At 50.1% G+C, this 115,343-nt stretch carries 74 protein-coding genes (1 of these 74 only partly in view); 24 read left to right on the forward strand and 50 right to left on the reverse strand.

Annotation, left to right across the window (positions count from 1 at the left end):
- Nucleotides 1-1,220, forward strand: the 3' portion of a protein-coding gene (locus QEH52_RS02235; RefSeq protein WP_308948342.1) for a glycoside hydrolase family 28 protein. The gene continues 151 nt to the left of window position 1, outside the view; 1,220 of the gene's 1,371 nt are visible here — the last part of the coding sequence; the start codon falls outside the window, past its left edge; it ends in the stop codon at nucleotides 1,218-1,220.
- A 131-nt stretch (nucleotides 1,221-1,351) separates the two neighbouring features.
- Entirely contained in the window at nucleotides 1,352-2,152 is an 801-nt protein-coding gene (locus QEH52_RS02240) for a PEP-CTERM sorting domain-containing protein (RefSeq protein ID WP_308948344.1), read from the forward strand.
- Between the two features lie 510 nt (nucleotides 2,153-2,662).
- Here the strand turns inward: QEH52_RS02240 and QEH52_RS02245 are convergent.
- Both QEH52_RS02245 and QEH52_RS02250 read right to left on the reverse strand, forming a co-directional pair.
- Nucleotides 2,663-5,635, reverse strand: a complete 2,973-nt coding sequence (locus QEH52_RS02245) for a golvesin C-terminal-like domain-containing protein (protein ID WP_308948345.1) — start codon at nucleotides 5,633-5,635, stop codon at nucleotides 2,663-2,665.
- Between the two features lie 621 nt (nucleotides 5,636-6,256).
- The gene (locus QEH52_RS02250; protein WP_308948346.1) at nucleotides 6,257-6,982 is read right to left on the reverse strand and encodes a PEP-CTERM sorting domain-containing protein; all 726 of its coding nucleotides are present in this window, start codon (nucleotides 6,980-6,982) and stop codon (nucleotides 6,257-6,259) included.
- 305 nt (nucleotides 6,983-7,287) lie between these two features.
- Here QEH52_RS02250 and QEH52_RS02255 point away from each other — a divergent pair, with 305 nt between their 5' ends.
- On the forward strand, nucleotides 7,288-8,070 hold the full coding sequence (locus QEH52_RS02255) for a PEP-CTERM sorting domain-containing protein (RefSeq protein WP_308948347.1): 783 nt from the start codon (nucleotides 7,288-7,290) through the stop codon (nucleotides 8,068-8,070).
- Between the two features lie 192 nt (nucleotides 8,071-8,262).
- On the opposite strand, the gene QEH52_RS02260 is transcribed toward QEH52_RS02255, so the two are convergent.
- A complete protein-coding gene (locus QEH52_RS02260) occupies nucleotides 8,263-10,572 on the reverse strand; it encodes a DUF7402 domain-containing protein (RefSeq protein ID WP_308948349.1) in 2,310 nt (769 codons plus the stop codon).
- Nucleotides 10,573-10,709: 137 nt separating this feature from the next.
- Here QEH52_RS02260 and QEH52_RS02265 point away from each other — a divergent pair, with 137 nt between their 5' ends.
- Nucleotides 10,710-11,765, forward strand: a complete 1,056-nt coding sequence (locus tag QEH52_RS02265; RefSeq protein ID WP_308948351.1) for a LacI family DNA-binding transcriptional regulator — start codon at nucleotides 10,710-10,712, stop codon at nucleotides 11,763-11,765.
- Between the two features lie 159 nt (nucleotides 11,766-11,924).
- Here the strand turns inward: QEH52_RS02265 and QEH52_RS02270 are convergent, their stop codons facing one another.
- Complete coding sequence (locus QEH52_RS02270; RefSeq protein WP_308948352.1) at nucleotides 11,925-12,728, reverse strand: hypothetical protein; 804 nt, start codon at nucleotides 12,726-12,728, stop codon at nucleotides 11,925-11,927.
- 57 nt (nucleotides 12,729-12,785) lie between these two features.
- Entirely contained in the window at nucleotides 12,786-13,841 is a 1,056-nt protein-coding gene (locus QEH52_RS02275; RefSeq protein WP_308948353.1) for a PEP-CTERM sorting domain-containing protein, read from the reverse strand.
- A 380-nt stretch (nucleotides 13,842-14,221) separates the two neighbouring features.
- Here QEH52_RS02275 and QEH52_RS02280 point away from each other — a divergent pair, with 380 nt between their 5' ends.
- Entirely contained in the window at nucleotides 14,222-16,258 is a 2,037-nt protein-coding gene (locus QEH52_RS02280; protein ID WP_308948355.1) for a sialate O-acetylesterase, read from the forward strand.
- A gap of 273 nt (nucleotides 16,259-16,531) precedes the next feature.
- Here QEH52_RS02280 and QEH52_RS02285 read toward each other — a convergent pair whose 3' ends face one another.
- The 4 genes from QEH52_RS02285 to QEH52_RS02300 all read right to left on the reverse strand — a co-directional run bounded on the left by QEH52_RS02285 (nucleotide 16,532) and on the right by QEH52_RS02300 (nucleotide 23,129).
- Nucleotides 16,532-17,839 carry an endo-1,4-beta-xylanase gene (locus QEH52_RS02285; RefSeq protein ID WP_308948356.1) on the reverse strand — a complete coding sequence of 436 codons (1,308 nt, stop codon included), beginning with the start codon at nucleotides 17,837-17,839 and terminating at the stop codon, nucleotides 16,532-16,534.
- Nucleotides 17,840-18,049: 210 nt separating this feature from the next.
- Complete coding sequence (locus tag QEH52_RS02290) at nucleotides 18,050-18,859, reverse strand: hypothetical protein (protein ID WP_308948357.1); 810 nt, start codon at nucleotides 18,857-18,859, stop codon at nucleotides 18,050-18,052.
- 107 nt (nucleotides 18,860-18,966) lie between these two features.
- Entirely contained in the window at nucleotides 18,967-21,549 is a 2,583-nt protein-coding gene (locus QEH52_RS02295) for a glycoside hydrolase family 31 protein (RefSeq protein WP_308948358.1), read from the reverse strand.
- 17 nt (nucleotides 21,550-21,566) lie between these two features.
- Complete coding sequence (locus QEH52_RS02300; protein ID WP_308948359.1) at nucleotides 21,567-23,129, reverse strand: GH39 family glycosyl hydrolase; 1,563 nt, start codon at nucleotides 23,127-23,129, stop codon at nucleotides 21,567-21,569.
- A 198-nt stretch (nucleotides 23,130-23,327) separates the two neighbouring features.
- Between QEH52_RS02300 and QEH52_RS02305 the strand changes: the two genes are divergently transcribed.
- The 6 genes from QEH52_RS02305 to QEH52_RS02330 all read left to right on the forward strand — a co-directional run bounded on the left by QEH52_RS02305 (nucleotide 23,328) and on the right by QEH52_RS02330 (nucleotide 30,496).
- A complete protein-coding gene (locus QEH52_RS02305; protein ID WP_308948360.1) occupies nucleotides 23,328-25,508 on the forward strand; it encodes a glycoside hydrolase family 3 N-terminal domain-containing protein in 2,181 nt (726 codons plus the stop codon).
- Nucleotides 25,509-25,516: 8 nt separating this feature from the next.
- Complete coding sequence (locus tag QEH52_RS02310; RefSeq protein ID WP_308948362.1) at nucleotides 25,517-26,404, forward strand: hypothetical protein; 888 nt, start codon at nucleotides 25,517-25,519, stop codon at nucleotides 26,402-26,404.
- Nucleotides 26,405-26,721: 317 nt separating this feature from the next.
- Entirely contained in the window at nucleotides 26,722-27,471 is a 750-nt protein-coding gene (locus tag QEH52_RS02315; protein WP_308948363.1) for a MotA/TolQ/ExbB proton channel family protein, read from the forward strand.
- Nucleotides 27,472-27,498: 27 nt separating this feature from the next.
- Nucleotides 27,499-28,038, forward strand: coding sequence for an ExbD/TolR family protein (locus QEH52_RS02320; protein ID WP_308948365.1), 540 nt, complete (start codon nucleotides 27,499-27,501; stop codon nucleotides 28,036-28,038).
- Nucleotides 28,038-28,460 carry an ExbD/TolR family protein gene (locus QEH52_RS02325; protein ID WP_308948366.1) on the forward strand — a complete coding sequence of 141 codons (423 nt, stop codon included), beginning with the start codon at nucleotides 28,038-28,040 and terminating at the stop codon, nucleotides 28,458-28,460. Before QEH52_RS02320 ends, QEH52_RS02325 begins: the two co-directional genes overlap by 1 nt.
- Complete coding sequence (locus tag QEH52_RS02330) at nucleotides 28,460-30,496, forward strand: hypothetical protein (protein ID WP_308948367.1); 2,037 nt, start codon at nucleotides 28,460-28,462, stop codon at nucleotides 30,494-30,496. The genes QEH52_RS02325 and QEH52_RS02330 overlap by 1 nt, the downstream gene beginning before the upstream one ends.
- A gap of 309 nt (nucleotides 30,497-30,805) precedes the next feature.
- On the opposite strand, the gene QEH52_RS02335 is transcribed toward QEH52_RS02330, so the two are convergent.
- The 4 genes from QEH52_RS02335 to QEH52_RS02350 form a co-directional block, all read right to left on the reverse strand.
- Complete coding sequence (locus QEH52_RS02335) at nucleotides 30,806-31,813, reverse strand: PEP-CTERM sorting domain-containing protein (protein WP_308948368.1); 1,008 nt, start codon at nucleotides 31,811-31,813, stop codon at nucleotides 30,806-30,808.
- A 134-nt stretch (nucleotides 31,814-31,947) separates the two neighbouring features.
- Nucleotides 31,948-33,750: a polysaccharide lyase family 20 protein gene (locus tag QEH52_RS02340; RefSeq protein WP_308948369.1), complete on the reverse strand. Its 1,803-nt coding sequence runs from the start codon at nucleotides 33,748-33,750 to the stop codon at nucleotides 31,948-31,950.
- Nucleotides 33,751-34,059: 309 nt separating this feature from the next.
- Nucleotides 34,060-35,940, reverse strand: coding sequence for a heparinase II/III domain-containing protein (locus QEH52_RS02345; RefSeq protein WP_308948370.1), 1,881 nt, complete (start codon nucleotides 35,938-35,940; stop codon nucleotides 34,060-34,062).
- Between the two features lie 85 nt (nucleotides 35,941-36,025).
- The gene (locus tag QEH52_RS02350) at nucleotides 36,026-38,299 is read right to left on the reverse strand and encodes a right-handed parallel beta-helix repeat-containing protein (protein ID WP_308948372.1); all 2,274 of its coding nucleotides are present in this window, start codon (nucleotides 38,297-38,299) and stop codon (nucleotides 36,026-36,028) included.
- Nucleotides 38,300-38,860: 561 nt separating this feature from the next.
- Between QEH52_RS02350 and QEH52_RS02355 the strand changes: the two genes are divergently transcribed.
- Together QEH52_RS02355 and QEH52_RS02360 are read left to right on the forward strand one after the other, a co-directional pair.
- The gene (locus QEH52_RS02355) at nucleotides 38,861-42,115 is read left to right on the forward strand and encodes a hypothetical protein (RefSeq protein WP_308948373.1); all 3,255 of its coding nucleotides are present in this window, start codon (nucleotides 38,861-38,863) and stop codon (nucleotides 42,113-42,115) included.
- On the forward strand, nucleotides 42,112-42,846 hold the full coding sequence (locus QEH52_RS02360; protein WP_308948375.1) for a hypothetical protein: 735 nt from the start codon (nucleotides 42,112-42,114) through the stop codon (nucleotides 42,844-42,846). Before QEH52_RS02355 ends, QEH52_RS02360 begins: the two co-directional genes overlap by 4 nt.
- On the opposite strand, the gene QEH52_RS02365 is transcribed toward QEH52_RS02360, so the two are convergent.
- The 3 genes from QEH52_RS02365 to QEH52_RS02375 all read right to left on the reverse strand — a co-directional run bounded on the left by QEH52_RS02365 (nucleotide 42,822) and on the right by QEH52_RS02375 (nucleotide 47,361).
- The gene (locus QEH52_RS02365; RefSeq protein ID WP_308948376.1) at nucleotides 42,822-43,925 is read right to left on the reverse strand and encodes a LacI family DNA-binding transcriptional regulator; all 1,104 of its coding nucleotides are present in this window, start codon (nucleotides 43,923-43,925) and stop codon (nucleotides 42,822-42,824) included. The genes QEH52_RS02360 and QEH52_RS02365 overlap by 25 nt on opposite strands.
- 85 nt (nucleotides 43,926-44,010) lie before the next feature.
- Nucleotides 44,011-45,576 (reverse strand): sulfatase, encoded by a 1,566-nt coding sequence (locus tag QEH52_RS02370; protein WP_308948378.1) that lies wholly within the window; start codon nucleotides 45,574-45,576, stop codon nucleotides 44,011-44,013.
- A gap of 6 nt (nucleotides 45,577-45,582) precedes the next feature.
- On the reverse strand, nucleotides 45,583-47,361 hold the full coding sequence (locus QEH52_RS02375) for a sodium:solute symporter family transporter (protein WP_308948380.1): 1,779 nt from the start codon (nucleotides 47,359-47,361) through the stop codon (nucleotides 45,583-45,585).
- A 258-nt stretch (nucleotides 47,362-47,619) separates the two neighbouring features.
- Between QEH52_RS02375 and QEH52_RS02380 the strand changes: the two genes are divergently transcribed.
- Nucleotides 47,620-48,624, forward strand: coding sequence for a hydroxyacid dehydrogenase (locus QEH52_RS02380; protein WP_308948381.1), 1,005 nt, complete (start codon nucleotides 47,620-47,622; stop codon nucleotides 48,622-48,624).
- Between the two features lie 518 nt (nucleotides 48,625-49,142).
- A complete protein-coding gene (locus QEH52_RS02385; RefSeq protein WP_308948382.1) occupies nucleotides 49,143-50,090 on the forward strand; it encodes an alpha/beta hydrolase family protein in 948 nt (315 codons plus the stop codon).
- Between the two features lie 306 nt (nucleotides 50,091-50,396).
- Here QEH52_RS02385 and QEH52_RS02390 read toward each other — a convergent pair whose 3' ends face one another.
- The 3 genes from QEH52_RS02390 to QEH52_RS02400 all read right to left on the reverse strand — a co-directional run bounded on the left by QEH52_RS02390 (nucleotide 50,397) and on the right by QEH52_RS02400 (nucleotide 53,605).
- Nucleotides 50,397-51,734: an FAD-dependent oxidoreductase gene (locus QEH52_RS02390; RefSeq protein ID WP_308948383.1), complete on the reverse strand. Its 1,338-nt coding sequence runs from the start codon at nucleotides 51,732-51,734 to the stop codon at nucleotides 50,397-50,399.
- Nucleotides 51,735-51,773: 39 nt separating this feature from the next.
- Nucleotides 51,774-52,484, reverse strand: a complete 711-nt coding sequence (locus QEH52_RS02395; RefSeq protein ID WP_308948384.1) for a hypothetical protein — start codon at nucleotides 52,482-52,484, stop codon at nucleotides 51,774-51,776.
- Between the two features lie 413 nt (nucleotides 52,485-52,897).
- Nucleotides 52,898-53,605, reverse strand: coding sequence for a hypothetical protein (locus tag QEH52_RS02400; protein ID WP_308948386.1), 708 nt, complete (start codon nucleotides 53,603-53,605; stop codon nucleotides 52,898-52,900).
- Nucleotides 53,606-53,735: 130 nt separating this feature from the next.
- Here QEH52_RS02400 and QEH52_RS02405 point away from each other — a divergent pair, with 130 nt between their 5' ends.
- The gene (locus QEH52_RS02405; protein ID WP_308948387.1) at nucleotides 53,736-54,776 is read left to right on the forward strand and encodes a LacI family DNA-binding transcriptional regulator; all 1,041 of its coding nucleotides are present in this window, start codon (nucleotides 53,736-53,738) and stop codon (nucleotides 54,774-54,776) included.
- 24 nt (nucleotides 54,777-54,800) lie between these two features.
- Here QEH52_RS02405 and QEH52_RS02410 read toward each other — a convergent pair whose 3' ends face one another.
- Nucleotides 54,801-56,054 carry a glycoside hydrolase family 28 protein gene (locus tag QEH52_RS02410; RefSeq protein WP_308948388.1) on the reverse strand — a complete coding sequence of 418 codons (1,254 nt, stop codon included), beginning with the start codon at nucleotides 56,052-56,054 and terminating at the stop codon, nucleotides 54,801-54,803.
- Between the two features lie 146 nt (nucleotides 56,055-56,200).
- Between QEH52_RS02410 and QEH52_RS02415 the strand changes: the two genes are divergently transcribed.
- Together QEH52_RS02415 and QEH52_RS02420 are read left to right on the forward strand one after the other, a co-directional pair.
- Complete coding sequence (locus QEH52_RS02415) at nucleotides 56,201-58,264, forward strand: heparinase II/III domain-containing protein (RefSeq protein WP_308948389.1); 2,064 nt, start codon at nucleotides 56,201-56,203, stop codon at nucleotides 58,262-58,264.
- A gap of 17 nt (nucleotides 58,265-58,281) precedes the next feature.
- Entirely contained in the window at nucleotides 58,282-59,346 is a 1,065-nt protein-coding gene (locus QEH52_RS02420) for a glycosyl hydrolase 115 family protein (RefSeq protein WP_308948390.1), read from the forward strand.
- On the opposite strand, the gene QEH52_RS02425 is transcribed toward QEH52_RS02420, so the two are convergent.
- The 11 genes from QEH52_RS02425 to QEH52_RS02475 form a co-directional block, all read right to left on the reverse strand.
- On the reverse strand, nucleotides 59,343-60,209 hold the full coding sequence (locus QEH52_RS02425; protein ID WP_308948391.1) for a LamG-like jellyroll fold domain-containing protein: 867 nt from the start codon (nucleotides 60,207-60,209) through the stop codon (nucleotides 59,343-59,345). The two genes, QEH52_RS02420 and QEH52_RS02425, sit on opposite strands and share 4 nt — an antisense overlap.
- Nucleotides 60,210-60,297: 88 nt before the next feature.
- Nucleotides 60,298-60,969 (reverse strand): SGNH/GDSL hydrolase family protein, encoded by a 672-nt coding sequence (locus tag QEH52_RS02430; RefSeq protein ID WP_308948393.1) that lies wholly within the window; start codon nucleotides 60,967-60,969, stop codon nucleotides 60,298-60,300.
- A gap of 95 nt (nucleotides 60,970-61,064) precedes the next feature.
- On the reverse strand, nucleotides 61,065-62,906 hold the full coding sequence (locus QEH52_RS02435) for a hypothetical protein (protein ID WP_308948394.1): 1,842 nt from the start codon (nucleotides 62,904-62,906) through the stop codon (nucleotides 61,065-61,067).
- A 15-nt stretch (nucleotides 62,907-62,921) separates the two neighbouring features.
- Nucleotides 62,922-63,755: a tetratricopeptide repeat protein gene (locus QEH52_RS02440; protein WP_308948395.1), complete on the reverse strand. Its 834-nt coding sequence runs from the start codon at nucleotides 63,753-63,755 to the stop codon at nucleotides 62,922-62,924.
- Nucleotides 63,756-63,915: 160 nt separating this feature from the next.
- Nucleotides 63,916-65,055 carry a hypothetical protein gene (locus QEH52_RS02445; protein WP_308948396.1) on the reverse strand — a complete coding sequence of 380 codons (1,140 nt, stop codon included), beginning with the start codon at nucleotides 65,053-65,055 and terminating at the stop codon, nucleotides 63,916-63,918.
- A 36-nt stretch (nucleotides 65,056-65,091) separates the two neighbouring features.
- Nucleotides 65,092-65,523, reverse strand: a complete 432-nt coding sequence (locus tag QEH52_RS02450; protein ID WP_308948397.1) for an ExbD/TolR family protein — start codon at nucleotides 65,521-65,523, stop codon at nucleotides 65,092-65,094.
- Between the two features lie 9 nt (nucleotides 65,524-65,532).
- Nucleotides 65,533-65,949 carry an ExbD/TolR family protein gene (locus tag QEH52_RS02455; RefSeq protein ID WP_308948398.1) on the reverse strand — a complete coding sequence of 139 codons (417 nt, stop codon included), beginning with the start codon at nucleotides 65,947-65,949 and terminating at the stop codon, nucleotides 65,533-65,535.
- Nucleotides 65,950-65,975: 26 nt separating this feature from the next.
- The gene (locus QEH52_RS02460; RefSeq protein ID WP_308948399.1) at nucleotides 65,976-66,809 is read right to left on the reverse strand and encodes a MotA/TolQ/ExbB proton channel family protein; all 834 of its coding nucleotides are present in this window, start codon (nucleotides 66,807-66,809) and stop codon (nucleotides 65,976-65,978) included.
- 7 nt (nucleotides 66,810-66,816) lie between these two features.
- Complete coding sequence (locus tag QEH52_RS02465) at nucleotides 66,817-67,914, reverse strand: tetratricopeptide repeat protein (RefSeq protein WP_308948401.1); 1,098 nt, start codon at nucleotides 67,912-67,914, stop codon at nucleotides 66,817-66,819.
- Nucleotides 67,914-70,733 (reverse strand): tetratricopeptide repeat protein, encoded by a 2,820-nt coding sequence (locus tag QEH52_RS02470; protein ID WP_308948402.1) that lies wholly within the window; start codon nucleotides 70,731-70,733, stop codon nucleotides 67,914-67,916. Before QEH52_RS02470 ends, QEH52_RS02465 begins: the two co-directional genes overlap by 1 nt.
- Nucleotides 70,734-71,189: 456 nt before the next feature.
- Complete coding sequence (locus QEH52_RS02475; RefSeq protein WP_308948403.1) at nucleotides 71,190-72,065, reverse strand: helix-turn-helix domain-containing protein; 876 nt, start codon at nucleotides 72,063-72,065, stop codon at nucleotides 71,190-71,192.
- Nucleotides 72,066-72,150: 85 nt separating this feature from the next.
- Between QEH52_RS02475 and QEH52_RS02480 the strand changes: the two genes are divergently transcribed.
- Entirely contained in the window at nucleotides 72,151-73,716 is a 1,566-nt protein-coding gene (locus QEH52_RS02480) for an FAD-dependent oxidoreductase (protein ID WP_308948404.1), read from the forward strand.
- A gap of 176 nt (nucleotides 73,717-73,892) precedes the next feature.
- Here the strand turns inward: QEH52_RS02480 and QEH52_RS02485 are convergent, their stop codons facing one another.
- The 5 genes from QEH52_RS02485 to QEH52_RS02505 form a co-directional block, all read right to left on the reverse strand.
- Nucleotides 73,893-75,149: a hypothetical protein gene (locus tag QEH52_RS02485; RefSeq protein WP_308948405.1), complete on the reverse strand. Its 1,257-nt coding sequence runs from the start codon at nucleotides 75,147-75,149 to the stop codon at nucleotides 73,893-73,895.
- A 323-nt stretch (nucleotides 75,150-75,472) separates the two neighbouring features.
- Nucleotides 75,473-76,006 (reverse strand): acyloxyacyl hydrolase, encoded by a 534-nt coding sequence (locus QEH52_RS02490; protein ID WP_308948406.1) that lies wholly within the window; start codon nucleotides 76,004-76,006, stop codon nucleotides 75,473-75,475.
- A gap of 42 nt (nucleotides 76,007-76,048) precedes the next feature.
- Complete coding sequence (locus tag QEH52_RS02495) at nucleotides 76,049-77,164, reverse strand: alkene reductase (protein ID WP_308948407.1); 1,116 nt, start codon at nucleotides 77,162-77,164, stop codon at nucleotides 76,049-76,051.
- Nucleotides 77,165-77,389: 225 nt separating this feature from the next.
- Nucleotides 77,390-78,796, reverse strand: coding sequence for an extracellular solute-binding protein (locus tag QEH52_RS02500; RefSeq protein WP_308948409.1), 1,407 nt, complete (start codon nucleotides 78,794-78,796; stop codon nucleotides 77,390-77,392).
- A gap of 188 nt (nucleotides 78,797-78,984) precedes the next feature.
- A complete protein-coding gene (locus QEH52_RS02505; RefSeq protein ID WP_308948411.1) occupies nucleotides 78,985-82,452 on the reverse strand; it encodes a hypothetical protein in 3,468 nt (1,155 codons plus the stop codon).
- A gap of 214 nt (nucleotides 82,453-82,666) precedes the next feature.
- Here QEH52_RS02505 and QEH52_RS02510 point away from each other — a divergent pair, with 214 nt between their 5' ends.
- Complete coding sequence (locus tag QEH52_RS02510; RefSeq protein ID WP_308948413.1) at nucleotides 82,667-83,809, forward strand: TolB-like translocation protein; 1,143 nt, start codon at nucleotides 82,667-82,669, stop codon at nucleotides 83,807-83,809.
- A 161-nt stretch (nucleotides 83,810-83,970) separates the two neighbouring features.
- Here the strand turns inward: QEH52_RS02510 and QEH52_RS02515 are convergent, their stop codons facing one another.
- The 3 genes from QEH52_RS02515 to QEH52_RS02525 all read right to left on the reverse strand — a co-directional run bounded on the left by QEH52_RS02515 (nucleotide 83,971) and on the right by QEH52_RS02525 (nucleotide 89,431).
- Nucleotides 83,971-84,414, reverse strand: coding sequence for a hypothetical protein (locus tag QEH52_RS02515; RefSeq protein WP_308948414.1), 444 nt, complete (start codon nucleotides 84,412-84,414; stop codon nucleotides 83,971-83,973).
- A 444-nt stretch (nucleotides 84,415-84,858) separates the two neighbouring features.
- Nucleotides 84,859-85,599 carry a hypothetical protein gene (locus QEH52_RS02520; RefSeq protein WP_308948415.1) on the reverse strand — a complete coding sequence of 247 codons (741 nt, stop codon included), beginning with the start codon at nucleotides 85,597-85,599 and terminating at the stop codon, nucleotides 84,859-84,861.
- Nucleotides 85,589-89,431 carry a hypothetical protein gene (locus QEH52_RS02525; protein ID WP_308948416.1) on the reverse strand — a complete coding sequence of 1,281 codons (3,843 nt, stop codon included), beginning with the start codon at nucleotides 89,429-89,431 and terminating at the stop codon, nucleotides 85,589-85,591. Before QEH52_RS02525 ends, QEH52_RS02520 begins: the two co-directional genes overlap by 11 nt.
- 204 nt (nucleotides 89,432-89,635) lie before the next feature.
- Here QEH52_RS02525 and QEH52_RS02530 point away from each other — a divergent pair, with 204 nt between their 5' ends.
- On the forward strand, nucleotides 89,636-91,402 hold the full coding sequence (locus tag QEH52_RS02530; RefSeq protein WP_308948417.1) for a glycoside hydrolase family 36 protein: 1,767 nt from the start codon (nucleotides 89,636-89,638) through the stop codon (nucleotides 91,400-91,402).
- Nucleotides 91,403-91,867: 465 nt separating this feature from the next.
- Nucleotides 91,868-93,679, forward strand: a complete 1,812-nt coding sequence (locus tag QEH52_RS02535; RefSeq protein WP_308948418.1) for a sodium:solute symporter family protein — start codon at nucleotides 91,868-91,870, stop codon at nucleotides 93,677-93,679.
- Between the two features lie 129 nt (nucleotides 93,680-93,808).
- On the opposite strand, the gene QEH52_RS02540 is transcribed toward QEH52_RS02535, so the two are convergent.
- Together QEH52_RS02540 and QEH52_RS02545 are read right to left on the reverse strand one after the other, a co-directional pair.
- A complete protein-coding gene (locus QEH52_RS02540) occupies nucleotides 93,809-95,164 on the reverse strand; it encodes a sulfatase family protein (RefSeq protein WP_308948420.1) in 1,356 nt (451 codons plus the stop codon).
- A 47-nt stretch (nucleotides 95,165-95,211) separates the two neighbouring features.
- On the reverse strand, nucleotides 95,212-98,832 hold the full coding sequence (locus QEH52_RS02545) for a hypothetical protein (RefSeq protein ID WP_308948421.1): 3,621 nt from the start codon (nucleotides 98,830-98,832) through the stop codon (nucleotides 95,212-95,214).
- A gap of 205 nt (nucleotides 98,833-99,037) precedes the next feature.
- Here QEH52_RS02545 and QEH52_RS02550 point away from each other — a divergent pair, with 205 nt between their 5' ends.
- On the forward strand, nucleotides 99,038-99,763 hold the full coding sequence (locus QEH52_RS02550; RefSeq protein WP_308948422.1) for a hypothetical protein: 726 nt from the start codon (nucleotides 99,038-99,040) through the stop codon (nucleotides 99,761-99,763).
- 145 nt (nucleotides 99,764-99,908) lie between these two features.
- Complete coding sequence (locus QEH52_RS02555) at nucleotides 99,909-101,978, forward strand: hypothetical protein (RefSeq protein ID WP_308948424.1); 2,070 nt, start codon at nucleotides 99,909-99,911, stop codon at nucleotides 101,976-101,978.
- Between the two features lie 248 nt (nucleotides 101,979-102,226).
- Here the strand turns inward: QEH52_RS02555 and QEH52_RS02560 are convergent, their stop codons facing one another.
- The 9 genes from QEH52_RS02560 to QEH52_RS02600 form a co-directional block, all read right to left on the reverse strand.
- Nucleotides 102,227-104,344: a glycoside hydrolase family 36 protein gene (locus QEH52_RS02560; RefSeq protein ID WP_308948425.1), complete on the reverse strand. Its 2,118-nt coding sequence runs from the start codon at nucleotides 104,342-104,344 to the stop codon at nucleotides 102,227-102,229.
- A gap of 60 nt (nucleotides 104,345-104,404) precedes the next feature.
- Entirely contained in the window at nucleotides 104,405-106,054 is a 1,650-nt protein-coding gene (locus QEH52_RS02565) for a right-handed parallel beta-helix repeat-containing protein (protein WP_308948426.1), read from the reverse strand.
- Between the two features lie 8 nt (nucleotides 106,055-106,062).
- Complete coding sequence (locus QEH52_RS02570) at nucleotides 106,063-107,508, reverse strand: sulfatase family protein (protein ID WP_308948428.1); 1,446 nt, start codon at nucleotides 107,506-107,508, stop codon at nucleotides 106,063-106,065.
- Between the two features lie 7 nt (nucleotides 107,509-107,515).
- Nucleotides 107,516-108,940 (reverse strand): sulfatase family protein, encoded by a 1,425-nt coding sequence (locus QEH52_RS02575; protein WP_308948429.1) that lies wholly within the window; start codon nucleotides 108,938-108,940, stop codon nucleotides 107,516-107,518.
- Nucleotides 108,933-110,573, reverse strand: a complete 1,641-nt coding sequence (locus QEH52_RS02580) for an alpha-1,3-galactosidase-related protein (RefSeq protein WP_308948430.1) — start codon at nucleotides 110,571-110,573, stop codon at nucleotides 108,933-108,935. Before QEH52_RS02580 ends, QEH52_RS02575 begins: the two co-directional genes overlap by 8 nt.
- Nucleotides 110,566-112,026 carry an MFS transporter gene (locus QEH52_RS02585; RefSeq protein WP_308948431.1) on the reverse strand — a complete coding sequence of 487 codons (1,461 nt, stop codon included), beginning with the start codon at nucleotides 112,024-112,026 and terminating at the stop codon, nucleotides 110,566-110,568. The genes QEH52_RS02580 and QEH52_RS02585 overlap by 8 nt, the downstream gene beginning before the upstream one ends.
- A gap of 140 nt (nucleotides 112,027-112,166) precedes the next feature.
- On the reverse strand, nucleotides 112,167-113,231 hold the full coding sequence (locus tag QEH52_RS02590; protein ID WP_308948434.1) for a LacI family DNA-binding transcriptional regulator: 1,065 nt from the start codon (nucleotides 113,229-113,231) through the stop codon (nucleotides 112,167-112,169).
- A 477-nt stretch (nucleotides 113,232-113,708) separates the two neighbouring features.
- Nucleotides 113,709-114,464, reverse strand: a complete 756-nt coding sequence (locus tag QEH52_RS02595; RefSeq protein ID WP_308948436.1) for a PEP-CTERM sorting domain-containing protein — start codon at nucleotides 114,462-114,464, stop codon at nucleotides 113,709-113,711.
- Between the two features lie 208 nt (nucleotides 114,465-114,672).
- On the reverse strand, nucleotides 114,673-115,341 hold the full coding sequence (locus QEH52_RS02600) for a PEP-CTERM sorting domain-containing protein (RefSeq protein ID WP_308948438.1): 669 nt from the start codon (nucleotides 115,339-115,341) through the stop codon (nucleotides 114,673-114,675).
- Nucleotides 115,342-115,343 lie beyond the last annotated feature (2 nt).

The raw sequence follows: 115,343 nt of genomic DNA on the forward strand, positions 1-115,343 counted from the left end.
ATCTCAAAGAAAATGTCTGCATAGAGCTCGCGCACGGCTCTACAATCTTAGGTAGCACAAACATCGCAGATTACCCCCAGGTAGACCTACCGGAATACAAATCCCAAAAAGCGACAGGACCGCAATGTGCTCTCTTTTACGCAGAAAAAGCAGATAACATAGCCCTCACTGGAACTGGCACAATCGATGGACGTGGCGACTCCTTTCCGACCCAAGGAACCGACCTGGAAATGCGCCCTCGAAACATTCAGTTCGTCAGCTGCAACCGGGTTAAAGTAAGCGGGCTAACCCTGCGCAATTCGGGCATGTGGATGCAGCATTATAATAATTGCGAAGACGTCTTAATCGAAAACCTCAACGTGTATAACCATGCCAATGCCAACAATGACATGATCGATATCGATTCTTGCCGGCGCGTTGTGGTTAACAACATTACGGGCGATACCGACGATGATGGCATCACCATCAAATCAACCGGCCCTGCCCCATGTAAGGATGTAGCGATCACTAATTGCGTCGTTCATGCCCACTGCAATGCGATCAAAATTGGAACGGAAACGACGGCACATTTTGAGAACATCACTCTTTCGAATATCACGATTTCACGTTCCAGAAATGAGAAGGTCCATTTTGGTTTAGAAAATGGCATTTCCGGAATCTCACTCGAAATGGTGGACGGCGGTGTGATAGATGGCATTACCATGGATAATATCAATATGGACGGTGTCGAGGTTCCCATCTTCATCCGTATCGGAGCACGCGGCAGACCCTACTACACCGGCATCCCGCGGCCCGGAATTGGACAAATCAAACGCGTTTCACTTTCCAATATAATGATTCGCAACGCGGGCATAACAGGCTCCTCCATCACCGGACAGCCCGGCTTTCCCATTGAAGACATCTACATGAGCAACATCAGATTCTTCACCCAAGGCGGCGTCACAGAAATGCCTGAGCGGCATGTCGACGACATGCCGCTGGAGTATCCCGAAGGAACGATGTTTGGCACCTTGCCGGCCGCAGGCATGTATATTAAACATGCTAAAGATATCTACATGAACGGCATAACCGTGTCCGCAGATGCCGATGACGTGCGCCCCGCGTTCTATGTTGAAAGTGTGGACACCTTGCGGATCAATGAACTGAACCTGAAAAGAGTGGCACAAGCAGTCATGGAATGTGAAGCTTGCAATTCAAACAAGAGCGTCCACGAAATCTAAGCAATTTCTCAATTTTCCCATGCGATATAATTGACAAAACGAGTGAATCATGATCTTTTTCAGAACGAATGACACTCGTGCACAAGACCAGCACAAGTAAAAGCATTCATGAACCTCATACCACAAATATCATGAAAAGAATCAATTGTCTATTACCCTATGGTTGTATCGCAAGTTTCCTATTAGCTGCAAGCAATGCTCAATCTCAAATAGTCCCTGCCTCCGGAGAGACCGTCGTATTTCAAGAAACTTTTGCTGATAACAGTAATGGCTGGTCCAACATGGGGACCACAAACAGCTCAGCGAGTATTGCGGGCGGGGTCTTGACGGCATACAACCCAGGCACTGGCGATGCCGTAAATTCGTCGATGACGTTCGGCACTGGCCTAAATCTGGATGATGGCGATATTTCGATTTACTTCACTGCGTCCATACAAGATCGGTATAGCCAGAATCGCTTTGGAGTTAATTTGACTGATAGTGCTGGGGCACAGGCTGGCTTTACGATCCATCCTGGCTCTCTAGGCAACGGCTACTTCACCTACACTAACGTGAGTGGCGACAATGCAAATCAATGGCGTGATGATATCGCCCCTACTTATGTCACCAGTAATGGAATGCTGGATTATAAGCTTACGATCTCTGCGAATGGTCAGGATGAAGGTGGCACAGATATTTATTCCGCAACCTTCCTCATGAAAGGTTATGATGATGGGACCAGTAATGACTACGGTATTGTCTACACGATGCCTGCCGATATGTATTTTGAGAGTGGAGTCGTGGACGCACTCAATCTTTATATCAGAAACACATCCACTCCAATAAAGTTTGATGAAGTGGTGGTCACTCAAATTCCAGAGCCAGGTGCGGCCGCACTGCTACTAGGTGTCGCGGGACTCTCGCTTGCCGCTGTGCGTCGCCGTAGAGCATAATCCACACTGCTAAGTTTTTCTCGAACCACCAAGTTCCCATGTGGGCTTGGTGGTTTTTTATACCCATTCAAAAAAAATTTGATCCTAATAGACATGCCTTTTGTAACCTCGGTTCTCGGAACCGGGGCGATGCCGATATGTCTTTTGTAACCTCGGTTCTCAGAACCGGGGTGATGCCGATATGCCTTTTGTAAGCTCGGTTCTCAGAACCGGGGTGATGCCGATATGCCCCCCGACTGTCTCCTGCATAGCCGAAGGCGACGCATGGAAACAAAGTTTCGAGACTACGCAAAGCCCAAGCTTATAGATCATATATTCTTAGAAGTGGTATTATTGTTCACCGTCATTGATTGGAAAAGCTATTATCTACGAGATAAGACTCATGACAAAGAAATAGCTTCGAGCACATGCGCGCTCGAAGCTATGAATAAATCAGATCAAGAGAACTAAACAACTGCACACGGCTTCAGGGAACCAGAAGCCTCCACCAAAGCTTGCAGCATGTCTCACCTACTCTGCATAGGCAGCATTTTGGTATACTCGGATATAATCAATCGTCAGATCATAGATCCCGTTAGCCTGAGATTCTTCGTTTGAAATCATTGCCAGATCGACGAGCAACCACAGTGGTTGTTTCATCTCAATTGGCGTCGGAAAGCGGTGCATTTCCATGCCATCGAAGTAATTAATGACCCAGTCGGGTGTGATCATGCAACCGTAGGTATGATACTCGCCATCAAACAAATCGACATGCCCCTGTGGCGTGTTGCCGTAAAGCCCGAAGTAATTACCAGTCGAACGGTGGTCACTCAAGCGTCCTGGCAACTTACGTGCGGCAGGCCAATTGTGCATCGCAGCATGATGACCGCTCACATCGGAGATGTAGCCCTCATAAATATCATATTCCAGGTTAGTTTCCGTCCGATTGGTGAAATAGTTCTCTGACTTGAGCCACAAAGCGGGCCAAGCACCTCGATAACTCCCGGTGCTACTTGGGCCAATTTTCATACGAGCTTCTACATAGGGATATTTCCACATACGACCAAATCCATTACTATTAACAGAGGCAAAAGCGCCCGCCTTCCACCCACCGGAGTCCTGCATGCGAATCGTCATCGTCCCGTTGGATTGAATGTAAGTATCCGGAGAGCCATTTGCAGCCGGTGAGCCGATCATGGGATCAGCGCTATTAAAGCCAGGCTTAACTGTCCTCGCAGAGCCTGTCGCTGCTTGGTGCGTAGGAGAAAACCAATTCCCCTTCCCTCGAACATCATCGGTCACCGTGTGTTGGTCAAAATCATCACCAAAATCAAGTGTCCACCCAGTCAAATCGACAGGATCCCCGACATACGGAGTCTCCGACAAGGAAGCATCCCCCCAGAAGTCAACCACCGCCTGCCACTCTGCTGCAGTAGACTCGGTAAATTGACCGGTCTCTGCGCGAGCATAGGGCGCATGATGGCGATAAGGGTGTTCAGCCGGCAGGTTATCTTGCACACCGCGGCGCCACATCGCCCACCCCATCAGACGCTCTGCATCCTCTACGGGCACGTCTCCCTGGACGATCAGCACGGAATCGATCGCCAAGTCAGGATTCCAACTACGGAAATCACCAATGACACCCGTATTGAAAATATTAGAATCAGGCATCGCCCAATCCAGCATTTCCTTGCCGCTCTCACCGTAGTTACCATTGATATCCTTACCATCTAAAGAGACATAAAAGTTCTTACCTTCACGCCTAGAAACCAGGCAATGCCAGACAGACCCATCCGGATCGATAGGAAAGGAGAAATTATTCCAGCCCGAGGGTGTCGTCCAATTGACCATCACTGTATTATTTTGGCCATTATATCGAACACTCGGCTGAGATTCCCAACTGCCGCCGACTCCATTAATTGCGAAGAGCGTGCCGGTGCTATTCGTATTGGATAGATCTATACGAAACAGGATGGCCACCGCACGGTGCGTTATATGCGGCACCCATTTACTGCCATCGAGGTGAGGAATGATCAAGTTTTGCTGGGTGTTATTTTCCATAAACACCTCACCATTCTGCATAACAGGTTGGCGCGATTCCACAGTTTGCGCCGCAACGAGTCCGCCGCGGTTATCCGTCCAACTGGAAACAGGGCCCTCTTCCAAATACTCACTTCTCCAATCCAACCAGAGACGATCACCTAAACTATCAGGCGTCCACTCTGCGGCCGTGCGCACGAATTTCACCGCGTCGGCGATGACATACGTCCCATCGGTTCCCGCAGTGGTTACTTCGACATATCCTCCTGTGCCCGCTTCAAATGAGTAAGTCCCGATGTAATTCCAAACCCCATCATTCTGCTGCTGGTTTACATAGATCCCTGCGGCATCATTGGATGAAATAACATTCACTGGCACGGAGTCTGAACGATTACTGGTGCCAGACCATCGCATAAAGACATCATACATACCTGTATGCGTGAGATCCGGTGCAAAGGTAACCGACTTGCTGCCCTTACCATTAGAGCCATCGTGTAAGTAATTGGAGCCATAATAATTATTCTCAGTCGTTGAAGTGCTCCAATTTCCAGAAATGGAGCAATAGACTGAATCAGAATTATCTATGATCACTTCATACAATTCGCTTTCCGTAAATCGAACTGCGTCGGCGATAACATATTTACCATTGGTGCCTTCAGTTGATAAAACGACTTCGTTTTCACTGCCTTCACTCATGACAAAACTGCCCAGGGTGTGCCACATCCCCCCGGCCTGAGTTTGATCGGCGAGGAATGATGCGGTTCCATCAGCAGCTTGCACCGTAAAAGGTGTATTCTCTGGACGATTGTCGTCGGCAGTCCATCGCACAGAAATATCGTATAGTCCGACAGTTGGTATATTGGGAATGTAACGAACCGACTTCCCTCCTTTTTCGCTTGAATTATCATGAAGATAATTGGCTCCGAAGTAACCCCCAACATTCGTGGACGCCGTCCAGTTCCCGGTTAAAATGGCTTCACTATCAGTGCTATCTACAATAATATCGACCACTTGCCCCTCAGATACAGGTGCGAATTGAACCGCATCCACAATCACATGCCCGCTAGTTCCAGTGGTGCTCACGACTACATTTCCAGTAGTCCCAGTTGCAAAGTTGTAAGTTCCCAGCAATACCCAATCACCTCCATTGGCGGTCTGATCAACCATCACCTGAGTGGCCCCTCCTGCATGATTAATCGTCACGGGGACATTATCCGCTCGCCCTGAACTGGATGTCCACCGAAGGAACACTTCGTGATCCTCTGCTATGATGATATCGGGCGTAAAGGTTGCTGACTTAGAGCCTTTACCTGTATTCCCGTCATGTAAATAATCAGAACCATAGTAAGCGTTGTGATAACTCGACGAAGTCCAAGTTCCTGTCAGTGAAACCGACGCACTGTCGGTATTGTCAATAATGATAGCTGCCTGGCTAAACTGAGCCAGGAGCAGCAAACCAGTCATACCAAGCGCCCCCCTCAACTTAGCTCTACAGCAGGCAGCCAACAAAACTGCACCAAGGAAGGTCTCCCTTAGACCAAGCGCACTCTCGAAACACCTTATAGTAAAATTACATTTTTTATCATACGAGGCACAGGATATCTTTTTCATCATTTATTTTTAGGGGTTAGCAGTAGTCAGCCATCAACGGAGGGCAGATAAAACCAGCTCTCCACGACCGCCTAAAAGCAATCGTCAGCAAGTTTACAGCGGCTGTTTTCTTTAAAGCGGCCATAAACCCACCTCGTAAAGAATCGGAAGCAGCGGGGATAGAGGTAGAAATGGGAGAGGCAAAAACGTGAAAATGTTCACGTGCATCACTTGGGCCGAATTTAGCTTTTAGTAAAATAATGTCAAGATCCACCCTTCCCCCAACAGCCAGTTAGACTGTTTTACTTTTTTCTTACCCGCAGTCATTTGACTACGCATTGATCTCTGCGCATGCGTGAAGTATTACACACAAATTCGTTTAATATGAATTTCAACTACAGAGCCCAAAGATCTCAGGTGCTGAATTTGTTCTGAAGCAAATAAAAAAAACGGAGCCCACTGGGCTCCGTTTGCTACGAAAGTTGATATACACGGCTAGCGACGACGACGCACAATCACACTAGTGAGCCCGCAAATACCAGCTAGTAAAGCAAAGCTGCTAGGCTCGGGAATGGCTGAAAGAGATCCGTTCAGAGTGACATTATCCAAACGAGCCACATCACCTGAGCTATCTTGAGTCTGATATAGGTAAATTCGAAATTCAGTACTGCCACTCAGCCCCTGGAAAGCAGCATCAGTCAAAGAAATGGTCTGACGTTGGTAATCGGCCGCAGTCACTCCTGCAGTGGCAGAAACAGTAATTCCGATGTTAGTCGCATAACCGTCGACTTCTGACCGAAGGAAGAAGCTCGCGGTATTCTGCCCCGAGGAGCCAGAACCATTTGCAGAATAATCGAAGATAAGACTGGTAAGATTCACTTCAAACGAAGCATCTGGTGTTATGGTAAAGCTGAAATAGTCGTCCCCGTTGATGGCATCTGCTTCCGTATTACCAGTCGTGTTACCCCGAACGTAACGAACATACGGAGCAGCTGCAGCGGCCCCCGCATTGCTTGGTGCCGTACTAGAAAATCCAATACTTCCCGAATCCAAGCCAGCACCTGCGGTAAACACGCTAGCAATGGAATCGCTGTCGAGATCGCTACTGGCACTACTCGCAGTGCTAGGAACACCGAAAGTATATTCCGCAAGAACGGAGCCATGCACGGCAAATGGGAGAATAAAAACGCCCGAAACTAGGGCTACAATTGGAGTTTTCATATATTTCATTGAGGCGATAGTATGCAGAGGACTTACCAACAAATATTCAGATAAGCATCAATATAAAGACTGTTACATCAAACCATTGAGAAACCGATCAATATCTACTTGTTACAGTCACATATGATCCATTTCAGCGTCTCAGTCCCCCTGACTCTACAAGACGCTGTCAGCACAGCAGTGTAAGCAACTATGAAGTCTTTAGTATTTGATAAATGATGGTGTGCAACACGCCTATGAGCTTCCCTTCGATTGAAAATAGTGCTATATACTGGTTTTGTATCCATAATAAACCTGATTACATAATGAAAAAACAACTTAAGACACTTCCACTCCTAGTGACTGCAGGACTGGCTACCACAGCCTCTGCATCAGCTGCAGTTATCGCGCAGTATGACTTCAATAGTGCGACAGATACTTTTGCCGATTCAGCCAACGCCTCAGGCCTCACTGCCGGAGAGATCACTCCAGGGACACTAATGGCTACAGATGACGGCAGATCGACGACTTCCACTTCTGAAGGTGCCGGCAGTTATTTCGCGCGATGGAACGCCATTAACGCAGCTAACGGCTCGACATCAGCAGCCTGGGGAAACGCACAAAGCAATGGCATCTACTTAGAGTTTACCCTGACCCCAGATGCAGGCACTAGCTTGAATCTAACCGACCTTCATTTAGATGTTGCCTACAATGGCACAGACAACTTTCGACTTGCAGTCACCTCCTCCCTTACGGGTTATAATTACGCGGATAGGCTTACGATCAGCACAGAACTGACTGCTGATGCGAGTTCTCTCCCCAATATCCTTCAATCTAATCTAGGAGGCATTGAAACCGCCCCTGACGAGACTGATGCAGACTGGGGGCAAGGAGAAGACACCATCATAGATCTCAGCAGCGCCACCTTTGATAATATCGCATCGGATGTCACTTTTCGCATCTACGCCTTCTCTCTAACCAGCAGCACCAGCATTCTTCGTTTAGACAATGTTCATGTAAATGGCACCGTCATCCCCGAACCAGGCAGCTATGCTTTACTTGTTGGCATCCTCGGCCTGACGAGCGTGATGATTCGTCGTCGCAGATAAGTCAGATTGAGTTTAGACAGTTTTACGAAGAGCCTGCCGCTGAAAAGCGACAAGCTCTTTTTTTTTTTGCTTCATCGTCATTTACCGGGAAAGAGATGTTTGGACAGATCCATCTTTTTTTACGGAGCCTATGCGTATCGCAGTGATACTGAAGACCGCCCCTGAAGTCGAAAACTCAGGGTTGGCTAAAGACTATAAATCAGCCTTCACCTCAAAATAGCCATAACCATACGCGACGGCCAGCGGTGCAGTCTCCAATTCTAGACGCCCAGAAAGGTACGCACTGTCCACGGACTCTTCCTCCAGTAACATCTGTCGCTCCGAACCATCCGCAAACAACAGGCGCACTTTCGCATGCTCCTGCTTGGTATAATCAAAATTGATGGGAGCTTTTAAGCGCACCTTTAAGGCACCCGATTGATACTGCCCCTCAATCTGAGTCTCTGCAGTCGCCAAATAACTCATACTGAGATTGTAAGCGGTGTTAAAATTCACCCAACCTTCGGTCCAACCGATATTTCCCACCTCGGGCTGATACGGGTAATGCGCATTCTTTGGCGCACCATCGAACACAAAACGCGCCTGCGCCAACTGCCCGATCCCACCGTCGTAAAACGAATACCACCCAAACTCCACGCCTTCAATTTCTCGTGGTGCATCATACGAGAAATGACGCCCAGTCGGATTACGACCGAAGCAATTATCAAAGTGCGACCAAACCAATTGATTCAAGCGCTCACGCGTCACCTCGGAGTCAATGTAAGGCATCGCTGCTAAAGCACTAGCTGGAAAGCCCATGACATTACCAGGCTCATTCCACATGGTCGGTTTGTTTCCAGTCGGCACCCATTGATCCTTCGAAAGTTTACGAAAGTCCCACATATTTTCTGAGCGTTCAATCATCACCTGAGCCCACTCATTCACCTTAGCACGCAAGCCCGCCGGTGATCGATCCGGATGCAGGCGCAGCATGGCAGCGAGTCCTGTCATCGTGACATGCTCACTCATACGTTGCCCTTTAGTGATGATGGGGTTCTCCCAGTCCAGCTGCTGAATCATCCATTCAACCTGCGCATAAGCCGCCTCAAAATACTGTTCCGAGTTTGGCTCAGCATCTCGTACTGCGACTGCATACATCAGCAAATTCGGCAACACCGTATGCCCTGGAGGATTCGCCCCCTTGGTGCTTCCAACAGACTCTTGTAGCCTTAAAACATTATGGTCATTCGGCACTTCATCGTAGGGGTATTTCCGCGACAGCTCTGATTTCGTCCAATTCGCCAGCACATAAGCTTTCACCACATCATAATTTTGCTGTGGCAACCACTGCTGAAGCACAGGCCACGCATAGAGGAAATAGGCCAATTGCTCCTTTATCAACATGTGGTTCAATTCTTGAGTCACGATGATATCAGCGCCCCAATGAATGAGTTTCACTAGGTCGGGCGCAGCTTCTGTATATGGCTCCAACGCGCCCCACTTCCCCGCATGTTGCTGAGGATCCACGTATTCAATTTGCGACGACATGCGGAAATAAGCCTCCGGGTTCGAAAGTAGCATCGACACCAAAGAATTCAGCTCGAAAGCAAATTGGTGATCATCACGCCAGCCAAATGAACCCTTAGCTGGCTTCTTGCTATTACCAACATAATGCCGGCTATCGATCATAAAGTCGATCATACCTTGATACGTGACACGCTCCAACCACCAATGACCGATACGAAACGGCACCGAAACTTCGTCGCCCACATGCAGCACATACTCCGCAGCGCCAGCTGGCTCAAAATCGGAAAAGTCACCAATGTGATTTTGAACGATTCCGCGATATAATACGGCGGACTCATCTCTTTGGCTAATCGTAAACAGGTGTTCTCCTTCCACCCGCGGCGCTGTAAAGCGCTTCGGTTTCCCCCGATTAAATCCACTTTGATTTAGATAGATTTGAGGGATGCGGGGCTCTCCCTTCAGTCGCGGTGCGGCCAGAGCAGGGATCCCTTCGCTGCGATAGGGCCACACTTTGAGTTCTTTCACACGGGCAATGCCTTGCTTACTGTCCGTAACATTTAATCGTAGTCCTGTCGTGACAATCTCGACCGTATCATCAAAGGGCACACGCAACGCGGTGGCATGATTCCCTTCGATTTGGGCCGAAGGAATTCTATGCCACGCCTCCCCCACTCGATATTGAAAATTAAAGCCACTGATAGCGTCCCCCGTTCTAAAACCACTAAACAAATGCACCCCACCCAAGCGAATAGGCTCAGGAAAAGTCAGCTCCAGCCAAACGGGGCCATCGAAATTACGCGCACTGACCCAACGGGACTCGTCGCTAATCACTCCATCCACCGCATTCGCGGCCACGTAACGCGGCGATTCTAGGACCGAACTGGCACGGACCTGCGCCGTGCGTGCGATATTTACAGCCTCTGCCGTAGCCAACTGTGGCAGAAAGGTCACGAGACACATACTTAAGCCTGCCAATGATTCGTTAAAAATCTTCATATACCATCTTATTTATTTGGAACTAGTTCGAGAGAGCGTAACAACTACTTGTCCTGCGTATCAGTAATGATTCATGCCTATAGAATAAAGGGAATTGAATTGCTCCCAAGCTGTTACAGTCACATTCCCTTCTATATATGTCGCTTTCATCCAAGCCCGATTCAAATGTCCCGCGTCAAAGAACCATTTCTCTCCGACATGTAGCCGAAGCAGCGGGCGTGTCTCGAATGACTGTATCAAGAGCCTTTAAGCAGGAGGCTTCAATCAATCCAGCAGTCCGAAAAAAAATCCTAAAAATTGCTAAAGAACTAGGCTATACACCCGACACAATGGTGAGCGAATTAATGACCAGTTTCGCCAGTCGTCGCTCCATCAGCTACCAAGAAACCTTCGCTGCGCTCTGGTGGCCCGAGCGCTGGGAAAAGGCCGAAACGGGACGCGGCTTCGATGCCGACATTTACCAAGGTCTCAATGAAGGCGCCCAACTGCATGGGCGAGCCATTGACCACTTAGTGCTAACACCAGAGATGACTCCACGTGTCATTATGCGCATGCTTCTGGCACGCAACATTCAAGGCGTCATTCTCACACCTCCCCCCAGTGCAGGAATCAAGGCGCCTGAACTAGAATGGGATCAGTTGTGCACCGTCATCGTCGGCAGTTCGCTACGCGAGCCCAAGTTCCATCGAGCCCAACCAGGGCATTACATCGCGATTGTTCAAGCCCTGGAGACGCTCCAAGCGCGCGGATACACGCGGCCTTGCCTTTTGCTCCGCAGTGATCTCGAAGAACGCATGCTACACGCCTATACCGCAGCCTTCTTAGCCTGGGGCAACCCCAAGGAACACATATGGAGCACAGATAACCCAGCCTCTACGGGACTCTCCCATTGGATTAAACGGACCAAACCTGATGTCATCATTGCAGACTGGGAAGATTGGTTTCAACTGATTAAACCTGAAGATCGGGCCTGTGGCTTTATATCACTCGCAGTACGTGATCCACAAAGCCCCATCTCCGGAATCTATGAAAATTCCATCCGCATGGCGAAATGCGCTATAGATCTACTGATCCGCTCACGGCTCACTCATGAATTAGGTCAACCCAGTGAACCCTTACTGTTACTGACGTCCAACACATGGATTGAAGGCCAAAGCCTCCCTAGCAGAAAACCCGAGAGCTCTCTGTCATAAAAGTTCGTGGCAAAGGTCGGTCAAGTGCACAAAAAAGCGCAGAGACCGAGATCTTTGCGCTTTGAATTGTAGAATGATAAGTCGCCAAAATGATCACCGCCGGCAAATATCAGAGCATCGCTTTAGGCTGCTGAAAACAGCTGAACGCACACGGCGCCACTAGCGTGAGGCCTGCGTAATAACAACTTGATCAAAGTGAGCTGCATTACTCCCAGATGAAATCACACTACCATTACGACTGTTGATCAACAAGGCCGAGAAAATGCCGGCATCTAAGCCCTTCCCCGTCGTGGCAGACTCACTGCTGGCGCCATTGGTATCGCCTGGAAAGGGAAGATAGGATGAAGTAAAAGAATCATAATAATAAGCCTGCAGCGAAGCCAAGCCATCCGCGACCGGTGTAATAGTTAGCTTAAAGGTATAGAAGGCATTCGGGTCTGTCATGATACCATTCGCATATGTCTTACCAAGGTTGTCGGTGACACTTCCTCCGGTCGGAACACGGTACTGTAGATACGAAAACTGCTTAGCCACACCATTCCCAGGTTCAATCTGAAAAGTAAATCTTGAATCCCGCCCACCTGTGATATCCTTAAGTTCAAAACCAAAACGTGCGTTGGCCGGATTGTCCAAGACATCTTCAACCTTGACCTTCATATAAATGGAGATCGGCCCAGCTGAAAGGTCCAATTCATTGATATCAACGATCGATCGAGTGCTCCCCCCGTCGCTATCAACCGAAGGAACCCATACCCCGCCCTCAATTTTAGCTTTTTTTGTGAGCGCGGCGCCCTCACCATTTGTAATGACAACATCACTCCAACCAGCGTAGTTATTGTCGAAGTTTTCATTAAACTGTATAGTCTCCCCAGCAGAAATGGAAATCTCAGCATCAGCTACAGATAGCGACACAGAGACCAGCGATCCAAAGAGAGCGAGGTATGCGATATTTTTTATTTTCATAATATTTTTTGGATAAAGCTTGAAACGACAATAAATTAGAAAACGACACTGACTCGCTTAGCGACGGCGGCGGCCTAAGGTCAAGAGGACACTGCCTCCCATAATCAATGCGAATGCTGAAGGCTCAGGAACCGCGGTCACCTGCAAATCATTACCTACAATAGCAAAAGACCACACATCGGTATCCACACCCTCAGCGAACGCGAGTCCATTGTCGATAATACCGGCAGCGGCGCTCAAGATAGTCCATGTGCCTGACTGTTCACCGCTATTAAAGTCCAGATCCAACAGCGAGCCCGATTCAAAAACCGCTTGGGCACTACTGCTCCCATTGGTTCCCTCACCTACGCTAATCAGCGTGCTACCTTCCGTAGTGCTGCCATCAATAGAGACAGACAGTGTCGTTCCAGCACCTTGTAACCAGGCACCGTTATAATCATCTGCAGTGCCGCCGATTTGAATGGAACTGCCAGCATCATATCCGTCGACATGAAAGACAGTCGAACCAGATCCACCTGTAGTCATGTTGAACGCCTCACGAACCTCTAAAGTGCCCGCGGTGAAGTTATAAAGACCTGTCCCGTTGTTACTTCCCATATTCACTGACGTGCCGTTTCCACCAGCAAAACTGAATGTCCCCCCAGTTTGGTTGACCGTTCCGGAACCGGAATCGGTGCCAATACTTGCCGCAGTTGAATTACTCGATAAAAAACGTAGCGCACCGCCGGATAGGTTAATGATGCCGACATTCCCAGATCCAAATCCAACACCCACCCGAGTTGGTGTTACACCGGACGAGATATCAGCGCCGGAAACATTCAGCGTGCCGTTGCCTTGGGAACCTTCCATACCCACACGAAGATAATCAACCACATACGTGCCGGTAGATGCGTTTGCCGGACCCGCCGTGGACAGCCTTCCGACAATCGGTGCGTCCCCACTGTCAGGGATATTTCCTTGACTCCAATTTGCTGCGTTTTCCCATTGACCGTCTCCACTACCATTGGTCCAGATGGTCCAAGTAGCCGCTTGCGCGGTCGTTCCGATCAATAATGTGCCCGCGATAGACGAGGCGATTAAAGCGTTTTTTAGGTTTAGGGACAGTGTGTTCATGTTCGTATACTTCAGTAGTTAGGTTAAGGTTTCGAACGACTAGTATCTCAAAATCGACAAACTAAGTCGTAGGGTATTAATTCGAGATGTATAAATTGTTCACGTGCATCATAATTTGCAAGTAATTTATTAAAAGCAAAGAAAATAAATCCGGCAACAAAACCACATTAACAGCTCTAAAAAAGCAATTTACACTATAAATTGGCGAATAAAAACCCTCATTCTAAGACTTAAAGATAACTTGACAAAACGACCAAAAAGGAGCTCACCTCCAATGATAAAATTAAACACGTGCCCATCAATGTCAATAAGCACAGGTTCGAGTCTTCTCTAGATTATAGATATTTGGACAAACCGTTAACATAAAAGCAAAAAGCCCTATGTCCCTCAGCCCACTACCTTCGAGTCTACGATATAAACGTGCCATAGCACTGTCCTCAGCCCTACTCTTGCTAATCAGTCACAGCGTAATCGCGAAGCTACAATTACCTGCAATATTCGGCTCCCACATGGTGCTCCAACAAGCACACGACCTGCCCGTCTGGGGCTGGGCCGATCCCGGCGAAGAAGTGACGGTTACACTGGCAGATGTATCCCGACAAGCCACCGCCGACAGCGCGGGAAAATGGATGGTTAGACTACCGCAGATGGACACCCAGGCTGAAGGACAGATGCTCACCATTAGTAGTTCGAGCGGCGAGCGATTCAGTTTTGAAGACGTCCTGATTGGCGAGGTCTGGATTTGCTCAGGACAATCAAACATGCAATGGCCAGTCATCAACTCAAACAACGCAGACGAAGAATCGGCTAATGCGACGTATCCGGAAATCCGCTACTTTGAGGTCAAAAAAGAGTTTTCCTTCGAGCCACAATCAGACCTACGCGGAGAATGGGTCATCTGCAACCCGCACACGGTCAGACAATTTTCTGCCGTGGGTTATTTCTTCGGGCGACATCTACACAAAGAGCTAAACCGCCCCATTGGATTGATCGGCACAAACTGGGGAGGCACGGTCGCTGAAGCCTGGACCAGCGCTGAAGCGCTCGACGCCAAGCTACCGGAGTTCTCCGATAAAATTGCAAAGCTACCGGAAGTGAAGGCCAATCAAGCGTCCGAAGTGGCAGCTTATCAGGCGGCCCTTCAAGACTTAAAGGATGGACTGAACAAGCTCTATGAATTGGAAGCGGACCTAGACGCTGCCAGCGCATGGGCCAGCCTCGAACTGAACGATTCAGCTTGGGAGAGAATTATGATCCCCACCAAGTGGGAAGATGCGGGCTATGAAGATTTGGATGGCATCGTCTGGCTGCGCAAAACTGTCATGATACCAGAGTCATGGATAGGCCGAGACCTGGTGCTACGCCCTGGCACCATCGACGAGGTCGACGTCACATGGTTTAACGGCCAACAAGTCGGCGCGCGCGGCAATATCAAGGAAAAGATTGTAAAATACTGGAATCAAGCACGCGACTACCGAGTCCCGGCCGAACTGGTCCAAGCAGGCCCGAACGTCATCGCAATTCGCGTCATCGATGCGACCGGTCCCGGCGGCCTGCGTGGCGATGATAACAAGCCCCTGTATTTGGCGCCGGAGGATGCAAATGAAACCGAACGTATTGCCCTCTCAGGTGAATGGCACATAAAGCCTGAATACGTCTTAGCTCAAAAGCCTAAGAATCCAGTCACACCGAACCGCCCCACTATCCTTTACAATCAGATGATTGCCCCGCTCATTCCCTATGCGGTTCGTGGTGTCATCTGGTATCAGGGTGAATCCAACTCATCACGCCCGGAGCAATACCGCACGCTCTTGCCAACCCTGATCAACGACTGGCGCAGTCGCTGGAATCAAGACGACTTCAACTTCTTAATCGTGCAAGTCGCGAACTACAAAAAACGTGAATCACTGCCCGTCGAAAGCAACTGGGCTGAACTGCGCGAGGCCCAGGCCATGGCTGCCGCACAACATCCGCAGAACGGCCTGGCCGTGACAATCGACATTGGTGAAGCCCACGACATTCACCCGAGGAACAAGCAAGATGTCGGTAAACGCCTAGCGCTCGCCGCAGAAGCGATCGCGTATGACCGCGACCTAAGCTACAGCGGCCCTGTCTTCACTCAAATGGAAGTCCAGGGACACCAAGCCATCTTACACTTTGACCACAGCGACGGTGGCCTGATCAGCAAGACTGCCGAAATCGGTGGTTTCGCGATTCGCGATGCCGACAGTGATTTTGTTTGGGCCGACGCCGTGATTGAAGGTGGCAACATTCGCCTCAGCGCTCAAGGCGTGAAGCACCCCGTCGCTGTTAGATACGCATGGGCAAACAATCCGGAAGCTCCCATCTACAACAAAGCCGGCTTGCCCATGGTTCCCTTCCGAACGGATGCGCCAGTAGCGCGACCAGGAAGGTAAGGCGAAACGTGAGCTTGCACTCAGTGTGATTTTTCCGGACACAACCAGTCGTCCGCCGAAAATCAGAAGTCCCAATTCTCGCAACCAACGTCCCAACAGGAACGCCATTCCTTCGCAGCGCCTTGTCGGCGAGTGACGATGACTGTCGGCGAATAGGAATGTTTACAATCAAACAGCTGTCATCAGTGTTGACGACAGCTGTTACTTGCCCCGAAAAAAACGGGAACTGCTTTGATCAGAACGACTCAAAGCGAGCACTCCGCAAAGCACTTGCTATAAGAAAATCAATTGATCGGTCCGCTTTCCAGGTTCCAGTGTCATCGCCGACTGCATGCCTGAATCAGACCACTGTGAACTGGTGATAATTCGGTAAGATCCATGGAAGCCACGAAAGTTGAAGTAACCATCGGCATCCGTGACACCCTCTTCCGTGGTGCGCCACTCATTGTGAATCAAATCCTGCAGGACGTGGTAGGCAGGCTTGGGACTCAGGTCTTCGAATAGCAGACCAGAGTAAACTTTGTGTTCGCCAGGAGCGCCGCAACCATCAGGGAGGTTCCACCAAGTGATTCCTTCGACGGCAGCGTGACTGAACCATAAGCGGTAAAGATTCTTAGCGACCTCAGCCTGCGCAGCCAAGCCTGCTTCGTTATTCTCAGGCGAAGTGAGTGTGATCTCGCTGACATGCAGCGGTAAGTTGAACTTCGTATAATGATCGAGCGCATCCAGCAGATCCATCGGCCGGGAATTGTCCCCCGCAAGCACTTTGAGCAGGTCTTTGTCCTTAAACTTGTGGAATTGTAAACCAATGGCTCCCATGCGGCGTTTCTCCTTCAAGATACCTTCAATCAATTGAGTATACTCCGGATCCTCTATATCCCATGCCCCAGTCGCCTCATTGATGTCAAAGCGAGTCTCGGTGGGGAAATACTTCTCAGACCAAGCGAAAGCGGTGCTGCCGTAATTCGGTAGCATGGCCATGCCGTCCGGATTCTTCTCATAGTGACATGCGATCTCGTTGACGACGTCCCAGCTAGCGATGGCATCCCCGTAGCGTTCGGCTATCTCTTGAATGCGCTTTTCCCAAAGCGGAGCCGCCTGCTCCGGATCAGTAGGCAACCAGTCTGGAGTCGACCACTTGCGATAGTTCCAAACCAAAGTATGCCCATGCATACGTAAGCCTTTGTCTTGGCAAAACTGAACCACGCGGTCGGGCGGAGGACGACGCGCAATGGGCACGCTGTGTTGACTAAAGCGTGGACGACCTTGCTCTGGCTCTAAGCCGCGCCAGTAAAACGGCACTGTCGCACGGTTGAAGATATTACAAAAAGCATCTTCATATTTGAGATTGAGTGTGTCTTCGGGGAAATCACCCAGCTTAAAGATGTTGGCACCAAAATTGAAGGGAGAGTCCTGCTGTTCCACCTTAATTCCGATGCCTGGCAATGGCTTTCCTTCAAAATTAGTAACACGAACGCGAGCATCGCTTTGACGATTTATCCGAATCCCTTCATCGATGCGTTTCACCAGCTTCGGGTCGGACCATAGTGCGTTATATTTCTCAGTAATAATGGAACTCATGTGTATGATATTTGATAGACTACTTTAATTCTAGTGACTAAAATATTGTAGAGATGAGTCCTCTCGGACACACTAAAATGGTATTAAATTTATCAATAGTGATAATCTGCAGTGAGCTACTCATTCAGTCACAAGGCTAAGACGAAAAATCAAAAAAGCCGCCCACAATAAGTGACCGGCTTGAAAGAAAATCGAAGCGCTTCAAAAAAATTAACGACGTCTCCGGATCAATACTGCCAAACTGCTCAACAGCACGAGCGGCAAAAAGGAAGGCTCGGGGATTTGGGCCAGGCTAAAGCTCTCAACCGTCCCACTAGCATTCTGGTTGTAGGAAAGCCCCACAAGAGAGAAATCATAATCTGAAGTGAGATTAGCCACCGCATCCGGCGTCGATGAGCCATTCAGATAAAACTCAATCGAACCAAATGAATCAGTGCCATTCCATCCCGATAAATCGAGCACCGTAGTAAAGGTCGCATCGGCCGCACCAACCGCGCCCCAATCTGTCGTGACATAGCTGGTACCCACCGATCCAGGTGATTGTATATAGTCAAAGAAGGTGGTGCCCTCTGCAGCCCTGCGAATAGCGACACCTACAGCAAAGTTGTTCTTAAAAAGGGGATCATCCTTAAAATAAGTTCCAGTAAAGAAAGTCATGCCAATCCAACTGTTGGCGCCGCTGGCACCCGCGACTTGAGAAATGGTGGAGGTCAGCGTAAACACTCCATTCGCAGTCCCCTTCGCGTCATTGATGTAACTTCCTACCGAAAGAGCCGCACTGGCGTCAACATCGCCCGAACCTGGAAGCGTGCCATCTGCACGGAATACTGAGCCTGCGACCCAAGTCGCGCTTCCGCCGGCTGTGGTAATGTCGGAAGAAAAAGTGGTGGCGTTTTGTCCGTTGAGAGCAACGGCGCTCGAGCCATCAAAGGAGTCGCTGATGATGACAGCTGCCGTGCCAGGAGTGATGGACAATGCGGCGAATGCAAGTGCCGGTAAAAATGTTAATTTAGATTTCATATTTTTAAGAAGTTATGAGTCGATTAGATCATGCCAGAAACTTACCTACATTACTACAAGATGGAGCGTATTTTAATGTGTGCGTGATGATTCAATGCCTTTGCGGCTCATTTCGTTGCTCGCAGGACATCAATGGCTTGACGATTCTTCAAAACTTCGGGAGTCACTCGTTTTTGAGCGATCTCGAGCAAGTCACAAAACACTGCATGCTCGTCCGGCAGACGCTCCCACTTGTCGGAGAAGGTGGACATTTCTTCGTTCAATTGATTCGGAAAATGCGTGAGCCGTCGACCAGTCTGCGCCAACCAAGGCAGCGAACGCTGCAAGGGGGTCAGGCTCTTGAACGCGCCTGCTTGTGCGATACTCCAAGCATGTTGCAATCGTGATTGACGATACACATAGCGTTCCGTCTTCGCTTTAAAATCACTGTCCTCGCTAATGATTTCAACCGTGCACCCTGCCTGCAAGTCAATCGTCCCGAGCTCAACAACCAGTTCGAGTCGATCCCCTGCGTAACGCCAACTCGGACCGTTTGCTCGTTTCGAAAAGTCGACTGATGCACCATCTATAGTCACTCGCTGAGGAACTGCAGAAAAGGGCAAGCGCAAGCAGGCCTTGCGAGTCGCTTTAACCCCAGCATAGGTCGAAGTGCCGGTCTGCTGAATCGTGATGCAACGAGCGCACGCCTCGCTGGATTGCGTGATCTCTATCGTGGCGATTTCATTCTGTTGATATCCGGTAGAGTCTCCGTCATCTTCATTCCAACAGTACGTGCTTGCGTCCGGACCAACGACGACAATTTCTAAGTCATCAAAACTGCCAGTGCCCGCGCGTAATTTATGCGCTTGCTCCACCCAGATGGCGCCAGGCTTCACGAACACGGGGACCTCCTGCAGGGTGTAACTTTCTTCGATCCACTTGGGCCCCTGGTGCTTAAGCCCGAGAGAGAGATCAATCCATTCACCCTCGGGAATCCAAATGCGTTTGCGCGCCAATCCAGTCTGCAGGTCAGCGGCTTGAGTGATCGGAGCGATCACCATCTGCCGACCAAAAAAGTACTGATCCTTGGCAAGATAGGCGTCCTCCACTTCCGGATACTCGTAGTACATCGGCATGCACAATGAGCTGTCATCACGCCAACAAGTGTACAGTTCGGATGTAATGTAGGGCAGCATCTGATAACGCTTACGAGCGGTCGCGATGAGCACATCGCAGAAGGGGCGCTTGTAGTTCCAGAAAAAGCGGTGATCTTCGACACTCTTGGATTCGTGCAAGCGTAGCACTGGACTGTATGCTCCAAATTGAACCCAGCGTGTATACAGCTCGGGATCGGTTTCGTCAGAAAAGAAATGCCCCCCGATATCATGGCTCCAATAGCCGAACCCAACATTCGCACCGCTGGCGGTAAAGTAAGGCTGATAGGCGAGCGACTTCCAGCTGATGTGAGTGTCCCCGGAGAAACCGATCGGATAGCGCCCGGCTCCGGGGCCACCAAAGCGGCTAAAAATCATCGGTCGTCGTTTGGGAAAGCGAGTCGCTAGATCTTGCCAGTGTAAGTAATTCAGCCATGGCAGTGCATCGAGCCCTTTGATCGCGGTGGATTTGCCTTGCTGCCAATCCATCCACCAAAAGCGCACACCCTGATCTTCGAAGGGATGATGCAGCAAACGGAAATACGCATCCATATACCGGGGACTGGTGCAGTCGAAGGGCACGGTGTCGCCACTGCTGGCATCGACCCCCATTTCTTCGCACATCGCCTCGTATTGATCTTCGTGTTGCGCCACCCCATCTGCGGGATGCAGATTCATTGTGATTTTGATACCGTTGTCCTGCAGATATGCGAGCGTATCCCCTGGGTCGGGGAAAAATGTGGGGTCCCAACTATAGCCCGTCCAACCAAGCTTGTGCCAATCCATATCAATGACCAACACATCAAGCGGGATATTATAATCATCGTGTGTTTCAACGATGTTCTCGAGCTCTTTGTCGGTGAATTCCCAATACCTGGAAAACCATAAGCCGAAGGCAAAACGTGGAGGAATTGGCTGTTTGCCGAGGTAACGAGCCATGGTCTGTAATCCTCGATAGTAATCAGACCCATAAGCTGAAAAATAAAGGTCCTGGACCTCAGCACCGCGTGGGGCAGTGACCCAGGCCGGATCCTGTGGGCTGCTTTTGATGAGTGGCGGCGTTGATGAATCATCAAATACCGTGTATCCACTTTTCGAAAGATAGCCGGGAATGACATCTGGAGTTTCCTGCGTCAACTCCATGACATCCTTATCCCATGGGCATACGTAGGTGCCATTACTTGACACGACCCTATCACCGTCCATGCAGTCAAGCGTACGTAAAGTGCCCGGTAAGTTCTGATCGTCGGCGTCACCATACTTCCACACGCGGGAGTCTGCGCCATTTTGATAGCGTATCTCCAGCGTCTCGCTGCTGAAACCTTGCGAGGTCGCGGTATAGCTCAACAGCAACTCACTCGTTTCGATCTTGAGATGATTGCCATCTTCTTTGATTGAAAATTCCGTAGATTGTATTTTGCGTTGCGCCACTGATAGTGTCGAAGCATCCAGGAAGTCCCCCGATTTTGAATATTCCATACGGATACAATTATCCGCTAGAACCGTGAAACGGGCGCTTTTACCGAAAACAATACTTTGTTGCTGCTGTGTATTCATGAGAAATCAAACGAGAATTATTTCAGTGCGCCATCCGTAAACAGCTGTTGATTCTGCTTGGCCAAATCCATTTCAACGGATTTAGCTAAGGCAACTTCATCCACTGGCTTGAGTTCGAAATATAGAAATTCATTCGACTCCAGTGATAGGCTGATACGCGCGGATTCTTCGGCATCAATGACCTCGAACGAATACTCAGGTTCGGCTAACTTCCGCAGTGCCTCTTCCTGGATGGGGCTAAGGTTCTGAGGACGTCCCATGGCCACCCAGGTTTCTTTGGCACTGCCAGCCCCCACCCTGACTTTGGCGACGGTGAGCAGGTGCTTGCCCGGCGCATCCACAGACGCATTCAGATCTACTGAAAACGCCTCGCGTGCGGCCTTGGTAATAAACAGGTGATTGTAAACAAAGCCATGCGTGGTCTTCAGTTCTTTCGTCGCCACCAGACCGCAACCATGCGGCAGTGCTTCGTCATACTTGAGCTCCAACTTTTTGCCGCGCAACTTTGCCATCAGTCGGAAAGCATTGGCAGTCGCTTTTGGAATGCCGACCTGCGTAACAATGCCATAACTACACGCAAAGGGGGCATTTGAAATCAAATGCTCTTCAAAAATGTCAGAGGCCGCCCAATAGGCCATCGAGTCGCAGGTCTGATCCAGTTCGATACAATTGTAAGCAACCAGCGAACCACCATACAGATTATCCATCGCCTCATTGTCCATGAAGGTCACATCCGACTTGGTGGTCGCGGTTTGCGCATTCCATTCCGTCCAATGAATCTCCAGATCCGGCATCGCCGACTCGCGGACAATGGTCTCGACCCCCTTAAAGGTATCGATCATAAACTGCCCCTCGACATTCGGGCTCGCCTCCACCGATCCATGGTCGATGGGCTCATCGAGTTGGTAGACGTGAGTCGAAACAAAATCGATCGGCACATTCTTCTCAGCACAATGCTCAATCATCTCTTTGACCCAGCCCGCGTAGGCAGTGGCCGGCCCTCCGACGCGTAATGTGGAATCGATGCCTTTAATCGCAAACGCGGCGGAATCATAGAGCTTGAAATATTCCTCCAACGGATTCTCCGTCCACCAGAAACACTTGAGATTAGGCTCATTCCACACTTCGAAATACCATTGCTGCACCTCTTCGAGTCCATAGCGTTCGATACAGTGCTCGGTGAATTTTTCAACCAGCATGCCCCACTCCTCGTAGAGGCGCGGAGGCGTCACGTTCATCTTGTAATGAAACATGGTGGTCTCCCCCGAAGCCATGTCTTTCGGCATAGGGTTCAGCTCAACAAAAGGACGCAGGCCCATCTCCAACAGTGCATCGTAAACTTTGTCTACATGATGCCACTGAAAACTCAGGCTGCCATCCTTCCTGCGCTTGACCACGCCCATGTCGTCATGAAACAGCGCATGGAAACGAATATAGCTATACCCAATCGTCTTTTGCAAATAGCGCAAATGATCCAAAACATCTTCCCGAATCAAGTCATATGCACGACCGACGGTGATGGTTTTCTTCCAAGGCAAGTTCAGCTTTTCGGACTGAGTGTCAGTAATCGAAATATTCATATTATTTTAAAGTGATTCTCCCAATCACATAAATAAGCGATGTAATCAGAGGGACCTATCATAGATTGCTAAAATAGGCAGAGGTTTAGAATGATACTTGCCATAGAATGTGCACGTGTGTCTTCTGCAAGTTTTTTACGCTTCTTTTGCGTATAATCTGGAACGCATCCAAGCCATCTGACAATGGTGATCAGTCATATGAAAACAGCACATCCTTACCAAAACCCCCAAAATCCTGTCGAAACGCGTGTCGATGATTTAATGCAACGCATGACTTTAGAGGAGAAAGTGGGGCAACTGATGCAAGTTAACGGTCAAAACCGTGAAGAAGCATTGGAAAAACTGGACTCGCAACACGCGGGCTCCTTCTTGCAAATCCGTTGGGATTGGTTGGCCGATTTCATTGAAGCAGCGAGTAAGACGCGGCTTGGTATCCCCTTGATCCTAGGCAACGACTGTATCCACGGCTTCTCCTTTTGGAAAGATGCGACTATTCTGCCCACTCAATTGGCAGCGGCTTGCTCATGGAATACTGATTTGATGGAACAAGGCGCCCGTATCACTGCAGAAGAAATGGTGCACTCTGGCTGCTCTTGGACCTTTTCGCCAGTCCTTTGTATCACACGCGACTTACGCTGGGGTCGTGTGGGAGAAACCTTTGGCGAAGATCCCTATTTGATCGGTGAATTTGCCGCCGCCATGATTAGCGGCTACCAAGGCGAAGACCTCTCAGCTGAAAACGCAGTCCTGGCCTGCGCGAAACACTATGCGGGCTACTCGGAAACACTGGGGGGACGCGATGCCTCCGAGGCGGAACTCTCGCGCCGCAAACTGAAGTCTTTCTTCCTCCCCCCTTTCCAACGCGCAGTGGAAGCAGGCGTCGGCACCTTCATGACGGGCTATCAGGCCATCGACGGGCAGCCTTCGACCGCCAATCGCTGGCTACTACGGGAAACCCTCAAAGATGAATGGGGCTTCGACGGCTTTTTAGTCACCGATTGGAATAATGTCGGCCACATGGTCGAAAATCAAAAAGTTTGTCGCGACTACACCGAGGCCGCAAAGGTCGCGATGGAAGCGGGCAACGACATGATCATGACGACCCCCGACTTCTATCAAGGCTGCTTGGATGCGGTCAATTCAGGACAGTTGGACATCAAATGGGTGGACGATGCCGTGCGTCGCATCCTGCGCTATAAATTTAAATTAGGATTATTCGAAAATCCACGCATGCCCGACCTCCCCAAGGTGGACGAGCGCAAGCAAGCGCCCGCGCATCGTGAGGTCGCTCTCAAGATGGCGCGTGAAAGTGCCGTGCTACTGGAAAACAACGGCGTGCTGCCCATCCAATCTGGACAAGTGAAAAAAATCGCAGTCCTTGGCCCGAATGCGGATGACCACCTCGCTCAACTCGGGGACTGGTCCCTGGGTAGCGGACAAGCGATTAAAAATAGCGAGCACAATAAGGAGGCGGTCGTCACCCTACTCGACGGGATTCAAAACCACTTCGACGGCGAGGTGCTCTACGAGAAGGGCTGCGAGATTCTTTCGGATGCCACCGACGGCATCGAAGCTGCAGTCAACGCTGCCCAGCAAGCGGATCTGGCCGTGGTGGTATTGGGCGACTGCAAGGGACTGATGGGCGAATGGCTTTCAACCGCCACACTGGAGCTACAGGGACCACAACTGCAACTGCTGCAAGCGGTGCGCGACACCGGCGTTAAAACCGTCGTGGTGCTCGTGCATAGCAAGCCGAGCATTTTGCCAGCTGTGGTGACCGAAGCTGATGCAGTGGTGGAACTCTTCAACCCTGGCATCCGCGGCGGTGATGCTTTTGCCGAGATTCTAACCGGCCAAACCAATCCTTCCGGTAAATTGACCGTCTCTGTTCCCCGTCATATCGGGCAATGCCCCGTCTTTTACAACCAAGTGCGCGGCCAGCACGGAGACCGCTACGCTGACCTCACGCAAGCGCCCTTGTATCCCTTCGGCTACGGCAAATCCTACAACACTTACCGCTACGAAAATGCCCGGCTCAAACAGGCACAACTAGGACTGCAAGACCACGTCGAGGTTTCGGTCGATGTGACCAACGAAGGAGACTATGACGGCTACGAAATCGTGCAGGCCTATATCTCGGACCTCTACACTTCAGCCACCTGGCCGCTGAAAGAACTCAAGGGCTATGCCCGCGTAAAGCTTGCGCCCGGTGCCACAGAGACCGTCCACATTCGCATTCCCGTGAGTGCATGCAGTATCGTGACGGTCGATGGAGAGCGCATCGTTGAGCCTGGAGAATTCCAGTGCCTCGTCGGCGCCTCCTCACGCGATGAGGATCTAGTCGCGTTGGATTTCATAGTGCTCCCCACTCCGAGCTAGAACGCATCGTGCTCTACAAACAAGGCGGACTCCATCTAAGCGGCGACAGTATCAGCGATGCGCTCGGCACGCTAATACTGAATGACTTGCCCGACCCGCAGCCTCAATGCTCAATACAGCTATTCGAGACGACTCCCCTGATGGAGCGCCTCTGGCGGATCGCGCTCTCGGACATCGAGAGCAACATTGTTGAGGCTGAGGATGGAGCCTATTTCGGGGCTGGTTCCGAATTTGGCGTCCGAGTCTATACACGGGATATCGCCTACTCAGGCATCCTGGGCCTCAATCGTCTCTATCCCAAGATCATGCTCGATAGCATTCGCCAAACGCGAAAGCTCAGGTCAGCGCTTCAGTTCCGCGTATCACAAGGGCACGCGCTGAAATCCATCGACGCCCCCTGGATGGAAGAAGCTCAAAGCGAAAGTGAATTTCTGAAAACTTGGAAGACGAACTCTTACACCCGCAGAACCGACGATGTGGTATGGCTATGGTGCTGCGCATACTTACTCACGCAGCATAATATCAAGCAATGGCAGTGGCTCTACGAAACTGGAAAACACTTTTTCCAAAATTTCTATCAGCCATTTTACGATCCACGCGACGGGCTCTATCACGGACAAGCGTCATTTATAGACATACATTTTGCCGGCAAAAAAACAACCGGCTACCCCCAGGAATGGAGCATCGATGACTGCGTAATGGTGAAGAGCCTCTCGACGAATTGTCTGTATCTGCAAGGGTTAAAGGTCATGGAACTCGCGGCCACACGTACGGGGCAGACAGCAGAAGTCAGCGACTACAGGACACGAGAAGTCAAGGGTTCGTCGAGTCAACTCTGGAGCGCCGCCTCCTTTGTGAATACCTGCCTGAGAGCAGGCTTGGTCAACCTGGATTAAGCCATGAAATTCCGGCCTTAGTTGAGTACGCCCGGCTCGCAAGGGCGCGCTTCACTGGTCTGCCCAGAGGCTTCTTGATCGCTCAGAATTACACGGCCTAATCTACTAAATTGTCTTCCAAATATTTCCACCCGATCGCTAGAGCCAAAATATCCCTCGACAGAAGAGCACACGAGCACCAATGTGCACGTGAATCAATCTTCGTACGTAAACGTAATTCAATACGACCTCGACACACTTAACGGCGTATTCACCCGAAAAATACATGGCCCAATCAGGCTGCCTCTTAAATTTAATTGATAACAACCGATAGAACTATGAAACGATTATTCACCGCCCTGTCATCGCTCATGCCCAGTGCTTTTTTGATGGCCCAAAGTTCGAGCCCGACGGTAGAAATACAATCCAATGCGACCGGCTCAATTGATTGGGTCGCAGAAGTCCTAAAAGGCGGACTCACTTCAGTCATCTTACTGTTCGTTGGCTTTGTTGGAATTGTATTTATCATCGAACGACTAATCGTTGTGCGACGTAATAATTTTATTCCAAAGCGTTTAGAGTCTACTTTGAGAAACTGCACGCTGAAATCTGATTACAATGGCATTCAGAAGGCCTGTGAAAAAGACCAAAGCGTGCTCGCGAGCATGGGAGCCTATATCGCAACGCACACTCACATTCCTTTTGAAATCCTTTCGTTTGGAGTCACTGACATGATTTCAAGAGCAGTCAGTCGTCAACATTTACGCACTTATCCACTGGCGGTGGTCGCGACGATTTCTCCACTACTCGGGCTATTGGGCACGATCATAGGAATGATTGAAGCCTTTCAAAAAGTGGCTTTAATGGGCGACACGGGCGACGCCTCGGTGCTTGCAGATTCAATCGGAAAAGCTCTGATCACGACAGCACTCGGTTTGATTATCGCGATTCCATCGCTCGCGAGTTATCACTATTTCAAATCTAAAGTAAATAGCTTCGGCATACGACTCGAAGAGACCGTCGACACTCTGATGTCGCCATGGCTCCACCCGGAAGCAACTAAATCGGCGCAAGACACAACAGAATAGCTGTAACTAACAAGAAGCAGGATAGATATGCCAATTTCGCCACCAAAGCCTATCACGGCCAGCCACAAAGTGTCGCGCGTGGCAACCCTGCGCCGTCTACGGAGTCGGCGCAGAAAAGAGGAAACGATCGAAGTCGATCTGTCGCCTTTGATTGATTGCGTGTTCTTGCTGCTCATCTTCTTCCTAGTCACGACGATGCTGAAAAAACTGGAAAAACAGATACCAGTCGTGCTGCCCGATTATACTTCTGCACTGGCGTCTATCGCCGAATCGGATGTTATCATTTATGCGATCGATGATGAGGGAGCAATACTACGCGAAGACGGAGCCACGCGTAAGCTAGAAGGCCTCAGCTACACTCCGGTAAGCTCCTTTGTCGAAGATTTAAAAGTAGTCGCAGAAACACATGGCACCGACATTGCCATTCGCCTAGATACCGACCGCGAAGTTCCGGTGCAGCGAGTGATTGATGCTTTAGATACTCTGGCCCTGCAGGGCTTTGAAAAAGTCGGTGTGCGTTTACGCTATCGTGGGTCGGAGGACTTTGAAATGGAAGGATATCGTTAATGAGCCGTAGCCCTTACGAAGACGACGAAGATGTTGCATTGAGTATGTCGCCGTTGATCGACTGCGTCTTTTTGTTGTTAATTTTCTTTCTAGTCACGACGATGCTGAAGAAAGACAACAAAGAGGTCGAAAGCCTGAACTTACCAGTCTCCCGTTCGTCTTTAGAAGTGCCTCCTGATGACACCGTGATCGCGATCGCAATTGATGTAGATGGTGTCGTTTATTATGAAGGCGAAGTCACTACAATCGGGACCTTGCTGGAAGAACTTCGCGAAATTGAACAAAATGATCCGGATCGTCGCATACGATTGGATACAGATGAAAACACTGCGTTCTCTCGTCTAGTCGAAGTGCTCGATGCACTTAGCTTTCGTAATCTGCGCAATGTCGGTGTGCGCACTTACCATGAAAAATACGATTAATGATATCTTCCATTCAAAAGTCTCCCCTACTCGCCGCAGCGCTGATTGCATTAGTTCTCTGTGCTGCCGTATCACTCGCCCTCTATTTCAATGAGGATTGGAGGCAGACAAGCTTTGCATTGATCAAAGAAGTGGTGAACGAGGATGGCGAAGTCGTCAGACAGGTTGAAGTCGAGCGCCCTGAACCGAACCTTGAACAAGTCAGAGAAATCGCCAACAATCAGGAACTCAAAAAGCGTGAGAAGCTGAAAGAGAACGCCAAGAAATTGCGTCAGACAATCACCGAGTTGCAAGAGGTCGTGGAAACTCGTCAAGCCTCGCTTGCAGCACCTGATGCATGGGACGACTTGGCGATACGTGCAGGGGACCTGCTAGGGAAAGCCGAAAGTTTGCGCTTCTGGACCACCAAGCATCACTTCCTGAGAGCACAGCCCGGCGTCACACAACAACTGACAGAGTTACGCAATCTAACGAAAAAGAATCTAGATCAAATGCGGATGTTAGCGCTGCAGGAGGAAGTCGACAAAACAGAGGCATGGGAGGTACTGGATACAACACATGAGATGGTGGATGCGCTGCCCCACACACAAGCTCTCATACGCACGGCCTATCAAACGGCAAGCGCACTCCCCGCGGATCAAGATCGAGCAAAAACCGTAGAATATATGACCGATCGAGTAGAGCGCGTTAAGGTGATCATCGCGGAGGCCGAATCGTATTTAAAAGATTTTGAGAAATTGCTAATGACAGCGGAGCCTGTCGTTGAACAGTCGGCGGAGCTATTACCTGAGGCGAATCAAGCGGCCAACACTTCCCTCCCGAATGAAGCACCTGCAGCCACAACGGACACGACAGAGACGACAGAGACGACGATCCCAAGCGAAGCGGCCTTCGAGGCGATGAATAGCGCTGAACTATACGCAAGCATTCAGGAGATGACGGAGCATTTGGACGAGGCCTTCGGCGAGAATAAGGCACTCGAGTTAGCGGAATTTAAACGAATTTCCCTCGAAGAAGCGAAGCAGCAGGTCTACGCACCCACTACGGATAAGGGACCCGACTTGGTCGAACAATTAGACAAAAATAAGCCGGACACGCGCGAAGAATTTAAGTCCTTTAACGAAGCACTCGATCAAGCAGTCCGATCGAGTGAACGCATCACACGCCAAGCGGAAAATCGGTTAGACTCCATCAGCGGAACTCAAGTCAATGAAGACGAGCCGACACACACAGCAGAGCAATTGAAGGCGGCCCTGAAGCAAGACGTCTCGTTGAAAGCGCAGATGGCCATTGCAGGCTCTAATATGGGCCGTAGCAATGGGAACATGCAGGATCTGCGTAGCCTGATGGACCAAAGTTATTTGAATTCAAACAAAGGAGGCACCGTAAGTGGCACGGGCAATGACAGACTCGACCATGAGTATGACAGTGATTCCTTCCAGCAGACAGAAAGTAATACAGAGAGCTCAAAGGGCTTTAAATTTAATTGGAACACGGCCATCGCTCAGGCACTACCAGGACGTAGTTTCGACATGGATTCAAGCCGCAAGGGGTGGATCTTCATCGACACTTGGTATATGATCGGCCCGTGGGCTCTACCTACCGGCAGAGAATTCGAAGTACCCTTCCCCCCGGAAACGATGGTGGATTTAGATGCCACCTATGAAGGCCGCATACATCCTTCGACAAAAAAACCAATGCGACTCAAATGGAACTTCGTTCAATCGGGCAGTCTACGCATTCGGCCCCCCGATGACCTGAGTTCGTCGGTCTTTTTCGCTTATACAGAAGTCTTTTGTGCCAACACTACCGATGTGGTGGTGGCGATTGCAAGTGATGACCGTGCAAAGCTTTGGATCAATGATTTGGTCGTGTTTGAGGACGTCGGTCTCTCTCCCTGGAGGCTGGATGAGGGCTTTCGCCGTGTGCTATTAAAGCCTGGTTATAACAAGCTTTTGCTACGTTTAGAGAATGGTCCCGGAGCGTCGCTCTTCTCCGTGCTCATGTGCCCCGCAGGTTCCCTCTCGTCTCAGTAATTAACTAAGGGCATCGAGCGACGACTTAAACGAATTTCACAGACCTCCAGCAAGAACCCTGCTGCGAAAGCGCGCGCTTCACAGCGCTTGCCATAGAGCCAGGCCCCAGAAAAGCCTCTGATCAGGACGGGCTCTACGCTAAAGCTAACGTGGTCGAGAAGGTTACGGCAGGCAACCTTACCTGCGAGGAATACTACATCTGTGATTGCCGCCCAGCCGACTGAACTCCCGATACCACAGGGAGTATCAACACAAAAAAACCGCTGAGAAATCAGCGGCATTTTGTATTAAACAGTGTTTCTGCGACACTTATTTTCCACGACGCTTCAACGCAATAGAAACGAAAACAAAGAGCCCCAACAGCAATGTATACGTGCTCGGCTCAGGCACCACAGTCAACACACCCGTGCCGCTGAACCAATCATCATTGATAAAAGTCGCACCACTCCCCGTAGCGCCCCAAGTGCCAAATGCTTGCAATACATTATCAAAATATAGACCACCGATCGTTTCATTCACACCGTCAGCCAGCGCGACGGTAGAGAAATTCGTTCCACCAAAGCTACCGAGGTAAAGCAGCCCGGAATCGCTAATGGCATCGACCACCCCATCAGTAATTTCCAAGCTGGCGGTCGAAGTTCCAGAAGATTCTTCAACACGAATATTACCTGAACCGAAGGCCCCGGTCTTCATGCCTTGAACGAGCCCATTGGTTATATTCAATCCACCACTGAATGTATTGGCTCCATCGGTACCCTCAAAACTGAGCGAACCAATGCCATTCTTAGTAATCGACCGGCTTGCACCAGATTCCGTGACGAGGCCATTAAAGGTAATGCCCTCACGATAGCCAACACCAGTATTTCCAGTCGGATTCACCACTAAGTTATCATTAAGTTGGACTTCGACATTGAAAGTCGTGCCAGAACTTGAGGCACCAGCGGAGTTGTTGATCGCCGCACTACCAGAACTGACATCAAAAATTATTTTAGCGGATCCACTGGTTCGAACATCGACATGACGCCCACTACTGCTTCCCGACTGATTCCACTGACCAAGCGTTACATCCAAATCCGCAGCAGGATCACCTGCAGTTTCTAAACTGATCGAACCCCAACCAGCATAAAAAGAACCATTATCAAACAATGCGACATCGTCGATACCATTTGGTGTGCCACTCGGAGTCATGGTACCATCAACAACCCATCCAGTTGTTGCGCCCCACACTCCGGTTTGAGCACCATCCCATAGAGAGGTGGTCGCCAATGCGCTGCTAGAAGTTAGAATGACAAGAGAGGTAATCAGGATATTTTTCATATAATTTAATGTATCAAACAGGGGTGAATATGTTATATTTTTAATGGTTGCTTACTTGTAACTCAAAGAAATAGGGAAACAAGCGAACGACACGTTTACACGTAAACATGACTTGATCATAGTCCAGCGTGGAATTATTTTTTGCGCGGCTCATACGCAGAGGGCGCGACTTGCTCGTATGTGGATCGGTCACCAAGTGCCATACGAAAGGCATCAAACACTAACTTCGATCGCTCTACACTTCCCGGCCATTTCTTGGAGCCACGATAGATACCGAACTTATAATAGGGTCCCTTATCTTTACCAGCATACCAAGTCGGTCCTGTATAATCCACCACCAACTCGTCGTTCTTATAAAGCTTCATCCAACCGCCGTCACCAGGAGCTTGCCAATTCACTTCCATCACCCAATCAGTCCACTGACCACGATCTGCATCGATTGAACCCAGTGGAAATTGCGTGGAAGCGACATGGTCGTCCTCCCCCTGATAGCGTAGCTTAAAGCGCCAGTCGCCCTTTGAAATATAAAGGTGTGTCGGGGCGCCACCGTCTTCGATGTATTCTTTACCACTGCCCCAGTCGTGCCATTGCGTAATAATACTGAAAAAGGTATCCCCATCAAAATCCTCAGGAACAAAGATGCTCCAGCCATAGCGAACGACTCCATACGCAGGTGAGCGCGGGCCAACCAGTTCAGTTCGCTCCTTTGACCGAGATAACATCGCTCGATAGGCATAGTTCCCTTCGCGGACAGGCCCCTCGCCCTTCTTCACGATTTCTCGATCGGCTCCCTCACGACTCGCGGCTTGCGACATGTCTCCCGTCTCAAAATCCATCCAATTGAACAAGCCCGCAGCAACTGCAGCCGCATCGCCACTGGCATTTTCAATCGTTGCGGTGATCTGCTTTACTATCACATCGCTAGTACCAGAGGACGCACTGTAAAGCCAGACTCGCATCCACTTCGCCCCCTCTGGCGCAACCGAAGCGACTTGCGCGATTTTACCAGACTTGGCCCATTCGCGCTTTTGAGAAATTTCTACTTCAGAATAACGACTCTTCTGCGCGGGCTTCTCGCTGGCAAAAATCGAATACAAGAATAGGCCTTGACTCCCTTGAACTTCAGCTTTCACGACATAGCGATTACCCGCTTCAACAGGAATCCATTGTGACAGCCCCACACCATTTCGCTGATCCGAGTCTGTCAAACGTAAGCCCGCATTTGTGCTCACCACCTGAGTGCCAGAACCATTCGCGGGCGGATAGACCTCCCAGTCAGACGGCGTGCGATCTATTTCCACCTTTTGAAAATCAGGGTTTTGAATTAGACAGCCCTCCGGAATCACTCCCGGCTCTCCCACAGAAATGGCTCCCAACGGCGCAAGCGACTCCGCCTGCAGTGAGATGCCTGTGGCCCTCACATTCGTCGTGCCGCTAGAAGGACTATATATCCACACCCGCAGGAACTTCGCACCCGCAGGAGCGATCTCAGAAACAGTCGTGGTCAACGACTCCGCACCGCCTCCTTTAGCCCATTGACGCTTTTCTTTGAGCGTCATGCTCGGAATTTGCTTCGCCTGCCTCGGCTTCTTTTCAAGAAAAATCATGTAAGCAAAGAGCCCCCCTTCACCAGCCAAATCCAGCGACAAAGTGTAACGCTTACCTTCAGTCACAGGCACCCATTGCGCCAAGCCCAGCCCAGCCGACTTGTTCGCATCGTCAATCCAAACACCCCCTTCCTTTGCGAGCGACAGACCATCACCACCTGGATAGGCTGACCAACCATCTGGCATACCATCGCCTGTCATATCTGCGAAACTAGGATTCTGCATCGATACTTGCGATACATACGAATCGGCATGTGCGCCAGAAACTAGAAACAATGAAAATACAATCGTAAGGACGATACGCAAAGCGTGGGGTTTAGAACGGATCATGATCCAAATAGAAGAATACTAAACCTAACATGTAAACAGGTCGAGAAGTTTACTCGTAAACAAGACCCAAAGCGACAAAGCGCAATTTCATTTGAACCATTCTGCCATTGCTAAATGGCAAAACTGAATCCAAACAATCGAGCTGATGAAATTCTATAAAAATGGAGTCACCATTCACTCTGATTTCGCCGGAGGAAATATCATTGTAGATACATGCGACGGACACCACGTCGAGCTACGACCTGACATAAGAAATACCAAAGGGTGCTGGTTTTACTGGCATTTCGAAGTGCATGTGCAGACTCCCCATCATTGCGGTCGCGCAATGACACGAATCCGAATGAGCGCCTCCCGTGAGGAGGCTTCAAAACCAATCATACGAGTGCCTGGATTTGGGGAATCCCATACTTGGAGAGGGGGATGCTCGTTAGTTGAATAAACAGTCCACGCCAGAGGAACCGTCGTGCCTTCGAGCTGAAAACTTAGTTCAAGTTGCTGGCCATCTTGCTTCAGCAGGATTCTGTTCTCTTCGACATGCGCGACATCCGCTTCCGTTAACATCGCCCAACGGATAGTCTTACCGTAGCCGGCACCTTTAACTTCGTCCTCAATCTCAACGACAGACTGATCGACAATAGAAACTCGCCGCGTATAGTGATCGACCTGGCTTGCATACAGCGACGACAGGTCAACCAAACTGCTGCGGTAGTCCTCATCATCGACAAAAGCCTCCAAGGTAGCATGCCCATCGATCGACTGTCGCTGCGCATCAATGAGCAAGATGTTGTGCGATAAAGGGCCGTTCTTGAAAATATCCCAGCGCGTCCCCTCCTGCTTATTATCCCATAGGCTCACTTGATCTTTAAATAGTTCAACTTTGGCGTATACCTCTTTTCCAAGATCGATGGCCCAACGCACCCCCTTCGCTTCGAGCACGAAAGCACCTGTATCCATATGGCCGTGATTGATACTGGGACTTCCGGCCTTAATGGCGACAAAGAGTGCATCTGGATCAGTCCAGGAGCTGCGGTGTGTCGCCACCGGATTACGTCCTCCTAAGTCTTGAAAGCTCAAGGGCATCATCTCGGGGAGTGAAGGCGCTTGTGCAGCCATCCACAACAAGCGTAGTGGCAGGAAGCGTACATCCAAAGAATCGCCTTTGTCGTAGAGTGCACGCATCTTTTGTTCTTCCAGCGCTGCGATTCCAGGGTTACCTAGAAAATCAGCTAGCCACAACACACCTGGGCAACTTTGCGCCTTGGTATTGTTGTCCGAATAATTAAACGTTTTGCCACTCGGACCAGTCAGGTGCTGAATCACCAGTGGCGATTGAGCCAATGCAGAATCACGTAAAATTCCGAAGTCAGTTCCATAGGCGGCATCCAATGCGGCACACATCAGGAGATTATACTGCGTTCCATAGCACCAATAAGTCGGGCCTTCCGGATAGCATCCATTCGGCTCATACTGCTCAGTCGCGAGCGGGATCGTTTCAATCGCCATCTGAATGATCTGCGCCGCGAGTGCAGGCTCATCCTCCATGACGGCAATCGCGGCCATCGTGAGCCCTCCATTACACACTTGATTCCAATTATGATGCACACTCCGAAACCAACGATGTGGTTCCAACGAAGGACGCAGCGCTTTATCACAAATCGACTCACGCATCAGCGAGCGCTGTGCATCAGTCAGCTCATCGTAGAGCCAATCATAGGTAATGGCAACGCCGACAACCATTTCTGAAGGGTCGAGAAAATGGGCAGGATTCCAGTCTGGAAAAGCGCAAACAGTGAGGGCGGCATCGATCGCGCCATCGCGGTAGGCAGAGTCTCCTGTGAGCTTGTAGGCCATGCCCAAGTGCGTAGCTCTTCGAAGCAGATCGCGACTAACGTGGAGAATACGCCGCCCGGATTCATCTTTTTCATACACGAGTGCAGGCGCATCGAGCAGCTCATCTGCTCGTTGGATAATGAATTCAGAGAGCCATTCGAAACGCACTTTATTCTCCGGAGCAGCGATTTTCTGCCGCAACTCTTCAAAACCATCCGCATCTGTAAACAAGCGTGGATGTGCTAGGGGCAACTCACTCGTGAGTTTTTCGATCGTAACAATTGGTTCCGCATTCAATTCTATAAATGGTAAGATTTGAATGACAACGAAGAGAGACAGCAAGTGGACAATAAGGCGCATTAGATTATTTCATGTTAACATTTCGCAAGCACGCATCAGTCTAAGTTCTCGTTAACGCTGCACAGTTAAGTGCTCTAAACTAAGACTACGGCACATCCGTAACATCTGCGAAGCTCAAACCAATGTGAATTTCGTCCACAGAGGTGCTTTGGGTATTATTCCCCCAAGGCCCTTGACGCAATCCAACACTATCAAAGGTAAACGGGCTGTCTATGATCGTCCGATCGGCACTACCAAGGGATGGCTCGCCAGCCGAAAGATCCGGATCAACCCAAACATAAACAGTGTCACCACCTAGAGTTGAATCAACCCGCGCCACAAAAAAGTGGGTCGAGTTGTAAGTAGCTCCCGTCAGACCTACATAGGGTGTACCAGGAGTTTTAACCTGCCAATCACTCGCAGCGACATAGAATGAAAAACCATCCATATCAAAAGTAAAGGAGCGCCCCGTGGTATGCTTACGCACGAGAAAAGAAATCCAATAAGTTCCCGTCGTGCCGCCCATCGACTGACTCAAGCTTCGCGTCAGCGTTTGATGCGCTCCATCAGTATCATACAGATTCAAGCGATTACCTGAGCGATTCAGATCCGGATAAAGCAAGTCTCCGGGGTAAGCGGTGTCCGTTTGAATCGAGACCACACCCGCCCCGCCAGACTCTACCCAATCGCCCGACCAGCCGAGTCCACCGTCTCCAATAGTCAATGTGCCCGTGGTATAATCAAAACCTTCGTAAACAACCAGTGAACCCGCCTCAGCGGGACCGATATCCGTCGAGCTTCCTTGCGGCGCAGTGTTACCGTAAAAGTCTGTCGTAACTCCCACTGGCGTATCCCCCGCATCGATCGCCGGTGACGTATCATTTAAATGAAAATCCGAGTTTGCTGCATCCACCCAGTCTGGATGATTCGAAATCGAATGGGCCCCCTGCCCCGTGGCTAATTGATAGCTGGCCAAATCGTAATAACTAGTTCCAAGCCATTTGACGATTTCCCGTGAATCTGGGGTCTGCAATATATTGTGATCACAATCAAAGGTCTCACCTGTAATCACAGCGGCCACGCTGAGTCGGAAATTTGGATTCGACGATACATCCGACCACACGATGTTATTCTTAAATTCTCCAGAAACCGGCACCGAAATCGACACACCATAGTATGTATTGTAGATCAGGTTATTTCGAATCACAATGTTGTGCATATCCGTCGGTGGACGCGAACTGTTGCCCACATTGAGCCCCGAATTACCAGCCCCATCAATTATGTTGTAGCGAATCGTCACATCACCCTGCCCCCGATTCTCCCAGAGACGAATACCGCCAAACCATCCCATATCCTCACAATAGTTGTATTCAATCACGACGTTACTGGAATAGCTCGCGATACCAAAACGACCTTGATATACATGGTTGCCCGAGATGATTCCTCCTGAGCCAAATTCTGCAATAATACAGCCTTTATTGGTCTCCTTGGATTCACGTCGAGCGATGTTATTCGAAATCACGAAGTCATCACTGGGATAGCCTGTTTTGCCTGATATTTGAATACAATCCCCGCCGGGATCACCGCCTACATCATAGATGTAGTCGATTTCATTGCCGATCACTTCGTAACCTGAAGCACGCTGCATATAGATACCGTCCCCTTCCAAATGACTGAAGCGACTGTTCAATACTCGCAAGCCCGTGGCCCCGCTCGCATGAACACCTGCGCCTGCTGATACATTATCAGAGCTCGCATAGTAGAATTCACAATCAGTGATCGTATTATGAGTACTGCCACTACTGAAACGAGCCAACGAGTTATTAGAAACTTCGAAACGCAAACCATTGAGCACGACGTAGTCCTGACCAGTGAAAGACACCACATTTTCACGCTGACCGACACGAAAGCTTTTACCACTCACATTTGGACTACCTGCAGAATCATACACATAGAGAGTACCTGCACTATCCCAGAAATATTCGCCATCAACTAAGTCAGCGAGCGTCTTGGCTGGCGGACAGTAAGTTGTATCCGACACGACCATACAAGTTTCGGTCGCAAGCGGATAACTATAAATGTCCGCAGAATAGTCAGACCAACCACTATTCGGCAAAGTCATCGCAGTTGTTAAAATGGGACGATCGCCCGAACCATACGAGGTATACTCGATCACTGCAGAGTCGCTACCTGAATCAGGCTCCAAGGTCGCATCATCAAATACATCTCCGGCTTGGAAACACACACGATCTCCAGGCAATAGACTTTGCAGGTTCACACGCGCCACACTTGCCCATGCATTGGCCTCATCTAATCCATTGAGACTATCATCACCGGAATTTTTAACATAATAAGTAGTCGAAAACGCGGCATGACTCATAAGTAGCGCGCACGCGTAGACCAGAAGGCTCTTTAAGGGGTAGATACAAGATTCCATAGGTTTGGGAGGGGGTTGACAGTTGGTGTTGACGTGCTCGAAAAAGCGACTCACTCGGATGCCTACTGCTACGATACACGCAGTTACAATGCCCCCACTCAGTACCGACACTCAATGGGCCATACAATTTACACGTAAACACATCTTAAACCGAGACATAAGTATGCAATTTCTGTCACCACATCCCGCCATCGAATACATTTGAGCCGCCACACAATTCGATCTAATGACTCCAGCCCAGCCCTATTTACGCGTAAACTTGCACTTGGGTTCCATTCTCATTGATCCCTTCCTTACTGTATCCATCATAACCGAGATTCACTGGATATGTTTCGAACCGTGCACCCACTTACTATACCCCCCCCAAAAAAATACTCCCGTACAAACGGTGGATTTGCACTCGTCATCTCCCTTAGCTTGATGGCTTTCATTTTGCTGCTTCTGCTCGCGTTGACATCCTTCATACAAGTTGAAAACAAAAATAGCACGCAGACGCTCACACAGATGAAAGCCCGTCAAAACGCCATGATGGCGCTCCAGATGGCGATCGGACAATTACAAAAAACTGCCGGCCCCGACCAACGCATCAGTGCTCGCGCCGACATCAATGCCAGCAACACTGGCAACCCAAATTGGATTGGTATATGGGACGCTAGAGCGGTCGACCCGAGCGATCCCACGCAGATCATCGACTCTTCGAGTTCGCTCGAACCATCACATGCGACCGCCCCAGCAAACAACGAGCCTTTAGTCTGGCTGGTCAATGGCGCTGAAGATATAAACAACGGCCTCAGCCCCGATCAACCTGCCGTCGCCGACCCCAGTTTCGACAATGAGAACATCTGGCTAGTACACAACCTGCTCGACCAGAGCATCCCCGAAAGTATCAAGCTCCAAACCTCCCCGATCGACGAATCCGGCAACTACGCCTACTGGGTAGATGACCTCGGCATCAAAGCGTCAGTGCAAATGACCTCATCAAGCCCAGAACCCACCAGCGGATCCGACGAACATGTGCAACAGCTCACCACAGTTCCGACATTCGGCAGCGAACTGATCAGCGGTTTCAGCGATCTCTTTCAGTTACTCCGTTCCTCAAGTTCGAATGCCGTCGACTTTCAAAAATCCCTAGAACGCGTCGTCTTCTATGACCAACTCGAAAATCTTTCGGCGGCTGACGACCGTTTGACTCCAGAAAGCATGGCCGCGAATTTTGCCAATATCAACACAGTCGGTAGCTACGGAGTCTTAGTAGACACCCTACGTGGTGGTCTTCGCCGCGACCTAAGTTATGTGCTGAATAACAACACTGGACTCAACACATCGCCGATAGCAACTGAAGTCGGATCCGGCGTGCGCATCCCATTTGGCAACAAAGATAGCAATGGCCTCGACCGTCTCCCATCTCCCGGCCCCGTGGGAGAAATCGCTCCGCAGAGCTCATGGACAGGCTCCTCAGAAGTCCTGCCTCCGACTTGGGATCTCGTGCGCTCATTCTTGTCCAACCGCCCGAACAGCAGCGGCGCCATGGCTCCAGTCGCCGCGCCCTTTCCAGTTCTCGACAATTGGAACATCGAGCCTTCCACGACACATGCGATACTCCCCATTGTCACGATGGTGGAATTTCGTTTTGGATTGGATATCAGCGGCGCCAATTACTCCTATGCGATTGAGCCAAACATAGTGCTCTGCAACCCCTACAACGTAACTTTAAATGCCGCAGACTATTCGGTCATCTTTACTCCAGTTTACAGCAGCGCTCCCTCGATACCATTCACAATTTCTCCCACCACCCCCACGCAATCGATCCCAGACCTGAGCTTCGCCACGCACCTCGGCAGCTCCGAACTCGCCTTCAATATCACCGACAGCCTGGCACCCGGTGAGGTCAAAATCTACTCACTGCCCGCAGATACATTTTACACCACGAGCTCCGGCGGAGTGATCAGCCTATCCCCTGGCTACAGTGCCGCCAGCATTCTAATCGACACCGGTGTCGCGATTGATCCGACGCTGACCGCGAGTTCCACTTCAAAAATTGAACTGCAAGAGATCTCGCAATTTCATCCGAAGATCTCACTGGCCGTCGGCCATGCCAGCGCAGGTAACCTACCCGTGCCCAGTATCACCGCACGCTACATCGAAACCGAGCCCAAGCGGATGGATATCAAATACGACAAAGACGCCCCCTCCACTAAACAAACTAAGCCGTATGCACGCATGGATGGCACCATGGACCCACGGACTTTGATCACCTTCCGCCTATCAATGACGACGCCATCGAACGGCTATCTCACCAGCGGCAATCAACCCGGCTCTCAAAACCATCAACTCCCAGGGAACCACCCAGCACGTAGATCTGACGGCGGCACAGTGAGTGAAATCGACGCCGGCATGCGCTCGCTTATTGACAGTAATCCACGCGCAGTGATCTCGCAGCGACTCGGAGGCTGGGACAACACACCAATCTATCACTTCGAAAGTTACCGCGATGCCGACTACACCATCCCTGTATCCTTCGATTTGATACATGCCTATTGGGGAGGCAGCATCGAAGGCGATGGCAATGGCTCCAGCCAAGTCGTGCTATTCGACATCCCACGGGTCAATGATCCGATCACCAGTATTGGCCAACTCGCCCACGTCAACTGGGGCACCGGCGGCAAACACCCGACCTACCCGCTCGGCAACAGCTACGCCTCAATCTTCTACAATGCAAACACACCCGACTTCAGCTTCGCTCTCAACGAAGCACTCTGGGATCGTTTTTTCTTCTCCACACTACCGTCAACGGGACTCGACAATCGCCCCAACAAATTAGCCAACACCCGACTTGATTATTACGACCCGGAGGAGTCCGCCGACTTGTCCGCTCTCGAAGGCAACCAAGCATACCAGTTAGCAGCCTCGCGACTATTGATCAAAGGCGCTTTCAACATCAATTCAACTTCGGTCGAAGCATGGACTGCATTCTTGGGCAGCATCCCCCGCAGCGACTACGCCTACGAGCTCCCATTAAACGGAGCCAACACAACCGACACTAATGTGCGCCCCTACCTACGGCTACGTCGCACGCATGGCATGGATCCCACCGCACACTTAAATGAACTCTACGAATGGTCCGGCTACCGCGATATAAGCGATGACCAAATCCGCACCATCGCCGGCGAAGTAGTCAACGCCATACGCCAACGCGGACGCCCCGCTCGTAGCCTGGCAGAGTTCCTTAACCGCGACCTCAATTACCCGTCAGACGATACGCGCAACCAAAAAGGCATTCTTCAAGCCGCCATCGATAATGTAATGAATCAGGATGACCCCACGCGCACCGGAGATGGTCAAGATGCGTTAAACGACTTACCTGGAATCGTCGGAGCAACTAGCCTGAGCAATGCCCTCACCGTGGAAACCACACTACTCAATGCCGACAACCCGGATGCCGCACGTGGCAAACTTCGAGCGACTGGAGCACCAGGATTCGTTATGCAAAATGATTTGATCACTCCACTGGCACCCGCCATGTCCGCCCGTTCCGACACCTTTCGTATACGGACATACGGCGATGCGCGTAATTCAGTCACGGGCAAAGTTTCAGCCAAAATCTGGTGCGAGGCTTACGTACAACGTGTGCCTGAATATGTCGGCGGCGAAGCCCCAGAAACTCAAACTGCAGATCTTGCCGCGGGCTCCATAAGCGATCAATTTGGACGACGTTTTGTCATCACCCACGTGCGCTGGCTCACAGAAAACGACATATGAAATCAACCACATTTATAGCCACACTACTTTGTCTACTCGTCCTTCAAACGCATCGTTCATTGGCGCAAGAAACAGAGAATCCTACAGTCCAAGTTGAGATGACTCTCATGTGCTGGGACAATGAACTCGAACTGACTTACCCCGGGCACGATGCAAAAAAACCGATCCTTGCACCGATGCAAGTTCGCTCCTCGGCCATCACCTACGAGGGGCCTGCGAGCTATCAGCTATCCTCGCTACTACCGCCCAATGAAGACGGCACCACCCCTTCAGTACCGCTGGCACAAGTCACACTGCCACTCGATTCGGAGCAAGTGTTGGTCATCCTCATCCCCAATAAAAGTCGCGAAAATGCAATGCCTTACAATGCGCTCGTCATCGACGACCGCTACGAGATATTTCCAAAGCAATCGGTTCGCTTCCTGAACTTTACTTCTCAAAAACTCACAGGCCAGCTAGGCCCAAGCAAATTTGAAATCGAACCACGCGGGCAAGCCATCGCCAAACCAGAAGTGACCACAGGCCCCAAACATCTGGTGCCTTTCCGCATGGTGCGCTATGTCACAGAAAATCAATCATGGCGACCAGTGATTTCGACCGTCTTCTCGATGCCATCGAATATTCGCATATTAGTCCTGTTGCTCGAGGACCCGAACGAACCGTTTCAACTACGTTTTGTTTTACTGCGCGACCTAATTGCAAACGATCAATTAGAAGTAACAGATGCCTGATCTTCGGATGCACTGCCCTCTAAGTCCGCATCAGATTCAACGAGTGTAGACCCTCGTTCCCAAACACCATGGCTCAAGACGACTTTTGGGTTGTTGGATAAACCGAGTTCATTGCGCTGCAATTGAGCGACAACCAAATCCACTGCGCACGAACCCACATCCGCATCCTGCTGGTTGATTCCAGTGATACGTGTCGAGTACACGTGCTTGATTGGTTTGGATAAAGACACATAGCCAATATCTTCTGGAATCTGTAGGCCAAAAAGTTCTGGCAACCATTCGACAAACTCAGTATTCGGCCCAATGATCACATCTGGACGATGCTTTTCCAGCCACGCCCCTAATTTATCTTCTATTGGGACGCCTTCTTCAACATAGAGCATAGGCACCACCCGTTTCTTAGGCTGAAAGCGCTGCCAAGCCAAATAGACCGACAACCAGGTATGATTCGCCCGCTTATCCGTATCTTCAGGTGTCACAAAACCGATACGCGTATAGCCCGCGTCCTCGCAATGCCGCAGAGCCATCGTCATACCGTCATCCAAATTCGCTGCCGCACGGTGCAGCTTCGGCTTTAAAAAGCTATAACCAATCGTAGCCGAAGCAAAATGTTGCCACTCTAAATCAATCTCAGTCGCGGGACTCGGCACGGGGGGAATGATCACACCTCCGATGCCACGTGCGCACAGCACATCACTTAGGCGCGCACCATTCATTCCTTCAGAAAACGCCCAGAACGGCTCAATCCGATAGCCCAACTCTTGAGCACGCTGCTCCGCCCCTTTATAATACTCACGATACACCCAATGATCCGCCCAGCCATCTTGCGAATCAAAGGCCGTCACCCAAGCAATCGCCGAGTGCATCTCAACTGGACGAGTCGCACGCAAGTTCGCCATTAAAGTCTGCACCATTGGATTGGGCCGATAATGCATACGACCGGCGACTTCGAGAATACGTAATCGAGTCGACTCAGACACCCGAGAACTACCGCGCAAAGCTAAGGACACAGCCATTTTAGAAACCCCCGCTGCGGCAGCAACTTCAGCCATGGTCGTGGTCTTTGAGGATTTATCCATTTCTGGCACAAAAATCTTTTCTACCTTACGCTCTGTCAATCAAACTCCCCTCGGTTAATATTGCGCGAACTCACTTTCAATCAGGCTAAAAAACACTCCAAGCTTGCGCCTTCTTATAATCGTCAGCAATCGTGCGCATTTCAATTAAGACCGCCTCATAAGCAGAATCCGTTGCCAAGTTTCGACTCTCCTCGGGATCATTTAAATAATCATAAAGCTCCACATCGACGACAGGCCCTCCCAAGACACCCTCGCGAAATCGGTGATCGACCCATTCGATATAGCGATAACGTTCGCTCCGCCACGCGTACCCCATAATCTTTCGCCCCTGATACTCACGTGGAAACTGGCTCACGGCACTGTCCTTCAATCGTCCATCAGGCGCGTAGAGTAAAGGTCGTAAGCTCAGCCCATCGATATCTGAGGGAGCATTGACTCCAACCAGATCGCAGAGGGTCGCAAAGGTGTCGAGCAGCTCGACTGGCGCAGCCACTTGCTCTCCCTGCGCAATATTCGCATCACTGAGATTACAAATCATATACACCGAGCGAGTCGCCTGTTCGTAATTTGTATGCTTACACCAAATCCCATGGTCACCGAGGTGCCAACCGTGATCGCTCCATAAAACAATGATCGTGTTCTCCAATTCCCCCGTGGACTCCAAGCCATCAAGTAGCCGCCCAAGTTGAGCATCAATATAAGAAACACAGGCATAATAACCATGGATCAATGTGCGCGCCAGATCATCCGCTATCGGCTCTGGCGAAGAGAGCGGTGCCCCCCCGGAATAGTTCCCATTACGAATTTCCCAGCCTGGCTGAAAATGATAACTGGGCGCCCCTACCGGCATCTCCGTTCTAGCAGCCAGACTCAATGTAGCCTCGTCATACAAATCCCAGTAGCGCTTGGGCGCATTAAACGGCAAATGTGGTTTATGAAAGCCAACTCCCAAAAAGAAGGGAGCCTCAGCCGCCGCTAACTCCTGCAGTAACTTGACCGAAGTCGCCGCAATGCGCCCATCCTCATAAGCCTCGTCGTCCACATCATGCGACCTTTCATAAGTCGGCACGCCGCCGACCGCCGAACGCAGACTCCATTCATCCTCTGAAGCGTCTGGAGTTTTGCGCACGTCATTCACTTTGGCGACAAGCTCAGCATCTAAAAAACCGAGGGCCGACTGCTCATTGCGAGGTGCTTGCACGAAAGGTCGACTCCAAGATACAGCATCATCGTAAATCGGACCTTCCACCGAACGTGAATCAAAAATCTTCCCGATGCCGACTGCTTGATAACCATTCGCTTTGAAATGCTGCGGTATCGTCACCACCTCCGGAAGTTCACTACGAATCTTAGTGCTCAAATCCCAGACCCGCGTTCGATCGGGCCGCAAACCAGTCAACACACTCGCCCGCGAAGGACCACAAACCGCTTGCTGGCTATGCGCATTGGTAAACGTCACGCCCATCGCAGCTAAGCGATCGAAGTTAGGACTCTTTACGATTGGATCTCCATAATTAGAGAGCAAGGGCTTCAAATCATCGACCGCGATAAACAATATATTAGGCCGATGCCCCCCCTTCGCCGCAATCACGCCTTGCGCGAAAATCAATAAGAACAACGGCAAGAGAACTCTAATGTATTTTTTCATCATACGACTTCATTCGCCAGGTTGAGCCTCCGGTATGGTCTTCGTATCTGCAACAATCGTCTGGCTGGATTTAGAAGAACGGCGAGCCGCGACTAACAGCACCGCTCCCACAACCCCCATAAATCCGGCAAGGCAAGCGATCTGCAGACGCGCGTCCGCAGAATTGGGAACCAGTAAGAACAACATCACCATCGCGGACATCAGCAATGAGGACACACCGATCATTTTCAACTGAGTGTAATCATTCGACTCACCGACTTCTTTTTCAAAATCAACTGGCGTATGCATCTGCTTAAAGAAACGCTCGATACGCGCCCGTTCCTCCGCTTTAGCAAAGCGCCACAGTGGCAAGCTGATCAACAGCCCCACGAAGCCAAAGACATACAGCCAGACCATACGATCTTGAATATACCACTCCGTGCCGTTGCTCATCTGATCGTAGGTGAAGTAAATCGACGGCAACATAGCCACACCTAGAATTACGAAGTAAGTCTTCCAATGGATGCGCTTCACCCATAGCCCCAGCAATACGGGCAAGCCCAGCGGCACACCAATCACAGCGCTAATCATCAGCATCGTATCGAAGAGCTCAAATTTTTGCTGCCCAGCAAACAAGCAAGCCGTCCCGATGATCGAGAGCCCCAATACCAATGTTGAAATTTGGCAAAGCAGCACTCCCGTTCGTTCTTTCAAAGGCGGCAGTTTTAGCAGACGCCGCATTTGAGGGATCACATTCTTAACGATCACCCCTGTCGTGCCATTCAGCCCAGTATCGAGACTACTCATCGTAGCGGCAAACATCGCCGCCAACATCAGCCCCATCAAACCATTTGGCAACAAACTCTGAGCAATAAACGAATAGCTCGCCGTCGCTGGCTCCTTTATATCCAAAGCATTAATGTCGGCATCAAATAAGAAGCGCGCCACCATCGGCGGCACAAACCACACGATACTTCCGACGAACATCAATATCGCTGCCAGCAATGATGCCTTTCGCGCAGACTTCCCATCCTTAACCGAAAGAAAGCGGCCCGCAGAAGTTAGATTAATATAGCCCGACAGTTGCACGAAAAAGATCACCACAATCCACTTGAGGCTGTATTTATCCTGCCAGAATTCGCCCGGCTCTTTCACAAATTTGAAGTCATCAATAAACTCAGGTTTGGTGAAATAACTGAAGAACGCTTCCCAGCCACCGATCGCTTTCAAGCTAAGATAAAAGACGAGAAAAGTCATGGCCATCATCAACAAGCCTTGCACGAAGTCAGTCGCCATCACCGCCCAACGTCCACCGGTCGTCGAGTAGGTAATGGCAATGCCTCCCAGCACAAAAATCACTGGTATGATCGGCAGATCCAAAGTCGAACTCGCAAAAACGGAAAGCGCGTAGAGTTGAATCCCCGCAGATAACGGTGACAGCACGATCCCCAGAATCGAGCTAAACTGTTCAATTTGCACACCATAACGCTCCCGCAAAACATCCGCCCACGTTTCCGCGCGCGTTTGTCGAAACCATGGACCCAGAATCATGCACAGTAAAAAACCAATGACATTAGCGGCATAAATGACCAAAAACGTCGGCCCCGCCGAAAACGCCGCCGAGGCATTTCCCGTAAAAGTAAACGCACTAATCCCACCCACGAATATACTGGTACCAACAATCCACCAAGTGCCCTTCGCACCGCCACGCACATAATCATCGACCGAATTATTCATCTTCGAGACCCACATCCCGATAACGATCAAGAAAACAAAATAAACGAGAATAGTGGCGTATTCGATGCCCATAGAATAAAACAGCTGATGAGGTGACAAGAAAGCCCGCAGTATACCCAATGAAAGCGCAGGCCCTCGAACAGAAAGATTCAAAAGAACTGAAGGCATCAGACGCGCGAAACAAGATACAACTATGTTTACTCGTAAACCTCAAGCAAAGTTCAGCTAACTACGCCCCGGTTTACGTGTATAACACATTAGCCTTACTATGTGTTTCCAGTCATACGCTCAGCACCCTAACTTAAATCGCCGACAAACCAGTGTAATAATATGCCAGATCGCCCTAAAAGCCTATTCCTATTAAGCCAGGATTCTTTAAATAAAATCTATTCCACGCACTCACAGGCAAGGATCGCGGAGCTCACACAATTAGAACCCACCGTACTGCACTACGAAACTTGGCAAAACGCAACTGATCGACTCAAGGACATCGAATACATCTTTTCCGGATGGGGCATGGCCTACATGGACGACGCCTTCTTGGATGCCGTTCCAAATCTCAAATACATCTTCTACGGCTCAGGCACCATTCGCTCTTTCTACAGCGAAGCCGCCCAAGAGCGTGGCATTCGTATTTCATCCGCATGGCGAGCCAATGCAGTCCCCACCGCAGAATATGCGCATGCGCTCATCATCCTAAGTCTCAAAAAATTCTTCCGCGCCACGCGCACCACCCAAGCAAACCGCAGCTGGCAACTACCCGCCGACGCCGCAGGCATTTACAAGAGTACTGTCGGCATCGTCTCACTCGGCACCGTTGGGCAACTCGTCGCCAAACACCTACGCGATCAACACAATCTCAACGTGATCGCCTACGACCCATTCGCGTCCAATCAAACAGCCAGCAAACTCGGCCTCAAACTCGTCAGCCTCCAAGAGTTATTTAAAACCGCAGACGTCGTCAGCCTACACGCGCCCGACCTCCCCGCGACTGAAGAAATGATCACCGAACAACTGCTACGCTCAATGAAAGCCAACGCCACACTAATCAATACCGCGCGTGGAGGGCTCATTAACGAAACCAGCTTTACCCAAGTATTTGAAGAGCGTAGCGATCTCGACGCCGTCGTTGACGTCACTCAAAACGAGCCTAAAAATGCAGACTGCCCCCTATGGAAACTCTCCAACGTGATCATCAGCCCTCACATCGCTGGCAGCCTCAATCAAGAATGCCAGCGCATGGGCGAATACATGGTCGATGAACTTGAAAGGCACCTCGCCGGCCAGCCCATGCAGCACGAAGTCACCCCCGAAGTATTTCTCACCATGGCTTAATTCGAAAGACTGAGCGAACAACAGGCTTCTAGCCTGCGACAAAAATGTGAAAGACCATCGTTTCGCCCAAGGTCATCCAAAGCTTCGCGACGGCTCTGGCAAATATCTACCGAAAAGGGAATCTAAAGCACACTCCAGTCGATGGTGGTCAACTCGCACGTGCCCCATTCCATGCCTACATTTGACAATAACCATAAAGGAAATATCACATGAGACTCGCCGTAACTACAATGGGAATAATGCTCTCCATCCTAACTACAAGCGCCTCGGACGACATATCACTTCCCACCCCACTCACGACGTTGGCAGGTAATCAGGTCACGACGTCCGACCAGTGGCAGAAGACGCGTCGTCCCGAGATCCTTGAGCTATTCCGTACCCATGTCTACGGAAGAACTCCAGTCCAGGAGCTGAATATCAACGCTACAGTTTTTGATTTGGATACTAACGCATTGAACGGCAAAGCCATTCGCAAACAGGTCGCAATCGAGGCAACGTCCGGTCAGAAACATCTGCGCATGAATCTCCTGTTATACTTGCCCCAGTCGGCAAACGAGCAAGCAGTTCCCGTCCTACTCCTCCTGAACTTCGGTGGTAATCACACGATCCATTCCGACCCAGCCATCGCGATCACTCAGGGCTACCTACGCGAGAAGTATAGACCGGCAGAGGAATTCCGAGGCAAGAAGGCGCCGCGGTATCCTATCGAAGCATTGCTCGCGCGCGGTTACGGCATCGCTACCGCCAACTATGGCGACATAGACCCCGACTTTCATGACGGATTCGAAAATGGGATTCACTCGTTATTTAACGCGCCCAGCCAACGCTCTGGAGATGCATGGGGAGCGGTTGGAGCCTGGGCATGGGGCCTGAGCCGTTTCATGGACTACTTAGAGACGGATACCGATGTCGATCACAGTCGGGTCGCGGTCCTAGGTCATTCCCGCCTCGGGAAGGCAGCGCTGTGGGCGGGTGCCCAGGACGAACGATTTGCCATGGTGATCTCTAACAATTCCGGATGTACTGGCGCGGCCCTCTCAAGGCATCAGAAAGGGGAAAGTGTCGCCCAAGTAAACAAGAGCTTCCCCCACTGGTTCTGTGAGAATTACAAGCAGCATAATGACAAGGAGAGCAGTCTACCGGTTGATCAACACATGCTGATAGCACTGATGGCCCCACGACCAGTCTACGTGGCCAGTGCGGACCGGGATCTCTGGGCCGATCCGGAAGGTGAGTTCCTTTCATGCGTTCACGCTGCACCAGTCTACAAGCTATTCGACTTGGACGGAATGCAGACCGAGAAAATGCCCGCATCGAACCAGCCAATCAATGATGGCCACATCGGCTACCATGTCCGCCAAGGGGAGCATGACCTGACGCCATACGACTGGAGCTGCTATATGGATTTTGCCGACAAACACTGGAAGGCTAGCCAACAAAAAGATGGAAAAGTCATCTCGAAATAGCCGCACTTTGTCGGCCTAAGTTGCAAGCGGAAGACACCGTAGCCTCATCAATTAACAGCTAATATGCAGCAACTGAAGTTCGTGATTTAATCACTAGAAATGTCAGATGGCGTGCCACGCGTCGCCCAGAACGACCGCGCTCTAGCGAGGACCTGCGTTGACGATGGCACATTTCATGAATGTCAGCGACTACGGGACACGAGAAGTTAAGGCTTGGTCGAGTCAACTCTGAAGCGCTGCCGAGTGTGTGGATACCTGACTAGAAACAGGCTTTGTCAAACTGGATTAGCGAAGAAAATTTCCACCTCAGACGAGTGCCCTAGGCTCGCAAGCACGCGCTTCACAGGCCTGCCTAAAGGCTTCCAACTCAGCCAATACTCCGGACGCCTCGTAGCTGTTCGCATCGCAACCCGTGCGTGCGAGATGACTGGCAAAAATACCGGCAGCCTCCCCAGTCGTCACTGCATTACCAGTCACCCGGTAGCTGGCATGCGCATGAAAATCGCCGCTGATACACCGCCCGGCCATGGCCAAGTTATCCACATCCGCTGCGATCAATGCACGCAGCGGAATGTCATAAGGCAAAGAAGGTGCAGCGGCGGAATCCCTGCCATAGCCCCCACCCTCACTTTTCATAATGCTATGCACATCAATCGGAAAGGTGACCCGCGTAACTGCGTCCACATGCTTTCGACCTACCAGCAGATCTTCTAAGGTAATGTGAAATCGACCGCGAATTCGACGCCCTTCCCGGACGCCAATGTGCGGGGCCGAAGCGACGACTTGCACCTCACTCCACTCCCCACCTGGGAATGTCCGCATGGCTGCAACTGCTTCGTGCAATTCCTTACGAGCCTGGATGCTTGCAGCTGTCAAATCTACCGAGTTTAAAGGACTCTTTTCGTAGATATGATTCGACATCAGGCAACACAGCCCATTGCTCAGAGGAAACAAGCTCGGCTTGGTGTAGCTCGGCGTGCAACCCGCAGCCACAAGCATTTGATACAACCAATCTTTATCGACACAGCAACCGCTCGTCGCCCCCTTGAAAGGCGCCTTGCGAATCGACTCAGGCACACCTGAAAGCATAGCCAAGAGCGACATCGGCTGTAACAAGGAATCTTCAGCGCGCCCTAAGTCAAACTGGCACCCCGCGCGCGCCGCCAAATCGCCGTCACCAGTCGTATCGACGAAGGCATCGCCTGCGATCGCGAATCGCCCCTCTTTGGCTTCCAAGATGACGTGCGTCATCCGCCTACCCGCAAGCTTTGCTGAGACCAATCGGGTGTAGAGCCTAACTTCAACCCCCGCTCGCTGACACAGATCTTCGAGCACCAACTTCATCGCTTCCGCATCGTACAGATCACGTGTCGGCTCGATCGCATCGCGACGCCTTAACTCATTGCGAATCTCAACGATCAAACCCGGTTTCTTCTTAGAATCCAGAATCAAGGTCAGCAAGCCAGCCGTCCAGATGCCTCCGAGCATGCCTTGATGTTCGATCAAACAAACCTTCGCCCCCGAACGCCCCGCGGCGATGGCCGCTGCGATCCCCGCGGGACCTCCGCCGGCGACAACGACATCATAATGACCTCGCACTGGCAACTCGACAGGATACTCAAGAATGGCTGTAGCTTCGCTCATGTGATGCGTCTCCGAGTGGACATAGCAGAAAAAGCCGAACTAGCGACGACGCTTCAATATGAAGGCACACATAAAAGCACTCATGCCTGCCAGTAAAACGGTGGTGCTGGCTTCGGGAACCGCAGATGCGCCGGAGATTGAAATATCGTTAATACGGTCGAACACGCTTGAAATATTTGCGTCATCAAAAACATAAATTCGAAAAACCAGACTATCCAGTCCCTGATAAGCCGGCGCACTGAGATCGGCGGTATATGTCGTAAATGTACTGGTCGATCCTGTAATCGTATGCGTCGCAGTAGTCACGGATCCAGGGAGAAAGACGAGATCGGGTATAGCGCTGAAGTCCGATCCTGTCTCCCCCGCTCGAACATTTGCAGATACGATCGGGTTAACAGTTGCCCCACTGTTGCTGCCACCAAATGAAAAACTAAACGAAGTTAAATTGAGAGATTCCCCTGAAACTGAGGGAGTCAGAGTGAGTGTCAGATATTTTCCTAAATCTCGCGCGGCGGGGCTTGAGCTAGACTGGATAAAAGCAGTATCACTGCTAGTGCTAAAGCCATGGAAGCCAGACAATCCGACCCATGCAGCATTTGTGCCTGAGACGTCACCTGAGATGTTCGTGGGAGCTTCCGGATCAGTGCTAGCAGTAAAATCATAGCTGATATCGAACGTGCCCGCCATCAGGCTAGACGTTAGCAAGGTGGCTGTTAGAGAAATGAGGGAGAGCTTGGAGGTTTTCATCATGATTTTCCGGTGTTGTATTAGGATAGTTTTAGATAAACGGCTCGGTTTGATTCAGCCGTCATTCCATACATAGTTAAAAATGTGATTTGTAGAATCCTATGCTTATTCACATCATTGAATAGATGGTCGGCGATGTCACAACCGCTCCGCGAGGGCGGGCGCATAGGGTGAAAAAAGAATGCCGCAGCAGAGTCAACTCCTGCCCCTCGCCGGCACGTCCGCCCTAGCCTCACCGCAGGAGGAAGGGTGCTCGCGAAACTTAACTAAGTGCCATTCCACTCAGACGATGAATCACTTGGGGCGGGTTGCCACTATCCACGTTCTAGCGAATGGGGGACTCCATTTCGATCCGGGCACGTTTCAACACAAAGTGGTCGAAACCGCTTCGCGGATTCGCGAGAGAGCAAACCGAACTAGCGGCGACGCTTCAGCACAAAGGCAAACATGAAAGCGCCGATCCCTGAAAGTAAAGCAGTGGTGCTGGCTTCTGGAACCACAGATGCGCCGGAGATTGAAATATCGTCGATCGCACCATACATGTTTGAGCCACCTGTGTTATCAAAGTAATAAATACGAATCTCGGCACTCTCCATGCCTTGATAAGTCTCAACACTGAGATCAGCCGTATAGTCCGTCCACGCACCAAGACTTGTTGCTCCAACGACCGTATGGGTTGCGGTGCTTACGGAACCAGGCAAGAAGACAACATCGGAGAGAGTGCTGAAATCGGAGCCCGTTTCGCCGATACGAATCTTCACAGAAACGATTGAAGTGTTTGCATTCCCGTCACGTCCACCTAAAGAAAAAGCCAACGATGTGAGGTTTAGTGTTTCACCCAGAACCTCTGGAGTTAATGTGAAGGTGATATAGTCAGTATCCGATTGAGCCGAAGGAGTAAAATTAGACCGAAATTGAGCCGCCTCACTACCAAAGCTTGCCCAACCACTATACCCAGCCGCGGTGATCGTTGAACCGGAGACATCGCCCATGACGATTGTCGCTTCCGCCGCTTCAGTCGAATTCCCATTGAAATCATAATCTATATCAAACGGAACAGCCATTAGGCTGGACGTTAGCAGCGCAGTTGTAAGTGGGAAAAGGGAGATTTTTATAGCTTTCATGGTTATTTTCACTGAGGTTGATGAGGCAGTATGATTAAAAATAGAATCGCTTGGATCCCGATAGGTTTCATAAAAAAATGCTTCCTGAAATTGATTTGTAAACCTTGCTGCAATTCATATTATTGAATATATGGTAAAAAACGTCACTATGGCGGATGTCGCACGTGCGCTAAATGTCCACCCATCCACCGTGTCACTGGCACTGAAAAAGGATTTGCGCATACCCGAAGCGACTCAGCTACGTGTGCTAAAAGCAGCCAACGAAATGGGCTACCGCCCAAACCCCTACGTATCGGCACTCATTGCCCAGCGGCGAAGCAAGTCGCCTGAAAATTCCACGGCGACCTTGGCCTTCATCACGGAATTCGAAACACGCGATGGATGGAAAGCGTCACGCAATTACCTGCACCTCCGCCATTTCCTAGCTAAACATGCAGGCAACCGAGGTTATCAAGTTGAAGATTTTTGGTTACATGAACCGGGGTTGAGTCCAGAGCGTTTAAAGCAAATCTTCGAGACACGAAATATCAGAGGTGCCATAATTTGCCCGCTAGCAGCCGACAATGATACTTTAGAATTTGATTTCAGTGATATGGTCGCCGTCACCATTGGCTATTCGCTCAAGGTCCCAACACTCAATCGTGTCGTCATTGACTATTTCGGCCTCGTTCAAATCGCAATTAATGCGCTCAAAAAACAGGGGCACAGTCGCTTTAGTTTCGTAAGTAGCAGACATATCGATCACCGCGTGCAAAACCTTTCGAAGGCAGCTTATCTAGCCAAGTGGCAAGAAGACCCTCAAGATTTTCTTTTTCCGCTGATAGTACCCCATCTAACGCCAGAAGTTTTTTCAGCTTGGTATCATAGGACAAAACCACAGACCATCCTCGCCGCAAGTCGCGACACCTTTGCCTTCATTCAGAAATGGGCTGAAAACGCCTCCATTCATATCCCTGCAGACTTGTCTTTAGTCTGCCTAGATAAACAAGCAGGTGGAAAGGAAGCCGGCGTAGTTCAGCATCTGGAGAAAGAGGCCAGTGCGACAATCGAATTACTCACAGATCGCCTAGAACACGCAAGCTTTGGCATTCCAGACTTCGCTCAAGTCGTCCAAGTCTCCGGCATATGGGAGCCGGGCTGGTCCGCAGGCTCAACTGGTGCACTGAATTAAAAGAAGCGAGCAGCCCGAGTGATTTCAGGGGCAGAACTCTAGGCCTGTCACGAATTCCTGCACAATCTGCTCAGGCGACTGTAGGGAAACGCGCGCGAGAGATATATTGCGTAAGGGATGCCCCTCGAGTCCAAACAAACGGATCGCTTTGTCCTTCGGCTCACATTCAATATCCGCAAGCGCGATGTTTTCGATGGTAGGGATCGCAAGACTGCCAGCCATCGCAGCGTCCAACTGTTCGCCGTTATAGCGCATCGTAATCAAGATCGCATCGTCCCGAATATTGAGCATTTTGATTTGCTCGATCCGCACATCTCGAATGTAGCCACCGCGTCCCATACGAGTTTTAAGCCGTATACCGATCTCTGTGCCATTGAAGCAGCAATTGTGTGCAAACACGTTTCGAACGCCCGCAGCCATTTCACTTCCGATTACGATTCCACCGTGCGCAGAACGTACTTCACAGTGACGGATAAGAATATTTTCGCAAGGTCGACCACTCTCCCAGCCATCATATTCGCGACCGGACTTAATGCAAATTCCGTCATCGCCGGTATCCACTCGACAGTGCTCAATCAGCACCTTACGGCAACCATCCGGATCTATGCCATCGGTATTATGCGCATCTGCCGGATTCTTGATCTTGACATGACGAACCGTTAAGTCTTCGCACCAGACGGGATGGATCGTCCAGGCGGGGCTATTCAGTAAAGTGAGCCCTTCGATCAAGACGTTACGGCAGTTGATCGTTTGAATAAATGGCGGACGCACACCGTGCTCGGGCGTGCCATAAACACGCTGCTCGACCGGCCGTCGTTCCGCATTCGCCTTAAACAGATCGACCATACCAGGCTGCTGTTGCTTCCAGGGCCACCAGGAGCTCCCTTGACCATCGAGAACCCCCTTCCCCGTAATGGCAATATCATGACATTCATGCGCGTAAATGAAGGGTGAATAATTATAGCAGCGTATCCCTCCTCGCTGTTGAAAAACGACCGGTAAGTAATCCTCCGGCTGGGTGCTGAATCGAAGTTCAGCGCCATGCTCCAAATGTAATTCGACATGGCTGCACAAATGAATCGGCCCCGTCAACCAAAGTCCCTTGGGCACGACCACGCGCCCTCCGCCAGCACTCGCACAGGCCTCAATCGCCGCCGCGATGCTCTGGGTAATGAGCCCCTCTTCTCCAGGAACGGCTCCATGAGAACAGATGTTAACGGCAAAGTTTGGAATGCGGGGAAGTCGGGGCAGATCGAAAGATAAATCCTGTGTCATCATCGAGCGCTATCCATTGACAGCAGCTGTGACGAAGCAAGCTGAATCATGCCCCCAGAACTCATAGGTCAAGATAGTTCAAGTAATGTCAATTAACGCCGTAGGCAAAACCTGTAAAAAGTGGTTAAATAGATTTCGCACATTTTATTATGAGTCTTTTCCTAACCACCCTGGAGCAAACTACGCTCAAGTCCGCACGCAAAGAAGACCCCGTCCGCCCATTCTATTACGCTCTAATCAATCGAGTCGAGAAACGCGCCGCAGCACCGGGCTTAAGCGATTTAAAGACCAGCTGTGAGTGGTGGCATTTTGTATCTGAATACCTGACGGATGCCGCAATGGTCTATGCTCTAAAACCAAGTAATCAGCTGGCCGCTTGGCTCAGGGAAACGACGCTTAGTATCGCCCGTCGGCCGATCGATGACTGGGTGGGCCCTCCCTTTCGCAGCCACCAAGGGCAACAACAGAGCGGACATCTGGAGACCGCGCACTTGACCTGGTCGGTCGCGATTGCACTCGACCTTGCCGCCGAAGCTTTTACCGAGCAAGAACGGTTGGAATTAGGCACAGTTCTCAGAGAAACAGGCATCCCGCTCTGCCAGCGCTGGTTAGATCAAAACCAGCACATGGCCAATTGGCGGTGCGTGATGAATGCCGGTGTTGCCGTCGCGGCCGCCGTGCTCAACGATGCCCAAGCCATTGGCCATGCGAGCGAGGAATACACCCGCTGTAGCGACATATTTCAACCCGACGGCAGCGATTCAGAATCGCTCCAATACGGCAACTACGCGGGCTACACGCTTATGCTCGCCCGCGAGGCACTGATCCGTAGAGATGCCGCTCTAAGCGATGAGCTCCCCATCTCCCCATGGGTGCACAAACCCCGCTGGGACGCCTGCTCGCTCTTTTACCAAAAGCCACTGCTCGGCTGGGGCGCCTACCCACGTCCCCGGAGTGCGAATTTCAACGACAGTGCCGCCATCTACAGAGCCTCGGGTGACTTCCTCCTACATATTGCCGCGCAGGCGAAAAAGGAATACCCCAGCGACGCGGGCCTCGCTCGCTGGCTCTTCGATAACTTGTATTTACCCTGCACCCAGCAAGGGCCATTTGATCGTGCTAGCTTCGGCTTCGTCAATGATTTCGGCTTCCTGACTCTGCCCCTACTTTGCCAAGCTGCGCAAGCACTGGAACCACCAGCAGCTGGCCTGACTGAGCTAGAAACATTTAGCTCCGGGGACGTGATTGCCCGCGATGCATGGAATGGAAAAACCATACTCGCCGTCCATGGAGCGGGAGACGCTATGCACGGCCCCGGGCACTTACACGGCGACCTGAACAGTTTTATTCTCGTCCACAACCAAGAGCGTTTGCTAGTCGATCCGGGGCATAGCTGTTATCGCAATCTGATCCACGACCTCGAATGCTCTAGCCTGAACCACAACACCTGCACCTTTAAGGTCGAAGACCAGGGGGACGGCCTCCATCTCCAAGAAGAATTGTTGCGCGGGCAGACACTTCAACAGTCACGATCCGCTCGCCGTATCCTCAATCCAACGACACGCGAGCCAGGGCCTCCGATCCAACGAGGCGGCCAACGTTTGTTTGACAACCATCAAGGTCAAGTGAAAGCCATCGCCTCCGAAGTCGCCGCACTCTACGGCCCCCCCATGACCCGCTTTGCTCGATTCTGGTTTCTCTGTGGCTCACACGCGCTCTTTGTGGTCGACCACATCGTCTCGACCTTGCCAGTCCAAACCTCTTGGTCTTGGCTGCTCAACAATCGGGACGGCGAACTCGACCTCAAGCTCGTGCAGCCCGACCGACTAGTCGCACGTCGCGGCAATGCAGGCATGAAGCTCTTTCACCTTGCCGACAGCTGCATGAACGGACCGCTACATGGCTACGTACACGATGCGTATCACCCGCTCCCCAATCAACTCGGCGAAGGCCAACCCGGCAGCGGGCAACTCATCCGCTGGACCGAAAAAAGCGCAGCGACTGAACGCACGGTCGTGCATGCCATCGCACTCGACGATCCCGCTGCAATTACCCAATGGCACCTGCGCGGCGAGAGTCAGGCCCCCATCCTCGAAAGCCCTGGAGCCAGCGAATCCTGGAAACTTGAAGTCGCCCCGGATGCATCACAGTTCGTGGTCACGGAACTAGCCTCTCAAAAACAATACACCTACTCTGTAAAAGACAATGATTAGCCTCCTTTATCGATATCATGCACCCCCCGGAGGCTGACATGATTCGCGCCGCCATCCGCCGCGGCCTCTACGTGTCTCAGCACCATATCGAACCGCTCGGCGTGTCTCACTTTGCTTACGAATCGTGGTGGGCGCGTCAGGGTAAAAGCCCCGAGTTCAGCTACCGTCAAGAATCCGACGCTATGCGCACTTGCTGGCGCGCTTACGCCGAACGCTGGCAAGCCATTGCAGGCGAACAGCTGATCTGGCAAGTGGGCCTGCGCGGACGCGGAGACCGCCCGCTCTGGAACCATGACCCTAAAGCGCAGGCACGCGCGGGCGAATTTATTGCCTCAGCCCTGGAGGGCCAAATGGCCATAATCCGATCCATTGACCCACGGCCGAAACCACCGGCCACACTCACCTTGTGGTACGAAGGAGCGAAGCTGATTAGCAAAGGTCAACTCAAGGCCCCCAAAGGAGTCAGCTACATATTTGCCGATCATAGTCGCACTCAAGAAATGCAGGACGACTTCCTCACACTTCCACGGGAGAGCGAGCGCCCCCGCGGCTATTATTACCACGTCGCGGTTTGGAGTATGGGCCCCCACTTAGTTAGTGGGCCGCCTCCTGAAAAAATTGCCCGCACAGTGCAGCAACTCGTCGAAAAGGGAGACACGTATTATGCGCTGCTCAACGTCAGCAACCTTCGAGAACATACCATGGGAACGGCAGTCTGGACACAACAGGTCTGGCAACCGGAACCACTGACTAATCAAGCCTTTCTCAAGCAATGGTCTTCGCCGGAACTTGCCCCACTGCACGCAGCCTTTCTGGATAGCATCCCACAATTCCAGCCCGAATGGCGCTTCTACGACGGTAGCGCGCGCCTCTGGATTGATCGTCTTATTTCCAGTCAAGTCGCCAATGGCACGCCACTGGACGGGCTCTTAAAGGAACTCGTCGCCAACAAACGGGCTAAGCTGATCGACACACTACAGAGCGCAGTCGACGCCCTCGATCATTTACTACTAAAAGTTAAAGCTCAAGAAGCGACAATCTCACACAAGTTGCGCGCGTATCATCGCAGTTCAAAAATCTAAGCTCTGCGGTGACGGCGATTGACACACAAAAGTGCGAGTAAGCCAGAAATCAGCGCGAAGCTCGAAGGCTCTGGCACCGCAAGTAAATCATTTTGAGCCAAGATCGTATCCGAAACGCGCACTTCGTCGATATTGCCGCCCCAGTAGCTATTAGCAGAATTAGAAGCACCATACGCACCCACTCTGAAGACACCCGACGTATTGTTAATGCTAGTCGTAATCCCCGAAGAGATAGTCGATGACATGAGACTGCTCGAATTGATCAGATCCTGATAATATAAATTAATATCATTCGTTCCGGTCGTGCCATCGTATGTGAGTGCAATATAGAAGTCAGTATCCAGCGTAAGCGTTAAGCCCAAGGGGACGACTTCAGAGCCTGAACTTCCAGTCCCCATTAGCAGATACAATTCGTTCGCACTCGCAGTTCCAGTCCCGCTACTGGAAGCCACTCCAATCCCCCAACTACGGCCATTAGTTGAAGTCGACCACTGCGACATGACATATTGCGTGCCGCTCTTGAAGCCGGCTAAGTTAATGTAGGCCTCTGCGGTGAAGGCGGTCAGACTTCCAAAGGGATCGGCCACTGCCATGTTTTGACTACCACTAAAGGATGCCATAGAAGTATTACTATCACCCGTATTCGGGATTGGATTGCTGAAGGCACTGCCATCGCCCGTCGCGGGAATCACAGTCTCTGTCGCGGTGGAGCTCAAGCTATGCCCGTTGCCCGAGGAATCGGTGACTAGCGAGGTATCATCCCCCATGCGATAATGGACGAGTGTCGCTGCGTTCGCAGAGATGCTAGCCAGACCAGAGAAGAGAACGAATGCCGAAACGGCACTGAGAGGTAGTTGAGTCATAAGAATAGGGGTTGGAGTAGGTATGGAACTCTAAGATTGAGCACGTGCACAACTGAGAGGTGGCCCATAATAACACTATTCTATAGATTTAACCATAGCTTGAATTGATATTACTTGAACTATATTGATCAAAAAAATGCAAATGACTCATTAAATACCCTGCGATATAAATCGCCTGCTTTTCACGAACAGCTTCGATAAAGTGCACATGATCACAGAACGCCTGATCCTCCTCATTGAGACTTACCGTAAAGGCTTCGAGATCAATCGCGGGCACTGCACATTCTTCCATCACCGCATCCGCCGCTGCGTTATACTGAAATAAATCAGCACAATAGCGAAAGAACCCTATGCCTGGATAATTATGAACGGCATCACTCACAGGTGTAATCCGAGCCCAAACAACTGCGATCCCTCGACTTTGACAGAGTCGAATCGCAGCTCTCAAATTAGCTTGATAGGCTGCTAAAGGAATCTGGATCGCACCAGTCTCCACATTTCGCTTTATATCGTGCAAACCGGCATTCATCAGAATCACCTGAGGCTGAAACGAATCTTCCGCCAATAACTTCTGCACTATTTCAAGCATCTGCGACGAATCACCACAATTCGCCCCGACAGGAACATCTAAATTTTGGAGCGCCTCCGTTTCACCCCCTTTTCGATCGTAGCGAAAATAACCTCGTACAAACTTTTCCAAATAAGGGCCGTATTGTATCGAAATACTATCTCCCAGAACATATAGCTGCGGTAAATTCATAAAGCTAACTCATGATTGAAAAAACAATAACCTCCCCCAGTCCCCCCGAGGCCGGGAAGATGGTGATTGGGGCAGAACCTCAGTCTAAAAACCTTCTAATATTCCGGATAGTCTTCATCCGGGTTCAACTCGTGCCACCAACGTTTAATTAACACACCTTCGTCTTCTAATAAATTTAAATAAAGACTAGAGCGTTCACGTATCGCTGCATCCTCTGACCCCATCAGCGTGCCTAAGCGCTCCACTGAAACGGAACGCTGGAAAGCGAGCGTACGGTCTTGGTAACGCATCAAAAAGCGTGTCCATGCACTCCGCATTCCGATTTTAGGATCGTTTAACACCTCGGTCACATGCTTCGCAAAGCCCTCATAATCGATGGCCCCAGTCTGGTACAATTTAATGGTCGAAGTCCAGGCATTACGAATGCTCGCAGGCAGGACATTTGACTTCAGCGACATGTATAAGTGAGGCGGCAAGCCCTCAAAAGTCGGCATAAAGACCTCGACTAGATCGGGTGGCTTAGTGCCAATCGCCACTGGCAACCAACCGGCACGCTCCGAGAAACCTTGTTGAATACGATGAGAGGTCAAAAAGTGTAGAAAGTCCAAGGCCCCTTCAAAATTCGCACTTTGCTTATTAATGGCGAAGGGCACCGAGCCTTCGACATCTGCTTCGGAGAGAGGCATGCTCAAGAACTCAGACCAACGTTCCCCCGCCACTGGCATCGGCCTCCTCTCAATATCGATCTCAAAGTGATCCTCCGAATTTGCACGCTGCCGAATGCCTTCAACAATTCCTGTCACGTTCCACCCACCGGTGCTAAACACCGCAGCTTGGCCCAACACAAAACGCCGCTGCGCTTGATCTCGATCCAGCCCAAGAAAGCCCTTCGGATAAAATGCGGTCATTTCTTTTAATAATTTGAAATACTCTCGCACACTGGGCGAATCAAAGCTCCAAATACCACGCGCAAAGCCGGCCATCGTTTCTAAAGAAGTAAGATTACGTCCAACTTCTAAGCTTAATTCTTCCCAAAGCACCGAACTGAATGCTCTCTCATAGCCGGCCGCAATATCGCTCGAGCCTGATTTACTCGCAGCAATCGGCACCAAATACTCAAGGCCCTCGCTCTCTTTATACGCGACAACGGAATTAAGATATAGAAAGAGCTGTCCCAGGCTCTGTGGCAGCGTATCATCCTGCAACCAGGACAAACCAGACGAACGCGGCAAGTAACCACTGCGATGATCCTGCGACAACCACACCGACTGCAACCAATCGGGGTCGCTGCCCGACATAATTTGCTCCAAAGCATATGCCTTCACCTGCTCCAACAGCTTACGATTGTACATAAGACGCAGGCCACCCCAGGTGCAGATCGGCACTGCGTAATAATCACTTAAAGACTCTTCATAGCCACCATTCAAACCATCAAAAAAAATATCACGCCAGGCACTCTCTTCCAGAAACTGAGATAATTCCGCTGGAAGGCCAGGAATCTGATATTCTGGAGCATTATAGGGGTTACTCGATTCAATATAACTCCCAATCGGCATGAAGAACTTTGCCAACGAGTCGCCGCGAATCAGATTCGTTTCTTTCTTAACCGCGATGTCAGGAGCCGTGCCACTGATCAGGTGAATATTCATGAACTGCGCATACACACGCTCAGAGATCGGCAACTGCTCCACCACGATTCCTGCATCACGGACTTCAGGCAATTGATTATAGGTGTCAATCGCCCACTGCAAGGCATCTCGAAAGCCTGGCTCCAACTGCCAGTGCGCCACCCGAATATAGCTTCCATTGCGATCGCCCTCCCCTGAGCCAGGCCCACGCGTCACAAAATAAAAACGGACTGCGCTAATGGTGAAAATAAACAGAAGCAGTGCGAATGCCAGCCAATTGAGGCTAAATTTAGGAGAAGATCGACTCATAGTAAAACGCCGTAATTACATGCTTTGAAGATTAAAAACCGATTGAGGCAAGGCAGGCACCTCAATCGTCAACTCAGGATGATCCGCTAAGACCTGAACCAGTCGCTCACGAGAAATTGTGGCATAGATACTTCGTGGAAAATCTTGCAACAAGCGCGCAAAAATTCGCGCGGCAAACTCATAATCCTCGGCCTTCTCAGCCAGCAGAGCAAATTGCCATAAGGAGGCATCGCTATCGGCCGAGCGCGGGAAGCCTGCTTCCATCGCGATCGCATAAGGCTGCAGTGCCTGCTTGGGTTGATCCAAATAGAAGGCATAGAGCTGCGCCGTGTATTGAGCCAGAATCCCCAACCAAGGCGAATCTTCCAGCTCAGACATCTCAGATTCCAATAAATCAATGGCCGTCTGAACCTCTACGGAATCAAATGATTGCGCCCGACTCTGCGCAAGATATAGCGTCGCTCGCAGAGCCATGTCCGTCCCGGCGAATTCCTCGCGCACACGCTGATAATATCTCTGCGCCGCCAACACATCCACCGAATCTCCATGGAAATAGGCGATTTCCAATATACGTCCAATGTCCAACATCGCAGAAGCCGCATATAAGGATCCAGGGGCATGCTCGATAATCGACTCCATCAAACTCCGCGCTTCCAATAAGCCTTCTTGGCTCGGGGGCGATTGATGCCACGCCGCGATAGCCAAGCTATAAGTGGCTACCTGCCAATCCGCGGCGTTTCCCTCAGGGGAGTAGCTTGACTGAACATCGCTCAAAACCTGATAAGCATCACTAAAATTAAAAACGCGCAGATACTCAATGCCAGTATTCAAAGCGTCCTGCTGGCTCATGGATTCACCCTCTTCTCGCGAAGAACAAGCTGACAATAAAGTAACCGCTAAAAGTGTAAGCACCGAAGTGATTTTAAAAGTATACAAAGTCATAAAGTTCTTAACGGAGGGGAGAGGCAATTCGGGATGTAGAAAGTCCAAAAAGAAACGTCTAAAGTGATCAATCGGGGATAAATTGAGCCGCGTCGGGGTGAGTATTCTTCAAAAACAAAGTATCCTGTTCACTCAAAGGACGCGTCGAAAAGATCTGTGGTTTTAACTCCTTCGAATCTTCAATTAACAGATACGCACCAAAACCTCCGCCCGGCACTTCACTAATCAAAATTTCAACCTCAGTCTCCCTGCCCGCGGTCAGGTTGAACCAGTCCCCTCGGATGACGGGTTGACTCAATCCAAAGTAGCGATTCCCACCATCTTTGTTGGCTCTCTCTGCGCTGGAACTGGGCTCCCATTGACTATAAGTATGCGCACGCCAAGAAGCATCTAAGATCAACTTACCATTGATACGAACTAATAAAACGTCGTCCCCCTTTCCCAGTAATCGGAAACGACCACTCTCTTGCGCTTTAAATGTTCCTTGATAAACCACCGCAATCAGTGAAGGAGCGATCTCCTTTTCAGCGGAAAACGATTTTGGAGCCACGTTTGCAGATTGAGCAGGAATGACGAAATAAGAGCCATAAAGTAATTTTGATGATTTTGAGAATTTTCGCTCAAACTTCTTGATATCGAACCTTCGCGCAAAATCTTGAATAATTTCAGCGGCATATGCGGTTTTCGGACCAAAATCACTTTCCGAGGCGATGGGGTACTCCTTCCCTTTTTCGTCGCGCTTAAAGTCATATAAAGTGCCTTCTAAAGTGCCTTCCATCGCGCGATCAAAACCAAAACTTGTAATCCGAATGGCATCAGCCACACCGCCGCCCAGTGCTCCCAAACCACCGCCGAATCCGCGACCGCCACCGATCGAAAGTTTGGACTGGTTAAGCTCAATCGTAGGCACACTGACATTCTGTGAGTTCTGAACAGCGAGTGCTTGCGGTCGTGGCAAACTCTTCTGCGCGCGCTTGATCGTGGGCGGAGGCGGCGGCGGTGGTGGCGGTTGCTTGACCTGCACCACCGGCGGCGCCTCAAACTCGGGCTCCGGCTGTAATACTTCGATAATCTTTAGTGTCGCAAGGCCGATCCCTCCCAGCACATGCACTAGCACACTGATAACGATCACGATAAATACCGCACTGCGCTTCTTCTTCCTACGCAGTGGCTTGCCTAGTTCTTGTTCGTTATGTGGGAGTGTCATAATGCTTTAATTTGCAAAAATATCCAAGGCTCGCGCTTACATTTGACTGAAAGAGACGAATTTCAATCGAGCCGCCGCACAGGCGTTCAGTACATCGATCGAACGATAATGAGGCGAATACGGGTCTGCTTGAATGGTGATGATGGTGCTCTTTTGCATGCGATCCGCCGAAGCTTTCAGACTGGCAAGGATATGAGTCAGCCCAGTGAGTTCACCATAGATGCTATCGCCAGTCGCCCCACCGTTGAGTAATACCGTGCCATCAGGCAAAATATCAATGGTATGCTTCGACGGCAGTTCCGGTGAAGCCGCAGGAGTCGCCAACGAGGGCAACTGAATGCCCAGGTCTGCCTCCTGCTTGACCAATTCCGTGGTGACCATGAAGAAGACGAGCATCAGAAAGACCACGTCAATCATGGGCGTTAGATCAGGCTTTCCCGCGCTTTCAAATATGTCTGAGGCTTTCATGAGTGTTTGCTATAAATCGCTCTGATAGGTCGCGAATATGATATCATTAATGCCGTTTTGGGCACAAATGGAGAGCAGTTTATTCACATGCCGGTGTTCCGCCATTTTGTCTGCCCGCACGACGATCTTGATATTCGGGCTGAGCTTCACTAGGTTGGCCATTTCACGACTGAGCTCAGACTCACTGACGACTTTGGCCCCCGAATAGTAGCTACCGTTCGGCAGGACAGAAAAGGTGGCACGATCCTTAATCTCTTTGGGAATGGCCGACTCTTCAGCCACCGCGAGATTCATATCAATCTTTTCTGCGGCGAGCATGCTGGCGACCGTCATAAAGAAAACGATCAACAAGAAGACCACGTCGATCATCGGAGTGAGATCGAAGCCCTCGCCTTCTTGGGGGACTTTATAGGTTTGCAGGCTCATAATACAATGATTGACAATTGTCGCGCTTAATTTCCCGGCTTACGGGGTGCGGGTGGTAAGCTACGAACAGTCTTGGCTGTAGGCATTTCAGCATTATTCACACGCGTGCCGTGCACTAGGTCGCCATACATGTCGTCAAGATACATCGTCATGTCGGCAACCAGTTTGCCGTATTTATTCTTAAAAAAGAAAAAGAAGAACATGGTCGGAATCCCGACCAGCATACCGGTCGCGGTGGTGATCAAGGCTTCCGAAATATTGCCAGCCAACAAGTCAGGCTGGCCCATGCCGACAGTCGCGATCGAGCTGAAGGCCTTAACCATGCCAGACACCGTGCCCAACAATCCCAACATGGGCGAGATCGACGCGATAATGGAAAGATAATTAATCACCACAAATGGCTGTGCCAGCTCTTTCCCCGAGCCCGCTTCTAAACGCTGCCGGAACAGATCCGTATCAATTTGGCCGCCCCGCACCGAGTCGAGGCCATGATTCACAATCCGCGTGAGCGGTGTCGGATTCTCCGCACAGAGCTCTTTGGCACCTTCGATATCCAGGTCGCCCAACTTACCACCAAGCTCCGAGGCCACCTCGTCGTTGAAAAAGTCCTTTGGTCGCAGGGCGATGAAGTTATAAACCGTGAGAGCCAGCGCTGACATAGAAAGAAAGCCGAGCGGATACATCGCCCAACCGCCCTGCGCAACCATTTCAAGAAAGCTACGCTCGGAAGTCTCCACAACTGGAGCGGCTCCTTCGGCGGTGGGATCTGCAGTCTGAGCAAAAGCTAAAGTCGAAGCTCCGACAAAGGCCAGCGCGCAGAAGAGCGTACGTAGTTTGAGTAAGTGTATTTTTGGGTGCATGCGTTTGTTACGATTCAAGTTTGGGTTCTTTTTCTAAGCTGTGGGTATAGGCTGCGTCCGGAAAGAGGAGTCGCATTTCGTCGAGAATATTTTGCGCGATGTCGAGGTCACCAAGTTGCTGATAACTCAAATAATTGTAGTAGAGACCGACCAATTTCAGACTACTATCTGGCGCCGCCTGAGACAGAGCGTGCCCGAGATACTTCAATGCGAGTTTTGAGTCCCCCTGCTTGAATGCTTGCACCCCATAAATGAGTTCAAGCTCTCCGAGAATCGCCGCATCCTCCTCTTCGATGTCTAAAGCAGAACTGATGTGGCCCGTTACTGCAGCGCCCTCCCCGAGTTCTAGAGCCAGGTAGGCGCAACGAAGGCTTAGGCGCTTGCGGTTCAAACCCGTCGCATTATCTGCAAGATGAACAAACAAACGATATGCTGGCTCAAACAGCCGCTCATTGGATAGGCGCTGCGCTACGTTCACCGTCTGTACCCGAGATTCCTCGACAGGACGGGCAGCGACTAAGTTATCGAGTAAATTTAACGCTTTGTCCTTATAGCCTTCGATAAACAGGTGCTCAGCTACTGTATAATAATTTTTAACAATTTCAGCCGGGCTCAAATCCAAAGCAGTTAATTGCGACATCTCATAGGCCTGAAGCCAATCTCCAGCTTCAATATTCGCTTTAATATATGCATTCACCAGTTTGTGAATATTCGTTGAACCTGGCTTAATGCTAGTCAAGGGAACCAAAGGTAACACTTCCTCCTTCAACAATCGAGCTCGTTCGGCAGCATCGGGATGCGACAGTGCGATATTTAACGACTCTGTCATAGGCTTATTAATACGAAACTTCTCCATGTGCTGCCATGGCACAATAATGGCCCCGCCCCCTTCGACCATTTCGATTTCAATCCCCTCTTTGGTAGGATTCACGAAGCGTGCCCCCAGAGGACCGCTCTCCTGCACGATCTCGAGACGAACGGGTTCCAGATTTGAATAGTCAGGCCCCTCATACGTAGCATGCGTCACATTTGTAGATAAAACGGAGAGCACAGCTAGAAGCAGCACGAACAGGCGACTCGGATGATCGCTTAGATAATGTATCATTACTCAAATTCCTTTCTGATTAAGGCCGCCCCCTGAGTGCCTTCTAGTCCGGGCGTGAGTACGAAAGCGTCATAAACCATCTGCACACTCTCGCGATCGTTCATTTGCTGGAGCACTTGAATGTCTTCATAGAAGCCCATCGCCAATTCTTCCTTAAATCCGGGATAAGCCAGAATGATACGTTCAAAAAATCCGTGTGCTTCGGACAGTTTCCCCTCGGCTGCATAAGCACGGCCAATTTCAAGCAGTGCGCGCGCATGCATCTGACCTCTCCATTCATTGCGCTGTAAAATAGTCTCCAAAATCTCACGAGAGGCGGCATAATTGCCTCGCTGTGTTTCCAACCGGCCAATTTCAAAGGCGGCCTCCCCCGCGGCATCCAACTGTGTGAAGCGCTTAATCACCATTTGATACGCCTCAATCGCCAGATCAACTTGGTCTAAACGTTGATAGCATGCGGCCAACAACTGATGGAGTTCGAGTTCGTTGTCTGTATTGACATAATCGTAGCTCAAGTCCTGTAAAATACCGAGCACACGTTCTGCTTGGGTTTTGGCCATTTCAGTCAAGATCCACAATTTCCCCATCGCGCCGATCTTCGCCCAGCTTTCAGGCACATCGACTAGTTTCAACATATCTGAAGGCGGCACATCGACCGGCTGCTGAGCATGCGCAAAGGCGGCTTTCAGACGCACAATCAGGGCAATATCATCTTCAAGATATGCCGCTTGCAAGGCCGCTTGCATCCAATCATCGGCCGAAACCGCAGGAATACTCTCATTTAACTTAGCAATAAAGGCTTCCAGCTCTTTCAGCTCTCCGACATCCTGCAACACCGCCTGACGAAAGTCATCATCACCAACAAAGCGATCACGCACTCGCACATCAATCGCCTCATTGGCTTCAAAAAAGCGGTATTGCTTGGCGCGATCTGTAACCAGATCGCGCAATTTCTCAGGAGAACTGGCGACCATCGCGAGAAAGTCCTCAGTCGCCTGACGCATCACTCGTAATTTGCGATCACTAAGTAAATATTCCGCCAAGATGGGGTCGATCTGATCGACCTCAGTGAGCTTGTAGAAGCGATCGGTCACTTGCTTCAAGGTCAACAAAGCCTCACGTGGTTGATCGCGATCTTTATAAACTTTAGCCAAAGCGGCACTGACGGCGATCGATTCTGGATCCGCGGCATACTTCGTAATAAAAGTAGATAGATCTGCAATCGCTTCGTCCGCCCGAGTTTGAGCAATCAAGATCCTTGAAATTTTCAATTCTGCCTGCGCCAATAACGAACGATCCTCAGTGTGCTCAGCGACTCGCTTGTAATGGACCAGTGCCTGATCCGCATCGCCGAACAAATCAACGATATTCCCGAGTGTGAGCTCCGCCGAAGCACGAAGCGGATGACTTGGATAATTTGCGATAAAAGTAGTCACTAAATCGCGCGCTTCTGGAACTCGATCCAAAGCCAGTGTGGCCTGTGCCTTGCGAAAGGCAGCATCTGGCGTTAACTGCGGATCTCTACTGGCAAGCACTGTATTCAGGCGATCCAATGATTTTTTATTTTCTTGCTCAATCAAGTAACTAAGCCCAAGGAAATAATAGATCACCGGCCCAGAGTGACTTTCTCCAAACTGCTGCCTGAAATGTTCAAAGTCATCAATCAGTTGGCGATTTTCCATGCGAGTCATACGCGCAACACCGTGCTTGAATAACAATAACCTGGCCGCCTGATCATCCGCGGAACGCTCTAAATACCAAGCAGTCAACTGGTATAGTTCCTCATAGCGCTCCTGCTCCAAATAGGCTTTCGAAGTTTGCTCGGCCACTGTGCTGCGGAAACGCTTAAAACCTTCTTGATCCAGATAACGCTTCCCCAGAGATTCTGCGATCTCCTGGTCTCCTAATTGGTAGGCCAAGGAATAGGCCGAGAATAGGATGTCTTCTGCATATTTATGGTTCGGATACCGATCCACCATTTCTTGAAAGCACCAAAAGGCCTCCCACTTTCGTCCCATATCCATATACACACTCGCGATGCGCCACTTAAGTAGCGGCGTATAGTTTTCAGAAGACTTGACCGCTGCGAGGTCGGCTTTCGCGTTATCCAATTCCGCCTTTGCGGTCACATAAAAATTACGTAGTGCCGAATTTTCAGCATACTTCGCGACTCTAGCTTCAAGATAGTTCACCTGCGCCGCTAAGCCGATCTCCAAGCGTTCATAAGTTCTTACAAATTGATAAAAAAGACTGGCTGTAGCCAAATCCCCCTCTTTCTTTAATTGATCGCCTACTTCCATCAACGCGGCATTGAAGCGCGGAGTATAAAACACTGGCGAGGGACGCCTGAAGAATTCCAACATTTTTCGAGAATCCGCCACATCGCCCTGCTTGGCTTGCGCAATCATCAAATAAGCCGCAGAGGTCGTGCGATCGACATCATTTTCGGCCATCCGCATATTGTCTGTAAAATATGGAATGCCCGCCTGCCACTCCTGCGTTGCCGCATAGATGAGAACAACTTTCTTCAACACTTCGACACGATCCACGCTAGACTGCGGATTACGATACAGAGAGATATAGATCTGCAGCGCTTCTTTGAATTTCTGCTGCATCGCATAGGCGTCCGCCTGATTATAGCGAGCTAAAGGGACTAGGGCATGCTCAGGATGAGCAGTGATGAATGCACTTAATTTCGAGATCGCGGTGTCCAGCGCTCCAGTATTCCCATCGTAAAACTCAAACACATAGGAGAGGGCCGTGTAAAAATCGATATTGGTCTGCATCTCTTTCGGAACTTCCGACCGTATCGCAGACATCAAGGGCCGAGCTTCAACAAGTTGATTCGAATGGAGCAGCGTTGTCAATCGCTTCACACGATCCGCCAACGATTCGCTATTCGATGTATTTTGAGCCGAACCAACAGTACAAAAAATTGTAAGTGCGACCATGCACGCGAGTCCCCCTAAGCGAGCAAAGGGCAATCCTAAACTCAGAGTATGATTCTTAACAGAGGGGCCACGACTGAACTGCCTCTTGAATGAATTTTGACTCATAATACGGGGTAAAAGAAATTGCGGCCAACACCACAGCCGAGGGGATTACAATGATGACAACACGGCGACTCATCAAAGCTCAGCATATCTAAGCAATAAAATGTTCACGTGCTTCATTAATGTAGGTATAGATTTCAGATCTTAACCCAGCTGTCAAGAAACGATGTGCTACGCGAAGGTTGCTATTGGATCAACTTGGGCGCAAGCAGTGCGCCCGACTCAACTGGTTCGACGCTCCACCATAGCACGATAAGCACTAGGCGTATACTGAGTATGTTTCTTAAACCAAGCCGTAAACTCGGATTGATGGCGAAACCCGACTAGATATGAGATTGCTTTCACCGCTTGTGCAGATGAGGCCAGTTTCGCCTTAGCGACGTTCAAGCGGCGACTCTCATAATACTGCTTCGGAGTCACTTCAAAATTGGCTATAAAAATCCGATTCACCTGTCCGGCACTCACCCCAAAAGCCTTGGACAATTCCTGCAAACGGAAAGCCGACTCCAAGGAATGAGCATCTAACCAACGCCGCATGTTCAATGCTCGCGTATCTTGCTTCTTAGGAAGATACACGCGCACTCCAGCAGCCTGCATACGCCCGATGACCGAAGCTAACCAACGCTGAAAACGGCCCTGTATATCCGCATAGGTCAGGTAGTCCGCACCGACCCGTGGTAACTCATTATAAGCATCTGGAAAATCACGCTGCACCCGGCGCAACATCGGCTCACAGAATTTTCTCCATTTCGGAACTGTCAAACTGTCCTCAACGATGGGTCGATCCAACTCAAAGAGTGGCCGTCCCGTGATCCAACGTGCTTCGAAGTGAATAGAAAGCATACGAACTGACTCGCTAAAGTTTCGATAACTCACTCCCGGCGGCAGCAAGACCCACTGGCCCGCCTGTACCTGCAGTTCATGCTTCTCTACTTGGATATGGACAGTTCCCTCCAAGAGTAGCCAAGCCGTAAAAAAAGAATTTTTGGCATATCGCTTACCAGAAGCTTGCGGGGGGCCCTCATAAATCCAAACCAAGTAGGCATCTAGATATTTCCATTCAAAAAAACTAAGCGTTGTAGAGGTATGCGGCGTCATTATGCACAAAAATCATAAATTAATGCTTAAATAGTTAAAGCCTCTTTTCTTGTAAAAAACGCTCTAGCTCATGAGATGAGGGGGCATGACTACTTCGAAACAATCCCCTCTCCGTTACTACGCGACTCCACAAAAGAACCTGGACTTAAACCTGGACGTCGACATCTGCGTCTACGCCGGAAACTCCGGAGGTATTATAGCCGCTATCGCTGCCAAACGAAAAGGCCTCTCAGTCGCACTACTCGAACCAGGCTACCATTTGGGAGGACTCACAGCAGGAGGACTAGGTTTAACGGATATCGGCAACAAATTTGCAATCGGAGGCCTCTCGCGCGAGTTCTACCGGCGTGTCGGTAAAAAATACGGCAAGTCCGAAGCCTGGGTCTTCGAGCCGCATGTGGCCGAAGCCGTCTACAGGGAATGGCTAGAAGAAATGGAGATCCCCTGCTATTTTGAAAGTTTCCTGAGCACAGTCGAAACAGCCAATAAGCGAATCGTCCAGTTGCGCACAGAAAATGGCATTACCGTCAAAGCCAAGCAGTTCATCGACGCAAGTTATGAGGGAGACTTGATGGCTAAAGCGGGGGTTAGCTTCACCGTAGGTCGTGAAAGCAACGATACCTATAAGGAAACCTGCAACGGCCGGCAAGTCATGAACAAACACCAATTCAACTTTGAAGTGGACCCTTATATCGTCGAAGGGGATCCCTCTAGTGGTCTCTTACCGGGCATCGACGGAGAACAATTTAACGAAGGCGTGGGCGATAAACGCGTGCAAGCCTATAACTTTCGTCTCTGCCTGACTGATGATCCAAAAAAGCGTATTCCTTTCACCGAGCCTGAGGGCTACGACCGTAACGACTATGAATTGCTAGTGCGCTACTGCAAAGCCGGCTATGTGCCTGAGTTTAATAAATTCAATTATCTTACAAATGGGAAATACGACATGAACAACCACGGTGCGATCTCCACCGACTATATTGGGATGAACCACAATTTCCCCGAAGCCAGTTACGAAACTCGTGAGGAAATTTTTCAAGCTCACGTTCAATGGGTCAAGGGGCTCATGTGGTTTTGGCTCACGGATACTGTGGTCGATGAGAGCTTTAAAGAGAAATACAGAAATTTCGGCTGGTCGAATGAAGACTTCCCCCAAACTGGCGGCTTCTCACACGCACTCTACGTCCGCGAGGCTCGTCGTCTGGTAGGCGATTTGGTAATGAACGAACATCATTGTCGCGGACATGAAGTCGTGGACGATGCCATCTCTCTGGCAGCCTATACGATGGATTCCCATAATTGCAGTCGCGTTGTCATCGATGGCAAGGTCCGCAATGAAGGCGACGTGCAAATAAAGTCCGGCCCACCTTACCCGGTGTCCTATCGCTGCATCATCCCCAAACAAGATGAGTGCACCAACCTATATGTTCCATTCTGCATTTCTGCATCGCACATCGCATTCGGTTCCATCCGAATGGAACCAGTCTTCATGATCCTGGCAGAATCTGCAATCGAAGCCGCGACTATCGCCATCGAAGACGACCTGCCCTCCCAAGAGGTACCTTACACAAAGCTTAAGGCTCGCCTCGAAAAAGCGGAGCAAATCATCCATCCCGTACCTCCCGCAAAAAACGTGCAGATGGGCGAATAAAATCAGGAACTAAACTCACGCAACGCGGACCTGTCGGCGACCTCACAGCACGTAATGCATCCATTCTTTGCGTCTGAGTCCAAGCCCTCTGCAAGCGTCCAAAGAAAAACCCGAGGCAAATGCCTCGGGTTTGCTAGCATCAGTAACAAAAAGCAACTGACTCTGAAGTCTTCGAATTAGTAGTTATAACTATAGGACTTCGTAGCACGTTCGCCGTTGATCCAAATACGATTTGCTTTCAAAACACGCTGCCCTTCGATACGTTCGAGATCCCCTTGAATACGGACGCGATCGCCTGAATTAAGGTCAAGCTCGGCGACGGTACGGCTTTCACCAAGGTCAACTGTAATCGTCTGGCCATTTTCCAGGCGGAGTCGAGCCAAGGTACGGTCTTCGTCAGCACCATCAATACTAGTGGAATAGAAGCGATCAACCGTGCCTTCGACACGGGAGATATTTTGATTTGAACTCATGTAACTAGAGCTCTGAGTCGCACTGCGACGATATTGGTTCTGTCTCGAAGCGATGTCCTGCGAGCTCGCGCTGGAACGTTCAAACCGATTCTGCTCCGATTGACGCTCCATTACATTCAATTCGTCGAATGCACGGTTTACGTCAAAGCTGCGATCATTGATCTTCAAGGTGTTGGTGATGAAGATTGGTTCGCCATTAAGCTTGCCGAGCACGCCTTTAACTTTCACCTCATCGCCACGTTCAAGATCAAGACCGTCAAGCCGCTCCTTCTCCCCAAGATTAACGACAATACTCTTACCGTTATCAAGTTTAACCTTAGTTACCGTGTAATCACGACCTTGGTCATTTTGAGCCTCTAGTCTCATATGACGAAAACCATCAATTACGCCATTCAAAGTGCGCTGCTTAAGCTGCTTACTCTGATTTTTTAGATCCTGATGATTACGCTGCGAATCAACGCTACGACTATATGTGTTTAGGTTACTGCGACGTTCATTAACATTGCGATTTTGGAACTCACTAATGGAGCTCCGATTGCTCTCAGCGCTGTCAACACTACTAGAAGACGATGCCCTCTGATCGATCATGTAACTGGCAGGGTCATAATCGTAATCGGATTCATGATAGCCATACTCGCGCTGCCAAGATTTTGAGGAGTCATTCCATGTATAGTGGTAGCCATAGTCTCGGCTCCCATTCGAGCTGTAGTCGTAATCATAGTCGTCTTCCCAGAGACCATCTTCAGCCCAGAAGTCCCAGAGCCCACTCATGTCGCGTTCATAATCCGCAGCTTTTTGATCACTGCCTCTTTGCTTGCCATTAAACCAGTCAGCAGCGTCATACCATTCCTCGGCGTGATAGCCCTCCGAGGACTCGTATTCGTAATTAGTATCCGCATGCGCGAATGTAGCTCCAGTGAACATTGCGGCGATGGCGGCTCCAGGGGTGAGCCATTTCATTTTGTCATACATCATAGTATATACTTCCTTTGTTGAGGATTTGAGTTGGGTGATAGACGGGTTGTGCCCCGCATAAGCACTTTCGCAGCATCCATGCCAATCTTAAAAAACCTCAACGAGCTCGCTGATACACGAGGATAACTTATATAAAAAATTTATCGCGTGTTTCGACTCATGCAAATGTCCATGAATTTAGATGAAAAATCCTGCATCTTGCAAAAGAGTAAATAGGCAAATAAAAATATAAGATCAGCCTACCGAACAACCACAGCTACAGACCAGCCCTCACAGAACAGCAGCCCCGCTCCACGTTGCATCAGAGATTAAAAACGACAATCAAGCGAAACCGAATGCAGGTTTAGCCCATCGTTTACATCATATATGCCGGCGTTTGACGTATGCTGATAGCGATAACCGAGAGTCCAATTCTCCTTAATTTGCCAATCTAAACCGATAGACGAAGTAAATTGAAAAGCGCCTCCTAAATCCAAATCACCAAATTTTTCCTCAGTTAAATAAGACGGCCCGCTGCTCACAACCAGTTCCACCGGAAACACGTCGGAATCTAAACGAAGCTGCGGAGCGATCTTAAGTAACCCACCCGTCGTACCCTCTCCGTTCAGAACAGCAGCCACCCCTTCAAATTCGAAGAGTAACTCATAATCATTAGAGAAATCCCAGGACCAAGCGGTGTCAGCCACCCCGAAAATTTCATAGCCTATGACGTCAACATCTGCTTCGGTGTCAATACCGACACGTAAGCCGACGCGGTCGAAACCATACGCACCAGACGGAAGCAAGGACGCGGATAAAAGATTCAGTGACAGGACAGTGATTATAGCTTTACTTTGTATCATTTTAATTAGTTATTTAGATTATATTTTGAGGGCGTAGTGATTCTACCAACTGCTGAGGTTTACGTTTGCGTCATCGTAAGTCGGATAATCAGTATAGCCTTTACTACCTTTGCTATACCAAGTGGCCTGATCACTCTCCGAGAATTCTAAGTCATTCGCAAAACGCTCGACGAGGTCCGGATTGGCAATATATGGGCGCCCAAAAGCAATCAAATCTGCATGCCCGTCACTGATGGCATCATTTGCATCATCGCGCTCATAACCGCAGTTAGCTATGATACGCCCATCGTAGACTTGTCGAAACTCTTTAAGCGTCATTGGTTCACCGAGCTCATGAAAACCGAACTTTAATCCGTCGACAACATGCAGATAGGCAAGTTTACGTTGCGACAACTGCTCCGCTACATAGGTGAAAATTTCACGATAGTCAGGCGAGCCCATATCGTTGAATGAACCATTGGGCGATATTTTCACTCCAATACGCTCACTCGAAAAGACCTGCGAGCAAGCTTCAACAATATCACTGAGGAGACGAAAGCGATTCTCCAGTGTGCCACCATACTCGTCGCTACGATGATTGGTCTTACTTTGAAGAAATTCATCCAATAAATAGCCGTTAGCCGCGTGAATTTCGACTCCATCAAAACCCGCCTCCTGCGCATTTTCTGCAGCTTTACTGTAATCTTGAACGATGGCCTTGACCTCTCGGGTGTCCAGAGCCCGCGGGATTTCATGCGTCTTCTCTTCGCCGCTTGGAACAATCACTTTAGCCCCCTCATGTCTAATAGCAGACGGAGCCACAGGCAGCGCCCCCTCCTGAAAGTCGCTATGTGAAGCTCGCCCAGTATGCCATAGTTGTAGAAAGATACGAGAGCCCCCTTTATGCACAGCCTTGACGACAGGCTTCCACGCATCGACCTGCTCCTTGGACCAAATACCTGGCGCATCCACCCATCCGACTGCTTGCTTGGAGACAAAGGTCCCTTCAGTAATAATCAGGCCCGCCGAAGATCTCTGTCCATAGTAAGTAGGCAGTAGAATCCCAGGCACGTGATCAGGAGATCGTCCGCGCGTCATCGGAGCCATGACGATACGGTTTCGAAGTTCTAGAAAGTCCCAAGAAATTGGGGCGAGAAGAGAATCGATATCAGAAGTCATGCAACTGCTTTGCAAAGTGCGTGCCAACTGCGCACAAGCTAGGTTTCAAGCATCGCACTCGCCTAAATCGTGCAGATTGCTCGATTGCAAAAAGGCCCATTCGTGCATTTTGTAAGGCTTACTACACAACTGCCAGAAACGATCGCACAATACAAAAAAAGCTTCACGCATTCGCATGCCGCGCCTTGATGACGAGGCCATTATCTGACGGCTAAAAATCAACGATCAATGCGGCTTCAGGCGATTAATAACTTCAGGATCCTGCTCCGAAGAATAAAATAAGCTCTTAATGACCTCCCCATTCGAACCGTAGCCACTCACTCCTAAAATAGTTCTGGCTGCTTGAGCCAACTCGGACAATCCAGTTTCTAAATCAATCTTATGGGTCAAGATGCGTTCAAGCCCATCAAGCACAAACGTCCCTGGAAAAGGGGGTTCTAGATTAAAGTCTGTCGAAATCTTTGCGACCTCAGTGGCAAAAAGCGCATCCCTTGAATCGTCCAAATCCAAGCTCTTAAATGCCGAACTTTTGCGAATGGGTATGTTATGTTTCCATTGGCCAATACAATCTTGCACGGGCTCTGACAACATTGCGGTCACATATCGCTTCGCCAGTTCAACTGACGTGCAATTCTTACGCACACAAATCAGGTCGGTTGCCTGCGCGGAACAATCCACACCATTATCGAAAAGCGGCATGGGCACGGTCTGCCAATCTTTAAAACCTGAGCGCTGAATAAAATTCATCATATGACGCCCGGAAAGATGCATGGCGGCCTGGCCATTCAAAAAATCGTCCAAATACTGCCCATCATCGATCTCCTCACCGGTCAACAGATCTCCCAGTTGACGAAACAACTGAAGGCCTTTGAGTACTTGTGGACTATCCAAAGTCACAGGATCTGCAAGCTCGGGGCAGAACAGCCGCCCCCCTGCCCGCACAATAAAGTTCATAAAAAGGAAAATTGCGGGCCGCCAATTGATGATTTGAGACTTCGGCAAGGTTTTTGTTAATTGCTCCACGCACCCAATAAAATCACTCCATGTCCAACCAGCGCTCGGCAAAGAACAGCCCGCCTCTTCAAACACCTTCGGATTAAAGAAAATGACGCGCGGCGAAAAAGCGAAGGGAATCCCCACCATCTTACCATTCACCACAAAGGGCTTGAAGGGGCGCTCAAAAAAGAGATTACGATCTGGATAGCACTCTTCAAAGATCGAGGAGAGGTCCATATAATCGTCATACTGAGTCAAAACATGACTGGTGGTTCGAAGCTCTAACATACCCCGCTTAAACGCATAGCTACTCCGCAAGCCAGGAATCGTATCTTCGAGCAACTCGAACATCCCACGTATCCATGGAAAATGATCTACTGGACTATAGACACAGAGATTTTCCTTCAGCACCCGAATTTGCCAGTTCGCTTGGACATAGGTCCCTTTACGAGAATGAGACTGAAGGACGCCGTCTTGACAAAGCGACTCCACAGCTTGTTGCACCTTGAGAAGTGATATACCCAATTCTTCAGCGATCTCTCTGGCGCCGGGTATTTTTTCTCCAGTGACAATAGCTCCACTCTCCAACATCGAGAGAATATGATGACGAACTGCAAATACCTTATTGGGAGACATACTAGTTGAGACTGAAGATTAAAACACACATTGACTAAGCCACGAGGCAACTCGCCGACAAAAAGAATCAAAAATGAGACAACACACCTGCTTGAACAAGCCGAAAATCAATACACTAGAATCCTCGGAGAGAATAGTCGCGGTAATTATAGACAAGCCACAAACACAGCACGCAAGAAATGGCCACACTACAGTGCCTCAGCGTTTACTGTAATTGGTATGGAGAAACCGTCATCGAATCTCACCAGAATGGTCGCTTCAAGCCTATCACCGGAACTCAAACTTGCGGTTTGCAGGGTCAGGGTTAGCATTTGAGTGCTGTTCGGTGAGAGCGTACCGGTGGCCGGGGCGACACTCAGCCAATCCACCGTATTATTCATACGGACTTCATAAGCCAGCGAATCAGCCAAGGCAGCAGTCGTGAGAACGACATTCACTGGAGTGCTCGAACCACCGACAGTGCCACTCAACTCGACAAAGTATTTGTCGGCACTGATGGCAATGGGCCGGATCGGAAACAATGAGCTATCACCATGTTCTATCGCACCTTGGTCCGGCGCATTGCCTAGATATTGGTCTGCGAAATTGAACAAGCCGAGTCCATCATCGATGCCAGAGGAATTACTAGCTAGGCGGAAATCGCCGACCCCAGCGTTAACGAAGATCGGTTCATCGTCCAAGACTCCATTGGCTTCTTGCCCGGCCGCGTACTGCACACTCGCCGCTGCCCAGTTTTTCGTCGACAAATTGTCGTAGTCGAAACTGTTCCATGGGTGCTGCTCCGCATCACGAATCGTCTTATTATAATCAGCATGCGAATTGGTGGTATGAATAATATTATTTCGCGTTTGTCCAAGAAACATTTCGCGATTAGTATCGCTACCAATCCCGACCCCGGCCAAACCTTTGCCCTTGCCATAAATCGTATTGTTAAAAAAGAAGCTCTTACCTTTTGAATAGGTGGTGCCCCCGCCCAACTTTACAATTGTAACGCTTTCGTCGTTGTCGTCTCCTTGATTAAACATGAGATTATTGAAAACATAAGACGGCCCCACAATACACGGGGCCAAACTCAAAGAAACACGGCAACTCTCGATACGATTGCCAAAGAAGCGCATGTTCATCTGACCGCCATCCAGCTCTGTGCCATCATCATTCGCGAAGGCCAGCATATTACCGTAGACATCGCTATCGCGGTAAAATGATCCGATCGGGCTCGTGTTGTTCTCGCCTTCGATCACATCATTCCAGCGAATATCATCGCTACCGATCAGGTCATTATAGCGGACCACAAAATTGCCCTTCATGTTTTTTGTGGAACTTACGATTTGATTCTGAACATAAATTGCGGTCGGGCCCATCGGGTGCTTGTTGGCGTTCTCTCCCCAATTATTCGCCGATAATCGTGGGTCGTGTATGTAGCAACGCTCAACCGTGACACGTGAACTGCCTGCTAGATGCACGCCAGCGTCTTTATTAATCGCAGAGCCTTTACCTTTATTCTTATCGGACAGAGTCTCGTATGAGTAGACGCCATCGGAATAATTCGGCTGACGCGCCCAACCCGACATTTCGCAATCAACGATGCGAATCTGATCTGACATCTCGACTTGCACCGCGTGTCGGCGACCGCCTACGATCTCAATATTCTCAAAAATGAGGTAACTGCTATTGATAATTTTTAATGCAACATCGTCGGCATAGGCACCATCGATATCATCCGCCCCGGTGCCAGTAATCTTAATCCAGCCATCCGGCTCACCATGCATATTCTCGATCAAAAGCTGGCCGCTGGTGTAAAGACTCGAGACCGAGATCGTTTGAGCAATCGTTGGTGTACTATCCCACGTCGTGACTTTTTCACCGGCTTCATCAAACTTAATACCATCCACTTCCAGCACGACTTGTACTTCATATTCAGTGTCTTCAAGCAGACCCACAATACTACCACGATACTCACCACGAGTGTCGTCAAACTCTGACTGATAGGCTTCATACCACTGCGTGCTGCCTGTCTCGCGATAGTAGATGTGCGCCACTTCATTCGCGACCTGAGTTTCACGGCTAACATAAACACCAATCGACTCATAGGTCGGCACCAAACGGACTGGCAAATTCTTCGCTTCGTAGAGATGCACTTCATCCAAGTAAAGCTTAGCTCCTGAATTAGACTTCGGGAAATTGGAAATAATCTGAATATAAGCCGCGCCCGCAGGAGCCAGAACATAAGGGCTGGAGAACTCACGGAAAGGCGCAGTGCCCGCAAAATCTACCAATGTGCTGGAGCCTCCGAGGCGAGTCGTGCCATCGGCCGCATAGAAGCGAAAATAAAGCGACGGAGAAACCGAAACATTTAAAACCGCGGCTTGAAACGACAGCTTATAATACTGGCCAGCAGTCACGGGAATCAGGTCATGAGAGAATGTCTTCCAATAGCTAGCTCCATTTAATCGAACTGCTTGAGAACCTTCCGCGACAACCGTTGTTTCCAAGCTCACACTGCCATTCCAGTCCGAGACGCCGCTTTCGAGTCCAGGATCTGGCGTGATGCTAGTAATGTCTTGAGCAATGAAGCTGGACGATGCCAAGCCTGACTCATCGGCATCAGTCGTGATCAAAACATCGTCGAGATAAGTCGTCCCCGTCCCAGGATACCCTGCTGCAAAATAGAAACGAGCGTATTGAACGCCTGCAGGCGGATAGATGCCATCAGCGCGGTAGACAGAATAAGCGTTGGTCCCGAGCAACGAAAGCAAGTGATCCGTGGCAATTTCTGAATGGCTCGAATCATAATAACGAATCTGAAACACACCGTTCGAGGTCGTATGATCGGAAGCTGCGGCAAAGGAGACCGCATATTCTTTAGCTGGGTCGCAATCGAACTCATACCATGAGTGCTTCCAATAGGTCCCATGTGAATGAGAAGACGCATTTACACCCTCGAATGCATTGCTACTTAAGCCCGTGTGCCCTTGATACCACCCCGCATGGCCATTTTCGAAACCTCCATTCGCATTAACAACAAGCTCCTGGTGTGAAAACCCAGGCAGCTCAGCCACACTAACATTGTCAATGTACGCATCTTCGTTGGGACTCGTGCTTTTCCAGGAAAATCGTAATTTGAATTCAGTCGCAGTCAGGGTGTCCGAATAATAACTTGATGGAACGATCACCGAATAGTTCATAAAATCGGCCTGAGAGCCATCAGCGTTAGCAAGTGTGAGCTGAGCCCCAGCGTAATCCATCGTCTGTGCAAAACCATCCGGCCGACCCGCATCATAGAGTATCGGCTGAAATCCAGATCCGAAATCAATTTCAAATATCAGAAAATCTGGATGACTCCCGCCCCCCTCAAGTGTCGCAGGCACAAAGTAATCGAACGAGAACACCAAATCCTGAGTGGCATCTGGGATGGTCACGTAATTTGTTAAGGTAAGCTTCCTAGCACTGTCACCCTGACGCATAAAGAGGCTATTCGAATTCGACACAGAATAGCTATCCGCTACATAAATAAGAGTTGAGGAGTTGCGGCTCCAAGCAGCGGGAGCGCCCCCCACAGTATCGCTGTCGAAGTCATCAAAGAAAATCGATGCATTGAGGGAAGTGACAACAGAGAGTAGTGACACGCAATAAGCGGTCGCAAGGCGATGGGACATCGTTTTCTTCATAATCAAGCTAGGGGCCATTGATTTGATCGCGCGAAAGGAGGGGTAACCAATCGCGCATGGTGAGCAGTAGTCAGGTCTTATTGGGAATCATCATTGTAACAATATTCAATTGACTTAGTCAATCAAATTGACACCTTCCGTTTCTCCCCAGCACTTGAAGCATTAGTCACGCAGCAGCAGCGCAGTACGCCATTCAACACTCATGTCAGAATTATCCTCAAAACCCGCCAAGGCGATCACGAGTAGTTCCAAGCATCACTTCTTTGGATACTATGACAAATCATGTTGGGACGCCTCACAGCGTTGGGTGCTCGGTCAAGAATCAATGTTCATGGACCGTGCTCCAAATGCAGGCGACACCATCACCATCGGAGTGATTGACACGCACAATAAAAATGCGTGGCGACCGCTAACCCAAACAAGTGCTTGGAACTGGCAACAAGGATGCATGCTACAATGGCTGGGAGACGGCACTGAGATTATATTCAACGACATTGGTCCTGACGGATTCTACGCACGTATCATTAACATTGAGACAGAAGCAGAGCGAAAACTCTCGCGCCCGATCTACGCAGTGAACCGTCAAGGAACGCACGCCGTTTCGCTTAATTTCTCTCGACTGCAGAACCAAAGACCAGGTTATGGCTATGCTGGAATTCCCGATAAATGGGAAGCGGTTGCCACGCCGACTGATGATGGCCTGTACTCATTGGATCTACAGACGGGTGCCTCCGAGCTCATACTCAGTCTTGCAGATGCGGCCAACTTCCAGCGAATGCCAGAATTCGAAGGAAAACTCCACCGCTTCAATCACATTCAGTTCAGCACTAATGAACAACGCTTTGCGTTTTTGCACCGCTACAAGACGCCCGACGAAGAAGTCGGACGCACCCGCCTCATGACCATGAACCTAGATGGCAGTGAATTACGCTGCCTCTCCGACCACGGATTCGTCTCCCACTATGATTGGCAAGCGGATAAAGCGGTTTTGGCATGGTCCGGGCGCCACGGAATCGGTGATCGCTATTTTCTTTTTGAGGATAAGATCGGAGGCGACATTCAAATCATCGGCGGAGAGCGATTCAAAACCGACGGCCATTGCTCGTTCTCCCCGGACGGTCAGTATATGCTAACAGACTCCTACCCAGACGAAACCGACCACCGAAGCCTCTTACTTTATCATATTGAACGCGATGAACTCACGACCTTAGGACGCTTCTACTCCCCGCCGATGGAATGGCAAATACGCTGCGACCTTCATCCCCGCTGGAATCGAGACGGCACACAAGTCTGCATTGACTCGATTCACGAAGGTCATCGCCAAATGTATGTGCTGAGCATTTAATCACGCAGTTCTAGCCACTGGTAACACACGCGATATTTTTTCGAATCGCACAGAAAATCGGCGAACTCGTTGCGACCGCCGGCCCCTCCCCATCATTCAGGCACAAAAAAAATCCCCTCCCAGTGGCAAGCACGGGAAGGGGATGGACTAGAATAATGAGGCTAGGCGTGCCGACGTTTGCAAGCGACTAACAAGGTGCTCAGCCCCAACAAGATCGCAAACTGCGATGGCTCAGGAACCGTAGCCACACTGATATTGTCGAGGTATGCATCTTCATCATTCGTCGAACCACTCCAAACAAATCGCAATTTGAATGAACTGGCCGATAAAGTATCGGAATAATAGGCCGACGGAACAATCACCGAATAGCTTTGAAAATCACCTGGGGTCGCAGTCCCACCTGCGCTGGCAAGTGTGATCTGAGTTCCCGTATACTCACTAGTCTGCGCAAAGCCATCAGCGATGCCTGCATCTTTCAAGATCGGCTCAAATCCACTCCCAAAATCAATACTGAAAACAAGACTATCTGCCGCTTCAACGGAGGCGACTCCAGCAAAAAAATCAAAGGAGAACTCCAAGTCCTGACTTACATCAGGTATTGTCACGGCATCTGTCAGTGTTATAGTACGGCTGCCATCCCGCATGAAAAGACTATTCGAAGAAGACGCTGAATAGTCATCAGTTACATAAATAAGAGATGAATTACTTCTCGCCCAACCAGTGGGAGCCCCCCCATCGGCGATACTATCGAAATCATCAAAGAAAATCGACGCGTCCAGGGAAGCAATAGTGAGAAGGGAAGTTAGGGGTAGGTATATGTATTTAAGGTTCATAACAATTTTTAAACATTAACAAGCTGGCTTAGTCAATAAGTTTTTAACTTACGAATCTGGCGTTAATCATCTTAGAGCAATCAGACCACCTGATAAAATCAGCCATATGAAAATCACCCGCAAGCGATGCGTCCACTTCGGTAAGTTCGAGCATCGACTGCACCTTCGCCTCCCTACAAAAGCTTTCGGTCACTCTATCAGTTACAGCGATCGCACCTATTCCAAATCTAACTGGGGTTGTAATGTCTGATAATACACACGCCTGACTTTCAACTCTTCAGCTCTTTTGGGGTCCTCAATAATAAAAACCATTCCACTACGTCCAGAGCGATAAGGCCATTGTGTTTTATAGACCAGCTTCCAGCCCGGATCCTCGTCAGTTTTTGACTCTAGCGCAAACATGACACCAAAATTCGGCTTATCAAGGATTGGCGCATTTGAGACTGAAGAGGCTCCAGGCTGGAGCATGATACGTTCATCCTTAAGCTGAGCAATTAACCTATGCTCGGTCATGTTGAACAACTTATATATATCCGTTCCATTCTCGCTCGCTCCTGTCTCGACGGGAACGACACGGTATTGAATCGGCTCATCATGAAGCTTCATAAACAAAAGCAATGTGTCATTTGAATTTCCCTCAAACTTAACGGAGGCGACTGGTATTCGGGTCGGGAGCCCTTCTTCATCTAAAGGACCGTCACGATAAAAAACAAGTGGCACTTCCAAGACCACCTTATGCACAGGAGTCGGAGTTCCGTTATAAATGGTAAGATCCACCCGCTCACCTTGATTCATGTAAAAGACATCCTTAATTGTCTTATCCCAACTTAACATCGAGAAAGCCACATTCACTGGTTCACCGACTTGAGCGCATAGCCCATGAACTGAAATTAAAATTAACAGAAAAACACGTTTCATATAAGATATTCTCACCGCTTTGATTGGATTAGATTTCATCTTCACTCAACCACCTAAAGCTGACGACTTCAAATCGTCGTCCAAAATCACTAGCTGAACTGGGTTCAAATGCATCATCCTCATCAGGCTCAACAGGGGCGACTGAGCGACGCACAACTGCTTCGCACCAAACTTGAGCGATTTGCTTTCCAGTAACTGGATCGAACGAATCTCCATACGAGCGAATTAAAAAAGTATCACCACGGACTGTCATGACAGGAGCGAGTCGCTGCAGCAAATCTGCCTGTAAAACGTATCCCGGAAAGCCAGCAGCTTGAAAATTAGTCTCCCCAAACACATCATAAAACCCGGGGTCTGTAAGACTATTATCGGCACTGGCCGTGTAAGCACCAATCCGTTCTGCCCGATTCAAACCAAGTTCAGGATCGTCCAAAGCAGCCTGCAAAGCACCCATTTTACCTTCGGCACTGACTTCAACTTTTCGATTTACAAAATCTGCAAAAGATAGAAAGGGACCGCGCAGTTTTACCTGATCAACAATAGCTTGAGCCAAGTCGTAAACCTCTTCCTTCGTAAGCTCCCGCACCCCTTTCCAGAAATTCTCCTGGCCTGACAATCCGTCTAATCTGACCTTACCATGGTAGGGCCAACTGAAGCGAGAAACGACGATTCCCCCATCCTCTTTCAAATAAGGGTTTCCTTGCCCATGTGCGTAAACAGGAACAGTTTGCTGGCTCAAACCTGCAAGAAAAGCAGTCCAAGCCTCCACGGATGTTGAGTTTACATTAAACGCTCCATCGACCTCCAGGTAGCCAGCCATATGATGAAACAAATCATCGGAATCTGGATCACTATAACTGCCACGACTATCCAAAAGCTCTTTGTTCAGCTCTTCAACATCATCACTATAACGATAACGACGATTCTGAAAAGGGACTGGCAAGGTCTTACCTCCTGCAATTTCACTATTGGTCATTGTGACATCAGGCGCCTCACCTGCTTTAAAGGCCTTCAATTGCTCCGACGCAACCTCCTCCTTCGGATCTAATTGAACTACACCGGAAAAAAAATAGCGATCCCACAACTTATCGTTAACCAAATAGGAAGTGTCAAAAATCTTAAAATTCTCATGCTCGACCGTGAAATCGTCATCTCTATTGTTGTATATTCGAGCTTTATGGCTGCTCGAACTAGTATCATCCAATGGAATACGAATATTCGCATATGAGTTACCGACCATATAGGTTGGGTCGAAATTATACCGCCCCAAATTAGCATGTTGCAAATTCCCCAAAGAATAAAGTGGCGCACGTGGGCGATCAAAAAGGATCACTTGAGATTCTCCTGCATTAGCAATTGAATTGCCCCAAAAACCATTGGCTCGATCAAAGTCTTCTACGAATAATGATGTATCATCACCCGAGTTAAAGAGACCATATTGATCGGGATTGTAAGTCGTGAACATGCTCAACAAAGGATAACCAATTCCCTCATCAAAACCGTCCCACTCCACGTTGGCATTAATGGCACGAATATTTGAGTCAATCAGATGTCGCCATGGCAATTCAGTCTCTTCCGTGGTTTTAAACCAATAGCCGACACTCAATACAGAATCCAAAGTCGCCGCATCTGAAAGGGAGCCGAAAGAAACTTCACTTTCAATCACATCTGAAGCCTTGGTAATATCTGGAAACAACTTACCAATGCTTGCTACAGAATTGGAAGATTTACCTGAGAATGAACCCATATTTAAACCTACACCAGATGATTGATCCATCGTAAACTTAATTGAAAAGGGCGTGGCCGGGGCCCCGGGATCTGTTAATGACAGAAGCGCTAATGATTCTGCTTCAGTAAAGCCCCATGACTTCTGCTTTTGGATCGAGTTAACATGATGAGCCCCCTGCTTTCCACGATGGTAAGTAGCCACGCCACTCGCATAAACCCTCCCCTCACTCGCAGTTTCATGGCTCAAGGTAGAGACCATTCCCAAATGACCAGGCACATAAGGACTCAAATAAATAAACGCGTCGCTAACTTCATCAACTGTGCCATCGGACTTGGTATCCAGCGCAATTCCTTTAGCTCCATTTGAACCAGTTACAATTCGATCCGCGGCATAACGAGAGCTTGTCGGATCGATCCCTAAATAACGTGTCTCACCTGGCAATAGAGTGAAATTTGAAATGTAAAAAACTACATTTCCAAATCCGTTATTAGGCATAATTTCGCGCAGTGCAAACTCAACGGGGTCCTGACCATCAATATCAATAGTCACTTTTGGATTCGCGGGCCAACTGATTTTGATTTTCTTGTCATTGTTTGACTCGATCTCAATTGCTACGTTATATGGATTGTAGAGACCGATGATTGGATTAATTAAAAACTCCAAACCATGAGCACCGTTATTCAAGCCTAGGTTTAATTGCAGCCTTGATATAACTGGAGTCAACAAACTGCCGAATTGGTAATTATCAGAAATTGGCGATTTTCGAATGTAAATATTGCCAGGGTAATGCCCCCGATCTTGCGGAACGGTTTGATAAGGCAGACCAGATGACGTCAACGGCGACTGAGTGTATTTAGGATCATAGTGCTGCCAGCCTAAGTATTTAAGGAGACTGCTCGAATCACGTCCAGTATCGATTTCTTGCTCTCGAAAAGGCGTGAAATAAGGGGCTGAAATATCATTAAATGTATACGCTTCCTCCAAATCTATACTAGCTTTGATAGTCAACACATCTTCATGTAGAGTCTCCTTCTTCCATAGATAAGCTCGGCTCCGCCCAGCGGGAAGATACTGACGATAATAAGATCGTAGTATGTTCCAATTAGGCCCCCCAGTCTCCACACCATCAATGGCATTCGCCACCATTACATCATCATCAATAAAATAGAGCGGCTCATCACCGGAACCTGGGCTAGGATCGACGACAAAGTTATCGTCGAAAATTTTCCGATACTCAAAGGCTTGGGTCAAATCTCGCTTCAGTCCTCCGTTCTTCACGTCGACTAGCAACCCCGTAGACCAAGGTGAAAGCGCTCCAAAGTAACGATCCTCGACGATCGTGGACGACTCAGAAGAACTAGACGGTTGCGAGAGCATCACCGTGCTCGCAAGGTCTAGCAGTCGTGATACCTTTGAATCATTTGCTGGATACGACTCCAAATCCTCCAAAACTTCCACTCCCGAACGCTGAGACATAGCAAACGAACTCGATAGTTCCATGAAATGACCACTATCCGCATTTTCATCCACAAGGTTTACACCTGCTTTTGTATTCTCATCCGAGATCCAATAAGCGAAATGCTCCCGTTCCGAATCGGCAGATATAGATTCCTTCATGACTTGAATTTCCTCCCCCGGAGTCACCGAACGATTACGAACCATTGTGACCAGACTATCGGGGGACAGACTGGTTAAATCAGTAGACGGAACTAGATAATTCGCATCAGTATTATCCAAACCTGTATTTCCGCTCACGAGCCATCGCCCCTGCTTAAGTCTCTCTGTCGCACTGAGCCCCTCTAAGTCGCTCGTCGTATCCCAAATACCAACCCATTCTGGTGAAAAAACATCCACTCCAGTGCTCACACCATCACGACCTGGTGAAAAAATAGAAGCACGCGCAGAGACACGCCTGTCTTGCCCTGCCACCTTCTGTAACTCTCCTAAAGCAACCAACATTCCAAGGCGTGCATTCTCCCTCGCTTGATTCTGTGCCATCGAAAAGTTAGCACTCGTCACTTCAACACGAATCAGTGCCGTAACACTCAAGAGTAAAATAAGTATGAACGCCATAAGCGAAAGCGAAATGACAAGTGCAAACCCGCGAGTCGGCGATGGGGAGGCCTGGGAAATCAAAGGCATTGGGGAGGGGGAGTATAACGAGGCTTTAGATTGACCACAATTTGAGACAACTAGATCCAAGGAGAAGCATTTCAATAGGGTAATTTATAATATTTACAGAGCCCCCAAACACTGACTAAGTCAAGTGAAAAATATTGAATACTCTTTGCATACTTTAGTGCAATTGCTCACTGACGAAGAACCACATCACTGAATAACACAATCATGACAATCGCCGCCAAAAACCTCAAAATTGAATCGAAACAACCGGAACAAATAGAACACGCACATTGCACCGCACACGACCTAGCGCCTGGATTGACGGAATTCAAAATAGCCATCCAATTTCAAACAGAAGTCACACCTGCCCCCGTTGCGATAGAATGGCTCATCCCACTGATCGACATCGCAGGTAAGTGGCACCCGCGCATCATGAGCGACCGCTCCATGACCGCCGACTGGTGTCAATACATCCAGAGCTACGCCACGCTAGGTGCACCAGTCTACAGCCTCTTTTCTGAAGGCGGTGAAAACCGCCAAACCTTTGCTCTCTCGGACGCAATCAACCCAATCGAAATCCGTGTTCAAGTCGAAGAAGACACTGCAGAGGTCAAATGTGAGGTGATCTTATTCAATGCCCCGACCGAAGCACTGGGCAGCTATACACTGACTATGCGTATGGACACACGCCCCACCCCGTATCATCAAGCACTGGAGAATGTGGCAAAATGGTGGGAGTCGATGCCCGAGTATAAGCCCGCGTTTGTCCCAGACTCAGCCTTCGAGCCAGTCTATTCAACCTGGTATAGCTTCCATCAAGACCTAAGCGAAAGCTCTATCGAGGAGCAATGCGAGTGGTCAGTAAAGATGGGCTGTAAAACAGTGATCGTCGACGACGGTTGGCAAACCGAAGAAAGTAATAAGGGTTATCAATTCTGCGGTGACTGGGAAATCGCACCGTCAAAGTTCCCCACGTTTAAGGCGCATGTGAAACGCATTCAAAATATGGATATGCGCTACATGCTTTGGTTCTCAGTGCCCTATGCTGGTCGAGAAAGCGTCGCTTGGCAAAACTTCAAAGACCGCATGCTGCCAAAACCGTTTAGAAATGCGGACTGCTTTGACCCTCGCTACCCTAAGGTCCGCCGCTACCTCATTGATTTTTATCGAAAAGCAATCGAAGACTGGAAGCTCGACGGCCTAAAACTCGACTTCGTAGATCAGTTTACTGCCGAGAGAGAAACTGAAAGTGCCGTTGAAAAAACTGACATGCGCTCAGTTCCCGCCGCTGCCGACCGCCTGTTATCAGACATGATGCTCGAACTACAGGCAATCAACCCAAACGTGTTGATCGAGTTTCGCCAAAGCTACATCGGTCCCGCCATGCGGAAATATGGCAACATCTTGCGCGCTCAAGATTGCCCCAACGACGCTCTCAGCAACCGCATCCGCACCATCGATGTGCGACTACTGGCAGGGAACACAGCCGTCCACTCCGACATGATTATGTGGCACCGCGAGGAAACGCCCGAACGCGCCGCTCTACAACTCTGGGCCGCCCTCTTCTCCGTGCCTCAGGTCTCCGTTAAAGATAGTATGATTTCTCTGGAGCAGAACCAAATGCTTCGATTCTTCATGAACTTTTGGCTCAAAAACCGAGACCTACTCGTCAAGGGCGACTTAATCCCACTGATGCCACAATACCTTTACCCTATTGTCTATGCATCCAATGCCACAACACTCCTGGCAGCACTCTATCAGCCCGACCTAATCGTCCCCGTAGCAGATATCGGAACCCGCGCTTTCACTCTAGTCAACGCGACCGAAAGCGAGCGTGTAGTCATCGACCTCGGACAAGTAGCTCAATCCTATACCATCATCACATACGACTGCATGGGAAATACCACGGAGACAATACAGCTCAAAGAGACCTCCGGACTGCAAAAAATTAATGTCTGCCCAGCAGGGATCGCGGAATTCTCACAAACATAGCCTCCTGCGGTGACACTTTATACAAAATCACAGACTTCTGTTGTAGGTTCATCCTACCAGCTAAAGTGACTAAAAATAATGACATCCATCCGGATGGGCATGACACTGTGATTTTTACAATCGTGGACTTTAATCACATTGACACCTGGCCCATACCGGCCGCACTGCGCCTGCAGTTTGGGTCGAACCAACCGAGAGAGCACAGCAAACCCGGCTCAATTCTACGACCGATTTTCCCAACCCTCGGTGCAGAGTTAGGATTGTGATTTTCCAGCTTAAATCCTCACGATCGAAAGCCTACGCAAAGGCCCAGGAAGGTTACGTAACCGTTCTGGGCCTTTTAATCAATTTGCAAGGCATCACCGCTCAACAATATTTTGGTGGTTTGTTCAAGCTCACCTCGGCCCATGCCCGCGGGACATCCCAGCGAGCATACCAAGTGTTAATCGACAACACCACTCATATATGCATCTAGCTGCTATCACGCTTTCCCCACTCGACTGGTCCTTCTTGATCGGGTTCCTCGTCATCGCCCTAGGCATTGGTGCTTACGTAGCCAAGAAATCAGGCTCGAGCTCCTCGGAGTTCTTTCTGTCCGGACGTCACATGCCTTGGTGGTTGCTTGGTTTTTCCATGGTGGCGACCACCTTCTCCACCGATACGCCGAACTTGGTAACTGACCTGATCCGTAAAAATGGCGTCGCCGGCAACTGGGCTTGGTGGGCCTTCTTGATTACGGGTGTCGTCACGGTTTTCTTCTATGCTAAGCTCTGGCGTCGAACAGGTGTCTTGACCGACTTGGAGCTCTACGAAAAACGTTATAGCGGACCTGCCGCCTCGTTCCTGCGCGGCTTCCGCGCGATCTATCTGGGTGTAATCGTCAACATTTTCATCATGGCTGCCGTCTCTCTGGCAGCGATCAAGATCGGCGAAACGATGCTCGGCTGGAATCAATACCAATCTGTCATCATCGCAATGGTGGTCACCGTGATCTTCTCATCCTTGGGTGGATTCAGAGGCGTGATCCTGACCGACTTCATTCTCTTCATCATTGCAATGGTGGGCTCCTTCGGCGCCGCGTATTTTGCGGTAACACATGAAGCCGTCGGCGGCTTGGCAAATCTCTTCGCGCACGAAAATGTCTCGGACAAACTATCACTATTTTTACCTGCAGGAGAAAGTGGCTTCGCTGCCTTTGCCGGCTTACTCATGGTGCCCTTACTCGTGCAATGGTGGAGCACTTGGTATCCGGGCTCCGAACCCGGCGGCGGTGGCTACATGGCGCAGCGCATGCTCGCGGCAAAGAACGAAAACCATGCCGTGGGCTCGGTGTTATTCTTCCAGATCGCTCACTATGCGATCCGTCCTTGGCCGTGGATTCTCGTGGCGCTCGCGTCGCTGGTCATCTACCCAACTGTTGGCGATATTCAAGCGGCCTTCCCTGAAGCCACCAACGTCGCCAACGATAGCGGTTACTCCGCCATGCTGGTATTTTTGCCGCACGGTTGGTTGGGCTTGGTGCTGACATCGCTCATCGCCGCATACATGTCGACCATCTCCACCCACCTCAACTGGGGCGCATCGTATGTGGTCAACGACTTCTGGAAAGTTTATGTCGAACCGGACGCCAGCGAGCGCAAACTGGTCTGGGTGGCGCGTCTGGCGACCGTCATCATGATGGTGCTGGCCGCAATCGTAGCCTTCAATTTGGACAGTGCCGCGAAAGCCTTTAACGTGCTGGTAGGGCTCGGCGCTGGAACCGGCAGTGTGCTAATGGCGCGTTGGTTTTGGTGGCGTGTCAATGCGTGGTCGGAAATCGTTGCCGTCATTGCGGCAGCCCTGGTTGCGATCTTCTTCAACTTTACCAGCATGGGCCTCGCGTGGTCGGAATCGTTGGGCACTTGGGGCATCGCAGTTCAGGTGGCCATCGTCACACTCGCTTGGGTGGGCGCCACACTAGCGACCGCACCGACCGATCTCGCCACTTTGAAAAGCTTCATCGAACTCGCCAATCCAGGGGGTCTCGGCTGGAAGCATGTGAAGAAAGAAATCGAGGACAAAGGCGAGACATTCAACATCACAGCGGAGCCGATCAATTTCCCGATCGCACTACTGGCAACACTCGCTGGCTGCTTCCTGGTCTATGGCCTTCTGTTTGCGACGGGCTATTTCCTCTACACCGACTACTTACTGTTTGGAGTCTGGCTCACTATCGCAATTGTATCGGGCCTCACCGTGAAATTCTGCTGGAGCAAACTGGTAAGCTCAAGTTCGTAGGAATAGAGTGCTCTTCGGCGAGTATCGGGAGATGATTCGTATCGAAAAATTAATTACCAGCGTCGTCGGTTGCCGAAGTCGACAACCGACGACGCTGGTAAACTGGCAGGACAAACAAACGCCTGCGCTCTATTCGTATTCCCACTTGTGCAGCCACGGATCATTGGTTTCAGCCTGAAACTTTTTGATTTTCGCGCAGAAGGACTCCACGAGCTCTTGGTATTCTGGCTGGTCGGCCAAATTGGTCAGCTCGCCCGGATCAGCCTCTAGATCGTAGAGTTCAAAACAAGGGCGGTGCAAATAATCGGCTACCCGACGCTCACCGAAGCAGCCGTCTTCAACTCCACGAAATGGCGACCAGGTGGCCGAATCCCATAGATCGCTGGCAAAGGAAAATGTGAGCGGGTGCGCCACGTTCCAGATGAATTTGTGCTTATGTGAACGCACCACACGCATCGGATAGTAGTTGGTGATTTCGTGAAAGGTATGCGATGCGTAGATCTCTCTGCGGGTCCAATCAGCTGGCCGATTCTCCAACAGCGCACGGAATGACTGACCAAACATGGGTTCGGATTTTTCGACGATTCCGGCATAATCCAAAATCGTCGGTGCGATGTCATACCAGGCGATCAAGCCATCTTGCTCAACACCACCTTGCTCTTGGGCTGGCGACTTTATGATACAGGGCAACTGCATCCCCGGATCATAGAGCGTCGTCTTACTGCCAGGAAAGGCTGCGCCATTGTCCGCGAGATACACAATCAGCGTATTATCATAGACCCCTTGCTCTTTGAGCACTTCCATTAAGCGCCCCACTCCACGGTCCAGTCGGCTGATGCTCTGATAATACTGCGCCAGTTCCGCTCGCGTGTGCTCGTTATCCGGTAACCACGACGGCACGATCACCTCCGCCTCGTCGTAGACTTGTTCCTCATCGCCCGGAAAGGATTCGTCTGGGTTGCCAAAATCATTGGGTTTTAGCGAATGCCCCGACTTGGAATTGCCCGTCCGGTGCGGATTGTAACTGCACCAGTAGAGGAAGAACGGTGAATCCTCGCCGACAAAGTCGGTGCAGGCCTCTGCCATGCGCACATCGTCTCTGAGATAAGTATGCTCACCGAGTTGCGTCTGGAAGGGGTAAACGGACTCTGGGGCGAAATGCTTTTTACCAATGCAGCCCGTTCGGTAGCCCGCCTCATTCAAGAGGCGCGGCAAAGTCACCACATCATCAAAACAGGCAAAGTGATGCTGTCCATGCGTGTGCCCATAAGTACCGTTGCTATGGTTATGATTCCCCGTCAGCATTGCAGAACGACTCGCCGCACACGAAGGTGTCGTACAGAAGGCTTGGTTAAATAGCACCCCTTCGGCAGCTAGGCGATCTAGATGAGGAGTCTGGATGACGGGATTGCCGTAGCAGCCTAAGGCTTCGCGGCCATGGTCATCGGAGACAATGAATACAATATTCGGAGGTATATTTTGCATAATAAAAAAACAGCAAGCTAAAGCAGTACCTACGCACTGATGCTCAATTAGACATCGTCGCGATCCAACCAACGGAAGGAGACGATCTTAAACTTCCGCGCCTGATAATTCGCGTCAGGCGTCCACTTGTCCGCGGCTGGCACGACGGCCTCTGTGGCGCGTTGGACAATGGCTTCGCACCATGCTTCAGTCTTGTTACCTGAAACGGGATCGATCGTCTCACCGTAGGCCCGAATCTTAAAGGTGTCGGACCTCACCGACATGTATGGTGCCAAGGCCTGAAACAGATCCCCTTGCGTCAAGTAATTGGGTGACGAAGCTGCCATATCAACCTTCAAACCTGTGTTTTGAAAACCGCCAGCATCGGGACCAACAAATGCACTACCATCCGTCTGCTGCCCCTCGTTAAACTGCACACCAGTTAACAAGGAGCCATTCAAATTGGCTTTTTCAATTGCCGTTTGCAAAATTCCATATTGCGACGAATCTGCCACCGACGACGAACTCGAAAGAATATCCGAATTTGTTGTGACTGCCAAATCGCGGTTGATAAATTCCGCCATACTCAGCGACGGCCTTGGCTCAGACCCACCGGATCGCTGACCGCGGTCGGCTGCGCGACGTTTAATTTCCGCGACAAGCTCTGTGGCCAAGGAGTCGATTTGCGCCTCTGTCAGTTTCATAAAGCGCGACCAGCTATCCGCATTCTTCCAATCGGTAGAACCTTTCAAAAGCCCTTCCCCTGCAGGCAGCGACGTTCTTAAAAATGCCGTTTCAGTCGTGCTCACGTTGGTATCCGCCACACTACCATTGCTTGCATTGACGTATTTAATCTCAGCCAAATCGCGCATGGAGCTCAAGAAAGCCTTCCATGCTTCAACTGAAGTAGAGTTCACATTAAACATGCCATCGACCTGAAGATAGGCGGCGTTCTTCTGGTAATCGGAGAGCACTGCGGCGCCCACGCTACCATCTTCCTCCGGAACGACTTCCATCCGGCTGTTGCTGAGTGTGGTATCTCCGCCGACAATGCGGCTCAGCACCCCCGAAACTGAATTAGAGCTGCTGTCGGGCGCGATGGAAGAGAAATAATAAGCATCTAAAAGAGCAGAATTCAGTGCATAGGAGAAATCGATCTGCCCGACTGTAGTGCTTACATACCGATCACTATCATAATAGGCAGCCGAATTTCCTACAGATGGGGACTGGAAGGAATTGCCGATCGCGAGTGACGGCATGCTGTCATTATAAGCCAAACTAGCATGTCGAAGTGCTCCTAGCGAATGTAAGGGGACCGTCGGAATCTCCAAAAATGAAACATACTCGGAGCCCCCTCCATCATGATAGGCTCCGTAGTAACCGTTGCCATCACCGCTCATATCCGGCAGTACATTCGACGGATTCGTGGCCGACGAAGCATCGGTGTAGTAATCAACAAAATGATAACTAGGCCCGATGAGGTGAAAGGCGCCCCCCGTCGTATACTGCGACGAACTCATCGCAGTAGGGCTCCCGAGTAGAAAGCTCGGGAAGGAACTAACAGAATCTGGATCAGTCAATCCATCATCAAAGCCGATATGCATAGACGGGAAGAATGCGGGCTTAACAAAGGTGTCTGATAGCAAGAAATAATGAGGCGTTCCGGTCAATATGTCAGCTTGCGCATAAGTAGGCGCTTTGTCTTCATCCTGCATGTCTCCGGGTGAAAAAGAAGCCATTGCGAGATTTCCATAGTCTCCGCCCTGGGCAACCAATTTATGAGTATCGAAAAAATCTATTTTACTCTGTATTTCGTTATCTAAATAGAGAGCAAAAGAGCCACTATTAAAAAACTCCAAATAGGGTTGGTAATCAACGCCAGTGGGAATCGGATCGGCTTGAAAGTGAGCAGGCAGCCCCAGCGCAATGCCCGCATTCAGTAGACCTGTGCCTGCACTCAACGGCTCTAAATCAATCTCTCGAGAGGACCACGGCAACACACCACTCCCACCAGCTGGTAAGAAAAAGATCGTTTGTCCAGGTAGGAAAGTGACATCGGCTCTCCCGCCTCCACCTTTCAGATTCAATTTGAGGCCCTGCCCACCATTAATACCCGAACCCACAATATCTTTCAATTGAGTCACAGGTTCACCGACATAACGACGTATTTCACAACGTCCTTGCAGGTGATTCCAGTCAACATGCGCATCGCTGATCTTGATACTTATATTGTAAGGATTGTGCAATCCTACAACTGGAAGCATGATAAACTCAACCTGATCGGAACCGACCGGCTCGATACTAAATGCCAGTAACACTCGACTGATGTAAGGCCGATACGATGCTTGAACAATACGCGGATACCTCGCGCCTGATGAACTGAACTGATCCGTCAATGGGTCGAGTGCATATATACCACGGACGGCTCCCATATACGGTGCGTTTTCGTCACCACTACTAGGATTTGGAGAGATCCCGACCGCATCTAAAAGCGGCGTCGAACTCACCGACTGCACCGATTTGTATTGGCGATAATAGTCGCGCAACAAATGCCAAGCGGGCCCGTAGAATTTATTCTCACCTGGAGTCCACGAACCAAAGCTTGGCTGATTAATCCAAAAAATCGGAGTCACATCCGGCCCACCATGTGCATTTTCTAAAGTTTCCGCATTCGTCTGAGTATAACTATCTAGCACATTATAAACGAGTTCATTGCGATTGCCCCCCTCTCCCGTCGTCTCGAAGTCACTGTCGTCCATCTCGAACAGCAAGGACAGATCGCGCTTGAAGCCTCCGTGCTTCACATCTGTCATCAAGCCCTTCGACCATACGGTCGTATCATGAAAGCGCTTGCTCACGTCAGTGTTCGAAGGACCGTTTTGAATCAATTCAATATGATCCGCATCAATGATCCTTTGAAGTTTCGGATCGTCGAGCTGTAAGGCGTCGTATGCCTCGATCGCGGTCGTCCCCATGCGCTGAGCCGAAGTCGTGCGAAAGCGTGCTTTTTCGAATGCACTTAAATAACTGTCAGAACTTGAATCGATTTCATAAGGGTCTATAATATTAACCTTGGCCTTCGCCCCTTCATCACCGACCCACCAAGCATAATTGCCGACCGTGTGGTTACCCAGCCCAGGCACTGATTTTTTTTCTGCAATAACACCATTCATCGTGTTGGGGTAATTCACATCTTGAGTCGTGCTACCTGCCCCGACGAGAACTGCATAGTCACTGGAGGAACTGGTGTATTGTGGCGCAGTATACACGATCGGCACCGCGTTCTCGACGAAGTCGGCTGCTTCAGTTTCCGTCTCATCGGCACGCGACACTAGCCATTCAAGAAACTGTCCATTCGAAGTCACGGGATTGCCGTCAGTATCACTCGCTGCATCCGGTAGATTTTGCCAGACCCCCAAGTAATGCTCCGTGCCAACGACAGGCTTTTCCCAGAGGGCCCCCGTTGCGGTCACGCGTTGATCGGGACCGACCGTTTGTTGTAATTTACCGATCGCTTCAAGCACACCCAAGTATGCATTCTGCCTAGCTGACACAACATTCTGACTCGTTTGCGACGTCGCAGACTCGACCCGAACTAAGGTCGTAATTGTGAGCATCAACACCAGCACGAACGCCATTAATCCAAGCGCAATAACTAGTGCGAAACCTTTCTTTGACTTATATTTCATATACTGGTTTAGGCTATAAAAGCAGCTTTAATAGTTGGCTGATAAAACAGGATATTGTGCAGCAGCATAATAAAAATACGCGCATCCGTTGCGAATTCGACCTCCAAGTGGACTCTATATAGCTTACGTAACTCTTAAGTCTTGCAATGCTATTTGACTAATCGGCTGCAGAAAAGGATAACAAGCATCAAGGAGGTAACACCCCATGCAACATAACATTTTACATCTACTCGCGCTAGGACTGATCACTTTCTTGGGCACCGCAGGCTTCACTCAAGCTCAAGAAAGCATTGTTTCGGTCGATTTCACCGCGTTGTCACCAGCGGCGAGGCTAAACGAAGTCTATTACGTCAGCGAAGGTAAGCTCCAGAAATTCAACATCCCCAGTAGAAAGCGTTCCCATCTACAACACTATGTAGGCCCTCCAACGCTGACATTTTTTCAGATCGCCAACGGGGATTTGGCCAACCCCAAAGCGCGAACCTTAGTAGGGAGGATTCAACTAGACCCAACGATGGATTTCCCGCTGCTCGTCTTTCTACCTCCCGTCGAAGATGATGCGATGGGCATTCTAGCAATGGAGGATTCTTATAAAGAATTCGGTGGACAATCGATGCGATTCCTAAATTTCACCGACAGCCCAATGGGTATCTTCCTCGGTGAAGAAGCCGACGAGCGCATACTATTAGCACCGCATGGGTATGATAATTTCACCTTTCCTAAAGGCTCCCCAAATCTCCGAACACGTATTGCCATCGCCGAAGAAGGGCGCGCGGAAAAAAGCCTAGATACACGCTTATTTTCGAATGAGGTCATGCGCTCGATCTATGTGATCGAACGTATCCGAAAGGACTCTTACGCAGTGCGCTTACACTGCATTACAGATACAGTCGATAGTGCGGCAAAGTGGCAAGACAAGCCCGACATTTAAACGTCTGATCGGGCAAATATCGCTGCTGCACTCAAAAATTCAGCGCGTGCGTGCGTTCACGCAGATAGCCCTGATGCAACCGCTCGCACCGTCACCATAATGCCAACCTCGGCCTCGAAGCCTTGAGCTGATTGTCCCGCTACACATGAATCACTGCCTGAAGTTCATCGCACGCACCCTCTTCATGGCCACGTATCTACCTGCAGTGTGGGCCCCAGTGAATGCAACCGACTTGTCGAAGAAAAGTGTATTTACCGATGGCTATCCACACTTAGTGGCTTTCCGAGGTGAAGGGATTCGTCCGATCCATCGAAACTATGAAGTGTGGAGCGAGGCGCTGGAAGGCTATGACGTCGTCATTCGTAAGTTTTGGAATGAAGAGTTGCAGATCGATCCTCGCAGCGTCGAATGGGCACAACGCCACATGGCAGCCCATCCAGAAATGCTCTTCCTCTGGCACTTGAACGCGGAATCGCGCGCCACTCACGAGCACTCTGCAGTGCAGGAGCGCTACTTCCCCGGCCATTGGGCGCTCTACACCGGCACTACGAGCAAGGAACCACTCACAAAGCAAACCGACTCGTTCGAAGTGAAGGATGCCAGACGCTTCGATATGAAAGGCTACATCGATCGCAGGTCCAATCAATGGCATTCGCAGGATCTGGTGATCGTCGAACGCCGCGCCAACGGCACTTTTAATTGGGCGAAATGTGAATACGCTCAATTACTTTCGGTCGACAACAGTTCCGGCCGAATCAGTGTGCGGCGCGGTGCCTATGGATCGACGCCACAAGAGTATGGCACGAGTGAAGTTTATATCGCACCCATCGTCGGCGTCGTCTGGGCAGGAAACGTCACCTGGTTCTACAATCATTCCACCACCTGCCCGCAGGATGCCAACGGGAAGACGGCTTCGGATCATTTTGTCGACGAGATCCTTGAGAAATTACATCCGCAAACAGGCGACCTGCGTGGCTTCGACGGCATTGCCTTTGACGTGACTTACTGGAACGCCCGCCGGAGGAACATGGACGTGAACGCCGATGGCATCGCCGACAACGGTGTGATCGAAGGAAAGAACCTCTGGCAAGCAGGCATGATCGACTGGACACGAAAACTGCGCCAACAAGTGGGTGACGAGTTCATCATCGTGGGCGATAGCGGCTTCGACAAGCATCAGCGCGCGGTCGGCCTTTACAACGGAATGGAGTCCGAAGGCTTCCCCTTCCACCACGATGCCTACCGCGGATTTTCCACGCCGATCAACCATTTCGCCTATTGGAAAGCCTTCGGCGATGTGCCTTACGTTTTCAACTTTGCCGCGCTTAAGATCGAGCTGGAACAAGATCGTCCCTTCGCGCAGCAATACGCCCGCTTCGCCTTGGGCACGCTCACTTGCTTGGAGGTTTTCGCGACGCACTTTTCTGACAAGAAAGGCAATCTCTTGGACGAATATATCGCCGGCAAACGCAAGACCCCCCATTGGCTTGGCAAAGCAACCAGCCCACTGCTGCGCTTAGATGAGATGCAACAAGACCTGTTGTATGACACAGGCGTGGAATGGAGTGATCTCTTGCTCTCGCGTCTCACAGTCGATAACGGTCGCTTACAAAAACGCGGCGGCTCTCTGCAGATCGAAGGCACAGATCAGGAATCGACCAGCCCCATTACAGTCACCATACCCAATATCCCACGTCCCCACGGCGACATTGTCGTATCCTTCGAGGCCAAGAGTCTAGCACCCCTCGCCCCGACACTTGCCGACACCCGCTTTCCGCGCAAGGTCTCCGTCCAAGTCGACGGCCTGCCCGAATACAAACAAGCGGTGCGCAACAACGCGTTTTTTAATCCACTGGAAGGAGTCTTCGGGCAAGCAGGCTTCCTGCAACAGAAGTTCTACTTCCGCGATCTGCACTTAGGCCAAGGTGATACGATTACGATCCATCTAAAATTCGAAAACCAAGGCCCGCTCGAAATTCGGAATCTACGAATCCACAACGGCGCACAACTCTTAGCACGCGAGTTCGAAAATGGAGTCATCCTCGTCAACCCGTCCTTCCATGAGCAGACCTTCGACTTAAAGCAGCTCTTCACCGATTATAGTGGACACTTCAAACGTATCGACGGCGTATCCAGCCACAACGACGGTCAGCAGATCCAGACCCCGTCACGGATGGTCGTCCCATCGATCGACGCAGTGTTTTTGGAAAAATAGAGGCACGCTCTGCGCGTCGAAATCGGTTCCCGATTCCGCTACATCATTCGTAGCGGAACGAGGAACTCGTTTCGTCCAGAGGTGCGCCCCCCAGCGGTTTCGAGCCGGCGCGAATCACGCCGCTAAGCTGACGCTCGAAATCGGTTCCCGATTCCGCTACATGATTCGTAGCTGAACCCCGCTACGCTCTTCGAGCTACGCAGGCCGCAGCAAGGAACTCGTTTCGTCCTGCTGCAAGTCACGCCGTCTTACGAACGCTTCAATCGAAACACACGGGCCATTCGCTTCTCTGGAAGCGTCACAGATAGCGTGGAAGTATTCTGCGCCCAACTCGCCGCAACTGGGCGCTCCTTTGGATACACGCATTCGACTTCAACAGAACCTGCTTCCAGTTCATCAAACGCGAGCGGCAATTCAACCGTCGCTTCTTCACCGTCAAAGCGCCAAATCGAAAGAAGAATCTCGCCCTCCCACATCAAGCCGAAGGCGCCCCAAGCACTGTCGTGTTGAACAAGCCCCAAGGGCCAAATCAATTGCGCCTGCGGGATGCGCTCGCGATAGCTTTTGTAGCATTCGACAGCTTCGCGGATCAGCTCTAAACGCACACCATCCATGGTCTGCATTTGCCCACTCAAATAAATGCGCCAGCTCATCGCGCTCACCATGTTCATGATCACTGACTCCTCGGTCGAATCCATTAACGGATACGCCCAAACACCTGCCTGTTCCGGACAAACCGATGCGCCGCTGTTGATCGAGATACGTGCATTCATCAAATAATTTTGATTATCCGTGGTCGAGGAAGTCGTATGCAAATCCATCAATCCATAAGTCAGGCGCATGCCACCTGAGCTACAGTTCTCGATAATTAAATTCGGATATTTGGCAAAGACGCCCTCCAACCAGGCTCGATAAGCACGTTGATGCCCAAGCAATCCGTCGCCGAAACTGTCGGCCTCCACTTCCGTGCCCGGACCAATCTCGATGTTATAGTCCATCTTAATGAAGCTGCATCCATACTGCTCCACCACGCGCTGCACCACTTGGTCAGCGTGCTCAACCACCTTTGGATGTCTAAAATCCAGCTGCAGCGAATCATGATCCAGCACCCGCTTCCCATGTCGCATAAAGAAACACTCGTCGGGCCACTCCGCAGCCAAACGGCAATTGATGCCCATCCGTTCAATTTCCAACCAAAGTCCAGGCTCCATGCCTTGGCTGCGAATATAATCAAGAGGCTCTTCGATGCCTCCAGGGAAACGTTCTTTGGATGGCAACCATTCGCCGACACCTGCCCACCAAGGACCATCGTCATACCAGCCCGCATCGATCACAAAGTATTCAGCGCCCGCCGCCTTGGCTTTATCGATCAAAGGCAAAAGCTTTTCGGTAGTCGGATCGCCCATCAGGCAATTCATGTAATCATTAAAGATTACGGGCAGCTTCACATTATCAAAATGCGGACGTCGAGAGACTCGACGGTAGTCGTTCATGTGATTAAACGCTTGGTCCGCGCCATCTGAGCAAGCGCCCACCGCAACGGGGATCGAAGTAAATGATTCGTTTGGCTGCAGTTGCTTCCACCATTGATTCTCACGCTCAGTCGGACCGCTCAGATGTAAGTATAACTGGCTGGCGATGTCGCCGACCTCCCAATGCCAAGAGGCGTGGCTTTCAATTTGCCAAAACAATGTATGGCCACACTGAGGCGCTTCAAAAATCCCCATCGGCAACAATTCCTTCGCTGCCCACGTTCCCGTGTTACTGGCGCCAATACTCTTCATTGAAAAGCCCTGCTCGCTCATCGGCGTCAATCCTAAGTCAGCTAGCGAATGGCGACGCCACTGAAATTCAGACTTCCATGAATTATGCGGCATGTTCAAATACGTATCCGTCATCACATCCGCGCCTTGCTCCTTCGAAATACCGGCCAGCGCAAACGAGGTCACATATTCGAGGCCCACTGAATCGTTGCTCGTATTGGTCACTTCTGTCCAGCAGCGAGCGATCGGAATACCGTCGAAAAATTGTAGATGGCTCACGATGTGCAACAAGTCGGACGCCTGCTCAATCTCCAGTTTTCGCCCCGTATCGTTACGGTAATCACGATGCGTTTCATAGCGCGGAATACCGCCGCCGCAATTAGAGCCCGTGTGCTTACCACCATGGTGGTCATGCTGATTTTCACCCGAGCAATGCACTTCAACCAAGGTGTATCTGCGGCGTAAACGCTCCTCCTCCGAAACCGTTGAGCTGTCAAAAGGCAGTGATGAAAAGTGCAACAAACGAGCCGCACCATCGGCCCCTTTTTCTAGAACCACCTGCAAGCCGTTTTCAACGATGTCTAAAATTAAATTCGATTCCATATAAATATCTGATTGGGGAGATCGCCCCTTTTTTAAATAGCAACAGTCGCGACGATGCCTCTAGCGACGCTGAATATTTTCGGTCCGTTCAAACAGGATAGGATCACGATCGTTAGAATCTCCCTCCAAGTGTTTAAACTCATTCCCTTGGAAAACACCGCCATCGAGATCACTCACGATCGCGGCAATATCTCCCGAATATTCCACTGTATTGTCTTCAAAGACTAAACCACTACGGCAGCCGCCGATCAGGATCTGCGCCGCCCGATGCTGGCCAAAATGCGCGCCGAACTTCCCGTTGCGAATGATATTATCACGGACCACTAGGTTCTGATAATACGCGGCCTCGAGCCAGTTGCTGATGTTTGGCGAGAGCTTCAAGGACTCCAAACCGGTGTCTTCGATCAAGTTGCCCGAAATCACGCCGTCACTCGCCTTGGTCAAAATTCCACGCGAGCGATTGTGGCCAATCACATTGTTAATCACGCGAAAGCCGCGTCCCACTCGGTTGGTCGCGCAGATGACCGAAATATCATCGATCGCAACCGCTTTGTCCAAAGTCACCGTCCACGCCGTGCGAACATTCCCGGGCAGGATCAGAGTAAATTTCGACTTCGCCGCATCGATCTTGTCTTGTGGGTAATCAGGCTTACGCGCGACGGACAGTGCAGTCGCCACCGCAATCAACTCACCATTACGCGCCACGACTTCAACCGGATCACCGGGGCGAATGTTGAGCGCATGCTTGGCCAGCACCGTCAACGCCGAGCCTTCGCCCTCGGCGACGATGTGATAATCGCCGCGGATGTTTACACCATCATCGCCCATGTAGCCCGCATAGCATTCTTCGATGGTCGGACCAACTTCTGCGTTGATACTGTGATAGGCATCCCAGTTACTGGAACGCATTCTAGGATAGCCGACCGTCGGGTCGTCTTTCTTACGATCTACCCGGCAACGGTAATATTGTGTGTTACTAGATTCGTCGCCTAAAAAGCTGAAGCAGTTCGAAGCGTAGACAGTGACATTCTCAAAGCGCATATCACGGCACTTACTGGACACGACTGCATGCGGCGCAAAACGACCGCCATCCATACGCTCGCGCTTGGTTTTAACTAACAAGATATCGCCGACTTCGACGAAGTCATCCACGCCGTCCATGTGTTTTTTGCGGTGGATACGCACGGTGCGACCGCCGAGCTTCTCGATACGCTTAATATCATGAAAGGTGCGAAAGCCTGGTTTCAACTCATGGGTATCTGCGCCATAAACTTCCGCACTTTTGGTGGAAAGGTCGTCGATCGGATAGCCCTCGAACACTTCCATTTGAAAATACTCTGGGGTATACTCAGTGATACGGCCCTGTGCATACAGCTTCGGATCATAATCAATGCTCACATTCTTAATGGTCAGGCGCTCGCAGTTAGCGAAATCGAGTGCGCGTGTGCGCTCGGTGCACACCAGTTCAGAACCTTGAAAATCAATTTCGACGTCCTTCACGCCATTCAATTCCAGGTGCGAGAAATTGACCGGAGTTAAACGATAGACGCCTTTAGGAACTTTGATGCGGGTCTCCCCATTCTCAATCGCTTGCGTGATCCAGGCTTGCAGGTCTGGGATCGAGGCAGCACTCGTCGAGCGTTCGATTGTATTTGCCCGACAGGAGCAAAAAAGCGTGATCAATAGGAACTGTATAAAATATTGTTTCATGACTCTGATTAATTCGTTTTCAGCCAACTATCGTCCGCGCCAATACCGATCAAGCCAGTCTTCAGTTGACGCTGAAGCGACTCAAGCAGAGGACTAAACTCCGGGTTCGCGGCCAAGTTGTCCATTTCCAGCGCATCGTGTGAGAGCTGGAACATTTGGATGGGAGCCAAGTCAGGACGTTGCTCTGCTGGCTCTTGATACATCGAAAGCTTCCAACCATCTGGACGAATAACACTCGCCCACAGGACGACTTCTGGCAGCACCGGATTCTGACGGTCGGGCTTATTGTATTCGATTTGAATGAATTCATTGCGAATTTGCGCCTGCTCACCCGTTAGCAGTGGAAGCATCGAACGACCCATGCCGCCTTCGATCTCTGGAAACTCCACATCGCCCAAATCGGCACAGGTATAGAATATATCCGCAAGACTCACCAGTGCATCATTCTCAGTCCCAGGCTTTGCCAGTTTGGGGTAGCGAATGTAAAACGGCACCTTCGCTGATTCTTCCCATGCATGTCGTTTCCAAGCGAAACCGTGCTCGCCATACATCAAGCCATTATCGCTGGTAAAAATGATCAGAGTGTTATCGAGTTGGCCACTTTGCTCCAGGGCCTCAAACAGAACGCCCATGCCGTCATCAATATCAGTGATCATCTCACAGTATTGCTCATACATTTCGGTGACGATCGGCAGCTTCTTTTTATTCCTAAAGTAACCTTTTGTCATCTCTAGGTTGGGCCGATCTGGAATGCCATATCCGCGATACTTGCCACGATTCCGTTCAGTCATATTCAACGGAGTGTGTGGTGAGAACGGGCTCAGAAACACACAAAACGGCTCATCGGATTCGCCGACAAAGCGTGCAGCTTCGGCAAACAGAATATCCGTTTGATGCCCTTCAAGCACAATGCGCTCACCATCGACCGAATACTGCTGATCCTGATACAAGTAAGTATTCCACCATTCTTCGTGCGACATGCCAGGAGTCCTTTTAGCGGGATCAGGCCCTAGATTGACAAACCAACGATTCCATGCCTGACGCGCCTGATTACGGAATTGGTCGCCTTCATAATATTTACCAATCAAAGCGGTATTGTAACCAGCATCCTTAAAGTGCTGTGGCAAATAACTATTGAAGCTGTCTGGATAGTAAAAATTATCCCGGCGCATATGAACTGTTGAGTATTGCCCCGTAAAGATGGAGGCACGCGAGGGACCACAGACCGGGCTGGTCGCATAGCAATTATTGAAGCGCACGCCTTCGGTGGTAAATCGATCCAGATTCGGAGTGACCATGTAAGGGTGCCCCTCACTCTGCAGCATTCCCATGCGTAAGTCATCGGTCATGATGACGAGTATATTAGGCCGCGTCGCAGAGCCTTCATCCGAGGCGGCGGCCACGCTTCCAGCGACCGCCAGACCAAGCACACATAAAGTTTTCCAGGTTTTCATAATCATCTTAGTCATACTCCCATTTCAAAACCCAAGGGTCTTTTGTCTCTTTTTGAAATTCTTTCAATTGCGCCGAGTAAGCTTTCACCATTTCGGAATATTCAGGATGTGAGGCCAAATTCACCACTTCATCAGGATCGTTTTCCACATCATACAGTTCGAACTGTGGACGCTGCAAGTAGTCAGCGACCTTGCGTGCGCCAAAATACTCCGAATTATCACGACGAACCGCCTGCCATGAGGCGGAATCCCATAAGTCCGAGGCGAAGGGATACGGGATCTGATACGCCACATTCCATATAAATTTATACTTCTTGGTGCGAATCACACGCATGGGATAGTAATTGGTAATCTCATGAAAGGTATGCGAAGCAAAGATCTCACTACGTCCCTCATAGTCGGCGCTTCGTTCCAATAAGGGCAGAAAAGACTCACCCTGGAACTCAGCGTCAGCAGGCGTCGCACCAGCAAAGTCCAGTAGCGTCGGCGTGATATCGACCCAGCTAACCAACTCGTCCACCACCTCGCCGCCGCTGGCAGATTCGGGCATTTTCACGATAAAAGGTAAGCGCATACCGGCATCATACAGCGTCGTCTTAGAACCAGGAAACGCCGCGCCATTGTCCGCCATATAAATGATCAAGGTGCTATCATATTTCCCCTCCTCTTTCAGAACGTCGATCAAACGCCCAATGCCGCGATCCAGACGCGCAATGGATTGATAATACTGTGCCAGCTCGGCTCGCACTTCCGGCGTGTCGCTCAAGAAGGAAGGCACGATCACCTCATCCTCGGAGAACGTCTGCTCGGTATCGCCCGCAAACGCGTTGTCAGGGTTTCCGAAGGTGTTTGGACGATGAGGATGCGTATTCACCGTGCGCTCATCGCGGTGCGGATTAAAGGAACACCAATAAAGAAAAAACGGCCCTTCTTCAGCGATAAACTCGCGGCACGACTCTGAGGCGGCCACATCATCACGGTCAAACTCACGTTGATCCACGCCAAAATCGAATGGATAAACCGATTCCGGCGCATAGTGTTTTTTGCCAACCCGCCCCGTGCGGTAGCCAGCCTCTGACAACATTGCTGGCAAGCTTCGCACAGTATCATAACTTGAAAAATGATGATAGGAATGGGTATGCCCAAAGGTTCCATTAGCATGATTATGCAAGCCCGTCAAGATGGTGGAACGACTCGCAGCACACGATGCCGAGGTGCAAAATGCATTCGTAAAGCGTAAACCACTCTCCGCGAGGCGATCCAAATTCGGCGTCTGCACAACAGGATTGCCATAGCTACCAAGCGCCTCACGGCCATGGTCGTCAGACATCATAATCACTACATTATAGCGCGGCGCTTCAACGACTTCTGCAAATGAACAGCTGGCCAGCACCAATGAGCAGACCGCGGGAAACAATATACGCTTAATCATCGGATACAACCTCCACTCCTTCGACACGTCCAAGACCAACATGCGGGCCCACATTTAAAGAGGCAGACACCTCCGACTGGATCTCATTACTATAAAAATCTAAAACTCCCAGATTATCGACCGCCAGCAAATTAGTGTGTACTAATTCGAACTGATTCTCTCGAACTATCACTTTCTGATGGTAAGGCTCACTTTTGCCATCAGGAAAGCTATGCGCAGTCACTTCGATCACTGGCCGACCTGTCGCATAGCCGCAACGCTCAAAGGTGCAGCCCGAAACCTCGATATATTGAGAGGGGCCAGACTCGTGCCATTTACCATCCACTGCACCACTGACACGCACGGCTTGCCACGGAGTACGAAAATGCGAATCGATAATCCGGCACGCCCCATAGGCATTGAACAATACACCGCGCGAACGATTATCGCGCATTGTGCAATTTTTAATGAGCACATTAAAATCATACTCTGCTCGCATCACGAGCAATTGCTCCAAGTCCAATTCATCTGGCAGCCAATCGAAAGTCACTTCTATGATTTCACAATTAAGCATCTCTGCCTTCACAATATTCGCTTCGAATAAAGGGTTTAAGGTGCGCGCACAAAAAAATCCTGCGGTATCTCCCGTCTTCAGATTTTGCACGCCCCACTGCTGATGATGCATAATTCTCAATCGCAGTGTATTCGTCAGCGGCGCGGGCTCTGGCCGCAGAAAAGCACCATGAATATTAACCGCATCATCCATCTGCCCTTCCATCACACAGTCCTCGATGCTCACGTGCCCCAAGCAATCGACAAAGTGAAATGCATCCACAAAAACTGAAAACACGCGCCCCGAATCAGGCCGGCAGAGGACACGGACCTGCCTCAAATGAACATCACGGCAGGTTTGTGCGATCACTCCCATGCCGCCCGAATGATAAATATCAATCGCCTCCAACGTAGTTGAATCCGTATCAATCAAAACGATACTCGGCGACCAACGCTGCTCGTGCTTGATAACGACCAAATTACCAACAGTAAATGTATTGTCAGGATTGTAAGCACTAAACAAACGCACAAGCCCCGTGCCAAGCGACTCGGCTCGGCTACCGTCACGGAAGCCAAAATTATCACGTGCTCCCGCAGCGGGTGCCCGCGTTTGAGCATCAAACTCCAAAAGATTATCGATCTTTTTTGAATAGAAATGATCGCCAGTAAAAACCAAGTGCTCCGCCTCTACCTCGACTGGAAAATTCGTATCAAAACTCAGATCCAGGTAGCCCTCTCCCACGGCAACAATCTCGGCCTGACTCAGAAAGGGACGGTCCCAGTCAATCTTCAGATTTCGAATCGTAATATTCTTACAGTCTTTCAGGTAAAACGGGATCACACGACCGTGAAAAATCAACTCCGCCCCATTCCCTTCGACAATAATATTTTCTAATCCTTCCAGATCGAAAAGCATGCGCTTCATACCAGAATCGTGATTCGATATATTACAGTATTTCTCTGCCAAATAGTCAGGCACGATGTGATGTACCCCTGCAGGCAGCTCAATTAACTGAGTCTCTCCCGCACGACAGGCACGGACAGCTTCAGCCATCTGCTCTGAAAAACTTAAAGTCACTTCTTTGATCGATTCTTTAATCATTAGTCTTCTCCTTATTCTCTTCCTCTTCTTCTGCGTTCACACGAGCTTTGAGCTCTGCTTGGATTTCGCGCACACGACTTTCTTTCAGCGGATAGACCAGCAATAAAAGAAAAGCCAAAGAGATCGAAACCACAGGTATTAAAGTAAAAAATAGTCGCATGTAGAAAATCGCTTGCGGCGACTGATCCGTGCCTAGGTCGACATTAAAGCCTGACCAGGTTAATACATAGCCAGACACTACCAGAGCCAGCGAGACCCCGAGTTTAAACACCCAGCTATACACCGCACTATACATGCCCTCACGGCGCTCCCCGGTCTTTAACTCATCAAGATCCACAATATCTGGAATCATGGCATTAATTAACGTCCACGTCGCAGCGAGGCCGCCCGACATCACAATCCCAGGAATGATGCTCAACCACGGATTATCCGGCGTAAAACAGACCCACTTCAAGCCTGATCCAATGATCGCTAAAACCATCGCCACCAGTAGCGTCTCCCGCTTCCCCAACTGGCTAGAAACCTTCGCTAACACAGGCACAAAGAGCATAGTGCACACTTGCGAACTAATACCTCCGACAGCCATCAAGGTGCCAAGCGACTCACCCTTCACGCCACCAAAAATATGATAGACAGTTACATAATATCCTAGATGCCCGACTAGCATGAGTCCAATTAGCATCAACACCGTGATGCCAATCAGGATTTGAAAAGGCAGCTCACGAATCGTTTCCATAAAGCTCTTAACCAAAGAAACCTTCGCCACCCGCTTGCCCTTCTTTTGCCGGTCCAAGACGCTCTGATGTTCACGCGCAAATAGCGCTGGAACAATCCCCGCAGAAAAAATCAACACCGCTGCAATGATCCCAGCGTAGCGCATGCCATGCGCCATATCGTCAAAGCGATCGAGCGAGATAAACCAATAGATACCCGAGATCAAAAAAGCACCAACCTGGCTAATTACAGTCCGATAGGCCACCACCGCAGTGCGCTCATTATAATCAGGACTCATCTCCATTCCCAAGGCCATGTAGGGCACTGAAAAAACCGTAAATGCGAGAAAGAAGACTAACGAGGTGCAAAGGAACCACAAAAAGTAGCCCATTTCAGATAGCCCTGCAGGAAACAGCCAAATAGCCGCAAAGGTGATCGCACTTAGCATCGCCCCTAAAGCAATCCAAGGCCGCCGCCGCCCCCAACGTGAACGCGTGTTATCCGTAATGTTCCCCATCATTGGGTCCGTGACCGCATCCCAGAGGCGCGACCCGCCCAAGACCCAACTAACTAAGCGCGGATCCACGCCCATGCAGTCGTTAAATATCGGATTGGCAAACTGGTTCACACCACGAACCATCACTACATACGACATCATGCCGCTGCCGTAAGCCATCTTCTGTAAAAAACCAATCTTTTCAGAGCTAGATTTTGTGCCAGTAATCGGAGGGGAATCCATACAAAGTTAAAAGTAATAAGAGAGAAAAAGCAAAACTGCGTAAGTCCTGCTAAGTATCTACCTATCCCCCCAACTCAGGCAATTGTTTGTAAAAGTAGAGAAAGTTTACGTAACTCTAAGGCTATCTCTGCAACACAAACTCACTGCATTAATGCCATATTATATAAACTACGATCACTTACAGCAGGCCCCACACGCCGCGTCGTCGCCCCTTCAATCCAGAGCCCCTCACAAACAAGTTTAACTGGACTATCGGGCACGCCCTTTGTGCGCGTATTCATTAAACCTACCATCGCATTGATCGCGGTTTCACCTAAAAAGTGGGCTTTTTGGTCAATACCTGAAAATTCCAGCTCAACGTCAGGAACCTCTAAACGGTCGAGTAAAGCAAAGCCAAGCTCTTCGGGACATTTAAAGCCTGCCTTTTGAAGTAAAGTAAAATCTGCCGGCAAACCAATCACTGCATCAATTTGATTGGTCTCAACCCAAGCTTTATATGCCTGAGACTCATCCTCCTCACCATGCAAAAAGAACGGGATCTCGTGCCCCTCGAGGCAATTTTTCAACCACAGCAAATACGCTCCGGTCCAACGGTGCCGATTGCGCGCCTCCGTCAAACGAGACAAAGACAATCCAATTCGTTTATAGCCTAGAGACTCCAAACGATAGAGCACTTCAAACATAGAAGTAAAATGGTTATGTCGCACCGAAGTCATACGCGGCGAATCCAACAACTCATCTACAGCGACCACGCTAAAGTGCTTCCAATCCATATCAATACAGCGTTGCCCCTCTAACAGTAAATTTTCCCCCGTGGGCGCAATTAAAACTCCATTAATTCCTCTCGCAAATAGCATTTTCGACATGTCAGTCCTAGGTTGTAGTGCCCAAAAAGGCTCTAGCTCAAAGCCCAGTGCATTGGCACGTGCCCGAGCCCCTTCAAAACAACCGACGATATGTGAGAAACGCTTCCAACCATGCTCTGAATCATGCGTTGTTAAAAATGCAAGACGCTCACCGTCTGCAGACCTTGTTTTGGCCACCGCCGCCATAGCCATAGAAACATTAGGGTCGGGCACATAGCCTAATTCTTCCGCAATTTGCTGAATCCGTTCACGATTCTTATTAGAAACACCTGCCACCCCGCGCAAGGCCTTTGAGACTGTCATACGCGACACGCCCGCCTGCTCTGCGATGGCCCTCATGGAAACTTTACCTGCTTTCTTCATTAGGTGATTGGCTGGACTGATGAATCAAAATCGAACTAGCGATTTAGCGAAAATTAGTGAAACAGTAAGTTGATATCAGATACTGCGAACATCAAGCGCGGACCTCAAATAAACACGAGCTAAGGCTGCCTAATCCGCACAACTTTTTAGCAGTAATTAACCGATACCGTCGCCGACACACGCCAGCTCCCAAACAAACAAGCCCGATCGAGCAAATCTGACTCTATGCGCAGTCGATCCCATCGTATTTAATCACTAAATGTGGACCGGATTCACATGGATCAAAATACATTCTACAGCCAAAGAGTTTACGTAAGACGAGTCGCTCGGCACTCCATCAGGATCACATGACAAATGGGCCTGAAATTCATCCATTTAAACAACAGCAAAAAAACGGGCACAGCCAATTTGGCTGTGCCCGTAAAGAACTTACTCTTGTGCGATGAAAGATACCTATGCGCGGCGGCGGACAAAGGCAAAGCTAGCTCCTACAAGACCTAGAAGCAGTGCCGCAGAGGAAGGCTCTGGAATTGTAGTCAGGCGCACCTCACCAAGACCCACGCGATTACCAATATAGTTGTCCGTCAGTGTAAGCGTAAAGGACTGAACACCACTGTAAGTCGAAGCGAAAGTAATTTGATCAGGAGCCTCAACGGTTGCAGAACTTGCGCGCTCACCAATCGCCCCCGCCGTAATTGTATCACCGACTTGCGTAGTTGCGCCAGCATCGCTATAGAAGGTCAGGTCAAAAGCGCTGGCTTGGCTCCCCTCATTATTATGTGTATAGTTCCAAATAATGATTGAATCGATATTATCAAAGGAACCGTCGAGAACGAAGGTAAATGTCGGAGGAGTCCCTGGTGTCTCACTAGCACCGCTGCCCTCACCTGTGAAATAATTATACGTGCCAGTCCCAACAGGGGGAGAGACATAGCTGTTAGCAACGTTATCCAAAGACTCGACCGTATTCAATGCGACCGAGGTAAGCGTCCCTGTAGCCAATGTCGTCGAAGAGCCTGCACCGCCATCAGTCGTCAAGCTACTGCCGCCACCACTTTGAGCGCCACTGAGAAGATAATTTGCACTGGAACCCGCACTGGCAGCAACATCGACGGACACTGAGAATGGGTTGATGATCGTCGAAGCTGCATGCACAGCAGTCAGAGAAACGGTTAAAGCTAAGGCGGATAGTGTGGTTTTCTTTTTCATGTTTTTTTTTGGCGAATTAGTTCGGTGTTAATTGACTAAACTCAGCATCAAATGCTGCAGTCAGAAGGCAATGTAGCCCCGCTCAATCGACAGTCAAAAAACATATCCCGCACGAAAAAGTTACGTAACCCTTGATCAGAAACGGAGACTCGCTCACCCCGACTTCAATCGTAACTAGATAACGACTAGCGACTCCGCAAAGCCATTCCTAGCGCCGGCAACGGCGAAAGAGAACACCGCTCACACAAGCAATCCCAAGCAGCAGCGAAGCAGAGGCTGGCTCAGGAACAGCAGTCAGGCGAAGGTCGTAACCGCCGATATTCATACTTCCAACCGTAGGCGCCATTGAAACCCACGGTGAAAGAGGAATCGCTTGATTGGCTTCATTATCTGCAGTGCCCAACACAGTCAGCATACCTCCAGCATGTCCGACAGAGGCTTCTTCACCGGTAATGAGTGCTTCGATGAATGCATTAGTAAAACCAGCAAAGGCCACAGTGCCCCCAGTAAAACTGGAAGTGATTGTACCCAGCGTAGCTGTAAGGACCTCACCGACTTCTGTATTTGAACCACCCACAAAAGCATCCCCCCAAGTCTTATACCCAACAGTGGATGCACTCCCACCAGATGTGCCGCTTAAATCGACAGAAAAGTTGATCGTCTCGGACGCGGTGCCACCGATCGAAGTAAAATCAAGATTCGTCAGCGTATAAGTCTGAGTCGCAGTCGTGCTTGTGCCGCCAGATAAGTCGCCAAGAGAACTGGAATTCTCAGATGCGGTCTTAAAGTCAGTGATATGGATATTGATATCAATCGCTGAGACAGAGCCCACAACAGCAGCAAAAGTAAAAGCACAAACTAGAGTTACATTTTTCATAT

The sequence above is a fragment of the Thalassobacterium maritimum genome, assembly GCF_031127805.1.
Classification (GTDB): Bacteria; Verrucomicrobiota; Verrucomicrobiia; order Opitutales; family Coraliomargaritaceae; genus Thalassobacterium; species Thalassobacterium maritimum.

Coding starts and splice junctions, on each gene's coding strand:
- QEH52_RS02240 (WP_308948344.1), top strand. CDS start 1,352: ATGAAAAGAATCAATTGTCTATTACCCTATGGTTGTATCGCAAGTTTC.
- QEH52_RS02245 (WP_308948345.1), bottom strand. CDS start 5,635: ATGACTGGTTTGCTGCTCCTGGCTCAGTTTAGCCAGGCAGCTATCATT.
- QEH52_RS02250 (WP_308948346.1), bottom strand. CDS start 6,982: ATGAAAACTCCAATTGTAGCCCTAGTTTCGGGCGTTTTTATTCTCCCA.
- QEH52_RS02255 (WP_308948347.1), top strand. CDS start 7,288: ATGAAAAAACAACTTAAGACACTTCCACTCCTAGTGACTGCAGGACTG.
- QEH52_RS02260 (WP_308948349.1), bottom strand. CDS start 10,572: ATGAAGATTTTTAACGAATCATTGGCAGGCTTAAGTATGTGTCTCGTG.
- QEH52_RS02265 (WP_308948351.1), top strand. CDS start 10,710: ATGTCGCTTTCATCCAAGCCCGATTCAAATGTCCCGCGTCAAAGAACC.
- QEH52_RS02270 (WP_308948352.1), bottom strand. CDS start 12,728: ATGAAAATAAAAAATATCGCATACCTCGCTCTCTTTGGATCGCTGGTC.
- QEH52_RS02275 (WP_308948353.1), bottom strand. CDS start 13,841: ATGAACACACTGTCCCTAAACCTAAAAAACGCTTTAATCGCCTCGTCT.
- QEH52_RS02280 (WP_308948355.1), top strand. CDS start 14,222: ATGTCCCTCAGCCCACTACCTTCGAGTCTACGATATAAACGTGCCATA.
- QEH52_RS02285 (WP_308948356.1), bottom strand. CDS start 17,839: ATGAGTTCCATTATTACTGAGAAATATAACGCACTATGGTCCGACCCG.
- QEH52_RS02290 (WP_308948357.1), bottom strand. CDS start 18,859: ATGAAATCTAAATTAACATTTTTACCGGCACTTGCATTCGCCGCATTG.
- QEH52_RS02295 (WP_308948358.1), bottom strand. CDS start 21,549: ATGAATACACAGCAGCAACAAAGTATTGTTTTCGGTAAAAGCGCCCGT.
- QEH52_RS02300 (WP_308948359.1), bottom strand. CDS start 23,129: ATGAATATTTCGATTACTGACACTCAGTCCGAAAAGCTGAACTTGCCT.
- QEH52_RS02305 (WP_308948360.1), top strand. CDS start 23,328: ATGAAAACAGCACATCCTTACCAAAACCCCCAAAATCCTGTCGAAACG.
- QEH52_RS02315 (WP_308948363.1), top strand. CDS start 26,722: ATGAAACGATTATTCACCGCCCTGTCATCGCTCATGCCCAGTGCTTTT.
- QEH52_RS02320 (WP_308948365.1), top strand. CDS start 27,499: ATGCCAATTTCGCCACCAAAGCCTATCACGGCCAGCCACAAAGTGTCG.
- QEH52_RS02325 (WP_308948366.1), top strand. CDS start 28,038: ATGAGCCGTAGCCCTTACGAAGACGACGAAGATGTTGCATTGAGTATG.
- QEH52_RS02330 (WP_308948367.1), top strand. CDS start 28,460: ATGATATCTTCCATTCAAAAGTCTCCCCTACTCGCCGCAGCGCTGATT.
- QEH52_RS02335 (WP_308948368.1), bottom strand. CDS start 31,813: ATGAAAAATATCCTGATTACCTCTCTTGTCATTCTAACTTCTAGCAGC.
- QEH52_RS02340 (WP_308948369.1), bottom strand. CDS start 33,750: ATGATCCGTTCTAAACCCCACGCTTTGCGTATCGTCCTTACGATTGTA.
- QEH52_RS02345 (WP_308948370.1), bottom strand. CDS start 35,940: ATGCGCCTTATTGTCCACTTGCTGTCTCTCTTCGTTGTCATTCAAATC.
- QEH52_RS02350 (WP_308948372.1), bottom strand. CDS start 38,299: ATGAGTCATGCCGCGTTTTCGACTACTTATTATGTTAAAAATTCCGGT.
- QEH52_RS02355 (WP_308948373.1), top strand. CDS start 38,861: ATGAAAGCCCGTCAAAACGCCATGATGGCGCTCCAGATGGCGATCGGA.
- QEH52_RS02360 (WP_308948375.1), top strand. CDS start 42,112: ATGAAATCAACCACATTTATAGCCACACTACTTTGTCTACTCGTCCTT.
- QEH52_RS02365 (WP_308948376.1), bottom strand. CDS start 43,925: ATGGATAAATCCTCAAAGACCACGACCATGGCTGAAGTTGCTGCCGCA.
- QEH52_RS02370 (WP_308948378.1), bottom strand. CDS start 45,576: ATGATGAAAAAATACATTAGAGTTCTCTTGCCGTTGTTCTTATTGATT.
- QEH52_RS02375 (WP_308948380.1), bottom strand. CDS start 47,361: ATGGGCATCGAATACGCCACTATTCTCGTTTATTTTGTTTTCTTGATC.
- QEH52_RS02380 (WP_308948381.1), top strand. CDS start 47,620: ATGCCAGATCGCCCTAAAAGCCTATTCCTATTAAGCCAGGATTCTTTA.
- QEH52_RS02385 (WP_308948382.1), top strand. CDS start 49,143: ATGAATCTCCTGTTATACTTGCCCCAGTCGGCAAACGAGCAAGCAGTT.
- QEH52_RS02390 (WP_308948383.1), bottom strand. CDS start 51,734: ATGAGCGAAGCTACAGCCATTCTTGAGTATCCTGTCGAGTTGCCAGTG.
- QEH52_RS02395 (WP_308948384.1), bottom strand. CDS start 52,484: ATGATGAAAACCTCCAAGCTCTCCCTCATTTCTCTAACAGCCACCTTG.
- QEH52_RS02400 (WP_308948386.1), bottom strand. CDS start 53,605: ATGAAAGCTATAAAAATCTCCCTTTTCCCACTTACAACTGCGCTGCTA.
- QEH52_RS02405 (WP_308948387.1), top strand. CDS start 53,736: ATGGTAAAAAACGTCACTATGGCGGATGTCGCACGTGCGCTAAATGTC.
- QEH52_RS02410 (WP_308948388.1), bottom strand. CDS start 56,054: ATGATGACACAGGATTTATCTTTCGATCTGCCCCGACTTCCCCGCATT.
- QEH52_RS02415 (WP_308948389.1), top strand. CDS start 56,201: ATGAGTCTTTTCCTAACCACCCTGGAGCAAACTACGCTCAAGTCCGCA.
- QEH52_RS02420 (WP_308948390.1), top strand. CDS start 58,282: ATGCACCCCCCGGAGGCTGACATGATTCGCGCCGCCATCCGCCGCGGC.
- QEH52_RS02425 (WP_308948391.1), bottom strand. CDS start 60,209: ATGACTCAACTACCTCTCAGTGCCGTTTCGGCATTCGTTCTCTTCTCT.
- QEH52_RS02430 (WP_308948393.1), bottom strand. CDS start 60,969: ATGAATTTACCGCAGCTATATGTTCTGGGAGATAGTATTTCGATACAA.
- QEH52_RS02435 (WP_308948394.1), bottom strand. CDS start 62,906: ATGAGTCGATCTTCTCCTAAATTTAGCCTCAATTGGCTGGCATTCGCA.
- QEH52_RS02440 (WP_308948395.1), bottom strand. CDS start 63,755: ATGAGCCAGCAGGACGCTTTGAATACTGGCATTGAGTATCTGCGCGTT.
- QEH52_RS02445 (WP_308948396.1), bottom strand. CDS start 65,055: ATGACACTCCCACATAACGAACAAGAACTAGGCAAGCCACTGCGTAGG.
- QEH52_RS02450 (WP_308948397.1), bottom strand. CDS start 65,523: ATGAAAGCCTCAGACATATTTGAAAGCGCGGGAAAGCCTGATCTAACG.
- QEH52_RS02455 (WP_308948398.1), bottom strand. CDS start 65,949: ATGAGCCTGCAAACCTATAAAGTCCCCCAAGAAGGCGAGGGCTTCGAT.
- QEH52_RS02460 (WP_308948399.1), bottom strand. CDS start 66,809: ATGCACCCAAAAATACACTTACTCAAACTACGTACGCTCTTCTGCGCG.
- QEH52_RS02465 (WP_308948401.1), bottom strand. CDS start 67,914: ATGATACATTATCTAAGCGATCATCCGAGTCGCCTGTTCGTGCTGCTT.
- QEH52_RS02470 (WP_308948402.1), bottom strand. CDS start 70,733: ATGTCTGCGATACGGTCGGAAGTTCCGAAAGAGATGCAGACCAATATC.
- QEH52_RS02475 (WP_308948403.1), bottom strand. CDS start 72,065: ATGACGCCGCATACCTCTACAACGCTTAGTTTTTTTGAATGGAAATAT.
- QEH52_RS02480 (WP_308948404.1), top strand. CDS start 72,151: ATGACTACTTCGAAACAATCCCCTCTCCGTTACTACGCGACTCCACAA.
- QEH52_RS02485 (WP_308948405.1), bottom strand. CDS start 75,149: ATGAAATGGCTCACCCCTGGAGCCGCCATCGCCGCAATGTTCACTGGA.
- QEH52_RS02490 (WP_308948406.1), bottom strand. CDS start 76,006: ATGATACAAAGTAAAGCTATAATCACTGTCCTGTCACTGAATCTTTTA.
- QEH52_RS02495 (WP_308948407.1), bottom strand. CDS start 77,164: ATGACTTCTGATATCGATTCTCTTCTCGCCCCAATTTCTTGGGACTTT.
- QEH52_RS02500 (WP_308948409.1), bottom strand. CDS start 78,796: ATGTCTCCCAATAAGGTATTTGCAGTTCGTCATCATATTCTCTCGATG.
- QEH52_RS02505 (WP_308948411.1), bottom strand. CDS start 82,452: ATGTCCCATCGCCTTGCGACCGCTTATTGCGTGTCACTACTCTCTGTT.
- QEH52_RS02510 (WP_308948413.1), top strand. CDS start 82,667: ATGTCAGAATTATCCTCAAAACCCGCCAAGGCGATCACGAGTAGTTCC.
- QEH52_RS02520 (WP_308948415.1), bottom strand. CDS start 85,599: ATGAAATCTAATCCAATCAAAGCGGTGAGAATATCTTATATGAAACGT.
- QEH52_RS02525 (WP_308948416.1), bottom strand. CDS start 89,431: ATGCCTTTGATTTCCCAGGCCTCCCCATCGCCGACTCGCGGGTTTGCA.
- QEH52_RS02530 (WP_308948417.1), top strand. CDS start 89,636: ATGACAATCGCCGCCAAAAACCTCAAAATTGAATCGAAACAACCGGAA.
- QEH52_RS02535 (WP_308948418.1), top strand. CDS start 91,868: ATGCATCTAGCTGCTATCACGCTTTCCCCACTCGACTGGTCCTTCTTG.
- QEH52_RS02540 (WP_308948420.1), bottom strand. CDS start 95,164: ATGCAAAATATACCTCCGAATATTGTATTCATTGTCTCCGATGACCAT.
- QEH52_RS02545 (WP_308948421.1), bottom strand. CDS start 98,832: ATGAAATATAAGTCAAAGAAAGGTTTCGCACTAGTTATTGCGCTTGGA.
- QEH52_RS02550 (WP_308948422.1), top strand. CDS start 99,038: ATGCAACATAACATTTTACATCTACTCGCGCTAGGACTGATCACTTTC.
- QEH52_RS02555 (WP_308948424.1), top strand. CDS start 99,909: ATGAATCACTGCCTGAAGTTCATCGCACGCACCCTCTTCATGGCCACG.
- QEH52_RS02560 (WP_308948425.1), bottom strand. CDS start 104,344: ATGGAATCGAATTTAATTTTAGACATCGTTGAAAACGGCTTGCAGGTG.
- QEH52_RS02565 (WP_308948426.1), bottom strand. CDS start 106,054: ATGAAACAATATTTTATACAGTTCCTATTGATCACGCTTTTTTGCTCC.
- QEH52_RS02570 (WP_308948428.1), bottom strand. CDS start 107,508: ATGAAAACCTGGAAAACTTTATGTGTGCTTGGTCTGGCGGTCGCTGGA.
- QEH52_RS02575 (WP_308948429.1), bottom strand. CDS start 108,940: ATGATTAAGCGTATATTGTTTCCCGCGGTCTGCTCATTGGTGCTGGCC.
- QEH52_RS02580 (WP_308948430.1), bottom strand. CDS start 110,573: ATGATTAAAGAATCGATCAAAGAAGTGACTTTAAGTTTTTCAGAGCAG.
- QEH52_RS02585 (WP_308948431.1), bottom strand. CDS start 112,026: ATGGATTCCCCTCCGATTACTGGCACAAAATCTAGCTCTGAAAAGATT.
- QEH52_RS02590 (WP_308948434.1), bottom strand. CDS start 113,231: ATGAGGGCCATCGCAGAGCAGGCGGGCGTGTCGCGTATGACAGTCTCA.
- QEH52_RS02595 (WP_308948436.1), bottom strand. CDS start 114,464: ATGAAAAAGAAAACCACACTATCCGCCTTAGCTTTAACCGTTTCTCTG.
- QEH52_RS02600 (WP_308948438.1), bottom strand. CDS start 115,341: ATGAAAAATGTAACTCTAGTTTGTGCTTTTACTTTTGCTGCTGTTGTG.